We start from the raw sequence: 112890 nt of genomic DNA, 5'->3' as shown, positions 1-112890 counted from the left end.
ACCGGCGTCCCCAAGCTCGCCGTGCACTGCGCGGGCGCCATGTGGAACCGGCTGGTCCCGCAGAAGGCGATGGGCTGGCCCACGCGCGGCGAGACCGCGGCGCTCCACATGTCCTTCGTGCACTCGCGCTTCTACCATCTGCTCGGCGTCCTGCTGCGCTTCGGCAGCCCGCTGGTGCTGATCACCGATCCGGACCCGGCCGCGGTGGGACCGCTGCTGGCCCGGCACCGGCCCGGGATCGTCGAGACCCACCCCAACACGTTCGTGCTGTGGGAGGAGCTGGCCGACGCGCCGGGGGCTCCGCTGTCCCGGGTCCGCTCGTACGGCTCGACGTTCGACGCCATCCATCCGCGGACCGTACGACGGCTGCTGGGCGCCTCCAGACGCCGTACGCCCTGGCTGATCCAGCTGTACGGGCAGAGCGAGACGGGCCCGGTCGCCTTCCAGTGGTTCACCCGGGGCAGCGCGTCCCGCGCGGACGGCCGCCGGGTCGGGACCGGGATACCGGGCTTCACCCGGGTCCGGGTCACCGCCGCCGACGGCAGCCGGGCCAGGCCCGGCGAGCCCGGCCGGATCGAGGCCCGCACCAGGGGCCGCATCCTCACCTATCTCGGCGCCCGGGAGCAGTACGAGCGCCAGCTGGACGGCGAGTGGTGGCAGATGGGCGACATCGGCTACCGGAGCCGTCTGGGCGCCCTGTACCTGATCGACCGGGAGGTCGATCAGATCGACGCGGTGCACAGCAACCTGGAGGTCGAGGACACGCTGATGGACCGTCTGGAGGAGTTGCGTGAGGTCGTCATCGTGCCCGGCGTGGACCGCGAGCCGGTACCGGTGGTGTGTGTCCGGGACGAGCGGCCGCTGGACCCGGAGCGCTGGCGGGAGGCCACGGCCGACCTGCCCGCGATGGCCGAGCCGAGGCAGTGGCGGTTCGAGGAGCTGCCGATGACGGCGACGTGGAAGGTGAAACGGGTGGAGATCACCCGCATGCTGGCCGAGGGCGCCCGCGCGTGATCCCGGTCGTCGTGGTGGGTGCCGGCCCCGTGGGCCTGTCGGCGGCGCTGGCCCTGCGCGCCCACGGCCTGCCGGTCGTCCTTCTGGAAGCCGACCCGGAGGGCCGTCGGCGCCCCGGCAGCCGTGCGCTGTTCGTGCACCGGGAGACGCTGCGGCTGCTCGACGGGATGCGTCCGGGGCTGGCCGCCGAGATCACCGCGTACGGGCGTACCTGGCACACCCGCCGGACCCTGTACCGGGGCCGTGAGGTGTACTCCCGCACGTTCCCGCCGCCGTCCGGGCTTCCGCCCTTCACCAGCCTGCGCCAGGTGGACACCGAGCGGTTCCTGCTCGCCGCCTGCGAGGAGGCCGGGGTGGAGTTCGTCTGGGACGCGGAGGTGACGGGCGTACGGGCCGGCCCGGAGGAGGCCGTGCTGACGACCGCGGACGGGCGGGCCTTCAGCACCCGGTACGTCATCGCCGCGGACGGGGCCCGGTCGGCGGTCCGGGCGGCGCTGGGCATCCGGATGGAAGGCACGCACGGGGACGGTTTCCACGTCGTGGTGGACGTGTCCGACGTGCCGGGTGCCGAGCTGCCGCTGGAGCGGGTCTTCCACTACGAGCATCCCGGGCTCGGCGGGCGCAGCGTGATGCGCGTGCCGTTCACCGGCGGCTTCCAGGTCGACCTCCAGTGCCGGGACGACGACGAACGGGAGGAGTTCGGCACCGAGGAGGCGGTACGGCGGTGGCTGCCCGCGGTCGTCGGGGAGGGGTACGGCGAGCGGATCCTGTGGGTGTCGACGTACCGGTTCCTGCGCAAGGTGGCGGCCTCCTTCACCGATCCGCACGGGCGCGTGCTGCTCGTCGGCGAGGCGGCGCACCTCTTCCCGCCGTTCGGGGCGCGCGGCATGAACAGTGGTGTCGCCGACGCGGCGGCGGCGGCAGAGGCGGTCGCGGCGGCGGAGGCGGTCGCTTCGAAGACCGTGGACGCGGTGGCCGGTTTCGCCGCGGTCCGGCGGGCCGCGGGCCTGTTCAACAGTGCCGCCGCCGGGGCCGCACTGGACCATCTGCGGCCGCGGCGGCGGATCGTGCGGGTCAAGCAGCGTGCCGCGGCGGCCCTCGCGCCGGTGCTGCCGTGGTGCGGGTCGTGGCTGGAGCACGCTCCGTACGGTCCGCGGCACGGGGCACCGGTGACCGCCGGCGGCAAGTACTGAGGAGGCGAGCGGCTGTGACACAACCGGCGACCATGGAAGGTCTGTTGACGTGGACGCCCCGTGGTGGGCTGACGGCCGGTCCGGCGGACGGCGGGCGGCTGCTCGTCGCGGACTCCTGGCTGGTGCGCGACGGCCGGGTGCGCGGCCTCGACCGGCACCGGGAGCGCTTCCTGCGGGCCTGCGGCGAGTGCGACGGGCCGCCGCTGCGCCGGCTCCTGGAGTTCTGGCAGGACATGACGGCGGCGCTGCCGCGCACGGGTGAGTGGTTCCCCCGGGTGGAACTCGCGGCGGGCTCCGGGGAGTTGCGGCTGCTGCTGCGGCACGCCCCGCCGCTCGGCAGCGAGATCAGGGTGTGGGCGGCGGGGCAGTCCGATCCGCGGACCCTCCCCCGCCGCAAGGGCCCGGACCTGGACGCCCTGGCCCGGGTCCGGCGGCGGGCGACCGGCGAGGGCGCCGAGGAAGCGGTGCTGGTGACGCCGACCGGTGTGGTGCTGGAGGCGGCCACCGCGAGCGTGCTGTGGTGGGAGGAGGACACCCTGTGCCTGCCCGAGCCGCGGCTGCCCGTGCTGCCCGGGGTGACCGTGGGCCTCATCCAGGAACGGGCCCTGCGCAGCGGCGTCCGTGTCGCACACCGAGAGCGGACCGTGGAGGAATTGGACGGCCGTGAGGTGTGGCTGGTCAACGCGCTGCACGGCATCCGGCCGGTGACGGGCTGGACGGGCGGGCCGGTACGGGCTGCCGTTCCGGTGCGTGCGCCGGAATGGCGGGAATGGCTGGACGGCGTCATGGAGCCGCTGCCGGAGAAATAGACAAACAAAAAATACGGGCATCGGCGATTGGCGCCGATGCCCGTATTCCGCGTTTATTTTTGAGCCGGCTGATAACCCCCCGGAACCATCCGGGTCGCGATCGCGATCCGGTTGTAGGCGTTGATGACGGTGGCCGCCCAGATCAGTGCCGCGATCTGGTTCTCGTCGAAGACCTCGGCGGCCTCGGCGTAGACCGCGTCCGGCACATGGCCGTCGTGCACCAGCGTCACGGCCTCGGTCAACGCCAGTGCGGCACGCTCGCGTCCGGTGAAGAAGGGCGTCTCCCGCCAGGCGTTCAGGGCGTAGATCCGCTGCTCGGTCTCGCCCTGGGCGCGGGCGTCCTTGGTGTGCATGTCGAGGCAGAAGGCGCAGCCGTTGATCTGCGAGGCGCGGATCCGGATCAGCTCCAGGATTTCCGGTTCCACCTTCGCGTCCTGGGCGGCGGAAACGGCGGCGCCGTGCAGTGCACCCATGGCCGCGGACACGTCGGGGGTGATTTTCTTCAGGGCCACGCGGGATATGGAATCGCTAGTGCTCGAATCGCTAGTGCTCATGGGGAGACTCTAATACCTCTGTCCGCCGAAATGAATTCTGGACAGGAAAACACGTCCGATTATTCGGGCAGCGCCGCGCACAGCGCGTCCAGTGCCCCGGACCACGCGTGGTCCGGGGGTGTCCCGTACCCCACGACGAGCGCGTCCGGCTGCTCGGTGGTCGACTCCGGATGCCGGTAGCGGCTCAGGCCGTGCACCGCGACGCCGTGCCAGGCCGCCGCCCGCAGCGTCGCCTGTTCGGTGCCCGGCGGGAGCCGCAGCACCACGTGCAGGCCCGCCGCGATGCCGGTGGCGCGGACCGCGGGGGCCCTCCTGGCGAGTTCGGCCACCAGGGCGTCCCGGCGCCGCCGGTAGCGCAGGCGGGAGGCGCGGACGTGGCGGTCGTAGGCGCCGGAGGTGAGGAACTCGGCGAGGGTCAGCTGGTCCATCACCCCGCAGGTGTCGATGCCGCCCTTGGCCGCCGTGACCTCCGTGACCAGCGCCGACGGCAGCACCATCCAGGCCAGCCGGAGGCCGGGGGCGAGGGACTTGCTGGCGGTGCCCAGGTGGACCACGTGGTCGGGGTCGAGTCCCTGGAGGGCGCCGACCGGCTGGCGGTCGTAGCGGAACTCCCCGTCGTAGTCGTCCTCCAGGACCAGCCCGCCGGTGTGCCGGGCCCAGTCCACGACGGCCGCCCGCCGGTCGGGGTGCAGTGCCACGCCCATCGGGAACTGGTGGGCGGGGGTGAGCAGCACGGCCTCGGCGGAGCCCAGTCCGTGGGGGTCGGTGCCGAGTTCGTCGTACGGCAGTGGGCGCGTGGTCAGTCCCGTGTCGGTCAGCAGCTTCCAGTGGATGTCGAGGCCGTACGACTCCACCGCCACCGTCCGCACGCCGCGCGCCCGCAGCACCCGGGCGAGGATCCGCAGACCGTGCGCGAACCCGGCGCAGACGACGATGGCGTCCGGGTCGGCGCGTACGCCCCGGGAGCGGGAGAGGTAGGCGGCGAGGGCGGTGCGCAGCTCGGGACGGCCCCGTGGGTCGCCGTAGTCGAGGGCGTGGCTGGGGGCGGCGGTCAGGGCGCGGCGGGCGGCCTTGAGCCATTCGGCGCGGGGGAAGGCGGCGAGGTCGGGGGTGCCGGGGACGAGGTTGTAGGCCGGGCGGGGCGGTTCACGGCGGCGGGGTGCCGTGCTGCCGGCCGCCGGGACCACGGTCCGGTCCGCGACTCGCGTGCCCGAGCCCTGCCGGGCGGTGAGCCAGCCCTCGGCGACCAGGTCGCCGTAGGCGTCGGCGACCGTGTTGCGGGCGATGCCCAGGTCGGCGGCGAGAGTGCGGGAGGAGGGCAGCCGGGTGCCGGGGGCGAGGCGGCCGGTGCGGACGGCGTCCCGCAGGGCGTCGGTGAGGCCCCGGCGCAGGCCGCCCGAGCGGGCCGGTTCCAGGTGCAGGTCGATACCCAAAGTGGCCCAGTTTTCTGCCATGGAAATGGACCATACTCCTGGGCTGCATCGCTCCTAGGGTCGAGGGCATGAGCACACAGGAAACCGTCGAAACCATCGAATACGCACCCGAACAGGCTCCGCGCCTCCGCTGGGCCCAGCTGGCCCCCGAGGTCTACAAGGCGATGGTCCGGCTGGACACGGCCGCCAGGAAGGGCCTGGAACCCAAGCTGTACGAGCTGGTGAAGATCCGCGCCTCGCAGATCAACCACTGCGCCTTCTGCATCGACATGCACACCAAGGACGCCCTCGCGGCCGGCGAGAGCGTCGAGCGGATCGTGCAGCTCAACGCGTGGGACGAGTCGAGGCACTTCTACACGGAGAAGGAACTCGCGGCGATCGAGCTGACCGAGGCGGTCACCGTCCTGACGGACGGGTTCGTGCCGGACGAGGTGTACGACCGGGCCGCCAAGCAGTTCGACGAGGCCGAACTGGCCCAACTGATCGCCGCGATCACGACGATCAACGCGTGGAACCGGTTCGGCGTGACCACCCGGATGACCCCGGGCCACTACCAGCCGGGGCAGCACCAGTGAGCCGTACGCAGCTGCTGGACCGGGAAGTCGGCACGGCCATGTCCGCGCTCAGCGCGGCCGCGAAGAAGGGGCTCGGCGACCCGGCCCTCGCCGAACTGGTCATGATCCGCGCCTCACAGCTCAACCACTGTGCGTTCTGCCTCGACATGCACCTCCAGGTGGCCCGCAAGAACGGGGAGTCGGAGGAGCGTATCCAGCTGCTGAACGCCTGGGAGGAGGCGGAGGACCTCCACAGCGAGCGGGAGCGGGCGGCGCTGGCGCTGACCGAGGCGGTGACCGTGCTGACTGGGGGCACCTCCCGGACGAAGTCTGGGGGAGGCTTCGTCCCGGACGAGGTGTACGCCACGGCCGCCAAGCACTTCACCGAGCCCGAACTCGCCCACCTCATCGCCCTGATCACCGCCATCAACAGCTGGAACCGGCTGATGGTGAGCCGACGCGTCCCGCCGGGGGGTTACCGGCCGTGAGCGGGGCGCAGGCCCCCACGCCGCCTTGTTGTACATTCGTTGGACAGTTGCTGAACATCACGCTAGCCTCGAAGCATGGCGAGCACCATAGGGTTCCGGCCCACCGAAGAGGACGAGCGCATCATCAAGGCCGCCATGAAGAGCGGCGACAGTACCAGTGACGTGATCCGGCGCGCGCTGCGGTTGCTGGAGCGCGAGGTGTGGCTGACCGAGGCCCGGGCGGCGGCCGAACGGCTCGCGGACGAGGACCTCTCCGAGGAAGAGGAGGCCTGGTGATCCGGGGCGCCGTCTACCGGGTGGATCTGGGCGACGCCAAGCGGGGACACGAGCGGCGCGGCAAGCGGTATGGCCTGGTCATGAGCCCTTCCTCAATGCCGTGGAACGTCGCGACCATCATCCCGACGTCCACTGGGGCGCAGCCCGCGGTGTTCCGTCCGGAGCTGGAGATCGCCGGCACACGGACCCGGCTGCTCGTCGACCAGATCCGCACCGTCGATGTGCAGTACGTCCACGGCGACCCCGTCCACTACCTCGACCGCGACGAAATGGCCGAAGTGGAGCACGCGCTCAGCCGCTACCTCGGGCTCTGATCCGCCGGGCGCCCGCTACAGGCGCCCGGCGGTTGCACCGGCCGTCAGGACAGCCACGCCTTCCACGTGGAGGGGTGACTGTCCACCCACTTCTTCGCCGCCTCCTCCGGGGTCAGCTTCTGGTCGGCGATCATCAGGGACACCTCGTTCTGGTCCTCGGTGGTCCAGTTGAACTTCTTCAGGAAGGCGGCCGCCTTGCCGCCCGACTTGGCGAAGTCGGCGTTGAGGTACTTCTGAAGCGGGGTGTGCGGGTAGGAGCAGGCGACCTTGGCCGCGTCCGCGTCGCAGCCCTCCTTGTACGGCGGCAGCTTCACCTCGGTCATCGGGACCTTCTTGAACAGCCACTGGGGCGAGTACCAGTACGTCAGGAAGGGCTTCTTCTCCTTGGCGAACTGCCGCATCTGGGTGATCTGGGCGGCCTCGGAGCCGGCGAAGACGACCTGGTAGTCCAGCTTGAGGTTGTTCACCAGCGCCTTGTCGTTGGTGACGTACGACGGGGAGCCGTCCAGGAGCTGGCCCTTGCCGCCGCTCTCCGCGGTGCGGAAGAGGGAGGAGTACTTGTTGAGGTTCCTCCAGTCGGTGATGTCCGGGTGCTGCTTGGCGAGGTAGGTCGGGACGAACCAGCCGATGTGGCCGGTCACCCCCAGTCCGCCGCCGCGCGCGATCGTCTTCTTGTCGTCGACGTACCGCTTCTCCTGGTCGGGGTGGCCCCAGTCCTCCAGGATGGCGTCGACCCGGCCCTGGCTGAGCGCGTCCCAGGCGGGGACCTCGTCGACCTGGACGGTGTCCACGCGGTAGCCGAGCTTGTGCTTCAGCAGGTACTGGGCGACGGCCACGTTGGACTGGGCGCCGACCCAGGACTGCACGGACAGGGTGACCGTCTTCGACCCCTGCGCGTTGGCGAACGGCGAGGCCTGCTTGGTCATGTCGGCGGCGCCGCATCCGGTGAGCAGCGACAGGGTCGCCGCGCCCGAGGCGATCAGGGCCGCCCTGCGGTTGAGGCTCATGTCACGCTCCCTTCGTCGCGCGGCGTTCGGTGGGCTGGGTCACCCGGTCCAGGACCAGGCCGAGGCAGACGATCGCCGCGCCGGCCACCAGACCGGTCGCGAGGTCGCCCTGGGCGAGTCCGAAGGCCACGTTGTAGCCGAGGGCGCCGCCGCCGACCAGGCCGCCGATGATGACGACGGCCAGGACCAGGACCACGCCCTGGTTGAGGGCCAGCAGCAGCGACCGGCGGGCGAGCGGGAGCTGCACCTGCCAGAGCTGCTGGCGGCCGGTGGCGCCGAGCGAGCGGGCCGACTCCAGCGCGGCCGGGTCGACCTGGCGCAGGCCCTGCGCGGTGATCCGTACGACGGCCGGGAGGGCGTAGACGACGGCCGCGGCGACGGCGGGGGCGCGGCCGACGCCGAACAGGGCGACGACCGGGATCAGGTACACGAACTGCGGCATGGTCTGGAAGACGTCCAGGACCGGGCGCAGCGCCCGTTCGAAGCGGTCGCTGCGGGCGGCGGCGATACCGGTGGCGAAGCCGAGGACGAGGGTGACGGCGACGGCCGCGAGGACCTGCGAAAGGGTGTCCAGGGACGGCTCCCACACGCCGAGCACACCGATCGCGGCCATCGCGAGCACGGCGGTCAGCGCGGTGCGCCAGGTGCCGATCACCCAGGCCAGCGCGGCCACGATCAGCAGCACCGACCACCAGGGCAGCCACTGGAGACCGGAGCGCAGCGGGTCGAGGACCCAGGTGGTGAAGTGGCCGGCCCAGTCCGCGGTGCCGCCGACGACCGGAACGCCGGTGTACAGGTGCGCGGTCATCCAGTCGACGGCCCGGTTGACGGGTTCGGCGATGTCCAGGGTCCAGGCGTCGGGCCAGTCGGCACGGCCCAGGAGGCGGGCGGCCAGGGCGACGGCCACGGTGCCGGCCGCCGCGTACAGCCGGCCGGTGGTCCGGGGACGGGAGGTGCCGTCCCCGGCCGCGCAGGTGACCCGGTCCAGGACGACGGCGAGGAGCACGATCGGGATGCCCGCCGACAGGGCCGCGCCCACGTCGACGGAGGCCAGCGCCTGGTAGACGCGGTCACCGAGGCCGCCGGCGCCGATGACCGAGGCGATGACCGCCATGGACAGCGCCATCATGATCGTCTGGTTGAGGCCGAGGAGGAGTTCCTTGCGGGCCAGCGGGATGCGCGCGGTCAGCAGCCGCTGCCGGGCCGTCGCGCCGAGCGAGTCCACCGCCTCCAGCACCTCGGGGTCGGCGCCGCGCAGGCCGAGCGCGGTGAGGCGGGCCATGGGCGGGGCGGCGTAGACGACGGTGGCGAGGACCGCCGCCGGGACGCCGATGCCGAAGACCAGGACGACCGGGAGCAGGTAGGCGAAGGCCGGGAGCACCTGCATGGTGTCCAGGACCGGGCGCAGGGCGCGGTTCAGGCGGTCGGAGAGCCCGGCGCCCAGGCCGAGCACGAAGCCGACGGCCACGGAGACCAGGACGGCGACCACCATCAGCGCGAGGGTCTGCATGGTCGGCACCCACATGCCGAGCACACCGCAGGCGAGGAACGCGACGGCCGTGCCCAGCGCGAGCCGGACCCCGGCGGCCCGCCAGGCGACGAGCGCGCCGAACGCGGTGACGCCGGCCCAGCCCGCGGCGAGCAGGGTGAGGTACACGGCGCGTACGGCGAGTACGACCGCGTTGCTGATGTAGCCGAAGAAGTACAGGAACAGCGGGTGGCTGTCCCGGTTGTCGATGACCCAGTCGCTGGCGCTGGAGAGCGGCTTGGCCAGGTCGACGGTCAGCGTGTGCGGCCATGCGGCGCTCGGCCAGCGGGCATCGGCCAGAGGGACGAGGACCGCGGCGGCGAGGGCGAGCAGGAGGAGTTTGTGGGTGGCGCGGTGTTTGAGGATGCCGGGGAGGGCGAGACGCGGGGCGCTCGCGGTGACGGTGGCCATCAGACGACCTCCGCGCCGGTGCCGGCGGGCGGCGTCTGCGGCCGGCGCTTCGGGAGGGCCGCCCTCTCCCGAGCCCGTGCGGCCACTCGGGCGGCACGGCTGCTCGCGGCCGCGGGGTTGCCGGCCACGAACCCGAGCAGTGCGTCCGCGTCCACCACCCCGAGGCACCGCCCCCGGTCCACCACGCACGTCGTCCTGCCGTCGGCCGCCACGGCCTTGATCGCGTCGGCGACGACCATGTCCGGCCGGAGCGCGCCCGGGTGGTCCGGGCCGCCGCAGTCGCCGGGACGCATGGCCGAGCGGACGGTCATGACCTGTTCGCGCGGCACGTCCCGGACGAACTCGCGGACGTAGTCGTCGGCCGGGGAGCCGACGATCTCCTCCGGCGTGCCGAGCTGCACCACGCCGCCGTCGCGCATGAGGGCGATGCGGTCGCCGAGTTTGAGGGCCTCGGTGAGGTCGTGGGTGATGAAGACCATCGTGCGGCCCTCCTCGCGGTGCAGGCGGACCACCTCGTCCTGCATGTCGCGCCGGATCAGCGGGTCGAGGGCGCTGAACGGCTCGTCGAAGAGCAGCACCTCGGGGTCGACGGCGAGCGCGCGGGCGAGGCCGACGCGCTGCCGCTGGCCGCCGGAGAGCTGGGCGGGCCGGCGCTTTTCCATGCCCTTCAGGCCGACCTTGTCGACGACCTCCTTCGCCCGGGCCCGGCGCTCGGCGCGGCCGACGCCCTGGATCTCCAGTCCGTAGGCCACGTTGTCGAGGACCGTGCGGTGCGGGAGCAGGCCGAAGTGCTGGAAAACCATGGCGGCGCGGTGGCGGCGCAGTTCACGCAGCCGGGTGCGGTCCATGGAGCGGACGTCCTCGCCGTCGATGGCGATGGTGCCCGAGGTCGGTTCGATCAGCCGGGTCAGACAGCGCACCAGGGTGGACTTGCCGGAGCCGGACAGGCCCATGACGACGAAGACCTCGCCCTTGCGGACGTCGAAGGAAACGTCGCGGACAGCGGCCGTGCAGCCGGTGCGGGAGCGCAGTTCGGCGGGCGGGAGGCCGGTCAGCTCGGGGTCGGCCGGGACGCGGTCGGCCTTGGGGCCGAACACCTTCCACAGGCCGTTCACCGCGAAGACGGGGGCGTCGTCGGTGGGCGGTTTACGCGTAGCGGGTGTGGTGGGTGTGGCGGTCATCGCACACCACCTCCGATCAGGTCGACGGCTTTCTCACCGACCATCAGCACCCCGATCATCGGGTTGACGGCGGTCATGGTCGGGAACACGGACGCGTCGGCGATGCGGATGCCGTCGAGGCCGCGGATCTTCAGTTCGGGGTCGACGACGGCGAGTTCGTCGTCGACGGCACCCATGCGGCAGGTGCCCGCCGGGTGGTAGACGGTGTGCGCGACCTTGCGGGCGTACTCGCTGAGCTCGGCGTCGCCGAGGATCTCCGGACCCGGGCAGACCTCGCGCTTCAGCCAGCCGGCGAGCGGTTCGGTCTTCGCGATCTCGCGGGCGATGCGGATGCCGTCGACGAGGGTGCGGGCGTCGTAGTCGTCCTCGTCGGTGAAGTAGCGGAAGTCCAGGGCGGGCTTGACCGACGGGTCGGCGCTGGTCAGGTACAGGCGGCCGCGGCTCTTCGGCTTGGGGATGTTCGGGGTCATCGAGACGCCGAACTCCGGCCGCCGGTAGCCCAGGCGTTCGGGGTTGTCCGTGAAGGGGACCTGGTAGAAGTGGAACATCAGGTCGGGGCCCGCGTGTTGGGGGTCGCGGCGCACGAACAGGCCGGCGTCGGAGTCCATCGCGGAGTTCTCGGGGATCGGGCCGTTCGTCTCCCAGACGATCACCGACTCGGGGTGGTCCAGGAGGTTCTCGCCGACGCCCGGCAGGTCGTGGGAGACCGGTATGCCGAGCCGTTCCAGGTCGGCCTTCGGACCGATGCCGGAGTGCAGCAGCAGGCGGGGCGAGTCGACCGCGCCGGCGCACAGCAGGACCTCGGTGCGGGCCCGTACGAGGATCTCCTCGCCGTCCTTGGTGCGGACGTGCACGCCGCGGGCGTGGTTGCCGTCCAGCTCCAGCTTGTACGCCCAGGTCTCCAGCAGGACGGTGAGGTTGGGGCGCTCGTCCATCACCGGGTGCAGATAGGCCACGGAGGCGCTGGAGCGCTTGTTGTCCTCGGGGTGGTAGGCGAGGTCGAAGAATCCGGTGCCCTCGGTGAAGGGTTTGCGGTTGAAGCCTTCGACCCGGGGTACCCCGAGTGCGGACTGGGCGGCGTCGACGAAGTCGCGGGCGATGGCGTTCCGGTCCTTCTCGTCGACCGGGACGATGTTGTTGAGGAGGCGGGCGTAGTAGGCCTCCATGGGGACGGGGCCCCAGCCCTTGGCGCCGGCGGCCTCCCACTCGTCCCAGTCGGACGGCAGGGGCTTGAAGGCGATGAGGGTGTTGTGGGAGGAGCAGCCGCCGAGGACGCGGGCGCGGCTGTGCCGGATGTGGGAGTTGCCGCGCGGCTGTTCGGTGGTGGGGTAGTCGTAGTCGAGGTCGCCGCCGAGGAGGCCCATCCAGCGGCGCAGGGTGAGGACGTCGTCGCGGCCGACGTCGCTGGGACCGCCCTCGATGACGGCGACGGTGACGTCCGGGTTCTCGGTGAGGCGGGAGGCGATGACGGAGCCTGCCGTGCCGCCACCGATCACGACGTAGTCGTAGACGTGGGGACTGTCGGACATGGGGCTGCTCACTCCAGGGTGGGGGAACGCTCGGGGGAGTCGGGGGGACGGGGGTGACGGGGTGTTCCGCGGGTGCGGGCGGCCGCGGTGGGGCGTGGTGGGGAGGGCGTGCTGGTGGGGAAGCCGGCCCGGGACGCCGGAGGTCAGCCGGCGAACCAGCGCACCGGCTTCGGCGCCAGGTTCTGGTAGACGTGCTTGGTCTCGCGGTACTCGGCGAGTCCGGCGGGGCCCAGTTCGCGTCCCACGCCGCTCTTGCCGAAGCCGCCCCACTCCGCCTGCGGCAGATAGGGGTGGAAGTCGTTGATCCAGACGGTGCCGTGCCGCAGCCGTCCGGCGACGCGCCGGGCGCGGCCGGCGTCGGCGGTCCAGACGGCGCCCGCGAGGCCGTACTCGGTGTCGTTGGCGAGGAACACGGCCTCGTCCTCCGTGCGGAAGACCTCGACGGTGAGGACCGGGCCGAAGACCTCCTCCCGGACGACCTTCATCTCGCGGTGGCAGCGGTCGAGGACGGTCGGCTCGTAGAAGTAGCCGGCCTCGGGGCGGGTGTCGCCGGGCCGGGGCCGCTTGCCGCCGGAGCGCAGCACGGCGCCTTCTGAGAGGGCGGATTCGACGTAGGCCTCCACCTTGTCGCGCTGCTGCTCGGAGACGAGCGGGCCGCACTCCACACCGTCGTCGGTGCCCCGGCCGAGGCGGATCTTCTCGGCGCGGCGGGCGAGTTCGGCGACGAAGCGGTCCCGGACGGACTCCTCGACGATGAGGCGGGCGCCGGCCGAGCAGACCTGGCCGCTGTGGATGAAGGCGGCGTTGAGGGCCTGGTCGACGGCGGTGTCGAAGCCCTCGTCGGTGGCGCAGGCGTCGGCGAAGACGACGTTGGGGTTCTTGCCGCCGAGTTCGAGGGCGACCTTCTTGACAGTCGGGGCGGCGGCCTGGGCGACCTTGGTGCCGCTGACCAGGCCGCCGGTGAAGGAGACCAGGTCGACATCGGGGTGCTCGGCGAGGCGGGCGCCGACGGTGTGGCCGGGGCCGGTGACGATGTTGGCCACGCCGGCCGGGAGCCCGGCCTCCGCCAGCAGCTCGATCAGGGCGATGGTGGTCAGCGGGGTGATCTCGCTGGGCTTGACGACGAAGGTGTTGCCCGCGGCGAGAGCCGGGGCGATCTTCCAACTGGCCTGGAGGAGGGGGTAGTTCCAGGGGGTTATCAGCGCGCAGACGCCGATGGGCTCGTGCACGACGACGCTGTGGACGTCGGGCGAGCCCGCGTCGACGACCCGGCCGGGGGCCTCGCCGGCGACGAGGTCGGCGAAGTAGCGGAAGGCGTCGGCGACACAGTCGATGTCGACGCGGCCCTCCTCGACGGTCTTGCCCGCGTCCCGGCTCTCCAGCAGGCCGAGTTCCTCGCGGTCGCGCACGAGGAGGCCGGCCACCCGGCGCAGCAGGGCCGCGCGCTCGGCGACCGGCGTACGCGGCCACGGCCCCTCGTCGAAGGCACGGCGGGCGGCGGCCACCGCGACCTCCGCGTCCTTCTCGTCACCCTCCGCGACCACGGCGAAGGGCAGGGCGTCCGCGGGGTCGAGGATCTCGCGGGTCGCGCCGGAGACCGCTTCCAGCCACTCGCCCCCGGCATGGATCGTCGCCCTTGCCTGTCGTTCCGTTGTCGTCGCCATGCTCGCTGTTGCCTTCCGTTCCTGTTCAACTCCGGTGTGTCACACACGTGTCACTCTCGGGGACCGTGTCCGCCTGCCCGGGCCTCGGGATTGCATGCGCAATCGGTGGCCGAAAGTGTGCTGCGTCACTGAAAATGCGGGCAAATTGACACAAGACGGTCCGTGGAACGGCGTGGCAGCCGCAGCCGGGTGACTCCGCTACGGCTGGTGTACGCGCACGGCAGTCGGCGCCCGCCTCGGCGCCCGCCTCCCGGACGTGCAGGCGGCCGAGCGCCGCATTCAGTCGGGGTCGGCGCCCCGGTCCACCGCGTCCCACGGCGCGCGAGCTCGCGTCCCGGCAGCCGCCGGGACCAGGGCCGCCGGCCACTGACGCATCAGATCCCGTACGCGGGCGCGCAGCCAGGCGTGGGCCGGGTCGGCGTCGTGGCGGGGGTGCCAGGCCAGGCCCAGCCGCAGCACCGGGAGGGGAAGCGGTACCTCGAAGGTGACCAGGCCGAGGGCGGAGGCCAGGGGCAGGCCCCAGGAGCTGACCAGGCCGACCAGGTCGGTGTCGCGGAGGACGAAGAGCGAGGCCGGGAAGGTGCCGACGGTGCCCACCACCCGGCGCTCCAGGCCGAGTTCGGCCAGCGCGGCGTCGATCGGGCCGTGCAGCCTGCCGCGCCGCGAGACGTTGAGGTGATCGGCCTCCATGGCGTACCGCTGAGGGGACAACTCGCCGGTGAGGAGCGGGTGTCCGGCCCGTACGACCCCGACCATCCGGTCCTCGCACAGGGTTTCCACGTGCACCTCGGGTGTGGCCGTGTCGATCACGCCGACCTCCAGGTCGGCCGTGCCCTGGCGCAGGAACGGCGCGTCCATGTGGCTCTCGGCGAGGAAGCGGATGCGGATGCCGGGGGCCTCCTCGGCGGCGCGGGCGAACAGCGCCACGCCGAGCGCGGCGGCGATCGCGTCGGGGCCGAGGATCGTGAAGGTGCGGGAGACCGTACGCAGATCGGTGTCGCGGCCCGGCGCGAACAGGGCGCGGGCCCGCTCCACCACCGCGCTCACCTCGGCGCGTACGGCCAGGGCGTGCGGCGTGGGCACCATCCGGCGGCCGGCGCGGACCAGCACCGGATCCCCGAGCGCCTTGCGGATGCGGCCCAGGGTGCGGCTCATCGCCGGTTCGGAGAGGTGCAGGCGACGGGCGGCGCCCTGGACGCTCTGTTCCTCGAGGAGGACGTCCAGCGCGAGGAGCAGATTCAGATCGATCCCGGCCGGTGAGCCCGCGGATTCCGCGGATTGCGTCATACGCAATTGTTCCTTGCGAAGGTTGCACTGGAAAGCAGGTCACGGCCGAGCCTACGGTGACAAGGCAATCCACACCACCCACCGAGCTCCCGGGAGGAGCCGTGCCCGCGCACGCCCTGAAACGCCCGACCCTGCTGGCACTGTGCGCCTGCGTACTCGTCGCGCAGAGCATGGTCGCCGCCATCAACCTCCTCATCCCGCAGCTGGGTTCCTCCTCGCTGCATCCTTCGCACAGCGAGATCCTGTGGACGGTCGACGCCTACGTCATCGCCTTCGCCGGACTCCTCATCCCGGCGGGCGCGCTGGGCGACCGGTACGGCCGCAAGGGCGCCCTGCTCACCGGGCTCGCCCTGTTCGCGGCGGGCGCCGGCACCAGCGCGCTCGCCACCGACCCGGCCGTGCTGATCGCCGGCCGCGGCCTGTCCGGCGCCGGGGCGGCGCTGATCACCCCGGCCACCCTGTCGATCCTGGTGCACCTGGCCGCCCCGGAGCACCGCGCCCGCACGATGGCCTCCTGGACCCTGGCCGTGGGCCTGGGCGGCGCCGCGGGCAACCTCGGCGGCGGCCTGGTCGGCCAGTTCCTGTCCTGGCGGGCCCTGTTCGCCGCGATGGTCCCGCTGGCCGCGCTCCTCGCCCTCGCGGTGGCCGTCACCACCCCGCGCACGGACCGCGCCGCGCGCAGCAACCTCGACCCCCTCGGCACCCTCCTGCTCACGGCGGGCCTGGTCGCGCTCCTCTTCGGCATCATCGAGGGCCCGGCCCACGGCTGGACCTCCGCGCGCATCCTGGGTGCCTTCGCCGCGGGCGCACTGCTGGTCGCCGCCTTCACCGCCCACGCCCTGCGCTCGCCCGCGCCGCTCTTCGACCCTCGCGTCTTCGTCTCGCCCCGGCTGCGCTCGGCCACGCTCGGTACGGCCACCGGCTTCTTCGGTCTGTTCTCCCTCTTCTACGTCAACTCCCAGTACCTGCAAGAGGTCCACGGCTTCGGCGCCGCCCTCACCGGCGTCGCGATCATGCCGCTGACCGTCGGCATGGCACTCGTCCCCAAGCTCGCCGCCCGCTGGGCGGCCCGCCCCCGCCCGGTCGTCGGCACCGGTCTCGCCCTCATCGGCCTCGGACTGCTCGGCGCGTCCACCGCCGACGCGGGCACGCCGTACTGGACGTGGGCCTGCTGGCTGCTGGTCATCTCGGTCGGCACCGGGCTGTCCATGCCCGCCCTGACACTCGGCGTCGTCTCCTCGCTCCCGCCCCACCAGGCGGGCCTCGGCTCCGGGCTCGGCACCTCGGCCCGGGAGATCGGCGCGGCCCTGGGCGTCGCGGTCACCGGCACGGTCCTCTCCTCCCACGCCGACCTGGCCGACGGCATGGGCCCGGCCCTGCGCACGGTCGCCCTGGTGGTGCTGGCGGCGACGGCGGTCGTGGTGGCCGGGTACGACGGACGGAGCGGCTCGCGCACTATCGCGTCCGGCCCGGAACGCGTACTGTCGCGTTCCGGTCGGTCCTGAGCCCCTGTTCGCCGTCCGGTCGCCTTCCCTCCTGGAGCCTCCATGCCCGCCCTGCTGAACCCCGTCCTCGATCTGCTGATGCTGCGCGGGACCGTCACGGCCACCGACCCGATCGCCGCCCGTATGCGCCGGCTGCGTATCGAGGGCGACGGGCTCGCCGGTCTCGAGGTGCGGCCCGGACAGCAGGTGCGGGTGCTGGTCGGCGGCGGGCTGACCCGTCGTACGTACTCGGTGTGGCGCTACAAGCCCGCCGGCGCCGTCGAGTTGTGCGTGCTGGACCATCCGGGGGCGGGGCCCGGCGCGCGGTGGGGGCGGACCGCCGGGGTGGGCGACCAGGTGCGGCTGGGCAGACCGGAGGGCTCCTTCGTACTGCGCCCGGACGCCACGCACCACGTCTTCGTCGGGGAGGAGACGGCCTCCGTCGCCTTCGGGGCGATGCTGGCGGCGCTCCCCGAGGACGCACGGATCACGGGCTGCGTCGAGACGGAGACGGCGGCGGGCCGGCTGCCGCCGGCCCATGCCGACAGACTCGAGTGGCTGGAGAGGGGCGGTACTTCGCTGCCGGAGGCGGTACGGCGGCTCGCTCCCGAACCCGGCGGCGTCGCGTACGTCGCCGGCGAGGCGCGGACCGCACAGGCGGTACGGCAGGTGCTCGTGCGGGAGGCGGGCTGGGACCGGCGGGCGGTCCTCACCAAACCGTTCTGGGCGCCGGGCAGGCGCGGGCTGGAGTGACGGCTACGCGCAGGAGGCGCCGGTCGGGCAGAAGGACGACACGGCCGTGGTGAGCGGCGCGCGGACCAGGCCGGAGGACAGGCTCTCCGGGCCGCTGGAGCGGATCGCGAACAGTGTGCCGTCGGCGGCCCGGAAGCGGTGGTCGATGACCTGGCGGGCGCCCTTGTCCTTGTCGTCGTAGCGGTACGTCAGCTCGGACCAGGTGTCCCCGGACGTGCGGTCGTGGGCCTCGTAGCCGGGCTGGTGCGAGTAGCCGTAGACGGAGTCGTTCTCGGCCAGGTCCAGGGACTCGGCGGGGCTGGACTCGGACAGTTCGAAGATCTGCAACTGACGGCCGTCGGACGGGGAGTCGTAGAACACCACCATGGCCTTCTCGCCCTGCTTCTGCCTGCGTTTCCAGCCCTCGGGGACGTCGAGGGTGTAGCCGACCGGGTCGTGGGCGAGGCGGTAGCCCTCGGGCACCGACGGGGACTCAAGCGTCGAGCCCGAGGCGGTCGACGCGGGCGGCGAGGTCCTGGGGGCCGACTCGGAGACGCCGGCGTCGGGCCCGGGGCCGGACTGCGCGCCGGTTCCGTCGCCGCCGTGATCGCGGCCGAGGTACCAGACCCCCAGGAAGGAGCCTGCCGCGACCAGGACCAACACGGTGACCAGGACGGCCAGGCGGCCGGTGGCACGCCGGGGTGCGGAGGGCGGGGCATAGGCGGGCGGGGCATAGACGGGCGTGGCCGGCGGTGGCGTCCAGGCCGGCGGCACGGGTGGCTGGGCCGGCGGCTGGACCGGGGACGCGGGGACGCCGGCGTAGGGGCCGGACGATGCCCACGGGTGCGGCGGCGGGGGCACGTCACCGTCCTGGTACCGCTGCCGGTCGGTGGCCGGGGGCGCGGGGTCCTCGCGGCGGCGGTCGGCCGCTGCCCGGTCCGCCCACGGCGGGGGCGACTGGGCGGTCTGGGTCTGCGCCGACGCCCACGGCGGCGCGGGGTCCGGCTCACCGGCGGCCCAGGGCGCCTGGCCTCTCTCCTCGCCCGGCTCGCGCTCGGGCCCGTCCTGACTGCTGCGTCCGCTCATCGCGAACCCCCCGAATCACCGTACTGTGCACTGCTCTTGACGGTAGCGGTGAAAACGGGCGCGGGCCCCCTTCCGGAAGAAACCGGAAGGGGGCCCGTACGGAAAGACGCGCGCGGCTCAGATGAGGCCGAGGCCGCGGACCGCCTCGCGCTCCTCCTCGAGCTCCTTGACGGAGGCGTCGATGCGGCCGCGGGAGAACTCGTTGATGTCCAGGCCCTGGACGATCTCGTACTTGCCGTCCTTGGTGGTGACCGGGAAGGAGGAGATCAGGCCCTCCGGGACGCCGTAGGAGCCGTCCGAGGGGATGCCCATGGAGGTCCAGTCGCCCTCGGCGGTGCCGTTGACCCAGGTGTACACGTGGTCGATGGCGGCATTGGCGGCGGAGGCGGCCGACGAGGCACCGCGGGCCTCGATGATCGCTGCACCGCGCTTGGCGACGGTCGGGATGAAGTCCTCGGCCAGCCACTTCTCGTCGTTGACGACCTCGGCGGCGTTCTTGCCGGCGACCGTGGCGTGGAAGATGTCCGGGTACTGGGTGGCGGAGTGGTTGCCCCAGATCGTCAGGCGCTTGATGTCGGCGACCGTGGTGCCCGTCTTCTTCGCGAGCTGGGTCAGCGCGCGGTTGTGGTCGAGGCGGGTCATCGCGGTGAAGCGCTCCGCCGGTACGTCCGGGGCGGCGGCCTGCGCGATCAGCGCGTTGGTGTTGGCCGGGTTGCCGACGACGAGGACCTTGATGTCGTCCGCGGCGTGGTCGTTGATGGCCTTGCCCTGCGGCTTGAAGATGCCGCCGTTGGCGGAGAGCAGGTCGCCGCGCTCCATGCCCTTGGTACGGGGCCGGGCGCCGACGAGCAGAGCCACGTTGGCACCGTCGAAGGCCACGTTCGGGTCGTCCGTGATGTCGATGCCCTGAAGGAGCGGGAACGCGCAGTCGTCCAGCTCCATGGCCGTGCCCTCGGCGGCCTTGAGCGCCGGGGTGATCTCCAGCAGACGCAGCTTGACCGGCACGTCCGCGCCGAGCAGCTGGCCGGAGGCGATGCGGAAGAGCAGGGCGTAACCGATCTGGCCGGCCGCGCCGGTGACGGTGACGTTCACGGGAGTGCGGGTCATGGCGTTCTCCGTATGACAGCTGGCGGTGGGGCGTCCCTGCCCCGGGTGGGACGTGCAAATGATCGATCTCTTGGTATCAAGAGAGATCCAGCGGTCAGGCTATCGCGCATCCGGGATCACGAACGGCCGGGGCTCGTGTGGCCCACCCCACAAGGGCCGCGCCGCGCGCCGCTGCCGCCGCGACCGAACCGAAAAGGCGGCCGCCTGTCCGGGAGAGGAGGAACAGAGACGGCCGCCGATCGGGGGACCGTGGCCGGACTCCCGTGGGGGTAACGTTCGCGTGCCCAGAATTCCGGCGGCCATGCGTGCCACCCTGAATCTTTTCTCCCGGACAGGTGAGCACCCGGGTGCCGGACGCTCCGGCCGCCGCGCGACACCGCTACTTCGTGCACCCCCGCCGCCCCGAGGCCAGCGTCACGCACGCCTTCACCGCGGAGGCGTCGCGTACGGCCGTCATCGGGGTGTAGGCGATCGTGTCCCCGTTCTGTGTGACGGACCCGGTCTCCTTGTGCGCCCCCGCGCTCACCTGCACCGTGTCCCCCGGTGCGGCCCCGGTGATGCGCCCCCACGCCGCCCGGCACGTCCTGCTGTAGCGGACCTCGACGACGGTGGTGCCCACGGCGGCGGTCCTGACGGTGCTGACGAGGTCGCCGCTGCACCCCATGCTCTCCGCGTCCTTGCCGGTGCAGTCGCCGCCCGCGCACTTCACGCCCGCGGGCAGATCGTGGTGGGTGGTGGCGGACGGGGAGGACGACCCGGCCGCGCCCTTGCCGCCCTTGCCGCCACCGTCGGTGAGGAAGAAGACGGCGGCGATGACGGCGAGCGCGGCGAGGGCGCCCGCGAGGAACATCGTCAGCCGTCGTCTGCCCTCCGAAGGACCGTCGGGCTGCCGTGGGGGCTCACCGGGCGAATCGTACGAGCCCGGCGCCGCCCTGCCGTTCGGGACGCGGCCGTTCCCGGCGGCCTCCCGCGCGTCCGCGTCCGGCGCCGTCGGCTGGGGCGGGATCGTGGGCGACACGCCCGCGGGACCCGCGATGCCCGGGGTCACGGTCGCGCTGCCGCCGAAGCGGGCGGCCCTGGCCCCGCCGCCCCCGGTCGCCGCGGGCGGCCCGAACTCCCCTAGCGCGGCCCGCGCCTGGGAGATCCGGCTCGCCTCCATGGTCATGTCGTGGCGCATCTCCGAGCGGCTCCAGGCGCGCTCGGCCAGCTCCCACATGGTGGTCAGATGAACAAGATCGGTGCCCGTCGCCTCGGCGAGCGCGACGACCGCTCCCTTGGGCGCGAGGAGCCGGCCACCCAGGTAACGCTCCCAGGACGTCTTGCTGTAGCCCGTGCGGTCGGCCAAGGCAGCGATGCCCAGTCCACTGCGGTCCACCAGCCGCCGCAACTGCCCGGTGAACTCCTTCACCTGCGGATCGATCTCGTCCGGCAAGGCTTTCCAACGAGGCATCGGTTCCCCCCTCTTCCCCAGTCGGTGCCGCTGGTCCCACGCCGCCCCCACGGGCGCGGGCCCCCTCCAGTCCCCGTTCTGGCTACCCACAGGGATGCGCTCACTCCGGGGCGCAGTTCCCGGGCGGGGGGCGCACGGGTGCATCGACCCGTCGGGCCCACACCGCCGCACGCCGTGGGCAGCACAGCCCGCCGGACCGTCCGATTGGACACGTTAGCCCGGTTGTATGACTACTTCGCGGCATATCCCCGAAGTGGTCACCCGAAATAGGGAAACGACGTACGGCGTGGCCTAGTGGGTCATCGTGAAGTGCAGCGTGTCCTTCAGGAAGGGGATCTCCAGCCACGGCTTGGGCTGGGCCATCATCGCCAGGAGGACGATCGCGAGGCCGAGCACGCCGTAGGTGACTATGTCGGTGAAGCGGGAGCGGACCGCGAGCATGCCGACGCCGGGCAGGACCCAGCGCAGGGCGGCGCCCGCGAGCAGGGCCGAGCCGACCATCAGGGTGCCCAGCCGGAACAGGTCGAACGCGGTCAGCAGCAGACCGAGCGCGACCAGGGCGGTGACGGCGATCATCGGCCACTGCCGGGCCGGCGCCGGCGCGTCACCGGAGGCGGCCCGGCCGCCGCCCTCGGGCCGCGCGGTGTCCCGGGTGAACAGCGGGAAGCGGCGCGTGACCCGCTTCGGCCGCCCCTCGGCGTCGGGTGCGCTGATCGCGTCCCGGACGGTCGGCTCCGCGCTCTCGCGGGTGTCGTGGGTGTCGCGGGTGTCGCGGGTGTCGTGGGTGTCCTCAGCCGGCACTGCGCTCCGCCGCCTCGACCACGTTGACGAGCAGCTGCGCGCGGGTCATCGGGCCCACGCCGCCCGGGTTCGGGGAGATCCAGCCGGCCACCTCGGCGACGCCGGGGTGCACATCGCCGACGATCTTCCCCTGAGCGTCGCGGGAGACACCGACGTCGAGGACGGCCGCGCCCGGCTTGACGTCCTCGGGCCGGATCAGGTGGCCCACGCCGGCGGCCGCGATGATGATGTCCGCCCGCTTCAGGTGGGCCGACAGGTCCCGCGTGCCCGTGTGGCACTGGGTCACCGTGGCGTTCTCGCTGCGCCGGGTGAGCAGCAGCGGCATCGGGCGGCCGATGGTCACGCCGCGGCCGACGACCACGACCTCGGCGCCCTTGATCTCCACGCCGTGGCGGCGCAGCAGGGTGAGGATGCCGTTGGGGGTGCAGGGCAGCGGGGCCGGCTCGTTGAGAACGAGACGGCCGAGGTTCATCGGGTGCAGGCCGTCCGCGTCCTTGCCCGGGTCCATCAGCTCCAGGACGCGGTTCTCGTCGATGCCCTTGGGCAGCGGCAGCTGGACGATGTAGCCGGTGCACGCGGGGTCCTCGTTCAGCTCCCGGACGACCGCCTCGATCTCCTCCTGCGTCGCCGTGCCGGGCAGCTCGCGCTGGATGGAGGCGATGCCGACCTGGGCGCAGTCGCGGTGCTTGCCGGCTACGTACTTCTGGCTGCCGGGGTCGTCCCCGACCAGGATCGTGCCGAGGCCGGGCGTGACGCCCTTCTCCTTCAGCGCCGCCACGCGGGCGGTCAGATCGGACTTGATCGCGGCTGCGGTGGCCTTGCCATCGAGAATCTGGGCGGTCATGGTCCCATCCTCGCGGATGACGGCCTCCCTGTTCCAATCCGGGTGCCGATCCGGGGGTCCCGGGGACGCTTCAGGTCACCGCCACCCATGTCCGACCTTGATCGATGATGTTGCACTTGCACAACACATCGCGAATGCGGCTGGACAAGTAAGAGTCCGCTAAAGAACGATGAGTACACAGTGCCGCGGGCAGTACCGGGGGGACGGACCGCATCTGTAGAACTCTCCTCCGAACCGTGCAGCTCGTCGTCTCCGCACTTGGACATCGGAGGAAAAGACGCCATGAGTTTCGGCGACCCGAACAACCCCTACGGCCCGCCGCCTCCGCAGCCGCCAGCGCCGCCCCAGGGTAACGGCTACCCGCAGCAGCCCGGCGTCCCGCCCCAGGGTTACGGCTACCCGCAGCAGCCCGGCGTCCCGCCGCAGGGCTACGGCTACCCGCAGCAGCCCCCGTACGGTGCCTACCCCGGCGGCTACTCGATGCCGCAGACGATGCCGGGTCTGGTGATGACCGCACGTGTTCTGCTCTTCGTCGTGGCCGGCGGGCAGGTTCTCAGCGGCATCGGCTGCTTCGCCGCAGCCAGCGAACTCCGCGACAAGTACGGAACGAGCGCTTACTGGCTCCCCAGTTCCTCCAGCATGACCGTCTCCGACGTGATCCACATGTTTGAGTTCTTCGGTGTGCTCTTCCTCGCTCTCGTTCCACTGTCCATCACGCTGGGTGTCAAGATGTCCAGCGGGCGCCAGGGCATCCGCATCACGACGATGGTCTACGGCATTCTCGGCGCCGTTGCCGGCGTCCTCGTTCTGCTCAGCGGGGCCAACAACGGCGCCCCCGCCGGTGTGCTCTACGGGCTGCTGTGGATCGCCGTCGCCTGCCTGATGGCCGCGGCCATGATGGCCTCGAGCGGCGCGGCTTGGTTCAACCGCCAGCGCTACTGAGCCCCATACAGCCCCGAGGGCCGCGTCTCCCCGCGAGTTGGGGGGGGATACGCGGCCCTCAGGCGTTTCCGGCTCAGTGGAAGAAGTGCCGCGTCCCCGTGAAGTACATCGTGACGCCCGCCTTCTTCGCGGCCTCCACGACCAGCTCGTCGCGGACCGAACCGCCGGGCTGGACGATGGCCTTCACGCCCGCGGCGATGAGGATCTCCGGCCCGTCGGGGAAGGGGAAGAAGGCGTCCGAGGCCGCGTAGGAGCCGCGGGCCCGCTCCTCGCCCGCCCGCTCGACGGCCAGCTTGCAGGAGTCGACCCGGTTGACCTGACCCATGCCGACACCGACCGAGGCGCCGTCCTTGGCGAGCAGGATGGCGTTGGACTTCACGGCCCGGCACGCCTTCCAGGCGAAGGCGAGTTCCTTCAGCTCCTCGGCGTCGAGGGCCTCACCGGTCGCGAGCGTCCAGTTGGCCGGGTCGTCGCCGTCGGCCTGGAGGCGGTCCGTCACCTGGAGCAGCGCGCCGCCGTCGATGGGCTTGACCTCGGCGGGGTGGGAGGGCGCGGCCGGGGCCTTGAGCACCCGGATGTTCTTCTTCTTGGCGAGGGCTTCGAGGGCCCCCTCCTCGTAGTCCGGCGCGACGATGACCTCGGTGAAGATCTCGGCGACCTGCTCCGCCAGCTCCTTCGACACCGGGCGGTTGACCGCGATCACACCACCGAACGCGGACAGCGGGTCGCAGGCGTGCGCCTTGCGGTGCGCCTCGGCGACGTCCGTGCCGATCGCGATGCCACAGGGGTTGGCGTGCTTGATGATCGCGACGCAGGGCTCGTCGTGGTCGTACGCGGCACGGCGGGCGGCGTCCGTGTCCGTGTAGTTGTTGTACGACATCTCCTTGCCGTGCAGCTGCTCGGCCTCGGCGAGACCGACGCCCGTGCCGTCGACGTAGAGCGCGGCGGGCTGGTGCGGGTTCTCGCCGTAGCGGAGGGTGCTCTTGCGCTCCAGGGTGGCGCCGAGGAAGTCGGGGAACTCCGAGTCGTCGAGGGGCGCGTAGGAGCTCGCGAACCAGCTCGCGACCGCGATGTCGTACTCGGCCGTGTGCCGGAAGGCCTCGGCGGCCAGCCGCTTGCGGGTGGCCAGGTCGAAGCCGCCGTCCGCGGCCGCGGCGAGGACGTCCGCGTACCGCGCGGGGCTGGTGACCACGGCGACCGACGGGTGGTTCTTGGCGGCGGCGCGGACCATCGAGGGGCCGCCGATGTCGATCTGCTCGACGCACTCGTCGGGCGAGGCGCCCGAGGCGACGGTCTCGCGGAAGGGGTAGAGGTTGACGACGACGAGGTCGAACGGCTCCACGCCCAGCTCGGCGAGCTGCTCGCGGTGGCTGTCGAGGCGCAGGTCGGCGAGGATGCCCGCGTGGACCTTGGGGTGCAGGGTCTTGACCCGGCCGTCGAGGCACTCGGGGAAGCCGGTGAGCTCCTCGACCTTGGTGACGGGGACTCCGGCGCCGGCGATGCGGCCGGCGGTGGAACCGGTGGACACCAGCTCGACACCGGCCTCGTGCAGCCCGCGGGCCAGCTCCTCCAGGCCGGTCTTGTCGTAGACGCTGACGAGCGCCCTGCGAAGGGGCCGCTTGTTGCTCTCGGCGGTCACTGGATAACTACCTTTCGTCCCTCGATGCGATAGCCGTTGCGGGCGATCCGCCCCACGACCTCGACGAGCAGCCTTCGCTCGACTTCTTTGATGCGCTCGTGCAGAGCGCTCTCGTCGTCCTCGTCCCGGACCTCGACCACGCCCTGGGCGATGATCGGTCCGGTGTCGACGCCGTCGTCGACGAAGTGGACGGTGCAGCCGGTGACCCTGGCGCCGTACGCGAGCGCGTCCCGCACGCCGTGGGCTCCCGGGAAACTGGGCAGCAGGGCGGGATGGGTGTTCACGAACCGCCCGCCGTACCGCGCGAGGAACTCCTTCCCCACGATCTTCATGAACCCGGCGGAGACGACGAGGTCGGGCCGGTGCGCGGCGACGGCCTCGGTGAGGGCCGCGTCCCACTCGGCCCGGTTCGCGTGGTCCTTGACCTTGCACACGAAGGTGGGGAGCCCGGCCCGCTCGGCGCGAGCGAGCCCTTCGACGCCCTCCCGGTCCGCACCGACGGCCACGACCTCGGCGCCGTAGGCCTCGGCGCCGACGCGGTCGATCTCGTCCAGCAGCGCCTGGAGATTGGTGCCGGATCCGGAGACCAGCACGACGAGGCGCTTGGCCACGGGCTTGGCGGCCACGGTGGGGCCCTTTCTCGAAGAAGCGGTTGTACGGCGGCTTGTCCATTCATACGAATGCTTCGCGCCCCGTGATACGGGGAAGTCTACGAACCGGCCGGCCGCCAGCAACGATACCGGCACCCGGGACAGCCCCCACGGGACGGGGGCGTGGCCGGAAGGTAGCGTCTGGGGGGAGCTGGTCGGGAACGCGGCCGTCGCGCGGCGCGTTCCCTTCAGTGAAGCCCACGTCGGACAGCCGTATTCATCTAGGGGAAGACGCTCACTTGATGCCGGACCGCAGTCTGCGACTCCTCACGTTCCCCCCGCAGCCGGACCAGGGAAGGGAGCGGGGTTCCGTGCTGCTGCGGGAGCGGCCCGCCTCACCACCCGACGCGCCCTCGGGCCGGCCGGACGGCGAAGGCCAGGACGACGCGCCGACGGACGACAACCCCTTCGCCCCACCGCCGGAGGGCACACCGGACCGGCCCTGGCGGCCCCGCCACCCCTCGGGCTCCGAGGGCTCGCCGGACTCCGGTGACGGGGGCCGCTCCCCGTGGGGCAGCCAGTGGAGCGACCGCCAGCCCGGCCGCTCCCCCGACGGTTTCGGCGAACGCCCCGGCGGCCGCCCCGAGGGTCCGGACGGCGGCCCCGGCCCCAACCTGCGCTGGGACCCCACCGACCCCGCCCAGCGCCGCGCCCGTTACGCGCTGCTGTGCGGCATGTGGGCCTTCTTCTTCGCCCTGTTCAGCTGGCCGTACGTGGCGCTGCTGCTCGGCGCCCTCGCCCTCTACTGGGGCATCAGCGCCCTGCGCGCCAAGCCCCGCAGGCCCGACCCGGACACCCCGGCCCCGCAGGCCGGCGGCCGTCCCCAGACCACGGCGGCGATCAGCGGCCTGGTCACCGGCTCCCTGGCGCTGGCCCTCGTGGCGGCCACCTTCACGGCCCAGCTGGCCTACCGCGACTACTACGCGTGCGTGAACGACTCCCTCACCAACGAGGCCAAGCAGACCTGCCAGCAGTTGCTGCCGCAGGAGCTGCGGGGGCTGCTGGGGAACAACGGCTGACTGCTCGCACGGGCGGACGGGCGATGCACGGGGGTCACTCGTCGTCCGGTCGGGTCGGCTGAGCCGGCGGGGTGGACGGGGGTGCCGTGGTGGACGCGGTCGGGTTCGGCGAGGCAGCCGGGGTCGACTCGGCGTTGAAGGCCGACGGGATGGACGCGGCCGGCGCGGCTGTCGGGGCCGACGGGACGGACGTGGTCGGCGCAGGCGGCATCGACTCGGTCGGCATGGCAGCCGAGGCCGGCGTGGTGGTCGGGGCCGGCGGAGCGGGTCGGCTCGGTGCCTCGGCCGGCAGTACGTCGTAGGCGTCCAGGGCGCCGTCGTAGACGGACGGCTCGGGCGCCGGTGCCGGCGTCGCCTCCCACGCCTTCGATGCCTCCTCCCACTGCTTCTGGGCCTCCGTCGCCCCCGCCTTGGCCGGTCCCTCGGGCTCCCCTTCCGCCACCCCTCGCGAAGCCCGTCCCCGACACCATCGCACCACCACCGCCACCGGCACCGCCACCGCCCCGAGCCACGCCGGCACCGCGCCGCCCACCTGCCACCACACCGGCCCGAACCGGGCCAGCGCCGCCACCCCGAGCGGGCCGCCCGCCAGCTTCGCCAGGGCGGCGAAGACGGCCCCGCACAACACGGCCGCCAGCAGGGCCGTCCCGGCGGCCCGCGCGGGAGTCCAGCGCGCCCGGCGCTCCCCGGCCCGCGCCGCGAAGCAGGCGACCGTCACCCCCGCCGCCACCGGCACCGCCCTGGCGGCCCAGTTCCACGGCATCGGGAGACCCGCGTCCGGTACCGCCGCGAGCAGCGGGAAGGGCGGCAGCAGCGGCGCGGGATGGGAGGCGAACGGGTCGACCGGGTGTCCGGCACCGAGCGCGAACCCGGGGCCGAGGGCGTAGGCCACCGACCACACCGCCGCGTTGGGCGTCAGCGCGAGGCACAGCACGAGCACGGCGAACCGTCCCGTCCAGCCCTCCGTCATCTGGAGGAAGGAGGCGCGGGCCGCCTCGCCGTGGCCCACCAGCGACACCCCGAGCAGCAGCGTCCCGCCCCCGAGGAGCACCGCCGTCCCGGCCAGCGCCGCCCGCACGGCCGCCCGGAGCCCGGCCCGCCCGCCCGGCGCCAGGGCCCGGCGGCGCAGGAACCCCGGCAGCAGCGCCAGCACGCTCAGCAGGGGCTCGCGCGGACGGCCGTACGCCGACCACACGCCCGCGCCCGCCGCGGCCACCGCGACGAGCGGCAGACACACCGCCGCCCACTCCCAGACTGGCCGCAGCGCACCGCCCGAGGCGTACAGCACGGCGGCGGCGCCGACCCCGAGGTAGCCGAGGACGACGCCCGTCCACGCCGTGTGCGCGGCGACCGGTGGCGGGCCGTCGGCGTCGGCCGGCGCGTCCGTCGCGTCCCGCGCCGCCCGGTACAGCAGCCAGGCCGGCAGCAGGAGCAGCAGCAGCGGGGTGACTCCGACGGGCGCGGGGACGCCGGAGAGCGTCTCGGTGCGGACCAGCTGGACGCCGTGCGCCAGCAGCCACAGCGCGGCGGCGACGTGCAGCGCGCCGCCCGGTCCGCTGTCGGGGTACGGGGAGCTGACCCACAGCACCATCACGAGCACGGCGAAGCAGCCGAGGCCGAGCCCGGCCGCGACCGCGCCACCCAGGAGGCTCGCGGCCAGTCCGGGCGATCGGTCACGCAGCCGGGTGAGCAAGAGCGACAACGACGGTCGGCGAGCGGTCATCTGCGTCACGCCGCCATGCTCCCAACGACACGCGCTTTACGGGCGTAACAGGCGAACCACCGAAGTGTCGCTCAATATATGTTTATGTGTTTTTTCCTCTGGAGGGCTGACCGGTGACGCTCCGTCAGACCGATGTCGCCCTGACACCCGCTCAGGCTTTCGACGCGCTGTACGAGTTCTGCGCCCCCGCCCTCGTACGGCAGACGTACTTGCTCACCGGGCGGCGCGAGTCGGCCCGCGCCGCCGTGGAGCGGGCCTTCGAGCTCGCCTGGCAGCGCTGGCCGGAGGTGGCCCGGGACCGGGACCCGGCGGGCTGGGTACGGGCCACGGCGTACGAGTGCGCACTCTCCCCCTGGCACCGCTTCCACCTGCTCCGCCGCCCCGACCCGCCCCCGGCCGACGCCGCCGACCGCGCTCTGCTGGACGCCCTGCTGAAGCTCCCGCCGCCCTACCGCCGCACGCTCCTGCTGTACGACGGTGTCGGCCTCGACCTGCCGGAGACCGCGGCGGAGACCGAGGCGAGCACACCGGCGGCGGCGCGCCGGCTGACGCGCGCCCGCGCCGCGGTGGCCGCGCGGATCCCGGAACTGGCGGACTGTCACCTGCTGCACCGGCGGCTGGCCGAACTGGCCTCCACCGATCTGCTGCGGGCCGCCGGGCCGACGGTGGTGCGATCGCTCGGCGAACGCCGGGTCCGCCGCTGGACCCGGGCCGCGATCGCCCTCACGGCCTCGGTCGTCGGCGCGACCGCACTCACGCTGCGGACCGCCCCGACCCACTTCGACAAACCCCCCGGTCCGGCCCAGGCGGTGCGGGGCGTACCGCCGAGAGCAGCCCTGGGCCCGCTGTCGGCCAAGGAACTGGCCCTGCGGGCCAAACTGCGGCAGGAGTCGGCGCACGGGCCGGAGAGGCTGCTGCCGGTGCCGCGGTGATCCCGCGGAGTGAAACGTTTCCGCAGAGCAAAGCGACCCCGAGGAGCAAAGCGACCCCGAGGAGCAAAGCGACCCCGCAGAGCAAAGCGATTCCACGGCGCAAAAGGCGGTAGGCCCGCCCCCACCTCGGGGAACGGGCCTACCGGCGCTCGCTCGGCCTGCCTCAGCCGGCCAGGATCTCCCGCGCCAGCTTCGCCGTCTCGGTCGGCGTCTTGCCGACCTTGACGCCCGCGGCCTCCAGGGCCTCCTTCTTCGCCTGGGCGGTGCCCGACGAACCGGAGACGATGGCGCCCGCGTGGCCCATGGTCTTGCCCTCGGGCGCGGTGAAGCCCGCGACGTAGCCGACGACCGGCTTGGTCACGTTCTCCTTGATGAACGCGGCCGCGCGCTCCTCGGCGTCGCCGCCGATCTCACCGATCATCACGATCAGGTCGGTGTCGGGGTCGGCCTGGAACGCGGCGAGGGCGTCGATGTGCGTGGTGCCGATGATCGGGTCACCACCGATGCCGACGGCCGTCGAGAAGCCGATGTCACGCAGCTCGTACATCATCTGGTACGTCAGCGTGCCGGACTTCGAGACCAGGCCGATGCGGCCCGGCTTGGTGATGTCGCCCGGGATGATGCCGACGTTCGACTGGCCCGGGGTGATGATGCCGGGGCAGTTCGGGCCGATGATCCGGGTCTTGTTGCCCTTCTTGCCGGCGTACGCCCAGAAGGACGCCGTGTCGTGCACGGCGATGCCCTCGGTGATCACGACGGCCAGCGGGATCTCGGCGTCGATGGCCTCGACGACCGCGTCCTTGGTGAACTTCTCCGGCACGAAGATGACGGAGACGTTGGCGCCGGTCTTGTCGATGGCCTCCTTGACGGTGCCGAAGACGGGTACCTCGGTGCCGTCGAAGTCCACGGTCTGACCCGCCTTGCGCGGGTTCACGCCGCCCACGACCTGGGTGCCGTCACCGAGCATGAGCTTGGTGTGCTTCATGCCCGTGGCGCCGGTCATGCCCTGGACGATGACCTTGCTGTCCTTGTTGAGCCAGATAGCCATGGTGTGTTGGTGTCCTCGTCCTGAGTGCTTACTTGGCGGCGTGGGCCAGCTCGGCGGCCTTGTCGGCCGCGCCGTCCATGGTGTCGACGCGCTGCACCAGCGGGTGGTTGGCGTCCGTGAGGATCTGCCGGCCCAGCTCGGCGTTGTTGCCGTCGAGGCGGACGACGAGCGGCTTGGTGACGTTCTCGCCCCGGTCCTCCAGGAGCTTCAGCGCCTGGACGATGCCGTTGGCGACCTCGTCGCAGGCGGTGATGCCACCGAAGACGTTGACGAAGACGGACTTGACGTCCGGGTCGCCGAGGATGATCTCCAGACCGTTGGCCATGACCTGGGCGGAGGCGCCACCGCCGATGTCCAGGAAGTTGGCCGGCTTGACGTTGCCGTGCTTCTCACCGGCGTACGCGACGACGTCCAGGGTGCTCATGACGAGACCGGCGCCGTTGCCGATGATGCCGACCTCGCCCTCGAGCTTGACGTAGTTGAGGTTCTTCGCCTTGGCGGCGGCCTCAAGCGGGTTGGCCGCGTCCTTGTCGTGGAGCTCCTCGTACTCGGGGTGGCGGAACTCGGCGTTCTCGTCGAGCGACACCTTGCCGTCGAGGGCGATGACCTCACCGGAGGCGACCTTGGCCAGCGGGTTGACCTCGACGAGGAGGGCGTCCGACTTGATGAAGGTGTCCCACAGCTTGACGAGGACGTTCGCGACCTTGTCGGCGACCTCGGCCGGGAACTTGGCCGCGGCCACGATCTCCTGGGCCTTGGCCTCGTCCACACCGTCGATGGCGTCGATCGCGATCTTCGCGACGGCCTCGGGGCGGGTGGCCGCCACCTCCTCGATCTCCATGCCGCCCTCGACGGAGGCGATGGAGAGGAAGGTGCGGTTGGCACGGTCCAGGAGGAAGGAGACGTAGTACTCCTCGAGGATCTCCGGAGCGGTCTCGGCGATCATGACCTTGTGGACCGTGTGGCCCTTGATGTCCATGCCGAGGATGTCCGTCGCGCGGGCGACGGCCTCGTCCGCGGAGGCGGCCAGCTTGACGCCACCGGCCTTGCCGCGACCACCGACCTTCACCTGCGCCTTGACGACGGACTTGCCGCCCAGCCGCTCGGTGATCTCGCGCGCCGCCTCAGGCGTGTCGATGACTTCACCGGCCAGCACCGGTACATCGTGCTTGGCGAAGAGGTCCCTCGCCTGGTACTCGAACAGGTCCACGCGCTTCCGTCCCTATCAGTGATCTCGCGGTTCGTTGGATGCGTGGGCGTGCCGCGAAGGGCAACGTGACGTCCGCATGTGTCACTAGGGAAGCGCACACGGTGTCCGAGCGCGCGGCATGTCCGTCTCGCAGGTTATCGCCGCTTCCCGGGGCTCCCTAAATCGAGGGTCACACCTGAGCGGTGATACCTGTCACATGATGCCGCCCATGCTGGCACGGCGTGCCGGGAGGGCGAGGCCTCACCGGGCTGGGGTTGACCCGGTGAGGCCTCTGAAGTGGCCCTTCAGGGCCGTGGGCGGCTGATCCCCACCCCAATGGGGACCAGCCACCCCGGTCCGTGAGGTGTCGGCCGCACGGGCCGACGGCATTCGGCCGTCCGGGCCGTTCAACCCCACGGAGTCGGTCGGGACGGGCCTCCTCAGACGCTGTAGGTGTGCCCGTCGTGCATGTTGTGCGGGTTCTGCACGAGGTGCGCGTACCCCGTGTCATGCACATATCCCGGGAGCGCCGACTCGGCCACGCCCGTCACACCGGTGACCGCGTGCCCGGCGAGCGGACCGGCGCCGGTCCGGACGGTCCCGGTGAGGTCCTGCGCGAAGGGCGCCACCTGCCCGGCGACCTCCCGGACGAAGGGGTCGGCCTGGCCGGCCACCCCGCCCGCGAACGGAGCGACGTCTCCCGTCACCCCGTGGGCCAGCGTCGTGGCGCTGCCGGCGACCGGGTCGACCACCTGCCGGACGGCCCCGGTGATCCCGTCGGCGAATGGCGGCACCTCCCCCGCGACGCCCTGCGCGAAGGGCCCCACCTGCCCGGTCACCCCGTACGCCAGCGGCGGCACCTGACCGGCGACCCCGCCCGCGAAGGGCCGCACGTCGCCCGCGACGCCGTACGCCAGCGTCCCCGCGTCCCCGGCGGCCTCCCCGGCGACCGGCACGACCCCGCGCACGGCGGTGTTCGCGACCGGCGGCAGCACCGCGTCCGTGGCGTCGTGGGCGACGACCTGCCCGGTGACACCGGTGGCGTACGGCGGCACGTCGGCGACGACTCCGGTGGCATACGCCGGCACGTCCGCCACGGCCCCCGTGGCGACGCCCCACACCCCTGCCACCGCGCCCCCGGCGACCGGCCGGGCACCCTGCACCACACCGCCCACAACGGGCTCGACATCCGCGACCACGCCGTACGCCAGCTCCGTGGCGGCGGCAACGGCGTGATCGGCGACGGGCGTCACCCCGGTCACCGCACCGCCGGCCACTGGCGTGACGCCGTCCACCGCGCCGGTGACGGTCGGCACGGCCCCGGCGACCGCGTGCCCGGCGACGGGGCCGACGCCCGCCACGGCGTGGCCGGCCACCGGCAGGACCCCGTCCACGGCGGTCCCGGCGACCGGCGGGAGGACCGCGGCGGCCGTCTGGCCGACGACCGGGGTGACCGTTCCCGGCACCGCCCTGACCGTGCCGACGACCTGCTGCTCGACGCCGGTGACGGTGCCGGTGACGGTGCCGGTGACGTGGCCGGGGACGGCGGCGACGGCGGCTTCGGCGGCGCCGGACGCGCGCGTGGCCTCACCGCCGGCCAGAGCTGCCGCGGAAGCGGTGCGGCCCTGGGCTCCGTCGGACGTGTGCTGCGCGGCGGCGGTCACGCCGGCCGTGCTGCCGTGCACGCCCGTACGGGTGGCCGCCCCGGTGGTCTGGAGCTTGGTCTGGGCGGCGGCCAGTGCCTCTTCCAACTCGGGAGCGAAGGAGGAGAGGGGGCCGAAGAGGTAGTCGACCTCTCCCTTCGGGGAGGTGTGCGCATGGGTCGCCTCGGTGACGGCGTGCGCTGCCGTGTCCGTGACCCCGGTCGGGGCCTTCGTGGTCGCCCGGTCCGCGACAGGGGCGGTCACGGTCCGCGCGACGCGGGCGGCCTGGGCGCCCTTGATGGCCTGGGCGCCTCTGGTCTTCGCCGCACCCGGGACCTTTGCGTCCACGTGGTGGCGGGCCCGGGCGGTGGTGTCGGTGCCGGACCGGGTGTCGGTCACCGTGGTCTTCGCCTCGGCCACCGTGTCCCGCACGTCGGAGACGACTCCGTCGACCGTGGCGGTGACGGTGCTCACGGTGTCCGTGGTCGGGGTGTCGGCGGCCGTGTCCGGCGCGGAGAGGGCCGAGGCGGGCAGTTCGTCGGCGCTGGCGACGGCCGAGCCGAGCGCCCACGCGCCGGTGACACCGGCGGCTATGACGATGGAGCGGCGGATGTTCTTGTTCATGCGTGCGTCAGTTCCTTCAGGGTTCCGGGACGTCTTGAGCGGCTTCCGTCCGGAGAGCTGGGGGATGTCCGGACGGGCGGGCAGACCTGTTCCGCCCCCGCGCGGCAGGTCCACGGCGGGAGAAATGGCCGTTTCTGCCTCGGGGAGGGAGCCCTAGCCGGGGAAGACGGGGATGTCCCGGTGCCTGTCCCGGGTCCCGGGCGCGTCGACGCGCGCGATGGCACCGGGCGTCAGACGCAGCGGCGCCCGGTGGTCAGGGGTGACGGCATACGCGTCGGCATGGCGTGACATGTCGCCGCCGACCGCCGCCCGGTTGGCGAGCGCCCCGTCCGGGTCTCCGGAGGGCGCGGGGCGGGAGGGGGCGCCGACCCGGTCCGCGGTGCGCAGGCCGTCGGCGTGCGCACCGGTGACCGGTGCTCCGAAGTCCGGGGTGACGCGCGGCCCCTGGGGCCCGGTCACCGTCGTACGGGGTTCGGTACGGCGCTCGGTACGGGAGTCCGCCCGGACCTCCGTACGGTGCTCCGCGCCGACGTGTCCGGCGGACGCGGTCCCCGGGGACGACGACACCCCCTGGCCGCCCGGCTGCTGCGGCGCGGGCACCTCGACGACCGGCGGCGCGGGCAGCGAGGGCTGCGCGGGCAGCTTCGGCAGGGCGGCCGGCTTCGGCACCGACGGTGCTTTGGCCTGTGCCTCGTCCAGATCCTGGGTCACCGTGCCGGCCACGTCACCAACCGGCCGGGCGACACGAGCGCTGACGGTCCGTACGGCATCCTCGGTGGTCGCCGAGGTCACCGACGACACGGCCGACACCGAGGACACCGAGGACACCGAGGACACCGAGGACACCGAGGACACCGAAGCGTCCGGTGTCGTCCCCTCGGCCGCATGCGCCTGTTCGCCGCAGAGGAAGCCGAGTGCGAACAAGCCGCCGACCAACAGCGCCAGTTGCAGGGCACGCCGTCCGGCCGCCGTGCGCAGGACGCGCACAGCGGCACCGGACAGGGCTGCTGGCCAGGTCAAGAGCGGAGGATCCTCCGTGCGACGGAACGGGCTGACGGGTCGACGGGATGCGCGGTCGATCCTCGCACGTCCCGCCCGAGGTTGTGCAAGCCCCCCGTTACCGATGGGTAGTGATGTCCGGTATGGGCAGCGGCCGCTTCTCGATCGCCGCCGCCATCACCTCCGGGAACAGATCCGGCGTACAGGCGAACGCCGGTGCGCCCAGCGCGGCGAGCGCGGCCGCGTGCTCCCGGTCGTAGGCCGGCGTCCCCTCGTCCGACAGCGCGAGCAGCGCCACGAACTGCACCCCCGACGCCTTCATCGCCGCGACCCGCTTGAGCATCTCCTCGCGTATGCCTCCCTCGTAGAGATCGCTGATCAGCACGACCACCGTCTCCGCGGGCCGGGTGATCTGCGACTGGCAGTAGGCGAGCGCGCGGTTGATGTCCGTACCGCCGCCGAGCTGGGTGCCGAAGAGGACGTCGACCGGGTCGTCCAGCTGGTCGGTGAGGTCGACGACGGCCGTGTCGAACACGACGAGCCGCGTACTGATCGACCGCATGGAGGCGAGCACCGCCCCGAACACGGACGCGTAGACGACGGACGCCGCCATCGAACCGGACTGGTCGATGCAGAGGATCACTTCCTTCTTCACCGACTGCGAGGCGCGCCCGTAGCCGATGAGCCGCTCCGGCACGACCGTCCGGTATTCCGGCAGGTAGTGCTTGAGGTTGGCCGCGATCGTGCGGTTCCAGTCGATGTCGTGGTGGCGTGGTCTGCTGACCCGCGCGCTGCGGTCGAGGGCGCCGGTGAGAGTGGCCCGGGTGCGGGTGGCCAGCCGCTTCTCCAGGTCCTCGACGACCTTGCGCACGACCGCCCGTGCCGTCTCCCTCGTCGTCTCCGGCATGGCCTTGTTGAGCGAGAGCAGCGTGCCGACGAGGTGCACGTCGGCCTCGACCGCTTCCAGCATCTCCGGCTCGAGCAGCAGGGTCGCCAGCCCGAGCCGGTCGATGGCGTCCCGTTGCATGACCTGGACGACGGAAGAGGGGAAGTAGGTGCGGATGTCCCCGAGCCAGCGCGCCACGGACGGCGCCGACGCCCCGAGCCCCGCCGCCCGGTCCCGGCCCGCCCGCGGCCGGTCGCCCTTGCCGTAGAGCGCGGTCAGCGCCCCGTCCATCGCCGCGTCCCGCCCGGAGAGGGCGCATCCGGTGCCGTCGGCCGCGTCTCCCCCGAGCACCAGCCGCCAGCGCCGCAGCCGCTCCCGGGCCGGGTCGTCGGCATACGCCGGCTCGTTCGTCATGTGCCCACCCCCACCGGGTCGTTGTCGTCGGCGTACGCGCCGGCCGCGCCGTCTTCGTGCAGGCCCAGCAGCAGCCGCACCACCGGCAGCACCGTGTCCGCGCGGTCCGGGTCGAGGTCGGCCGCGAAGCCGGGTATGCCCGCGCCGGTGGCCGTCGCGCTCCGCGCGGCGCCCGGCCCACGCCGCACCAGTTCCCCGAGCGTCCTGCGCACGCCCGCCTCGTACGCCGAGAACGTGCGCCGCAGCAGCGGCAGTACGTCCGTGAACGCCTCCGCCGGCACCCCGGTCAGCCAGGCGTCGACCAGGCCGAGCAGCCGCTCGTCGTGCACCAGCAGCATCCCGCCCCCGCCGCCGACGAAGCCCTCGATCCACGCGGCGGCGTCCGCGGGTGGCGTCCCCGGCGACAACACGAGACCCATCAGCCGGGCCGCCGCGTCCTGCCCCAACCCGCCGTCGTCGAGCAGGATGCGCACCGCACGACCCCGTACGACCCCGGGCACGGCATCCCGCGCGGACAGCGTCCTCAGCACCGCGCGCCACCGCGGACGCAGGTCGCCGTGTCCGGGCACGGCCGCCTCCGCGAGCAGGGCCACCGCCCCGTGCACGGCGTCCACATGTCCTCGCATCTCCTCGGCCGCGTCGGCGTCCAGTGCGGCGCAGGCCGGGGGCAGGCCGACGAAGACCCGCTCGGCGAGGCCCGCGGCGACCTCGGCGAGGGCTTCGGTGCCGGTGCCGCGCACATCGCCGTAGCGCAGGGAGCGGACCAGGGCGGGCAGGGCCTGCGCCAGGTGGCCGACGTCGGTGTCCAGCGCCGCCCGGTCGGCGAGCACGCGCATCACCACCGGCAGGGCGTCCGGCAGTTCGGCGAGCAGGCAGCGCTCGGCGAGGGCGGTGACGTCGGCGAGGGACCGGGCGGCCAAGGCGTCCGCCTCCGCCTTGGCCGTCGCGGCGGCGACCACGGTCGTACCCCACACCCCGGCCTCGGCGACCCGCACGGACAGCTCCGGCTCCCAGCGCAGCCGCCAGGTCTCCCGGAACGTGCCCGTGCTGCCACGGGAGGCCACCGGCTCGCCCCAGTCGACGCCGAGCAGCCGCAGCCGGTGCAGCAGCCGGCTCCGTCCGGCGTCGGTCTCCTTGCGCAGGTCGAGCTCCAGCTCCCGCTCCAGCGCCTCGGGTTTGAGCCGCAGCCGGCGCTGCTCCCGGGCCAGGTCGCGCTGCAACGGCACCGCGGGCGCCCCCTCGGGCACCTCGCCCAGCACATCCCCGACCACCAGCCGGTCGTGCACCAGCGCCAGCGGCACGTCCGAGCCCTCGCACATCACCGCGCGCACCGCGTCGGTGGTCTCGCTCAGGCCGGCCAGCGGGCGGCCGCGCATCGCGGCGAGCGTCTCGGCCAGCCGCACCGCCTCGATGACATGGGCCGAGGAGACGATCCGGTCCTCCTCGCGCAACAGCCCCGCGACCTTGGTCAGCCACCGCTCCACGGGCCGGTCGGGCGCGGTGAACAGGTGCCCGTACCAGCCCGGCGAGTCGATGCCCGCGCCGTACCCGCCGGCCCGGGCCAGCCTGCGGTGCGTCCACGGCACCCAGGTCATGTCCGTCTTGACCTTGGGCAGCCCCTTCAGCAGCGCCCGGTCCGCGGTGACGGCGGCCTTCTCCCGCAGTGCGGGCACATGCCACGCCCCACAGACCACGGCCACCTCGTCCCCGAACTCCCGCTGGGCGGCCCGCACCTGGAGGCGCATGTACGCCTCCCGCACGGGGTCCCGGGCGCGCCCGCCGGTGCCGTACCGCTCCCGCAGCGCCCCCATGGCCTCCTCGAGCGCGGCGAACGGCGCGAACGGGTCCCGGTCGACCCCGCCCCGGTGCTCGACGGCGTCCTCCCACCAGCGCTCGGGGTCGTCGTAGCCGCCGGCCTCGGCGAGGACGGCGAGGGGATCGAGGCGGACGTCATCCGCCTCTCCTTCGTCTCCCCCTTCGTCTCCCCCTCCTCCTCTTCCTCCTCTTCCTTCTTCTTTTCCTTCTCCTCTTCCTTCTTCTCTCTCCCACGCCAGCGTGTGGGCGGCGGGCAGGTCGATGAAGCGGGCATGTGCCCCGTGTGCCAGGGCCCAGCGGATCGCCACCCACTCCGGGGAGAACTCGGCCAGCGGCCAGAACGCCGAGCGGCCGGGCTCGTCCACGGCGTGGGCGAGGAGCGCGACCGGGGGCCGCATGCGGTCGTCGGCGGCCAGCGGAACCAGGTCGTCGGCCTCGGGCGGCCCCTCGATCAGCACCACCTCCGGCCGGGCCGCCTCCAGCGCGGCCCGCACCGCCCGCGCCGAGCCCGGCCCGTGGTGCCGCACGCCGAGCAGCAGCGGTCCGGCGGCCGATGACCTCGGCCATGGGGTGTCGTTCACGCGCTCACCTCCCGGCAGGCCCGGTAGAAGTCCTTCCAGCCGTCCCGCTCGCGGACGACCGTCTCCAGGTACTCCTGCCAGATGACGCGGTCGGCCGCCGGGTCGCGGACGACGGCGCCGAGGATGCCCGCGGCCACGTCGGCCGGCCGCAGCACGCCGTCGCCGAAGTGCGCGGCCAGCGCGAGGCCGTTGGTGACGACCGAGATGGCCTCGGCGGTGGACAGGGTGCCGCTGGGCGACTTCAGCTTCGTCCGGCCGTCGGCGGTGATCCCGTCGCGCAGTTCGCGGAAGACGGTCACGACGCGGCGGATCTCGTCGATGCCGTCGGGCACGGCCGGCAGGTCGAGGGAGCGGCCGAGCTGGTCGACGCGGCGGGAGACGATGTCGACCTCGGCGTCGGCGCTCTCCGGCAGCGGCAGCACCACCGTGTTGAAACGGCGGCGCAGGGCGCTGGACAGGTCGTTGACCCCTCGGTCGCGGTCGTTGGCCGTGGCGATGAGGTTGAACCCGCGGACCGCCTGCACCTCCTGCCCCAGCTCCGGTATCGGCAGTGTCTTCTCCGACAGGATCGTGATCAGCGTGTCCTGCACATCGGCCGGGATGCGGGTCAGCTCCTCGACGCGGGCCGTCATGCCCTCGGCCATGGCGCGCATGACCGGGCTGGGCACGAGCGCGTTCCGGCTGGGGCCGTGGGCGAGCAGCTGCGCGTAGTTCCAGCCGTAGCGGATGGCCTCTTCCGGGGTGCCCGCCGTGCCCTGCACCAGCAGGGTCGAGTCGCCGCTGACGGCGGCGGCCAGATGCTCGGACACCCAGGTCTTGGCGGTGCCGGGCACGCCGAGCAGCAGCAGCGCGCGGTCGGTGGCGAGCGTGGTGACGGCGACCTCGACGATGCGGCGCGGACCCACGTACTTCGGCGTGATCACCGTGCCGTCCGGCAGCGTGCCGCCGAGCAGATACGTGGCGACCGCCCACGGCGACAGCTTCCAGCGGGCCGGGCGAGGGCGGTCGTCCTGCGCGGCCAGCGCGGTGAGTTCGGCCGCGAAGGCGTCCTCGGCGTGCGGCCTGAGCACCTCGGCCGGCTGCTTCCCATGCGCCTGCACGGACGTCGGTTCCACGGACACAGACATGGCTGAGGCCCCCTCCAGCTCGGCCGGTTCGGATCTGTCACCAACCCTGCACCACACCACTGACAATCGCACTGACCTGCGCAGACGGGCTCGCCGGGCCGATTGTCAGTGGCGGGATCTACCGTCGGTGGCATGACTGAGCAGGGGGTGCGCTGGACCGCGGAGCAGGTGCTGGCACTGGCGCCTGACGCCGCGTCACGCAAGGCAGGGAGCAAACTCGGCGTGGCCGGGCCGTGGTCCGGGACGGGCAGTGCCGACGAGGGGACGGTGTGGGGGCTGTGCAAAGGCAGTGGCAGCAGGCCGTATCAGACGGTCGTCGACATCGCGGACACGGCCGGGCCCGCGTACAAGTGCAGTTGCCCGAGCCGGAAGTTCCCGTGCAAGCACGCGCTCGGCCTGCTGCTGCTGTGGGCGAGCGGGGACGGCGCGGTGCCGGGGGCGGCGCAGGCTCCGGACTGGGCGGAGCAGTGGATCTCGGGCAGGCGTAACCACCGGGAGGACAAACGGGCTGGTGACGGCGGTGGTTCCAGTTCGGGGGCCCCCGATCCGGAGGCGGCCCGGCGCCGGGCGGAGCGCCGGGCCGAGCGGGTCACCGCGGGCGCGACGGAGCTGGAGCAGCGGCTGGCGGATCTGCTGCGCGGCGGCCTGGCCTCGGCGGAGTCGGCGGGGTACGGGCTGTGGGAGGAGACCGCGGCCCGCATGGTCGACGCCCAGGCGCCGGGACTGGCCGCCCGGGTGCGCGAGTTGGGGGCGATACCGGCGTCCGGGCCGGGCTGGCCGGTGCGGCTGCTGGAGGAGTGCGCGCTGCTGCACCTGCTCGACCAGGGCTGGCTGCGCCGCGAGCGGCTCCCGGACGGCCTCGCGGCGACGGTCCGCTCCCGCGTCGGCCTGCCCGCCTCCGCGGACGGCCCGCCGGTGCGCGACCGCTGGCTCGTCCTCGCCCAGTACGACACGTCCGACCCGAAGCTGACCACGCGCCGGATATGGCTGTACGGCGCCGAGTCGGGCCGTACGGCTCTGCTGCTGTCGTACGGCGCGGCCGGCCGCGCCCCTGAACTGGCGCTGCCGGTCGGGCTGGTCCTCGACGCCGAGGTGTCCGCGTATCCGGGCGCCGGGCAGTCGCGGGCGGCGCTGGGCGAGCGGTTCGCCGCGCCCGCGCCCGCGGGGATCCGGCCGCCGGGTCTGACCACGGCCGAGGCGGCCGCGCGGTACGGCGAGGCCCTGCGGGCCGATCCCTGGCTGGACGCGGTTCCGGTCACGCTGGAGCGGGTCGTACCGGCCCCGGCCGGTGATTCCTGGCAACTGGCGGACGCCGACACCGACTCGGCGCTCCCCCTCACTCCCACCGCCCACTCCCGACCGGGCCTGTGGCGCCTCGTCGCCCTCTCCGGCGGCGCTCCCGTCAAGGTCTTCGGCGAGTGCGGCCACCGGGGCTTCACTCCCCTGACGGCCTGGCCGGCGGGAGCGGGGGAGGCGGTGGTGCTTTGTTGACCGGGCGAGGGCACGCATATCGCCCGCCCCGAGGGACACCCGACGTGGGTAACCGTTCAACCACTTCGCCGGACCGCCCACCGACCGAGAGGCAGTCATGAACAGCACCCCCGCTTCGGCGGACGCGCCCGTCGCGGGTGTCTGGGAGGAGCTCGTCACCGCGGCCCTGCTCGGTACCGACCGGCGTCCGCCGGCCGGGGGCACGCCGGGGCGGGAGGCTCCAGTGGCGCTGTTGGACTCGGCGGCCGTGGAGACCGTACGGCGGCGGGCCGGGCTGCGTCCGGCGCCGGCGGCCCGGCGGCCGGAACCGGCGCCCGAGGACCCGCGCCCCGTGCTGCCCGCCCCGGCGGCGCGCAGGCTGGCGATGCTGCTGGCCAGCCGCCCCGGCACGGGCGGGGGCGGCCGCCGGGGCACCTCGCCCGATCTCATGGAGCTGCTGCCCCAGTGGCTCGCGGCGGCGAACGCGCGCGGATACGCTCCGCCCCCGCAGGCGCTGCCCGTGCTGCTGGACGCGGCCCGGGGCCGTACGGACCTGCGCCCGGCGGTGCTGGAGTTCGCGGGGGCGCGGGCGCTGTGGCTGGCCCGGCTGAACCCGGACTGGCGGTTCGCCCTGCGCGCGGCGCCCGGTGGCGGCGCGGCGCTGCCGGACCCCGACGACTCCGACGAGGTGCGCCAGCTCTGGGAGGAGGGGCTGTTCGCCGAGCGGGTCGCACTGCTCGCGGCGGTCCGGGCGCACGGACCCGCGGTCGCGCGCGAGCTGCTGGCGGGCACATGGGCGACGGAGCGCGCGGAGGACCGGCTGATGTTCCTCGACTCGCTGCGCACGGGGCTCACCGCGGAGGACGAGCCCTTCCTGGAACAGGCGCTAGCCGACCGCAGCCGCAACGTACGGGCGACGGCCGCCGAGTTGCTGTCCGCGCTGCCCGGATCGGCGCTCGCCGCACGGATGGCGGTGCGGGCCGGGGCCTGTGTGGCCATCGATCACACACGGGACAGGGCGACGATCGTGGTGGAAGCACCACTTGAGTGCGACACGAGGATGGAGAGAGACGGTGTAGTGCCCAAACCTCCTACGGGTAGAGGAGAAAGGTCGTGGTGGCTGGGCCAGTTGGTGGAAGCGGCACCGCTCGGGACCTGGCCGGCACGGCTCGGCGGGCGCACGCCTCAGGAGATCGTGGCGCTGCCGGTCGCGGACGACTGGCTGGGCGAGTTGCACGCGGCCTGGTGTCGCGCGGCGGTGCGGCAGCGGGACGCCGAGTGGTCCCGGGCGCTGCTCGGCCCGCCATCGGCGCCCGAGGCGGGTGGCCCGGGGGCGGTCTCGCTGGCCGAGCGGGCCAAGCTGCTGGGCACGCTGGGCGCGGAGGAACGCGCCGCGTGGGTAGCGGGATTCATCGCGACGCACGGACTGTCGGAGGCGTTCCAGCTGCTCGGGATGTGCACGGTGCCGTGGGCTGCTCCGCTCGGGCGGGCGGTCGTGGACGCCCTGGACATCGCTCGGGACGCGGGGAGTTATCCATGGAGTTTCAGTGGCGTGATGGGCCTGGCCGAGCGGTGCCTGGACCCGGCGGAGGCCTCACGGCTGGACGGGCTGCTGGCGGTGCCGGACGAGCGGGAGGACGCGTCGCCGGGGGCCGGAGGGTACTGGGCGGAGGCGTTCCAGCGGCTCGTCACGACGTTGCGCCTGCGCGCGGCGATGACGGACGAGCTGGGTGCGGCCTAGTGCCCCAGCCGGGCGTCGCGACGGGGCGAATGTTGCCTGCCGGTGCGCCAGGTCCTCTGACCGGCGCGCCGCCCCTCCCGGGTGTGCCGTCCGAGGCGCTACGCCTCCGCGGGCTGGCGCACGTTCTCCCGCACCCACTCCACGATCGACGCCGTGGTGGCGCCGGGCGTGAAGATCTCCGCGACGCCCTTCTCCTTCAGGGGTGCGATGTCCGCCTCGGGGATGATGCCGCCGCCGAAGACCAGGATGTCCTCGGCGTCGCGCTCCTTGAGGAGGTCGATGACCGCCGCGAAGAGGGTGTTGTGGGCGCCGGAGAGGATGGACAGGCCGATCGCGTCGGCGTCCTCCTGGATCGCGGTGTCGACGATCTGCTCCGGTGTCTGGTGGAGGCCGGTGTAGATGACCTCCATGCCCGCATCGCGCAGCGCCCGCGCGATCACCTTGGCGCCGCGGTCGTGGCCGTCGAGGCCCGGCTTGGCGACCACCACGCGGATCGGACCGGCTGCCACACCCATGACTGCCTCCATGAAGCGAGAAGTGAACGAACGTTATCTACAGGATCCCGCAACCGCCAGTTTCACGGCGCGGACCGAGGGGGAAATCACACGGTGGGACACGTTCGGGAGCCGCGGCGTGGTCCACGGGGTCACGAAAGGCACGTCGGGCAGGCAGGGCAGGACGCCGCGGGCGCCGCACGCCCCACGTCTCTCACGCGGGCCACTCGTGCCCCGTCGACCGCGCTTCTCGTGGCATCCCATGAGGGCACACGGGGGGCGGAGCCGTCCTCCGGCGTGCCGACAGGAGGCCGGCCATGATGGTCACCAGGGCACTGGACCCCATACTCCCGCTCTGCCGCCGCCTCGTGCCGGACAGAATCGCCGGCCTGTCCCTGGCGCTCCTGAAGGCGACCGCCCTGGAAGCCGCGATCCTCGCGGGGCATGTGCTGCTGTATCCGACCGGCATCCTCCCGGAGCGCCGCTCCCCCGTCGTGGCGGTGCCGGACGGCGGCGCCAAGCTGCCGGTCCAGGAGCGGCCGCCGGTCGTCCTGCTGCACGGCTTCGTCGACAACCGCTCGGTCTTCCTGCTGCTTCGCCGCAATCTCCTCCAGCACGGCAGGCAGCGGATCGAGTCGCTCAACTACTCGCCGCTGACCCGGGACATCCGTGCCGCGGCGGAGCTGCTGGGCCGGCACATAGAGGAGGTCTGCGAGCGGACCGGCAGTCCGCACGTCGACGTGGTGGGCCACAGCCTCGGCGGGCTGATAGCGCGCTACTACGTGCAGCGGCTCGGCGGTGACCGCCGGGTCCGTACGCTCGTGACGCTGGGCAGCCCGCACGGCGGCACCCGGGTCGTGCCGCTGGCGAACGCGCACCCGATCGTGCGCCAGATGCGCCCCGACTCAGAGCTGATCGAGGAGCTCACCCGCCCCGCGCCCGGCTGTCGCACCTACTTCGTGAGCTTCTGGAGCGACCTGGACTCCCTGATGGACCCGCTGGAAACCGCCCGTATCGACCATCCCGACCTGATGGCGCTGAATGTGCCGGTAACGGGGGTCGGGCATCTCGCCCTGCCGGTGCATCCGGCCGTCGCGTCCGGGATACGGCAGGCCCTCGACAGCGAGCGGCCGGCGGCGCGGACCGTGAAACGCCGGAACGGACTCACGGTCGCGTCCTGACCCCGGCTCGACCACGGGCGTGCCGGGCGGCGCAACAGCCGCCCGGGACGGCCCGTTTGCTGGGCGGACACCCATCCGGCTTCGAACGTCCTTCGAACACAAAGCCAAACCCACGTCCATCGTCCCCCGAAACACGGCCGAATGCCCGTTTCCTGCGAACGTGAAACCGGCCGAAGATTGTCGCGCCCGCGTACCGCCGGGTACAGTCGCCGCACTGCTCTGCCAGCCCCTGTTGTCGAGGCGAAAGAGAAGTTGGTGAACGACCGTCACCCGTCGGGGACCATGACCACCCCGACTCCGGCTTCCGACGCCGCCTCCGCGCACTACGCGACCCACGGCGGCCAGGAAGCCCAGTACGGCGACTTCACCACGTACGACGGGTACGGTGCCACCGGTTTCGAGACCGGCGCCCACGCCACCACGACCTTCGATTCCGACCCGCTCTTCGGCAACCTCCCGGGCGAGGGCCACACCACCGGCACGTACGACGCCACGCAGTGGACGACCGGCGTCGGCCAGAGCGCGCACTACGACCCGTACGCGGCCCAGCACCACGCCGCTTACGACTCCGGCGCCTACGACGCCACCGCATGGACGACCGGCCAGCAGCAGTTCGTCGGCATCCCGCACCAGGCGACGTCCCCGGACGTCAGTGGCCAGTGGGAAGCGAACGCCTGGCTCCAGCACGACCAGTCCGGGGGCGCGGCCGACCTCACCCAGCAGTGGGAGTGGGGCACGCAGGCCTTCGACACCGGCGCGTACGACGCCACGCAGTGGAACTCCGACGGCACCGCCACGGCCACCGAGCCCGAGCGCTTCGATCAGCAGGGGACCGCCACCTTCGAGCAGGTCTCCTACGAGGGGTACGAGGAACAGGTCTCCTACGAGGGGTACGAGGAGAACGCCGAGGAGGAACCCGTCGCGGACGGCGACGAGTTGGCCGCGACCGGCGAGATGTCCGCCGTCGCTCCCCTGCTCGACGACCAGGAAGAGGTCACCCCGGCGCCGCCCCGGCCGGGCTCCCGCGGCGCGGCCCGCTCCCGGCGCCGTACGCCCCCCAAGCGCTCCGCCCTGCTGACCGTCGCCGTGCCCTCGGTCTGTGTGATGGGGGTCGCCGGAATCGCCGCCGCCTCCGTCGGCAGCCTGACCGACGACAGCGGCAAGGACACCACGGCCACCGCTTCGGACACACATGCGGTGAAACCGTCCATCGCCAACAGCAAGCTGGACTCCCAGCTCAAGACCCTCTCCGCCGGCGCCGACGACTTCGCCGACCGGGCCAGCCGCACGCAGGAGCGCATCGACCTCAAGGCCCAGCAGGCGGCCGACAAGAAGGCGGCGGCCGCGGAGGCGGCCCGCAAGGAGCGGCTGCGCCCCAAGTACGTCCTTCCGGTCACGCAGAAAGGGCTCAGCGCCTATTTCGGCCAGGCGGGCGTGAACTGGATGTCGGTGCACACCGGCATCGACTTCCCCGTCTCGTACGGCACGACGGTGATGGCGGCGACCGACGGTACCGTCTCGACGAAGTGGAACAGCGCCTACGGCAACATGCTGATCCTGACGGCGAAGGACGGCACGCAGACCTGGTACTGCCACCTCTCCAGTTACCGGGTTCCCTCCGGCACGACCGTCAAAGCCGGGACGCCGATCGCGTACTCCGGGAACTCCGGCAACTCCACCGGCCCGCACCTGCACTTCGAGGTCCGGCCGGGCGGCGGAGCGGCCATAGACCCGCTGCCGTGGCTGCGCAGCCACGGGCTCGACCCGGCGTAGGCTCCCGGGGGCGCCGAGCCCCCGGAACCCCGACGCCTCCTACAGCTTCTCCACCGGCGCGTACCGCAGCAGCAGCCGCTTCGGCTTGGTGTCGCCGAAGTCGATCGTCGCCTCGGCGTTCGCGCCCGTGCCCTTCACCCCGACGACCGTGCCGAGCCCGAACTGGTCGTGCGTCACCCGGTCCCCGACGGCCAGCGCAGCCACCGGCTTCTCCGAGGTCCTGCGGGTGGCGAAGCCGGAGGCGCCCGACGCCGAGGAGCGCGAGCGGGTGGAGGACAGCGAGGCGGCCACCCCGGACGCCGGTCCGGAGGGCATCGGGGCCGCCGCTCCCTTCCGCTTCCACTCCACATGGGCGGGCGGGATCTCCTCCAGGAAACGGGAGGGCGGGTTGTATGAGGGCTGGCCCCACGCGCTGCGCAGCGCCGACCGGGTCAGATACAGCCGCTCCCGCGCGCGTGTGATGCCGACGTACGCCAGGCGCCGCTCCTCCTCCAGTTCCTTGGTCTGGCCGAGGGCGCGCATGTGCGGGAAGACCCCGTCCTCCATGCCGGTGAGGAAGACCACCGGGAACTCCAGGCCCTTGGCGGTGTGCAGGGTCATCAGCGTGATGACGCCGTCGCCGTCCTCTTCGTCGGGGATCTGGTCGGAGTCGGCGACCAGCGCGACCTGCTCCAGGAAGTCGGACAGGCCCACCGACTCGCCCTCGCCACGCTCCTGCTCGAACTCCAGTGCCACTGCCGCGAGTTCCTGGAGGTTCTCGATGCGGGTCTCGTCCTGCGGGTCGGTGGAGGCCTGCAACTCGGCCAGGTATCCGGTGCGTTCGAGTATGGCTTCCAGGACGGTGGCCGGACCCGCGCCGGACTCGACGATCGTACGGAGCTCCTCCATCAGCACGTTGAACCGCTTGACCGCGTTCGTCGACCGCGCCGCCATGCCGTACGCCTCGTCGACCCGCTTCAGCGCCTGCGGGAAGCTGATCTTCTCCCGCTGGGCCAGGGCGTCGATCATCGCTTCGGCGCGCTCGCCGATGCCGCGCTTGGGCACGTTGAGGATGCGGCGCAGCGGGACGGAGTCCTCGGGGTTGGCGAGGACGCGCAGGTAGGCCAGGACGTCCCGGACCTCCTTGCGCTCGTAGAAGCGGACACCGCCGACGACCTTGTAGGGCAGGCCGACGCGGATGAAGACCTCTTCGAAGACACGGGACTGGGCGTTGGTGCGGTAGAAGACGGCGACGTCTGAGGCCTTCGCCTCGCCCGCGTCCGTGAGGCGGTCTATCTCGTCGGCGACGAACTGCGCCTCGTCGTGCTCGGTGTCGGCGACATAGCCCGTGATGCGGGCGCCCGCGCCCGCGTTGGTCCACAGGTTCTTGGGGCGGCGGGACTCGTTGCGCTCGATGACCGCGTTGGCCGCGGAGAGGATCGTCTGGGTGGAGCGGTAGTTCTGCTCCAGCAGGATCGTCGTCGCGTCCGGGTAGTCCTCCTCGAACTGGAGGATGTTGCGGATGGTCGCGCCGCGGAAGGCGTAGATCGACTGGTCGGCGTCGCCCACCACGCACAGCTCGGCGGGCGTCAGGTCGTCCGGGCCGGGCGGCACGTCCGCCGGGTGCTCCGAGGTGCCGACGAGCTCCCGTACGAGGGCGTACTGGGCGTGGTTGGTGTCCTGGTACTCGTCGACCAGGACGTGGCGGAAGCGGCGGCGGTAGTGCTCGGCGACGTCCGGGAAGGCGCGGAGCAGGTTGACCGTCGTCATGATCAGGTCGTCGAAGTCGAGGGCGTTGGCCTCGCGCAGCCGCGACTGGTACAGGGCGTAGGCCTGGGCGAGGGTCTTCTCGAAGCCGTCGGCGGCCTGGGCGGCGAAGTCCTCCTCGTCGATCAGCTCGTTCTTCAGGTTGGAGATCTTGGCGCTGAAGGACTTCGGCGGGTAGCGCTTGGGATCGAGTTCCAGGTCGCGGCAGACCAGGGCCATCAGGCGCTTGGAGTCGGCGGCGTCGTAGATCGAGAACGACGACGTGAAGCCGAGCTTCTTGCTCTCCCGGCGCAGGATCCGCACGCACGCGCTGTGGAAGGTCATCACCCACATAGCGTTCGCGCGCGGGCCGACGAGCTGCTCGACGCGCTCCTTCATCTCGCCGGCGGCCTTGTTGGTGAAGGTGATCGCCAGGATCTGGCCCGGGTGGACGCCCCGCTCGCCGAGCAGGTGGGCGATGCGGTGGGTGAGCACACGGGTCTTGCCGGAGCCGGCGCCGGCCACGATGAGCAGCGGGGAGCCGGCGTGGACGACGGCCGCGCGCTGGTTGTCGTTCAGCCCCTCCAGGAGCGCGGCGGCGTCGATCGCCGGGCGCGGGGCGCCGTCGCGGTAATACTCGTCCCGGTCCGGCGGCACGTCGAACTTCCCGCCGAACAGATCGTCCGGAACCGGCTCCGGAGCGTGATCGTCCTCGGGCGGCGGCGGTGACTCCTCGTCGTGCCCGCGAGGGGCCTGGAGGTCCGCCAGGAAGCTGTCGTCAAAGAGGCTGCTCATCGCTCTCCGAGTCTAGGGCGCCCCACCGACAACCGGCCGCCACCCTCGGAACTTGGCCGACGGACGATCTCCTCACCCTGTGAAAGCACATGGTCACGACAACGACACACCCGTCTCGGGTCACGAAAATGTATCGGACATATCGTGCACCAACCTTCACATGAGTCACACGAGTTGGCTAGCGTTCCGCCAGGCCGTACGACCCCCACCGGCGAACCTCGCCGGGCCGCGCGGCCTCCGCCGAGTCCGGTGCGCCCCTCACGGCAGCCGGAGCCGGGGACCCACCGAGACCTTGGGGTGAATCGGCCCGCCCTCCCCACCGGGGACGACGGCCGTAGGGCAACCCTTCCGAACCACCCGCCCGAACCCGACAGCTAACCCGGTAGGCGGAACATTGGAAGGAGTCGCCTCCCTTGGCGTCGCACCGCAAGCGCCCCTCGGGTGTGGCAGGCATACGCAAGCCCGCCCTCGCCACCGCCGCCCTCACCTCCGTCGCCCTGCTCTCCCAGACGGCCGACGCCACCCCCTCCACCGACCACAAGCCGAGCATGGAGGAGGTCGAGAAGAAGGTCGACGACCTGTACCGGCAGGCGGAGTCGGCGACCGAGAAGTACAACGCGGCCAAGGAGACGACCGGCAAGCAGCGCCGGCGCGTCGACTCGCTCCTCGACGAGGTGGCCAAGCGCACGGAGAAGCTCAACAAGGCGCGCGAGAAGCTGGGTTCCTTCGCGGCCGCCCAGTACCGGACCGGGGCCGCCGCCCCCGACACCGCCACCTTCCTGCTCGCGGACACCCCGCAGGACTACTTCGACCAGGCCCAGCTGATGAGCCGGCTGACCAAGCGGCAGAAGAACGCGGTCGACGACTACGTCACCGAGCAGTCCGCGACCATGAAGAAGCGGCAGGAGGCCACCGAGAGCCTCGAGACGCTGACCGACTCCCAGCACGATCTTCAGGCCGCCAAGTCGACCGTCCAGAAGAAGCTCACCACCGCGCGCGAGCTGCTGTCCACGCTGACGGCGCAGGAGAAGGCGCGGCTCGCGGCGATCGAGAAGCAGAAGCGGGAGGAGGCCGCGCGCAAGGCCGCTGAGCTCGCGAAGGAGCAGGCGGCGGCGCAGGCGGAGGCGCAGCAGCAGAACAGCGGCTCGTCGGACGCGTCGACCTCGACGGGCTCCTCGTCGGACTCGTCCACGTCGACCTCATCGACCTCGCCGTCCTCCTCGTCCTCCACCAAGGCCGAGAAGGCGATCGCCTTCGCCCGCGCCCAGATCGGCAAGCCGTACGTCTGGGGCGCCACCGGCCCTGGCTCCTACGACTGCTCCGGCCTCACCCAGGCCGCCTGGAAGGCCGCCGGCGTCAGCCTGCCGCGCACCACCTACGACCAGGTCAACGCCGGCACCACGGTCTCCCTCGCCGACGCCCGGCCCGGTGATCTGGTCTTCTTCTACGACGATGTGAGCCACGTCGGCGTCTACATCGGCAACGGCATGATGATCCACGCTCCCAAGCCCGGCGCCTATGTCCGGGAGGAGTCGATCTACTACGGCGGCGAATCGATCATCCACAGCGTGGTGCGTCCGGCCTGAGCCGGCGGGCCCCTAGCATCGGGCCCATGCCCGGCCCCTTCTCACCCCTGCGCGTCTGGTGGGCCCGGCGTTCACCGGCGGCCGGTGCCGCCGTCATGGCGACCGGGATCGTGTCGGTGGGCTTGCAGCTGGCCGGTCGCGAAGTGCTGTCCCGGGTCGCCCTGGGGCTGGCCTGCGCCGCCTGGCTGGGGTTCGCGGCCGGTTTCACCCTGCGGCTGCTGCGCGAGCGGGAGCGGTGGGCGGCGGAGGCGGAGACGCCGAGCGCGCTCACCGCGGTGGCCGCCACGGCGGTGCTGGGCACCCGGTTCTCGCTGCTGGACCGGACGGTCCTGGCCGAGGCGCTGCTCGCGCTGGCGGTCGTGCTCTGGCCGGTGCTGCTCGTCCACGTCTTCCGGCGGTGGGAGCGGCGCATGTCTGGGGCGGTGTTCCTGGGCTGTGTGGCCACGGAGTCGATCGCCGTGCTGGGGGCCGTGCTGGCCGGGGCGACGGCCACGGCGTGGCTCGCGCACACGGCGCTCGTACTGTTCTGGCTGGGACTGGTGTTCTACGGGTTCGCCCTGGCCCGGTTCGATCCGCGGCAGCTGCTCGAGGGCGCCGGGGACCAGTGGATCGGCGGCGGCGCGCTCGCCGTCTCGGCGCTGGCCGGGGCGCGGCTGGTCGCCGCCGACAGCGGGCGCCTGTCCCTGTGGAGCGGCGACGACCAGGGCGTCCTGCGCGCCGCGACCGTAGCGCTGCTCGTGCTGGACGGGGCCTGGTACGCCGTCCTGCTGGTCACGGAGGCGGTGCGGCCGCGGCCGGGCTACGACGTGCGCCGCTGGTCGACGGTGTTCCCGATGGGGATGACCGCGGCGGCCACGCTGTCGGCCGGCGCGGCCCTGGGGATCCCGTGGCTGCGGGGGCCGGGGGTGGTGCTGGTGTGGATCTCGGTGGCGGCGTGGCTCGTGGTCGCCGTGGGCGCGGTCAGGTCCACAGCACGGCGATGAAGATGTTCGCCGTGGTCAGCAGGCCGACCAGTCCGAAGAGGTTCTTGTCGACCCGCTCTTCGTCCCGCTTCACGTAGACCAGCCCGAGGATCACGATCAGCAGGGCCAGCTTCATGCCGATCTTGATGGTGTTGACGTGGTGGTCGTCGGCCTCGTTGAGCCCGACCAGGATCACGCCGGTCGCCAGCATGGTGAAGGCGCCGTGCAGCATGGCCGGGACGAAGCGGGCCTCGCCGCGTCCCATCGCCTTCATCTGGGTCAGGAAGCCGCCGAGGAGCGCGGCGATGCCGACGATGTGCAGGCCGACGAAGAGATGGATGAGTACGTCCATGAGGCCGGAGCCTAACCGGCCGCATATATGCGCCCCATAGCACCCCGTGGTCGGCACATGCACGGGAAACCGCCGCATCGGTCAGCGCACCACCCGAAGGCGGCGGCTGTGGGCCGGAGACGCGGTCATGCCCGGACATCAGGCGGTCCTGTGAGGTCAGTTGCGTACATCGCGTTACCGGGCCGTCACAGCCGGGTTTAGCGTCCTCCACCAGGTGACCGGCTCCCCACCGCCGCCCGGGCCAGGGGCGGCAGTCGGACACCACCGCCAAGAAGGTCCGGCGACGGCCCGTTTCCCCTGTGCGGGCCGCCGCCGGACGCGTGAACCGCTCCCCACGGCGGTCCTACGAGAGGACGTGACGGTCCAGGTGGCAGCGCACCGCAAGCCCAGACAGCGCCCGCTCAGCGGCAACACCGCCCGGACGGCGGTCACCATCGCCCTGGCGGGCGCGGCGACCGCGACGGGCTTCGACGGGACCGGGCACGCCGCGCCGCGGCTCTCACCGGCCGAGGTCAAGGCCAAGGTCGACAAGCTGTACCAGGAGGCGGAAGCCGCCACCGAGAAGTACAACGGCGCGCAGGAGAAGGCGGACACGGCCCAGCGGCGGCTGAACACGCTGCGGGACCAGGCCGCCCGCAAACAGGAGAAGCTGAACTCGGCCCGTGACGCGCTGGGATCCATCGCCACGGCGCAGTACCGCAGCGGCGGGATCGACCCGGCGCTGCAACTGGCGCTGTCCGACGACCCCGACCAGTACCTGGACGGGGCCGCGTTCGCCGAACGGGCCGGCGACCGGCAGGCACACGCCGTGGCGCGGGTACGGAAGCGGCTGCGGGAGATCGAGCAGCTGCGGGGCGCCGCCCACGTCGAGCTGACGTCGCTCAGGTCCAGGCAGGCGGAGCTGAAGCGGCAGAAGAAGTCCGTCACCGGGAAGCTGGCCGAGGCTCGACGTCTGCTGTCCCAACTGCCCTCGCAGGCCCGCGCGTCGACCCCTCCGCCCGCAGACGAGGCCACCCCGGCGGCGGCCCCCAACTCACGCGCCGCGGCGGCCGTCGCCTACGCCTACCGGGCACTCGGCAGCCCCTACGTCTGGGGCGCCACCGGCCCCAACGCCTTCGACTGCTCGGGCCTGGCCCAGGCCGCGTACCGCTCCGCGGGCATCTCCCTGCCCCGCACGACCTACGCCCAGATCAACGCGGGCCGCCGCGTCTCCCGTTCCGAACTCGCTCCGGGTGACCTGGTGTTCTTCTACTCCGGCATCAGCCACGTCGGCATCTACGTGGGCAACGGCCAGATGATCCACGCCCCGAACCCGTCTGCGCCGGTGCGTCTGGCACCGATCGACGAGATGCCGTTCGCGGGGGCTACGCGGGTGGCGTGAGCGACCCGACGAAGGCGGCCCAGGCGGGTCCGGCGACCGTGAAGCGAGGGCTGTCGGGGCCGAGCTTCGAGTCCCGGACGTGGATGGCGTGGGGGCAGGGGGCGACTTCGAGGCAGTTGCCGCCTTGGCTGTCGCTGTGACTGGACTTGCGCCAGTCGAGGGCGACTTCGAGGCAGTTGCCGCCTTCGGTGCCGCTGTAGCTTGACTTGAACCATTGCAGGTCCATGCTCATTGCCCCTCCGCCACCTTGCCGATGAATCGCGCGGATTCCGAAAGACTCAGCGCCTGCCGAAGGATCATCGCATGGCGCTGTGTGGCGACGCTGACGCGATCCGGGTCCGAGTAGAGCACGCCGGTCGTCTGCCCCTCTTCGTATCCAAGGTGCTCGTGTTCCGACGTCTCCAGCAACACGAGCGGCCCGTTGAGGCCCGGATGCGCACCGACGATCGGCAGCACCTGCACGGTCACGTTCCGCTGCTCGGCCACGGCCAGCAGGTGACGCAACTGACGCGAGTGCGCATCGGCTCCTCCGACCTTGTTCCGCAGCGCCGACTCGCCGATGACAAAGCTGAAAGACCGCGTCTGCTTCGCCAGAAGATCCTGCCGCTTGAGCCGGGCCGTCACGCGCTCCTCGACGGTTTCGTCATCCAGGGGCGGCCAGTGGGCCTTGAGCAGGGAGCGGGCGGTCTCCTCCGTCTGTAGAAGCCCGGGAATGAGCAACGGCTCGTACGAGCTCAGCGAGATGGCCTCGGACTCGTACCGGATGAAGTCCTGCGAGAACGTCGGAAACGGCTCCGGCTTCAGGTACTCCTGCGCGGCAACGAGCTTCCCACCCGCCCCGCACACCTGATCGGCGATCTGCAACAGCCGCAGCGTGGGTCGACGTCGGCCGTTCTCCATCGACTTGACGTACTCATAGTCGTAACCGGCCTCCTTGGCCAGCGCCTCCCGCCCGACGCCTGCCTCCGCACGCCACAGCTTGATCTGGCTGCCGCAGTACCGCCAGGCGATCGGCGGCTGGGAGTTCACCTCTGTCGACACGCACACCTCCGCCGGGTCCACGCCGGGTACGGAACTCCCCGTACCCATGCCGTTACTCGTGAGGCTAAACACAACCCGGCACCGTGATCTGGCACAACGTCAGAACTTCCACGCAAGGGATGAACAGCGCATGCAGACCCCGTGGCCCCCACTGCCCACCACGGCCGCCCCGATGGACATCGAGTGGCGCCTGCCGCGTCACGCCCGAAGCGTGGGCAGGGCACGCGCGCTGTTCCGCGAGCAGGCGGCGTCTTGGGAACTACCGCAGGACGTCACGGACACGGCGGAACTCCTCCTGAGCGAGCTGATGACGAACGCGTACCGCCACGCGAGGGTCCCGGCCGGCCGTGAGATCTGGGCCCGCTGCGTGGTCACGGAGGACCGCCTCCGCGTAACGGTGACGGACGCGAACGACACCTTCCCGACGCCGGGCGCCCCGTCCCCGGACGACGAGTCGGGCCGGGGGCTCACGCTGGTGGCGGCGCTGGCGGACGACTGGGGCGCAGGGGGCAGGGAGTGCGGCCTCGGCAAGGAGGTGTGGTTCGAACTCGCCATCGCCACCTACCCGACGCTCACACCAGCCGACGCGCCGTCGCCCAGCGGGTCAGCTCGTGGCGGTTGGACAGCTGGAGTTTCCTCAGTACCGCCGACACATGGGACTCGACCGTCTTGACGGAGATGAAGAGCTGCTTGGCGATCTCCTTGTAGGCGTAGCCGCGGGCGATGAGGCGGAGGACCTCCCGTTCGCGCTGGGTGAGGCGGTCGAGGTCCTCGTCGACGGGCGGGGCATCGGTGGAGGCGAAGGCGTCGAGGACGAAGCCGGCCAGCCGCGGGGAGAAGACCGCGTCGCCCTCCTGGACGCGGAAGACGGAGGCGATAAGGTCCGTGCCGGTGATCGTCTTGGTGACGTAGCCCCGGGCGCCGCCGCGGATCACGCCGATCACGTCCTCGGCCGCGTCCGAGACGGACAGGGCGAGGAAGCGGACCGGCTGCTCGGCGTCGGCCATCAACGCGGCGCAGCGGCGCAGCACTTCTACCCCACCGCCGCCGGGGAGGTGGACGTCGAGGAGGACCACCTCGGGCCGGGTCGCGGTGATCACCGTGACCGCCTGATCGACGTCGGCGGCCTCGCCGACGACCTCGACGCCGGTCTCCTCGGTCCGGCCGATCTCGGCCTGGACGCCCGTACGGAACATACGGTGGTCGTCGACGAGGACCACACGCACTCGGCGCTCCGCCGCCGCCCCTGTCGCCCCCGCCGTGCCGTTCGCCTCGGTCGCGTCGCTCATGACGTCTTCTCCGCCCTCTCCATCTCCAGTTCGACCTCCGTGCCGCCGTCCGGCACCGCCCGCAGCCGGGCTGTGCCGCCGTTGCGCTCCATACGGCCGATGATCGATTCTCTGACACCCATGCGGTCGGCGGGTATCGAGTCGAGGTCGAAGCCCGGGCCGCGGTCGCGGACGGACACGAAGACCGTCCTGCCCTCGACTTCGGCGTAGACCTGCACGGCGCCGCCGTCGCCACCGTACTTGGCGGCGTTCACCATCGCTTCGCGCGCGGCCTGCATCTGTGGGCCGATCCGTTCGTCGAGCGGGCAGTCGCCGACCACGACGACCTCGATGGGGACGCCGTGCTTGTCCTCCACCTCGGCGGCGTTGCGCTTCACCGCCTCGGCGAGGGTGGCCGGTTCGTCGGCCTCGTCCTTGCCGTTGCCCTCGGGCTTGTAGAGCCAGGCGCGCAGGTCGCGCTCCTGGGCGCGGGCCAGGCGGCGCACCTCGCCCGCGTTCTCCGCGTTGCGCTGGATCAGGGTCAGGGTGTGCAGCACGGAGTCGTGGACGTGCGCGGCGACCTCGGCGCGCTCCTGGGCCCGGATACGCATCAGGCGCTCCTCGGAGAGGTCCTGCGTCATGCGGACGAGGTAGGGGCCGGCGAGCAGCGTTATGCCGACGAGGACCGCGAGGGCGGCCTGGAGGACGGAACCGAGGTGGGCGGCGGAACCCTGGAGCACGAACATGCCGGAGACACCGGCGGTGACGAGCAGGACACCGGCGACCGCGCGCAGGAGTGTGAGGGTGCGGCGGCGTCTTCCGACCTCGACCCAGCGGGCCCGGCGGGCGTTGTCCGCCTGGCGCCAGACGAGGGCGACACCCCCGCCGACCAGGACGGCGGGGATGAGATACGCCTTGGCCGCGCTGCCGAGGTTGACGCTGCCCACGAAGACCACGGCCACGGCGACCATGAGGAGCAGGGCGACGATCTGCCCCCGGTCCGGTCTGCGGGCGACGAGCCTGCGGCGGCCGTCCGGCGCGATCTCCGTACTGACCAGGGACGGTGGCTTCTGGTCTCCGACGCCGCCGACACCGAGCGGGACGAAGAACCAGAACGCCGCGTACAGCAGCGCACCGAGGCCGTCGGCCAGGAACAGGCCCGCGAACACGAGCCGCACCCAGATCACGGGCAGCCCGAGGTGCCCGGCGAGGCCCCGTGCCACACCACCGAGCCAGCGGCCGTCGCTGCTGCGGTAGAGCTTGCGCAGGGGCCGCGGGTCGTCGTGGGTCACTGCTGCGGCTTCCGGCATGCCAACGATGGTCACACGGCCGCAGCAGCGGGGCATCAGGGTCCAGCCCCGAGACAGCCCTGATCTTCGGAAAACCGGACGTCGAACACCTCACGGGCGCCGTCTCAGGGCCGATATCAGGGTTCGTCCAGGGTCGTACCGACTGCCGCCGCGGCGGCCCGGCCGTCACCATGGACGCATGACGGATCACCACCACGCCGCGACGGGTCCGGGACCCGGCCCCGGCCCGAGCCCCACCCAGGGCACCGGGCCGACGGATGCCGCGCCCGCCGCGGCCGAGGCGCCCCGCAGGTTCCGGCGGGACCGGCGGCACAAGTTGATCTCGGGTGTGTGCGCGGGGCTCGGCCGGCACACCGGCATGGATCCCGTGATCTTCCGGATCACGCTCGCGGTGCTGGCCGCGTCCGGCGGGATCGGGCTCATCTTCTACGGCTTCGCCTGGCTCTTCGTGCCGTACGAGGACGACGAGGAGAACGAGGTCCGCAAGCTGCTGACCGGCCGGGTGGACGGACAGGCGCTGGCGGCCGTGCTGTTCGCCCTGGTCGGGTGCGGGGTCTTCCTGACCATGCTGAAGAACGGCGGGGTGCTCACCTTCGCCGTGGTCCTCTCCCTGCTCCTGGCCGGCGCCGGGTACTGGTCACGGAGACGCGACGCCCCCGATCCCGATCCGCTGGCCGCGCAGGCCGTCGCCGACGCCCCTCCGGAGGCCCAGGCCCCACCGGTCGCCGCCGCCTATCCTTCGTGGTGGCGCGATCCGATCATCAAGGACGGCACGCACGTCGGCGGCACCGGCTATCTGTGGGGCCCCGGTGACGCGCGCGACCGCGATGTCGCGGCGGGGGTCTACATCGCCCGCGGCGACTCCTGGCTCGCCTACGACGGCACACGCGCTCGGCACACCCCGCCCGCCAGGCCGCGCGGCCCCCGCTGGATCGGCGGCTGGGTCTCCCTGCTGGCTCTGCTGGCCGGGGGCCTGGGCACCGGCGCGACGTGGGAGGAGCATCCGCTCGCCACCAGCCTCCAGACCGGCCTGGCCTGCGCGCTGGTCGTCTTCGGACTCGGTATCGCGGTCAGCGCCTTCCTGGGGCGGACAGGGGCAGGGTCGGTGTTCCTGGCGATCGTGACGGCGGCACTGCTGGTCGGCGCGGCGGTATTGCCCAAGAACATCACCACACACTGGATACGCACGTCGTGGACGCCCGCCACCGCGAGTGACGTGCAGCGCAAGTACGACCTCGGCACGGGCATCGGCACCCTCGACCTGAGCCGGGTGCGGCCTGGCAAGGGGCAGACGCTGGAGACGGAGGCCGAGGTCGGTGCGGGGCAGCTGAAGGTGATCGCGCCGCCGGACGCGACCGTGAGGATGCACATCGACGTGGGTGTGGGCGACATCCGGTTGCCGGGGGACGACAGGAAGGACGTGGACGTGAAGCCGGACAGGCACAAGGACGTGACGCTGTCGCCGAAGACGGGCGGCAAGAACACCGGCACGCTGGACATCGACGTCCAGGTCGGTGTGGGACAGGTGGAGGTCACCCGTGCTGCGTCATGAGTTCCAGCCGGGGAAGCTGGTCGCCGGTTTCTTCCTCACCGTCGCGGGCGCGATGTACGCCGGTGACGCGGGCGGCGCCTGGGACACCCCGTGGTTCGCGGGCATACCGGTCGTCGTGGGCGGCCTGTGCCTGGCGGGCGCGGTGGGCACACTGACCCGGGCGATACGCAGACGGCGCGGCCGGGTCAGCACGCCGGACACGGCGCAGATCCCCGGCAGCGAAGTCCCCTAGCGGAAACTGTCCGTCCGCGGTCGTCGCCTGGCGCGCAGGGCCGCGTCCAGGGAGAGGTACGGTGCGCCGGCGAGGACGAGGGGCAGCCAGGCCATCAGATAGGCGAGGTCGTTGCCGTAGTAGTAGGGGTCGGAGGACCAGCTCACCGTCAGCCACAGGCTGAGCGAGATCAGCGCGCCGCCGAGCGCGGCCAGGCGGGTGAGCAGGCCGAGCAGGGTGCCGATGCCGACGGCCAACTCGCCGAGGGCCATGCCGTAGCCGAAGCCGACGGGGTTCTTCAGGGCCAGGTCGACCAGGGCCGGGATGGCCGAGGAGTCCCGGACCGAGCGCATGGTGTCGCCGATCGAGCCGGAGCCGCCGGACTTCAGGAAGGCGCTGTCGGTGAGTTTGTTCAGCCCGGCGTAGATGAAGGTGACGCCGAGGAAGACGCGCAGCGGAAGGAGTGCGTAGTGGGCGGCGGCATCCCGCCAGTCCCGACCGCCACCGCGGTAGGAACTCTGCGTATCCGTGCGCATGCCGTGAGTCATCGCTCTAGCCGCCTCTCGCCCGCCGTGCCGAGACCCTCAACAAGACGATACGTACGGCAAGTCGACCCTGTTCAACCCTGCCCCGTACATTTTCCCGAATTTCTGCGGAGTGTCCGATGAGCCGGACCGGTCAGATGTGTGCCCGTATCTTCCGTACGGGGCGGCCCAGGACAGCGGCGCGGGCGAAGCCGCGCGGCCACGTCACTCGGTCACCTCGACCACGCACCGGTTGGTCGCCACGCCGGCCGCCGTCACCACCTGGATCTCCACCGATCCGGGCTCGACCTCGGCCGGTACGGGGACGGTCAGCGCGGTGTCCGTGGGGTTGCTGAAGCCGCCGGTGACCGGGATCAGCGGGACGTGGACGTTGACCGCGCCGATGCGGACGACCATGCGGGAGAGGCGGTCGGCGGTCTGGGCGCCGGGCGGCACGAAGCCGGTGCCGCGGATCTCGATGTCGTCGCCGGTGCGGATCGGCCCGTCCAGGTCGCCCGCCTCGCGGGCGCGGACCACGGAGTGGATCACCGGACGGCCGCCTTCCGCGTACTTGCCCGCCAGGTAGGTGGCCGCCGACACCAGCACCACCACCGCCAGCCCCCAGGGCAGGTCGGGCAGCTGGTCGGGGCGGCGGGCGAGCCGGACGGCGGCGAACAGCAGGGCAACGGCGCTGATCACGACGTACTGGATGTCGGCGAAGGTGCCCCGCCCGGCGTCGTCGGTGAGCAGGTCGGCCGCCCTCGGCCGGTGGGCGCGCACCTTCTGGAGCCGCTGCCCCGTGACCCGCGTCCCGACCACCCGCCGGACCAGCATCGCGATCCCGCAGACCACGGCGAGCACGGTCACCACGCCCGCCCCGCGCGCGAGATCGAGACCGGAGATCAGCGCGTCGCGTTCGGCGTGCCCGGAGGCGGCGGCCAGCCGGCCGGCCAGGACCAGTACCGCGTAGGCGACGAACAGCACCCAGACCGCGGCCACGGTGCGGGAGGTGGACATCCGGTTGTCCTCGCCGATGACGGGGGCCAGCGCACCGCCGCGCGCCCGGTGGAACCAGGACGCGGCGGTCAGCGCCCCGGCCGTCACCAGCGCGGCGAGCAGTCCGGCGGTGCGGGCGCTCGTCCAGCCCGTGCCGGTCGCCGTCAGCGACTGGGTCAGCAGCAGCGCGAAGACAGCAGCCCACACCGCGCACGCGGTACGCATCCACAGCCGGGCCAGCCAGGACTCGCCCTCCACCCGGCCGCGCTCGGCGACCACCTCGGCGGACTGCGTCAACTCCTCGGAGACCCACTGCCGGGACGCCGACGCGGAGTGGGCCACCGCCACCGGCAGGCCCTGCCCGGCCGCGAACTCGTCCCGTTTCAGCAGGAATTCCGCGACCGCCCGCCGGTGCCCCTCGCGCGCCCCGACCGGACAGTCCCCGCAGGCGCAGCCGCCCGCGTGGACACCCGTGTCCGCGCCCTGTCTCGCCTCCTGCACCGCCACGCCCGATGCCCGCCTTCCCCACGACCCAACGACCCACGACCCAACGACCCAACGACCCACGACCCCCGGCACGGCCGGCACCGTCTTCCGCGGGCCCCGCCGTCGCCGTGGAACTCCCCTGCGACCCCTGCGACCCCTGCGACGACGCATTGTGCCCTACACCACGCCCTCCCTGCCCGGCAGGTGTGGTCACCGCGGGTGAAGCGGGTCCCGCACTGTTGACCCTGCTGCGAGAATTCCGATATGGCCGAGATCATCCAGCGCGACGGGACCTGGGCCTTCGACGGCAGCACGGTCCGGATCACGCCGGGACTCCACCGCTCCGTGCCGCTGTTCCGGCAGACCTACGGGGAGATCACGGTTCCCCTGGAAGCTGTCTCGGGCGTCGTCTACGAGCCCGAGCGCAAGCGCGGCCGGCTGCGCATGCGGCTGCGCGAGGGCGCCGACCCGCTGCTGCACGCGACGGGCGGACGGCTGCCGGACGCGGCGGACCCCTACCGGCTGACCGTGGACGCGGACCGCTCCGGGGTGGCGGAGTACGTGGCCGAGGAGATCCGGCACGCCCTGCTGCTGGACCAGATCCCCAAGGAGCCCACCAAGGCCTACCTGCTGGCGGGGCCGCCGGTGCCGGTGTCGGTGCGGTCCTCCGACGGCACGGTCTCCTTCGACGGCGGCCAGGTCCGTATCGACTGGGCGGACACCTCCGACCGGGTCAAGCGGGCCACCGGGCCGCGGATCATCGGCATCGGCGACCTGGCCCAGGTCGAGTGGTTGCCGAACTCGGGGTACGAGGACGGCTTCCTGCGGTTCGTCACCCGCGAGACGGTGTACTCCAAGCTGCCGCCCGAGCGGGACCCCTACACCCTCGACCTGTGGGGCAACGTCCGGCGCGACCTGCTCACCGCGCTGGTCGCGGCCGCCGTCACCGCACGACTGCCCCACCCCTCCACCCGTGGCGGCGGTGAGCACACCGACGGGTGGTGGGGTGCGGGGGCGACCGTACCGGCGCCGGCCGACCGGCACGACGTACTGCTGCGCCGTCTCAGGGAGTTGGGCGAGCTGCACCGGGACGGGGTGCTGACGGACGAGGAGTTCGCGATGACCAAGGCGGCCGTGCTGCGGGGCTTCAGCTGAGCAGGTCGGGTTCGCTGCGGCTGATGTCCTGCCACAGCGGCTGGTAGTTGATCCAGCCGACCAGGTCGCCGCCCAGCTGCTCACGGGTGGCCACCGCGAGCTTGTGGTCGATGAGCAGCGGACGGCCCGCCGCCTTCGCCATCAGCTGCACCTGGCAGGACCGCTCCATGGACAGGAACCACCAGGCCGCCGCGTCCACCGAGTCGCCGACGGTCAGCAGCCCGTGGTTGCGCAGCACCAGCGCCTTGTGGCTGCCGAGCGCGGTCGCGATCCGGCGGCCCTCGTCGGCGTCCACGGCGACGCCCGTGTAGGAGTTGTACAGGGCGTGGTCCTCGTAGAAGGCGCAGCTCTCCTGGGTGATCGGGTCGAGCAGGTCGCCGAGCGCGGACAGGGCCCGGCCGTGCACCGAGTGGCAGTGGGCGACGGCGACGACGTCCGGGCGGGCGGCGTGCACCTGGGCGTGCACGGTGAACGCGGCCTGGTTGACGTGGTAGCGGCCCTCGATCACCTGACCGTCCTGGTTGGCCAGGACCAGGTCGCTGACGGTGACGTGCTTGAAGGGCATCCCGAAGGGGTTCACCCAGAAGCAGTCGGTGAACTCCGGGTCGCGTGCGGTGATGTGCCCCGACACCCCGTCCTCGAAGCCGGACCGCCCGAAGATCCGCAGGGCGCCCGTGAGCCGTTCCTTGCGGTGCCGGCGTTCGTCGTCGACCGAGTCGAACATCGGCGGCATGGCGAACCGCAGCTGGTCGGTGGGCAGCGGCGGGGGCGGGGTGGGCCCGTGCATACGTCCTCCTGCACTGGGTTTGCCTTACGCGGCGGAAGTTACCGTCAGTCAGCGGAAAAGGGCAGGGCTGTTTTTGTAAAGATGAAGCCGCAACCGTTCCGGGGGCTCATGGGTCTGTGATGCGGAACCCGAAATTCAGCCACACTTTTCAGCCACCCGGAGCCCCCCATGAGCCAAGTAGAACGCCGCCTCAACAACCTCATGCGGCAGCTCGCGACCCAGCAGCACGTCGAACTGATCCATCCCTTCGCCGAGCTCGACACCTTCGGCGCGCTCGTGTACGTCGCCGAGTGCTTCGGCTTCCGCTACGCCGGCGTCCGTCTCGTCGGCCGGCACAAGCTGCTGCACGTCGATCTCGTCCGCGACCCCGAGCCGTGGGCCCAGCAGCGCGCGGCGGCGAACACGGCCACGTTCACACAGGTGGGAGCGGGCGGCCCGGTGCCGGGCATGTATCTGAACTCGCTCACCCCGGTCCCCGAGGCCCAGGCGGACGTCGACCTGATCGGCGCGCTCATCAAGTACGACGCCCTGGTCGCGGCCGGCAACCGGAAGCAGCTGCTGACCATCGGGTGGGGCTCCGCGGCGCTGTTCCTGCTGCTGGCGCTGGTGAGCGGCGTCTACGCCGTGCTGCTGCCGCTCGCCGTGCTGTCGCCGGCGTTCATGATCGGCGCGCTCCGCATCAACACGAGCCGCCGCGCGAAGCTGGCCCGGCAGCTGACGGCGGCCGGGTGCACACAGGTGCGGGACGACGCGGGGCAGGAGCGGTACGTACGGCCGGTGCCCCACGGGGTGTGACGCACGCGATAGCCGCGGATACCCGACAGAGGATGTCGGGTATCCGCGGAAGAGTGGTCCGTATGACCTGGGAATCCTTCAGCACCGCCGAGCCCGAATTCGCCAAGACCGTCGAGGAGCGCTTCGGTGCCTTCACCCACCATGTGCTTGCCACCCTGCGCGCGGACGGCTCACCCCGCACGTCCGGGCTCGAGGTCCGGTTCCTCGACGGTGAGCTGTGGCTCGGCATGATGCCGGGCTCGCTCAAGGCGCTCGATCTGCGCCGCGACCCGCGTTTCGCGCTCCAGGCCAACCCGGGCGAAGGCACGGGGCTGGGCGGCGGGGACGTACGCATCGGCGGGCGCGCGATCGAGGTCGACGACCCGGCGGTGAAGGGGGCGTACATGGAAAAGGTGGAACCGCCGGAGCCGTTCCACCTCTTCCGCACCGAGCTGACGGAGGTCGTGAGGACCTACGTCGAGGACGACACGTACCTGGTCGTCCAGGTCTGGAAGCCCGGTGAGCCCTTGCGCGTCGTCAAGCGCAAGTGATCACTCCCACTCGATGGTGCCCGGCGGCTTGGAGGTCACGTCGAGGACGACGCGGTTGACGTCGCGGACCTCGTTGGTGATCCGGGTGGAGATGCGGGAGAGCACGTCGTACGGCAGTCGCGACCAGTCGGCCGTCATGGCGTCCTCGGAGGAGACCGGGCGCAGCACGATGGGGTGGCCGTAGGTGCGGCCGTCGCCTTGGACGCCGACGCTGCGGACGTCCGCGAGCAGCACCACCGGGCACTGCCAGATGTCCCGGTCGAGGCCGGCCGCCGTCAGCTCCTCGCGGGCGATGGCGTCGGCCTCGCGCAGGAGGTCCAGGCGTTCCTTGTCGACCTCGCCGACGATCCGGATGCCGAGGCCCGGGCCGGGGAACGGCTGGCGCTGGACGATCTCCTCCGGCAGGCCGAGCTCCTGGCCGACCATCCGGACCTCGTCCTTGAACAGCTTGCGGAGCGGCTCGATGAGCTTGAACTCCAGGTCCTCGGGGAGGCCGCCGACGTTGTGGTGCGACTTGATGTTGGCGGTGCCGGTGCCGCCGCCGGACTCGACCACGTCGGGGTAGAGGGTGCCCTGGACGAGGAACTCGACCGCCGGGCCCTCGTCCGCGATGATCTCGGCCTGGGCCTGCTCGAAGACGCGGATGAACTCGCGCCCGATGATCTTCCGCTTCTCCTCGGGGTCGGAGACGCCCTTGAGTGCGGTGAGGAAGCGCTCCTCGGCGTCGACGACCTTCAGCTGCACGCCGGTGGCCGCGACGAAGTCCTTCTCGACCTGCTCGGTCTCGCCCTTGCGCATCAGGCCGTGGTCGACGTAGACGCAGGTCAGCTGGGAGCCGATGGCCTTCTGGACGAGGGCGGCGGCCACGGCGGAGTCGACGCCGCCGGACAGGCCGCAGATGGCCCGCTTGTCGCCGACCTGCTCGCGGATCGCGGCGACCTGCTCCTCGATGACGTTGCCGGTGGTCCAGTCCGGCTTGAGGCCCGCGCCCCGGTACAGGAAGTGCTCCAGCACCTGCTGGCCGTGCGTGGAGTGCATGACCTCGGGGTGGTACTGGACGCCGTACAGCTTCTTCTCGTCGTTCTCGAAGGCGGCGACCGGGACGACGTCCGTGGAGGCCGTGACGGTGAAGCCCTCGGGGGCGGCGGAGCAGGCGTCGCCGTGCGACATCCAGACCGCCTGCTCCGCCGGGGTGCCCTCGAAGAGGGTGGAGGACGACTTCGACACGTGCAGCTCGGTACGGCCGTACTCGCGGGCGCCGGTGTTGTCGACCGTGCCGCCGAGGGTCTGCGCCATCAGCTGGAAGCCGTAGCACATGCCGAAGAGGGGGACGCCGGCCTCGAAGAGCTCGCGGTCGAGGCGGGGGGCACCCTCCTCGTACACCGACGAGGGGCCGCCGGAGAGGATGATCGCCGCGGGGTTCTTGGCGAGCATCTCCTGGACCGGCATGGTGCTCGGCACGATCTCGCTGTAGACCCGCGCCTCGCGGACGCGACGGGCGATGAGCTGGGCGTACTGCGCGCCGAAGTCGACGACCAGGACGGTGTCGGGAGCGGCTGCGGGGTTCGCTGATGACACGGGGTGCCTTCCGGCGGTTGGGCGAGGGCTGTACTTCCCGAGTCTACCGGGGTGGCCGTGGACACCCTCACCGTCTCCCTGGGGGCTGCCGCCCCCAGACCCCCGCTTCGGCCTGAACGGCCTCGTCCTCAATCGCCGGACGGGCTGGATGATGCCGGACCCGTGTCATACTGGCCCCATGTTCACGCAGACGACCTTCCTCTTTACCTATGGCACCCGGCCCGCCGGCTGCCATGGTCGTGCTGCTTGAGCGAACCGCCAAGCGACTTCCCAGGCGCCCCGGGCCGACAAGGCCCGGGGCGCCTGTCGTTTCCCGGGCACTGCCGCTCCGGGGCATCCCACCCGTACACCTCTGTGAGGAGCCCCGACATGACGACCACCGCCACCACCACAGCGGAACAGACCATCGCGGACGCCCGGGAGCGAATCGACGCGCTCGACGACCGGATCATCGGCCTCATCCAGGAGCGGATGGCCGTGTCCGCCGTCGTGCAGGAGACCCGCATCACCTCCGGCGGGCGGCGCGTGCACCTGTCCCGTGAGATGGAGATCCTCGGCCGTTACCGGGACGCCCTGGGCAAGCCGGGCACCTCCCTCGCCATGACTCTCCTCGAACTGTGCCGGGGTCGCATCTGAGTTCGGTCCGCCTCTCACCCGTACGGCGCGTGACGCCCGGCCGACCGCTTCGTTGGTCCGGGTGTCCGTGCCAGCCAGGGGCGGCCCCGAAAGAACCACGCGTGGCTCGCTGGAGCGATGAGGCGTACGGATCGTGCCGTTCGCCGTGGGACCTCGCTCCGGCAAAGTGACCGGACGGCAGGGGACAGCAGACCGGTCACCCAGGAGAACGGCCGGCTCCGGGGACGCCCGGGGCCGGCCACCGGAACACCCGAGGCATACGGCGCAACCCCCGGCGCCGTTCCCAGAGCACCGGCGCCGCCCTGACGCCGGTGCCGACGAAAGAAGGGCCCCGCGGATCCGTCCCGCGGGGCCCTTCGTCATACCGTTCCCACGGCGACCCCACAGTTGTGACCCAGGCCACATAAAAATTCTGTGAGCAGCGGTGCAACCCTTCACAGGCCTCGTGGATCAAACACCACAGCAAAACCAAGGGTCACCCGCGCCCCACACGCGGAGCCGCCCTCCGCCAACCGTGCTGCCACCACAGCACCCGGGACTCCCCGAGGTCTTCATGAAGCTTCGCCGTGCCATGGCCGCAGCGGCCGCGACGGCTGCCATAGCCCCCCTCGCACTGCTGTCCGCGCCCGCTGCGTTCGCGGAGGACTCGACGCCGAACCCCACCGACACCGTGACCGCGACCGGCACGCCGGCGACCGAGACGCCGTCGACCGAGACGCCGGCCGCCCCCACGTCGCCCGCGGCCGAAACCGGCACGCCCACCAGCCCCACCCTGCCCACCGACCCCACCAGCGCGACGGGCACCCCGACCGACACCGCCACGCCCACGACCGGCACGCCCACGCCCGGCACGCCCACGCCCACCACGGCCGAGCCGAGCGAGGACCCGTCGGACCCCGACGTGCCGTACTGCGAGGACCTCGACGAGGACTTCGGTGACGCCAAGGTGTCCGCCGACATCAAGGGCCTGCCGGGCAAGATCGTCGCGGGCGACGGCTTCCACAGCTTCAAGCTGGTCGTCACCAACGAGTCGAAGACCACCGTCGACGGCGTCGCCTTCTACGCCGAGGTGGAGAACTACGAGCTCGACGAGTCCAAGTACCTGAGCCCGTACGTCGACCTGGAGTTCAAGAACCCCGAGGACGGCACCTGGGACCGCATCGGCTCCGACGACTGGGCCGGCGACTACTTCTTCTACGTGGAGAGCCTGAAGTCGGGCGCCAGCAAGTCGCTCGACCTGCGCGTCAGCATCGACGCCAAGGCCCCGGCCGGTGACGCGTACTCCTTCGGCTCCGGCGCCTACCTCGACAACGTCGAGGGCCAGGACTGCATCGCCGAGGGCTGGGCGCAGTACGACTTCGAGGTGCTGAAGGCCGGTGCCTCCAACCCCGAGCCGGGTGACGCCACCCCGAGCGACAAGGGAAGCAAGGACCCGGTGAAGAAGCCGCAGGGCAACGTCTCCGACCTGCCGACCGGCAACCTCGCCGAGACCGGCTCCAGCTCCGCCCTGCCCGTCATCGGCCTGGTCGGCGGTCTCGCCGTCGTCGCCGGTGCCGGTGCCGTGTACACGGTGCGCCGGCGCAAGGCCCAGGCCGGCGCGTAAGCGAGTACCTGGGTAACACCCCGCAAGACAAAAGAAGGACCTGCGCTCGGAGGGGGGCGCAGGTCCTTCTTTTCTCATGTGCCTACTGCTTCGGCGGTACCGCCGGCATCCCGAGGAACGGCAGCCGCAGGGCGCCGAACGCGTCGGCCGGCACCACCGGGTTCGCCGGCTCCACCGGCTTCAGCCGCTCGTACGGCCTGCCCTGTGCCGGACGCGGGTCCGCCTCGCCCTTGTTGGGCCAGTACGACATCGCCCGCTCGGCCTGCGCCGTGATGGTCAGCGAGGGGTTCACGCCCAGGTTTGCGGAGACCGCCGCGCCGTCGACGACCGAGATGCCGGGGTGGCCGTACAGCCGGTGGTACGGGTCGATCACGCCCGTCTCGCGGGAGTCGCCGATCGGGCAGCCGCCGAGGAAGTGGGCGGTGAGCGGGGTGCCCATCAGCTCGCCGATGTTGCTGCCCGCGAAGCCGTTGATCTCGGCGGCGAGCGCGGAGGCGGCCTCGGAAGCGGCCCTGATCTGCTTGGGGTTGGGCGCCCCGTGGCCCTGGCGGGCGGTCAGCAGGCCCTTGCCGACGCCGTCCGGCTTCAGGTACGTCGTCAGGGAGTTGTCCAGCGACTGCATCACCAGGCCGATGATGGTCCGCTCCGACCAGCGGCGGTTGGAGAGCGAGCGGGCGACCAGCAGCGGGTGCCGGGCCGCGTTCGACAGCCAGGCCAGGACGCGGGAGGAGCCCTCCGCGTAGGGCACCTGGAGGATGGACAGACCGCCCATCGCGTTGGAGCCCTTGCCGTAGCGGACCGGCTCGATGTGCGTGTTCTCGTCCGGGTGGACGGAGGACGTGATCGCCACGCCCCGCGTGAAGTCGGCCTTGGGCGTGCCGTGCGCCTTGCGGTAGCGCCGGTTGTCCGTCTGGGCGCCCACCAGGGCCTCGGAGTTGGTGCGGGTCAGTTCACCCAGCCGGCCGGAGAGGTACGGCAACTGGCCATGGGCCTTCATGCGGTGCAGCAGCGTCTGCGTGCCGTAGGTACCGGCGGCGAGGACGACCCGGCGGGCCGTGAAGGTGCGGCCCCTGCCCTTCTTCTGCTGGTCCGTCGGCACGGTGGCGACCGCGTACCCGCCGCGCGAGTCGTCGGTGACGGACATGACGGTCGTCATGGGGTGCACGACCGCGCCCGCCTTCTCGGCGAGGTGCAGGTAGTTCTCGTTGAGGGTGTTCTTCGCGCCGTGCCGGCAGCCCGTCATGCACTCGCCGCACTCGGTGCAGGCCTTGCGGTCCGGCCCCACTCCGCCGAAGTAGGGATCGGCGACCGGCTCCCCCGGCTTGGCCTTCGCCGTCCCGTCGGCGTCCTCGCCGTCCCCGAAGAACACCCCGACCGGCGCCAGATGGAAGGTGTCGCCGACGCCCATCCGCTGCGCCGCCGCCTTCAGGTGCACGTCGGAGGGGGTCATCGTCGGGTTGAGCCGCACGCCGAGCATGCGCCGCGCCTGGTCGTAGTACGGCTTCAGCTCCTCCTGCCAGTCGGTGATGTCCCGCCACTGGGGGTCGTCGAAGAAGGCCTTCGGCGGTACGTAGAGGGTGTTGGCGTAGTTGAGGGAGCCGCCGCCGACGCCCGCGCCCGCCAGGACCATGACGTTGCCCAGCAGGTGGATGCGCTGGATGCCGTACATGCCGAGCTTGGGGGCCCAGAGGTAGTTCTTCAGGTCCCAGGAGTTCTTGGGGAGGGAGCCGCGGGTGAAGCGGCGACCGGCTTCCAGGACACCGACGCGGTAGCCCTTCTCGGTGAGGCGGAGGGCGGTCACGGACCCGCCGAATCCCGACCCGACCACGATGACGTCGTAGTCGTACGCAGCGTCGTCCTGCGTGCGGACAGAGTTCTCCTGTGACACGTGCTCTCCTCGTTGAGAACGGGTGCTGTCGGGCTGGTCGGCTAGCGGAAACGGAACGCCTTCATCAGCTTCAGGCTGGTGCTCATGAACGCCGCGTACTTCTCGTCGTCCATGCCCAGCGACGGCGCCATCGGCAGCAGCCGCTGCTGGGCGATCGTCTGGGCCTCGGTGTACTTGAGGATGCCCTCGGAGCCGTGGCGGCGGCCGAGGCCGGAGTCCTTCATGCCGCCCATCGGGGACTGGACGCTGCCGTAGGCGGGGGCGTAGCCCTCGTTGACGTTGACGGTGCCGGTGCGCAGCCGGGCGGCGACCTCGCGGCCGCGGCGGCCGTCCTTCGTCCAGACCGAGGAGTTCAGACCGTACGGCGTGGAGTTGGCGAGTTCGACCGCCTCGTCCTCGGTCCTGAAGCGGTAGATGGAGACGACGGGGCCGAAGGTCTCCTCCGTGCACACCGACATCGGCTCGGTCACGCCGTCGAGGATCGTCGGCTCGTAGAAGTACGGGCCGATGTCCGGGCGGGCGACCCCGCCGGCGATCACCGTGACGCCCTTGGCGACGGCGTCCTCCACGTGCCGTGTGACGGCCTCCAGTTGCCGGTCGCCTACCAGCGAGCCCATGTCGGCGCCGTAGGCGAGGGACTTGCCCAGCCGCATGGCCTTGGTGCGGGCGGCGAAGCGCTCCAGGAAGGCGTCGGCGATGGACTCGTGGACGTACAGCCGCTCGATGGAGATGCACAGCTGGCCGGCGGAGGAGAAGCAGGCGCGGACGGCGCCCGCCGCGGCCTTGTCCAGGTCGGCGTCCTCGAGGACCAGCATGGCGTTCTTGCCGCCGAGTTCGAGGGAGACGCCGACCAGGCGGGCGGCGGCGCCCTGGGCGACCTCGCGGCCGGTGCGGGTGGAGCCGGTGAAGGAGACGTAGTCGGCGTGCTTGACGACCTCCGGACCGACGACGGGTCCCTCGCCGAGCACGACCTGGAAGACGTCGGCGGGCAGTCCGGCCTCGATGAGCAGGTCGCGGGCCCACAGGGCGGTCAGGCAGGTCTCCGTGTCCGGCTTCATCACCACCGCGTTGCCCGCCACGAACGCGGGCAGCGCGTCGCCGACCGACAGTTCGAGCGGGTAGTTCCAGGGGGCGATCTGGCCGACGACACCGCGCGGGTGGCGCAGTTCGGTGACCTTCGTGAGGGTCGGTACGGCGCCGGCGTGCCGCTTCGGCCTCAGGTACGCGGGTGCCTTGCGGCCGTAGTGCCGGGCCGCGACGGCGACGGCCTGGACCTCCTCGTGGGCGTGCAGACGGGCCTTGCCGGTCTCCAGCTGGATGAGGTCGAGAACCTCGGCCTGGCGTTCCAGCACCAGGTCGTGGAAGCGGAGCAGCACGGCGGCGCGCTGCCGTACCGGGGTCTGGGCCCAGACGGCCTGGGCGGCGCGGGCCCGGTCGAAGGCGTCGGCCACGTCCTCCGGGGTGGACTCGGGCAGGTCGGCCAGCTTGTCACCGGTGAAGGGGGTGTGGCTCTCGGTCTTGCCGGAGCCGACCACGCCCTTGGTGAGCTGGGCTATCAGCTCCGGGGTGACCACGTCGCCGGCGGTACGGGCGCCCTCCGGGGCGGGGGCGAGGGGGTTGGTGCCGGTCTTTTCCGGGGCCGTCTCTTCCGGGATCGTCTCTTCCGGGGCCTGCGAGTCCGTCATGAGGCGCAGGGTATGCCGGAACAACACCTTTGGGTACCCGTCGGTAACGGGGATTCACCGACTGCTCACACGACGCCAGTGACCACTGGCAGCGAATGCGCTGATCAGGGCGTTGTGGGGATGACGGTCAGCGCGGGCCGGGATTTTCCGGCGTCCTCGGCGCTCGCGGCGATCGCGTCCAGCACGGCGGCGACCTCCTCGGCCTCCGGCCGCTCGGCCGGTTCCGGCGCCAGCAGGCTTGCGAGCAGCGGGCGCAGACCTGCGGCGTCTCCGCCCGAGGCCGGCTCGTCCCACACCGGGACCGGCTCGTTTCCGCCCGGGACCGGCTCGTTTCCGACGGCGGCGCTCAGCAGCGCGCCGAGGGACCACAGGTCGGAGGCGGGCCCCGCGCCGGGCTCCGCCCTCCGCTCGGGTGCGACGAAGCCGGTGTCGGCGTCGGTGTCGGTGTCGGCCGGGGAACCGGTGCCGTGGGCGTGTCCGATGCCGAAGTCGGTGAGGACGACGCGGTCGGTGCCGGATTCGAGGAGGACGTTGGCGGGCTTGACGTCGCGGTGGACGATGCCGATCGCGTGCGCCGCGCGCAGGGCGCCGAGAACGGCGAGACCGATGCGGGCGGCCTCGGGGTCGGGCAGGGGCCCTCGTTCGAGGACCGTGTCCAGGGACTCGCCGAGGACGAACTCCATGACGATCCAGGGGAGTCCGTCCTCGAGGACGACGTCGTGGATGCGCACGGCGGCCGGATGGTCGACGCGGGCGGCGGCGCGGGCCTCGCGGTGCAGCCGGTGGGCGGCCCGCGTGTGCTCCTCGTCCTCCGGGTCACCGGGCGGCAGGGGCCGCTTGACGGCGACGTACCGACGGGTGGACTCGTCCAGCGCCCGCCATACGGTGCCCGTTCCCGTGCCGCCGGTGCCGATGCGCTCGATCAGCCGGTAGCGCCCACCGAGCAGACGCACGTCGGGCACACGTTCGCCGTCTTCGCTCATGCCCCATGAGTACCGTGCGCACCACACCCTTGTCGACGCGGAGGGGGTCAGCCCGCCCAGCGGCCCAGGGAGAACCGGCCACCCACCCGCCGCACCTCCACGGCGCCTCCCCCGCCGAAGTGCGCCGGTATCACCAACTCCCCATCCCCAGCGGCTCGTTCGAGGACCCGCTGCCTGCTCCGGGCGGCCTGCCGCGGGTCGAGGCAGAAGCAACTGCTGCACTCCGGATGAAGGATCTGCACGGGATTGTGGAGCAAGTCCCCGACGAAGACGGCGCGTTCGCCGCGCGAGGCGACCCTGAGCACGGACGAACCGGGGGTATGGCCCGGGGCGGCCTCCAGGGTGAGGTGCTCGTCGATGCGGTACTCCCCCTCCCAGCGGACGGCCAGCCCCGCGCGGTGCACGGGCGCCACGCTGTCCTCGTACACGAGCCGGTCGTCCACGCGCTCGCCCCCGCCGTAACCGCCGTCCGGCCCGAAGTGGAAGTCGTCGGCGGCCGGGAGGAGGTATCGGGCGTTGGGGAAGGTGGGCTCCCATTCGCCGCCGGCGTCGTGGGTGTTCCAGCCGACGTGGTCGGCGTGGATGTGGGTGTTGACGACGAGATCGACGTCACCCGTCCGCACCCCGGCCCGCTCCAGCCGCCCCGGCAGGTCGCCCTGCCGCTGATGGAAGAGCGGATTCCCGGGCCGCTCCCGCCCCTTGCCCACCCCCGTGTCCACGAGCACGGTCCGCCCGCCGCTGCGCAGCACCCAGGTCTGCATCGCGGCCACCGCCCGGTCGCTGCCGGGCTCCCAGTGGTCGGGGGCGAGCTGCTCCTCGTACTCCTTCCACAGCTCGGGTCCGACGCCCGGGACGAGGTCGGGCGCGGGCACGAAGGGGCCCTGCCATTCGACGATCCGGAGGACCTCGACATCACCGATCACGAATCTCTGCACGCTGTCTTCAGCCATGACTGGGAGGCTAGGAGCACGGCGTGAGCGTTCCAATGCCCGCAAGGCTCACGCCGATACGCTGACGTCTCATGGATGTGGTGAGCGACGCGATCTCCGCCGTCCGCACCGGGCGGCCGTCCTCCAACCGGCTGCGGGTGCGCGGGCGGTGGTGTGTGCGGCTGTCCGCGTACGAGGGGGCGGGCTTCCATGTGGTCCTCGGCGGCGGCTGCGTACTGCTGCCCGACGGGGGCGGCGATCCGGTGACGCTGGGCACGGGTGACGTGGTGCTGCTGCCGCACGGGGTGGGGCACGTGCTGGCGGACGGGCCGCTGTCGGCGGGGGATGTGCGGCGGGCGGTGCCGTTCGAGGAGGTGACCGAGGCGGACGTACGGCGGGCGGGGGCCGGCCCCGAGGTGGAGCTGCTGTGCGGCAAGTACCGCCTGGACCGGTCCCGGGTGCACCCGCTGATGGCGGAACTGCCCGAGGTGGTCCACCTGCGGAACCGGATCGGCGCCCACCCCGAACTCCGCGCCGCGGTGGACCTCTTGGCCCGCGAACTGACCGGCGACCGCCCGGGCGCGACCCTCGCCCTGCCGAGCCTGCTGGACCTCCTGCTGGTCTACATGGTCCGGGCGTGGCTGACGGAGGCGAGCACCGGCGCCTGGTCGGCGGCTCTGTCCGACCCGGTGACCACAGCGGCCCTGCGCGCCCTGCACGCCGCCCCGTCCGCCCCCTGGACCAACGCCCGCCTGGCCACCGAGGCGGGCGTCTCCCGTGCGACCCTGGCCCGCCGCTTCACCTCCCTGGTGGGCCGGCCGCCCATGGCCTACCTCACCTGGTGGCGCCTCACCCTGGCGGCAACCCGCCTCCGCGACACGGACGCCCCCCTGGCCACAGTGGCCCGCGATTCCGGCTACGCCAGCCCGTACGCCCTGTCACATGCGTTCAGCCGGGAGTTCGGAGTCACTCCGGGGAGGTATCGGCAGGGCGTTCGGGCTGGATGAACTCCGAGGTGTCCAACTCGAAGTCGAAGGGAGCGGGCACGTGCAGGGGCCGCCCGAAGGGAACGTTGGTCCGGGACCGGTAGCCCTTGGGACGGGCCCCAGAACGCGTTGATCTCCTGGACATGCATGTCGAGCAACAGGTACACGGGCACGACCCGCCCGTACGTCTCCAGTTTGTCGAGCCAGTCGGCGTCCTTGGTCGAGTCCGAGGTCAGCTCCGCGACAAGGGAGAGGGCGGCACCGTCGGCGTGCCGGCCTTCGGCTTCGAAGGCGGATTCGTCGGCGACGTGCAGAGCCGGTCCGTACGCACGCTCGCAGCCAGAGAAGGTGAAAAGGAAGGGCGCGGCATCGACGTCATGCCCTCCCGGGACATGGGACTCCAGCTGGAACCGCAGCGACCTCATCGCCTTCATGTAGCGCAGCTTCGGCCACGGTGACAGGACGATCTTCCCCCGGATGAGCTCGGCCTTGTAGCCGACGGGCGTGTCCAGCTCCTCGACGATCCGGAGCATGTCGCCGAACGCGCCGGTCACACCGCCCATGCCGCGTCCGCCCTTTCCTCGCCCGGCAGCCCCAGCTCGCACCACAACAGCTTCCCGCCCCGCCCGAAGAGATCGTCGCCGAGCGGGTAGCCGCCCCACGCGTCCGCGTAGTGGCACACGAGGAAGAGCCCGCGCCCACCGTCCGCGTCGACCGGGACGGGGTGGACCGGGCTGGGCTTTCTGTCGAAGGGCGGCGGGATGTGCGGGTTGGTGTCCCAGACGCTCACCCGCAGCCGGCCACCGCCCAGCCCGCGCAGACGCAAGGTCGCGGGTCCCGTGGAGTGCCGGTAGGCGTTGGTGACCAGCTCCGACGCCAAAAGCTCCGCCGGGTAGCCGAGTTGCGGGACGCCGTGCCCGGTCAGTACGGCCCGCAGGGTAACCCGGGCGATGCGCGCGGCACGCGGATCATGGGGCAGTTGGAGGGCGTACGACCACTTTGGGGCCGCTTCGCACACCGACGGGGATACGGTGACCATGAACGCCTCCTGCGTGGGGGAACTTGGTTCGCTCGACGGCCCGGCCGTGCGGTGTCATGCCGCGCGCGGTCGGGTGCGGCGCGGTGCGCTTCCGGCTTGACGGCGGGGTCGATTGAGCGGGCGTGTCTCACCGTAGAGCGTTCCATGGACTACATTCCATGGAAGCTAGGGAATGTAGTCCCTATTTCCTCCGTGCGAGTGACCCGCACGCCACGTGTACGAACGGGAACCGGAGCCATGCCGCAGCCAAGCCCCCTGCCCACCGCCCGGCGCCGCCGACTGGGTGTTGAGCTACGCAGACTGCGCGAGCGGGCCGACCTCTCCGCCACACAGGCCGCCGCGCTCGTCGGCGCCACGCAGTCACGGGTCAGCAACATCGAGGCAGGACGCTACGGTGTGAGCGCCGACCGGGTACGCGCCATCGCCCGCCACTACGACTGCACCGACGAGCCCCTGATCGAGGCCCTCGCCGCGATGACCGGCGAGCGCCGGCGCGGCTGGTGGGAGGAGTACCGGGACGTCCTTCCGCCTCGCATGCTGGACCTCACCGAGGTCGAACACCACGCTACGGCGCTGCGCGTCGCACACGTCATCAACATCCCGGGACTTCTACAGACCCCCGACCACGCCCGAGCCCTGTTCAGCCACTCGGTGCCACCACTGAAGCCCCACGAGATCGAGCACCGCGTCTCGCACCGCATCAAGCGCCAGGAGATCCTCCACCGCGAGCAACCCCCGTCCTACACGGCGATCATTCACGAAGCCGCTCTGCGCATGCGCGTCGGCGACCGCACCACCGTCAGGGCCCAGCTCGATCACCTCAATGAGATCGGCGAGCTGGACCACGTCACCATCACCGTGATCCTCTTCGACAGCGGCCCCTTCCACACCTCGGGCCAGGGCATCGACTACTTCCACGGTCCAGTGGCCCAGCTCGACACCGTCCAGCTCGACACCGACCACGGTGCCGAACTCATCGATTCGCCCGCCCAGTTGGAGCGCTACCGTCTGATCCTGGACCGCATCCAGCAAGCCGCGCTGCCTCCGGCGAAATCCCGCGACTTCATCACCCAACTGGCCCAAGACCTCTGAAGGAGAGCACTCCGTGCCCGATCGACTGCACTGGCAGAAGTCCACGTACAGCCAGGAGGCCTCCGCCTGCATCTACCTCGCCACCACCCCCGCCGGAACGATCCTCCTCCGCGAAAGCGACACCCCGGAAGCCATCCTCACCACCGGCCCTGGCCAACTCGGCGCCCTGATAGCCGCTCTCCGCGAGTCACAATGACTCACCAATTGGCAGATATGCGCCAGGACTGGCCAACAAAACCGCAGGTCACTGCGCTTGGGCCTGGCCCATATCTGCCAATCGCGTCCAGGGATCTCGATGCAGCGGGGCTCAGCAACCTACGCTGTTCGACTCGCCCTCCACACCGGACTCCGCAAGGGCGAACTCCTCGGCCTGCACTGGGAAACCTCCACCTCGACGCGGGTACCGCTGCCATCCGCCGCGCACTCCAACGCACCACCGCCAGCGGGCTCACCTCGCTGCCCTCCAAAACGAGGGCCTGGGCCGCCGACGCGCCCACCGAGCTGGAGGTCACCGGGCGGTGCACGCTCGCCGCGTACCCGGAGGGTGCCCTGGTGGTCGAGCTGACGGAACGTGAGAGCGGTGGCACCAGCAGCTTCCCCGTCCGTCAGGTCTCGCACCCCGGTGGTGACTTCGTGGTGCGTGTGCCGGTGGCCGCGCTGCCGGCCGGTGTCTGGGGCGGTGAGCTTCGGCTCGGGCCGTGGGAGTTGCCGCTTCCCGAGCTGCCCCAGGACCTCACTCCGGCCAAGTGGCGCCGGCGTGGCCTGCCCTAGTACGCCAAGCCCGTGCCCGACGGCGACGGCGACGGCGGGCAGTTCGCGCTGGAGGTGGCGAGGACCAAGCTCGTGAAGGCTCTCGCGGGACGGCTCAGGTAGCCGCTGGTCAGTCGGAGGGCGCGAACGTGTCGACCGCGACGTCGAAGTACTCCCGTGCCTCCGCGACCTTCCCCACCGGCGCCGACACCCACACGTCGTACATCCGGCCGTCCTCCTCCCAGCACAGGTCGTAGGTGTGCCTGGGGCCCTCCGCCGAGCTGAAGCCGTTCCAGGTGAACTCCCAGAGCGCGGCGGGGTTTCCGTCGTGCGTGGTCCGCGTGACCCGGCCGTCGTGGTAACCGGGGTTCGTGCTGGAGCCGTTGGCGGCGGAGCGGCGCATCACCGCAAGCGGGCCGCCGGTTTGCGGGTCGGCCGCCTTGATGCCGAGGCGGAAGGTCTCCCACGGGGACATGTAGAAGACGCGCTCGCCCTGCGGGTCCCGGGTGAAGTTCTCCGGCACCGCGAGGGAGAAGCCGGCCGGGTCCCGCACCAGGCGGTAACCGGAGGGCGCGCTGTGGGAGTTCGCGGCGGCCGGGCTGGTGGCGGCGCTCCGGGTCACGGTGACCGTGGGGGTGGGTGAGGCGGACGCACTCGTCGTGGTACCCGGCGCCGAGCTCGTCGGCGTACCGCCCCCGTCCCCGCCGCCCCGGTGCATCAGCAGCGCCGCCGCCGACACGCCCGCCCCGGCCATCGCGGCGACCAGCAGCGCCGCCACCAGCACGCCCCGCGTGGAGTGCCCGGCCGGAGGTGGCTGCGGCGGGGGCGCGGGCTGCGGTGCGTGGCGGGGGACGTCCCGCTGGGTCGGCGTGTACGGCACCGGAGGCTGCGGTGTGCGGCCGGTCTTCCGGAACGCCCGCAGCATCCGCTCCGCCTCCACCGCGCCCAGCCGCCGGTCCGGATCACGCTCCAGCAAACCCCGTACGACGGGCAGCAGCGGCTCGGCCTGCGCGGGCGGGTGGATCTCGGCGGCGACGACGGCGTGCAGGATGCCACCCAGCGAGTCCCGGCGGAACGGCGATTCGCCGCTCAGCACGGCGCACAGCAGCGCGCCCAGCGACCACAGGTCGGACGCGGGTCCGGTCCGCGCCCCGGACATCCGCTCGGGCGCGGTGTACTCGGGCGAGCCCACGAAGGAGCCGGTCTCGGTGAGCGTCGTGGCCCCGGAGACCTGCGCGATCCCGAAGTCGGTGAGGACGATACGGTCCGTGCCGGACTCGACGAGCACGTTGGCCGGCTTGATGTCCCGGTGCAGGACGCCGGCCTCGTGCGCGGTGCGCAGCGCGCTCAGCAGGTCGATGCCGATCCGGGCGGCCTCGGCCGCGTCGACCGGGCCGTGCGCCGCGATCCGGTCGGCGAGAGAACCGCCGTCGATCAACTCCATGACGATGCAGGGGCGTTCGCCGTCCTCCACGACGTCGTGCACGACGATGATGTGCGGGTGGCGCAACTGGGCGAGCGCCCGGGCCTCGCGCAGGGTGCGGTCGCGCTGCTGCCGTGCCTCGTCGTCCGAGAGGGAAGCCTCCAGGGCCAGTTCCTTGACCGCCACCCGGCGGCCCAGCAACTGGTCGGTCGCCCGCCACACAACTCCCATGCCGCCGCGCCCGATCCGCGCCTCCAGGCGGTACCGGCCCGCGATCACACGGAAGTCGTCCCCCTCGGTCCCCATGGGCCCATCATGCCCCACACGGACGCGACCGCTCCGGGCCGTACGCCCGGCTGGCCGACAACCGACGCCCGAAAGGTCAGGAGGCGGGCGGCTGCCAGCTCTGAAGCACCCACTTGAACTGCCTGCTCGTCTTCAACCAGTCCTTCTCGGGCGTGGACATGTAGATCGCGTACTCGGTGCCCTCCCGCGAGAAGTACGTCTCCTCGATGGCGTGCCGAGGCCCGGCCACGTACGGCGGGTCCTTCGCCAGCGCGTTCCAGGTGTACTCCCATTCGGAGCCCTTGAGGTCCCGGTAGATGTTGGCCCTCAGGGTGACCTGCTGGTAGTCGACCAGGTGCTGCCGGAGGTATTCCTCGAGGTTCTTCTGGTGCGAGTTGGCGTCGAGGAAGTCCGGTGAGGCGTCGATGGCGATACGGACGAAGTGCTTGCCGTCGTCGGGCGAGTAGTCGATCTGCTTGATGCCGCCGTCCAAGGTGTCCGCCGAGCGCGTCCAGCTCCCGGAGGGCACGGAGATGCTGAAGCCCAGCGGGTCGTGTTTGGTGACCCAGCCGGCCGGGATGCCGCCTGCCGGGGCCGAGGAAGAGGAGGCCGAGTCGCCGGGAGCCGGTGCGGCGCCGGAGGCGTTGTCGTCCTGCTGCTTCTCGGAGTCGTACTTCTGCCACGCCACCGCGCCGACCCCGCCGAGGACGGCGGCGAAGGCGACGACGAGGGCGAGCATACGCAGGCGGCGGCGCCGGGGACGGGCGGCCGCCGGGGGCTGGGTGACGGCCGGGGGTCCGACCGCCGTCGGCGTGGTGCCGGGGCCCTGGCTGTGGCTCTGTCCGTAGCTGTGCCCCTGGCTGTACGGGGGCGCCGCCGTCTCCGGCGGGTACGGCGTTCCCGTCCCGCTGGAGTACTGGGACCCCGACCCGCTGGAGTACTGGGACCCCGACCCGCTGGAGTACTGGGACTCCGACCCGGCGGAGTACTGGGACCCCGACCCGGCCGGGTACTCCGGCCCCGTCCCCGTGAACGAACCGTCGTGCCGCGTGGGCACGAAGGCCTGCGCAGCGCTCGGCCGCCGCCCCTCCGCCGCTTCGGCGAGCATCTGCTCCGTCTCGTCCGCGCCGGGCCGCTGCGCCGGGTCCTTGGACAGCAGAGCGGTGATGACAGGCCCGAGCGGACCGGCGTACTGCGGCTCGGTGGCCTCCTCCTCGACGACCGCCTGCATGGTGGTCAGCGGCGAGGTGCGGCGGAACGGCGAGCGGCCCTCGACCGCCGTGTACAGGGTGGCGCCGAGCGCCCACAGGTCGGAGGACGGGCCCGGGTCGTGGCCGCGCACCCGCTCGGGGGCGAGGTAGTCGACCGAGCCGACGACCTCTCCGGTACGGGTGATGGTGGTGTCGCCCTCGATCTGCGCGATGCCGAAGTCGGTGAGCAGGACCCGGCCGTCACGGCCGAGCAGGACGTTGCCCGGCTTGACGTCCCGGTGCAGCACCCCGGCGCCGTGCGCGGCACGCAGCGCGCGCAGCACCCACAGGCCTATGCGGGCCACTTCGCGCGGCTCCAGGCGCACTTGCTCCTTGACCGCGTCGGCCAGCGAGTTGCCCTCGACCAGCTCCATCACGATCCACGGGCGGCCGTCGTGCTCGAGTACGTCGTGCACGGTGACGACGGCCGAGTGGTTGATGCGCGCGGCGGCTCGGGCCTCGGCCCGGGTACGGGCGAGCAGGACGGCCTGGTCGCTCTCGGACACGTAGAGCGCGGCGGTCAACTCCTTGACGGCGACCGTCCGGTGCAGCACCTCGTCGTGGGCGCGCCACACCCGGCCCATGCCGCCGCTGCCGATGGAATCGGCGAGCCGGTAGCGGCCCGCGATGAGCAGGCCCTGCATCTGATTCACGTTGCCCCGCAATGCTCTTGACAGGGTCAGACTAAGGACCCACCTGCCGACAGGGAACAAGCGGGGGGTCATGGAGACAGCACTGTGACGGTTTTCGCTTTGTGGGACCGGAGGCAACCATGGGGCGGCGGTCCTGCGTCACCCGGTGTACCGGTAAGTAGCCGTCGCCTGCTCGTACAGCCGCGTCACCTCGTCCCGCTCCGCCTCCGGGCCTCGGACCTGCACGATGTGGTAGCGGCCGTCGATGAGGATCGCGATGTTGCGTACGAACAGGTCGCGTCCCTGGCCGTCGGTCCAGGTGAACTGCCCCTCGGCCATGGTCCGCCCGCCCACCTCGATGGTCCTGAGTCCGGTGGCCGTGGCCCAGCTGGAGTCGCGGTAGGGCTGGAGCTCGCTCTCCTTGTCCCGCTGGTACGCCATCGGGTCGCTGCCGTACTTCGCCCCGCTGTCCCGCCCCGGTACGACGATGAGCTCGAAGTTCCCGTGGGAGTAGACGACTTCTCCGCGCCCGTTCTTGGGCGTGCGGGTCCAGCCCTTGGCGACGGCGACCTGGAAGCCCTCGGAGTCCTTGCTCAGGGTGAACCCGTCGGCGACGTCCGGGTTCGTGGTGGTCTGGGTCTCGGTGGAGGGGGCCGACCGGGAGGCGCTCGGATCCGTGCTCGGCGAGGTCCCGGCCGACGACGGCGAGCCGCTGGGGGTGGGTGCCTGGCTCGCATCCCCCGCGGCTCCCGTACGGTCGCCGCTCGCCGCTCCGCCGCTGTTCTCGGACTTCGGCATGAAGAGCATGGCGTAGGCGACCGCGCCGGCCAGCAGGAGCAGTATCAGCAACAGCAGGGTGCGGCCGAGGCTGCGGGGCGAGCGCACCTCCTGCCTGGCCCGCTTGTGCCGGCCGTGCGCGCTGGTCGCGGGCAGCCCGGCGCGCCGCCTGCGCACCAGCTCGCCGCGCCGGCGCACGATCGGCAGCCGGCTCGGGTCGGGAGGCGGCGCCGCTATCACGTGCGTACCGGCCTCCGGCTCGGGCGCGGAACGCACGAGCGAGCGCAGCCAGCCGCCCAGCTCCTCGAAGTCGAGCCGCTCGGTGGGGTCCTGCCGCAGCAGCGACTCCACCACCGGCCTGAGCGGCCCGCACTCCTCCGCGAACGCGGGCGGTTCCGCGCACACCAGCTGCACCAGCTCGGCCGTGGACTCCTCCGGGTACGGCGCGTGTCCCTGCACGGCCCGGAAGAGCAGCGCGCCGAGCGCCCACAGGTCGGTGGCCGGGCCGATGGGGGCCGCCAACTGCCAGTTCTCGTGCACCGGCCCGGCCTGCTCCGGCGCCCACCGCTCGGTCACCGGCCCCACCACGGTCATCCGCACCTGCCGTGCCCGTTCGGCGGCGAGGGGAGTGGCGGGGGCGGAGGGGGTGCGGCGGGCCGGGGCGCCCCAGTGGGGCTCACCGGGGGCGGGCAGGGGCATGGCGGTGGTCTCGCCCGGGGGCAGCGCCGTGCGCGGCTGACCTCCGGTCACGGCCGGGGGCGCGGCTTCGGGGGCGCTGTGCGGGACGGCGCCGTGCCAGGACGCGGCCCGCACACCGTAGGGGTCGGCGATCTGGCCGGGGGGCGTCGTGCCGGTCCGCTGGTCGGTGCCCTGCCCCGGGACGACGTACGGCGGTTGGGCCGAGCCGTTCGCCTGGGCCGTGACGCCGGTGTCGTCCTCGGCGGGCGGGCGGGCGCCGGGCAGTGCGGCCCGTCCGTTCTGCTGGGCCTCCTGCACGCGCGCCGCGGCCCGCGCACCCGCGCGGTACGCGGCGATCGCCCCGGCCCGCGCGGCTCTGATGTCCCCGCCGCTCTCCAGCGCCCGGTGGGCCGGCGCCCCCGGGCCCGGACCGGCACCCGCCTCCTCCGCGCCGGGTGCGAGTCCCCCGGCCGCCCGGGCCTGGATCGCGGCGCGCCGGGCGGCCTCGGGATCCACCTCGCCGGCAGCCGCCCCACCGGGGGTTCCCGGGGCGACGGGACCAGCGAGGCCTTCGGTGTCATCCCCGGTCGGCTGCTCGGGGAAGCCGTCCTGGGCGGGCACCGGGTCGTACCCGGACAGTGCCTCCTCCGCCGCGCCGACCGCGAGACCGGTCAGCATCACGCGCCCGTCGTCGCATATCAGGACGGTGCGTGCGGTGATGTTGCGGTGGACCCAGCCGTGGCCGTGCAGCACCCGCAGCGCCATCAGGACGTCGGAGGCGACCTCCGCGGCCCGGTACGGCGTCAGCGGCCGCTCCGCCAGCAGCGCGGCGAGCGGACGCGCCGCCACCAGCTCGCTCACTATCCACAGCGAGCCCCCCTCGGCGAACACGTCGAAGACCTGGTCGAGCCGCGGGTGGTCGGGGATGCGGGCCGCGGCCTGCGCGGCCTCGACGGCACGCCGTACCGCCGGGTCGGCGGGCCGCCGGGTGGCGGACCGGGCCGCCGGGGGCCGCCGCGCACCGCTCTGACGTGCCGTGAAACCGTCGGGCAGCCCTTCCGCGTCGAGCACCTCGGCCTCGACGATCTCCGGCAACGGCACCTGACGGACCAGGACTTCCTGCCCGCTGTAGGTGTCGAAGGCCCGGGTCTCGGTGAGTTCGTACTCGTCGGAGGGCGGCAGCGGCAGGCGGTAGCGGTCGGCGAGTACCCGACCCGCATAGTCGTCCACAGTGCCTCCCCCGGACACCCGGTTGGTCAAATCCGCTCGCGGCGCGGCCCGTTCTGTACGCATACCTGGATGCGTACGGTCCACAACCACTCACGATACGTGCCAGAGGCAACCTGCATTGAGGGATGCCGGATTCTCCCGCCCCGAACCGGCTCCGGATCAGCTCACTTCTTCGGCTGGAAGGACGTCGTCAGCGTCTTCCAGGTGTCCTTGCGCAGCTCGCCGCCCCACTTGGCCGCCTTCGCGGTGTACATGAGCGCGTACCCCTGATGGCTGTTGACGACGAATCCGCGGTCGATCGTCCGGTACTTCGTCCCGCCCTCGGCGTAGGTGAACTCCCAGTCCGCCGTGTTCCACCCGCGGTAGCCCACGGACTCTATGCGGATCCGCTTGTACTGCGCGCGCACCATGTAGCGTTCCTGGTTCCTCCAGTCCGCCACCGGGTCGTTCTTGGGCGTGTTCGTCCAGGCCACGAGCAGCTTCTGCCCGTCGGGCCCGGTGAAACGGTCTCCCGCGGCGCTGGTGGACTGGAACTTCCAGCCCTTGGGCAACTCGATCGAGTACCCCTGACCGCCCTTGTACGTCGACACCGCCGACGCGCTCGAGCCACCGCCGGAACCCGACGACCCCTTGTCGCCCTCGCTGTCGGCAGCGCTCGCGGCCGCGCCCGAGGTCGTGGCCGTGCCGGTCGTGGTGGACGCGGAATCGTCACCGTCCGTACTCGTGCCGCCGCCCTTGTCCTCCTTGGTGTCGGCGCCCGAGCTCCGGCCGGCGCTTCCGCCGGCGCTCGCACTCGCCACGGCCTTGCCGCCGCCGCTCTTCGCGCCCTTGGAGGAGTCGCTGTCGTCACCGCCGAACATCAGGGCCAGCACCGTGCCGAGCACGGCGAGCGCCACGACGACCGCGATGATCACCAGCGTCCGCTTGGGCACCACGTCGGTGAGCGGTGCCCTGGGCACGGGCCTGGGCGGCAGATCCAGGTCCGGCGGCGGCACCACGGGCCACCCCGAACTCGGCTTCTTGGCCCCCTCACCCGACCGCTGCACCGGCACGGACGAGGATGGAGACGGGGACGGAGATGAGGATGGAGACGGGGATGAGGACGAGGGCGACGACGAAGCCCCGGACGCGGCACCGGCCGCCGCACCGGTCGACTTCCTCGCGGAGGGCTTCCCGGCAGCCGGCCCACCGGACGCCGCGGCCGCTCCGGCACCGGCACCGCTGCCGCCGTTGCCACCGCTGCTGCCGTTGCCGCTCTTCGTCCGCGACGCGGAGCCCGAAGTGGCCGTCCCCGCCGCCACGGCCTTGCGGACGGAACGCAGTGCCCCGCGCAGCTTCTCCCCGGGCTCCTTGCCCGAACCGCCGTCGCCCGCCCCGCCCTTGTCGCCGGCCCCGCCGGGCTGCGCCGGCAGCGGAACGACGCGGGTGGCGTCCATGGCGTCCGGACCGGACGCGTTGATCACCGCGTCGAGCAGTGCCCGGGCGCCCGCGTCGGCGAGCCGCTTGTCCGGGTCCTTGTTGAGCAGCCCGTAGATGACGTCCTTGAGCGGGCCGGCATTCTTGGGCTCTTCCAGCGGCTCGGTCATCACGGCGGTGAGCGTGGCGATGGCCGACCCCTTGTCGTAGGGCGGTGCGCCCTCGACCGCCGCGTAGAGCAGGCCGCCGAGCGACCACAGGTCCGCCGCGGGGCCCGGCTTGTGGCCGCGGGCACGCTCCGGGGAGATGTAGGAGGGCGCGCCGACGAGCATGCCGGTCGAGGTGATGGACGGGTCGCCCTCGACCTGCGCGATGCCGAAGTCGGTGAGCACGACCCGGCCGTCCTCGGCGATGAGCACGTTGGACGGCTTCACGTCCCGGTGCAGGATGCCCTCGCGGTGCGCCGAACGCAGCACATCGAGGATCGCGAGCCCGACCTCCGCGGCGCGCTTGGGCTCCAGCACGCCGTCCTCGCGGATGACCTCGGCGAGGGACTTGCCCTCGACCAGCTCCATCACGATCCACGGCCGGTCGTCCTCGTCGACCACGTCGAAGACCGTCACCGCGCTGTTGTTGCGGATCCGGGCGATCGCCTTGGCCTCGCGCAGGGTGCGCGTGATCAGGCGCCGCTTCTCCTCCTCGTCGATGTTCGTCGGGAACCGCAGTTCCTTGACGGCGACGGTCCGCCCGAGGGTCTCGTCCTCGGCGCGCCACACCGTGCCCATGCCGCCGCGGCCGAGTACGTCCCCCAGCCGGTACCGACCCGCGAGAAGACGCCCCTCGTTCTTGTCCTGACGAGTCTCCTGACGGGGTGTCCCCGCCCGCTCCGCCTCCGACATGCGTCCCCTCATGCAACCCGCCCTGACAGAGCCTCCATTGTCCCTCACCCGACAAGTGCTCGACGCCCAGGGGGCCCCGCACTCCGCCGGAGGCCCGTGGGACGTGCGGGCCAGGTGAGGTGCGGGTTCGGCATTTCGGGATGATGGGTGGCGACAAGGCACGAGCCGAAATGCCGCCACCACGGACACTCACGGCCATACCGGCGTCACCGGCGCCCGCGCGCCCCGCCCCTGACCCCATATCAGGCCGGATGACATCGGGCCGTACGCAATCAGGCCGTATGAATGGCGCGGGCCCCCGTCGGCCTACAACGGCACGATGTCCGGCGCCCCCAGCCGCGCCGCGTCCGCCGTCAGGTCGTCGGGCTGGCGCTGCGACTCCCGCTCGGCCTCGACCCGCTTCTCGTAGTGCTGGACCTCGCGCTCGATCTGGTCCTTGTCCCAGCCGAGTACCGGAGCCATCAGCTCGGCGGCCTCGCGGGCGCTGCGGGTGCCCCGGTCGAAGGTCTCGATGGAGATGCGGGTGCGGCGGGTGAGCACGTCGTCCAGGTGCCGGGCGCCCTCGTGGGAAGCGGCGTACACCACCTCGGCGCGCAGATAGTCGTCGGCGGCCTTCAAGGGCTCGCCGAGCCCGGGATCGGCGGCGATGAGGTCCAGGACCTCCTCGGCGTTCGAGCCGTACCGGTTCAGCAGATGCTCCACCCGCACCACGTGCAGCCCGGTCCGCGCGGCCGTCCGGGCGCGCGCGTTCCACAGCGCACGGTAGCCCTCCGCGCCCAGCAGCGGGACGTCCTCGGTGACGCACTCGGCGACCCGCATGTCGAGCCCGTGCACCGCCTCGTCGACGGCGTCCTTCGCCATCACCCGGTACGTCGTGTACTTGCCGCCCGCGACGACCACCAGCCCGGGCACCGGATGCGCCACGGTGTGCTCCCGCGACAGTTTGCTGGTCGCGTCGGACTCCCCGGCGAGCAGCGGACGCAGCCCCGCGTACACGCCCTGGACGTCGTCGCGCGACAGGGGCACCGAGAGCACCGAGTTGACGTGTTCCAGCAGGTAGTCGATGTCGGCGCTGGAGGCGGCCGGATGGGCCTTGTCGAGGTCCCAGTCGGTGTCGGTGGTCCCGAGGATCCAGTGCCGGCCCCATGGGATGACGAACAGGACCGACTTCTCCGTGCGCAGGATCAGCCCTGTCGTGGAGTGGATGCGGTCCTTGGGGACGACCAGGTGGATGCCCTTGGAGGCACGGACGTGGAACTGTCCCCGCTCGCCCACCAGCGCCTGGGTGTCGTCGGTCCACACACCGGTGGCGTTGACGACCTGCTTGGCGCGGATCTCGTACTCGCCGCCGCCCTCGACGTCCTGCACCCGGGCGCCGACGACCCGTTCGCCCTCGCGCAGGAATCCCGTCACGCGCGCGCGGTTGGCGGCGCGGGCGCCGTACGACACCGCCGTGCGCACGAGGGTCGCCACGAAGCGGGCGTCGTCCATCTGGGCGTCGTAGTACTGGAGGGCGCCGACCAGCGCGTCCTTGCGCAGGGCGGGCGCCACCCGCAGGGCGTGACTGCGGGTCAGGTGGCGGTGCATGGGAAGGCCCCGGCCGTGGCCGCGGGCCATCGACATGGCGTCGTAGAGGGCGACGCCCGACCCGGCGTACCAGCGCTCCCAGCCCTTGTGCTGGAGCGGGTACAGGAACGGCACCGGCTTGACCAGGTGCGGGGCGAGGCGCTCCAGCAGCAGCCCACGTTCCTTCAGGGCCTCGCGGACGAGCGCGAAGTCGAGCATCTCCAGATAGCGCAGGCCTCCGTGTATGAGCTTGCTGGACCTGCTGGAGGTGCCCGACGCCCAGTCGCGGGCCTCGACCAGTCCCGTGGACAGACCGCGGGTGACGGCGTCCAGCGCGGTACCCGCGCCGACCACGCCGCCACCGACGACCAGTACGTCCAGTTCACGCTCGGCCATGGCCGCCAGGGACTCGGCGCGCTGCGCCGGCCCCAGTGTCGCTGTCCTCACCGCTGCCTCCCGCTACTCCGTCATCGGTCGCGTCGGCCGCACCCGGTGGGCGAAGCCCGGTTCCTCTCCCCCATGCCCAAAATTCTGACCGGCTTGCCCCACTTCAGCCACCACTCGCCCCCAGCCTGTGGACAACCGGCGTGTGACCAGCGGAAGACGCGGAAGACACAAGAACGCAATCCCGCATCAAGGTCATATTTACTCCTAGTCTGACATTGCGCCCGTCCATCTTGTCCACCGGGCTTGCGCACCTGTCCCGCTTCGGCTACTGGGAAGGACGGCTCACGCCACATGCCCGCAGACCTCGCCGTCATCGGACTCGGCCCCTACGGACTCCCCCTGGCCCAGGCCGCCGTCGCCGCCGGAATCCCCACACTCGGATACGCCGCCGGCCCCGACTCCGGCTCCCTCAGCCCCGCCGAACTGCGCCGGATGCTCGCACGGGGCTTCCGGCCGACCGACGACCCCGCGGCGCTGGGGCGGGTGCGCACCGCCGTGATCTGCGCGCCGACCCCGCGCGGGGCGGACGGCAGGCTCGACCTCGGCCAGGTCGAGACGGCCGCCCGCACCCTGGCGCAGCGGCTGCGTCCGCACACCACGGTGATCCTGGAGTCGCCCGTGCACCCCGGCACGACGGAGGAGTTCCTCCGCCCCCTGCTGGAGGAGGGCTCGGGACTCCGCGCGGGCCGCGACTTCCACCTCGCCTACTCCCCCAGCCGCGTCGACCCGGGCAACCGGGACTTCACCCCGGCCGGCACCCCCAAGGTCATCGGCGGTCTCACCCCCGCCTGCACCGAGTCGGCCGCCGCCTTCTACGGGCGGCTCACCGACAAGGTGGTACGCGCGCGTGGCCCGCGCGAGGCGGAGACCGTGCAGCTGCTCGAGACCAACTACCGGCACGTGAACATCGCACTTGTCAACGAGATGGCCGTGCTCTGCCACGACCTGGGCGTCGACCTGTGGGACGTGATCCGCTGCGCGGAGACCAAGCCGTTCGGCTTCCAGGCCTTCCGGCCGGGCCCGGGCGTCGGCGGCCACGGGCTCGCGCAGGACCTGACCGGGCACACCGGCCGCAATCTGCGCATGGTGGAACTGGCCCAGCAGGTCAACAGCCGGATGCCCCGGTACGTCGTCCAGCGCGCCGCCGCGCTGCTCAACGAGCACGGCAAGTCGGCCCGCGGCGCGCGTGTGCTGCTGCTGGGCGTCACCTACAAGGCCGACCTGGCCGACCAGCAGGAAACGCCCGCGCAGGAGATCGCCGTCCGGCTGATGGGGCTGGGCGCCACCGTCAGCTACCACGACCCGTACGTGGGCTCGTGGAGCGTCCTGGACCGCCCGGTCCCGCGCGCGGACGCCCTCTACGAGGCCGTCGCCGAGGCCGACCTCACGATCCTGCTCCAGCAGCACCGCACGTACGACCTCCAGGGCCTGGCGGTGAAGGCCCAGCTGCTGCTGGACACGCGGGGGGCGACGCCGGCGGGGACCGCGCACCGGCTCTGAGCGGGCCGAGCGGGGGTTCCGGGTCGATAACGCCGTCGTTCCGGGCGCATAACGCCGTCGTTCTGGACGAAAATCCCCGTCGGTGTTGTCGCCGGTGCCTGCTAATGTCCCCACTCGTCGCACAGCCGTGCACCTTCGCAACGCCATCCAGCTCTGCCTTACTTCGGGGGGATTCCTGTCATGAGCCAGTCAGCTCCGCCGCCGCACTCCGAGCCGCAGCCCCAGCCGGCCGACGCCAACCCGTACGCCCAGCAGGCGCCCGCCGGGGCCCCGTTCGCCCCGCCGGTACCGCCTGCGCCGCCGCAGAAGGACAACGTCGGCCTCGGCCTGGTGGCGGCCCTCGGTGCGGCCCTGGTCGCCGCCGCCCTCTACGGCGTCGTCATCGGCCTGACCAAGCACGAGATCGGCTGGGCCGCGGTCGGCGTCGGCTTCGTCATCGGCCTCGCGGCGGGCAGGGTGGGCGGCCGCAACCCCGCCCTCGGAGTCGTCAGCGCGGTGCTCGCGCTGGGCTCGGTCTACATCGGCCAGCTGGTCGGCGAGGCCATGATCGGCGCCGACGCCATCGGCGTGAGCTTCTCGAAGCTGTTCTTCCAGCACTTCGGCCTCGTCCAGGAGGCCTGGAAGGCAGACGCCGACCCGCTCACCTTCGTCTTCTTCGCGATCGCCGCGTTCGCCGCGTTCTCGGGCGCCAAGAAGGCCGCGGCCTGACAACAGAGCATGCGAAGGGCCCGTCCACCTGAGTACCTGAGTGGACGGGCCCTTCGCATCATGCGCAATCGCGCCCCGCCAGGGGCGCGGGGCCGTTCTGATATGCGGCTGCCGCCGCGTGGGCGCGACCAGCCCCCACCGCCCCGCGGATGAACGAACCGCCGAACCGGCGGAGCGTCAACGCTTGTGCTGGCTGTCCGCCACCGTCACCTCAACCCGCTGGAACTCCTTCAGCTCGCTGTAGCCGGTCGTGGCCATGGCGCGGCGCAGGGCACCGAAGAAGTTCATCGAGCCGTCGGGGAAGTGGGACGGGCCGGTGAGGATCTCCTCGATGGTGCCGACCGTGCCGAGGTCGACCTTCTTGCCGCGCGGCAGCTCCTCGTTGACGGCCTCCATGCCCCAGTGGTGACCCTTGCCGGGCGCGTCCGTCCCGCGGGCCAGCGGGGAGCCCATCATCACCGAGTCCGCGCCGCAGGCGATCGCCTTCGGGAGGTCACCGGACCAGCCGACGCCACCGTCCGCGATCACGTGCACGTACCGGCCGCCGGACTCGTCCATGTAGTCGCGGCGGGCGGCGGCCACGTCGGCCACGGCCGTGGCCATCGGGACCTGGATGCCCAGCACGTTGCGCGTGGTGTGCGCGGCGCCGCCGCCGAAGCCGACCAGGACGCCGGCCGCGCCGGTGCGCATCAGGTGCAGGGCCGCGGTGTAGGTGGCACAGCCGCCGACGATCACCGGGACGTCGAGTTCGTAGATGAACTGCTTCAGGTTCAGCGGCTCGTGCGAGGACGAGACGTGCTCCGCCGACACCGTGGTGCCCCGGATGACGAAGATGTCCACACCGGCGTCCACGACCGCCTTGGAGAACTGGGCCGTGCGCTGCGGGGAGAGCGCCGCGGCGGTGACCACGCCGGAGTCGCGCACCTCCTTGATGCGCGCGCCGATCAGCTCCTCCTTGATGGGAGCGGTGTAGATCTCCTGAAGGCGACGGGTCGCGGCCTCGGCGGGCAGCTCGGCGATCTCGTCGAGCAGCGGCTGCGGGTCCTCGTACCGCGTCCACAGGCCCTCGAGGTTGAGCACGCCCAGACCGCCCAGCTCACCGATGCGGATCGCGGTGGCCGGGGAGACGACGGAGTCCATGGGGGCGGCCAGGAAGGGCAGCTCGAAACGGTAGGCGTCGATCTGCCAGGCGATCGAGACCTCCTTCGGGTCCCGCGTACGGCGGCTGGGGACGACGGCGATGTCGTCGAAGGCGTACGCCCGGCGGCCGCGCTTGCCGCGCCCGATCTCGATCTCAGTCACGTCTGTGGCCTTTCCCTCTGCTTTTCGCGGCTTCTATCCGGCCCCGGTGTCCACGATCGGTGAACATCAGGTCGAATCCGCCCCATGAGGGGACCGTCCTGACACGATGTTGCTCCCCACACGCGAGCCACCGTAAGGCACAAGCCCGGCCCCCGGGCCGGTGGACCCGGTTTTCACGTGGCATGGACCGTGTGAGGCGCGGGGCCCAGTCAACGGCCTCTGTCCTCGCGAGGACCGGACGCGAACGGCTCACCACAGCCAGTGGTGCTACGTAGCGCAAGCTCGACGCTTCGGCGCCGGGCAGTTGACCGCCTTCCAGTATCCCCGATATTGGCAGGGGGCGGCCCGGGCACTCCGGAACCGCCCCCTGGAACGCGCGAGCTACCTCTTGCTGCTGTAGTTCGGCGCCTCGACCGTCATCTGGATGTCGTGCGGGTGGCTCTCCTTCAGGCCCGCCGAGGTGATCCGGACGAAGCGGCCGTTCTCCTGGAGGTCGGGCACCGTCCGGCCGCCGACGTAGAACATCGACTGGCGCAGACCGCCGACCAGCTGGTGGACGACCGAGGAGAGCGGGCCGCGGTAGGGCACCTGGCCCTCGATGCCCTCGGGGATCAGCTGCTCGTCGGAGGCGACGCCCTCCTGGAAGTAACGGTCCTTGGAGAACGACCTGCGGTCGCCGCGGGTCTGCATGGCACCCAGGGAGCCCATGCCGCGGTACGACTTGAACTGCTTGCCGTTGATGAACAGCAGCTCGCCCGGCGACTCCTCGCAGCCCGCGAGCAGGGAGCCCAGCATCACCGTGTCGGCGCCCGCGACCAGGGCCTTGGCGATGTCGCCGGAGTACTGGAGACCGCCGTCGCCGATCACCGGGACACCGGCCGCCTTGGCGGCGAGCGCGGCCTCGTAGATGGCCGTGACCTGCGGAACGCCGACGCCGGCGACCACACGGGTCGTACAGATCGAACCCGGGCCGACGCCGACCTTGATGCCGTCGGCGCCCGCGTCGACGAGCGCCTGGGCGCCGTCTCGGGTGGCGATGTTGCCGCCGATGACGTCGACGCCGGAGGAGTTGGACTTGATCTTGGCGATCATGTCGCCGACCAGCCGGGAGTGGCCGTGCGCGGTGTCGACGACGATGAAGTCGACACCGGCCTCGATCAGGGCCTGGGCGCGCTCGAAGGCGTCACCGGCCACACCGACCGCCGCGCCGACGAGCAGGCGGCCCTCGGCGTCCTTCGCGGCGCTCGGGTACTTCTCCGCCTTGACGAAGTCCTTGACCGTGATCAGGCCCTTGAGGACGCCCTCGTCGTCGACCAGCGGCAGCTTCTCGATCTTGTGCTTGCGCAGCAGCTCCATCGCCTCGACGCCGGAGATGCCGACCTTGCCGGTGACCAGCGGCATCGGCGTCATGACCTCGCGCACGCGGCGCGAACGGTCGGTCTCGAAGGCCATGTCACGGTTGGTGACGATGCCGAGCAGCTTCTTGGCCGGGTCGGTGACCGGCACGCCGCTGATGCGGAACTTGGCGCACAGCGCGTCGGCCTCGGCGAGGGTGGCGTCCGGGTGCACCGTGATGGGGTCCGCGACCATGCCGGACTCCGAGCGCTTCACCAGGTCGACCTGGTTGGCCTGGTCCTCGATGGAGAGATTGCGGTGCAGCACGCCGACGCCGCCCTGACGGGCCATCGCGATCGCCATCCGCGACTCGGTGACCTTGTCCATGGCGGCGGACAGCAGCGGGATGTTGACCCGCACGTTCTTGGAGACGTACGAGGCGGTGTCGATCTCGTCGGGTGCCATGTCCGACGCGCCCGGCAGCAGCAGCACGTCGTCGTAGGTCAGCCCGAGCGTCGCGAATTTACCGGGCACTCCGTCGACGTTGGCAGTCATGACACCTTCCCCAAATGGCCTTGATCGGTGCGGATGTCCATGCTAACGGGAAGCGCGGCTAGCAAATTCCACGGTTCCGGAGGACCCCGAGCTTCGTATGTTCGTACGGAATGAGCCGGCCGCCTGTTCAAGGAAGGCGCTTACGGCCCCGTGGGCCACCAGCGGTTGCCTACTGCTCGGCGAGCGCCCGCAACCGGCTCAGCGCCCTGTGCTGAGCCACCCGGACCGCGCCGGGTGACATTCCCAACATCTGACCCGTCTCCTCCGCCGTCAAGCCCACCGCGATGCGCAGCAGCAGCAGCTCGCGCTGGTTCTCGGGGAGGTTGGCCAGCAGTTTCTTCGCCCACTCGGCGTCGCTGCTGAGCAGGGCGCGCTCCTCGGGGCCGAGGGAGTCGTCCGGGCGCTCCGGCATCTCGTCCGAGGGGACGGCCGTAGAGCCGGGGTGACGCATCGCGGCACGCTGGAGGTCGGCGACCTTGTGCGAGGCGATGGCGAAGACGAAGGCCTCGAAGGGGCGGCCGGTGTCCCGGTAGCGCGGCAGGGCGAGCAGGACCGCGACGCAGACCTCCTGCGCGAGGTCCTCCACGAAGTGGCGTGCGTCGCCCGGGAGCCGGGACAGACGGGTGCGGCAGTAGCGCAGCGCGAGGGGGTGCACATGGGCGAGCAGGTCGTGCGTGGCCTGCTCGTCCCCGTCGACGGCGCGATGCACGAGCGCACCGAACGTCCCCTGAGCCGTGCCCGCCTCGTCGTCGCGCATCGGTCCATGGTGCCTTGCGGCCGTCCGGTCCGTCGCATCGTGCTCGTGGTTGTGCACCGAAGCGTTATGAGCAGGTGCGCCGGCACTCATTCCCTGCGCCCTCCCCTTCCGCTCGACCGACTCGTCCCCGAGGAACTCCACAACTCAAGGATGCGGCATCCGCGGCGAAACGAGCGTCGGTCACCCGACAGGCCTCTCCACCGGGCGGCTCGGACAGCCGCCGGGCACCCCCGTCAGGGCCCGTCGCGAAAGTCCCCTCGACCACCGGCCGCAAGGTGCCGACGGTCCGGCGACGCCCGGCCCGCTCGGCCACCATCGGTACGGGCATCGGTACGGGGACCTGCGCGTCGGCACGCCGAGAGCACGCACCGACCGCGGCATCAGCCTCCCCCGCACTCGAACGGCCTCGCGCGGGGGCACCCCCGTCGTGACGGGTGCCGGGCCCGCCCTTCGGGCGGGCGACGGGACTTTCGTCACAGGCCCCAGGGCTCACCGCCCTACCGGACCAGTCCCCACCGGAAGCCGAGCGCGACCGCGTGCGCCCGGTCCGAGGCTCCGAGCTTCTTGAACAGGCGCCGGGCGTGGGTCTTGACGGTGTCCTCGGAGAGGAACAGCTCGCGGCCGATCTCGGCGTTCGAGCGGCCGTGGCTCATGCCCTCCAGGACCTGGATCTCGCGCGCGGTGAGAGTGGGCGCGGCGCCCATCTCGGCGGAGCGCAGCCGGCGCGGGGCCAGCCGCCAGGTCGGGTCGGCGAGGGCCTGGGTCACCGTGGCCCGCAGCTCCGCGCGGGAGGCGTCCTTGTGCAGGTAACCCCGGGCGCCGGCGGCGACGGCGAGGGCCACGCCGTCGAGGTCCTCGGCGACGGTGAGCATGATGATGCGCGCGCCCGGGTCTGCGGACAGCAGCCGGCGCACGGTTTCGACGCCACCCAGGCCGGGCATGCGCACGTCCATCAGAATGAGGTCCGAGCGGTCCGCTCCCCAGCGGCGGAGGACTTCCTCGCCGTTGGCCGCGGTCGTAACGCGCTCGACGCCGGGCACGGTCGCGACCGCGCGGCGCAGCGCCTCTCGGGCAAGCGGGGAGTCGTCGCAGACGAGGACGGATGTCATGGCCGCCCTCCGCAGCTGATGCGCGTCACCTTGAGCCTCCAGGCTGGTACGGAATCGTCACCTGTGCGGTCGAACGTCTCGGACGCCTGCCCGAGCACTTGTGTTTTCAACCGCCTCCGCACTCTCAACGACGGTCACTCGAAAGAGTTACGGGGCTGCATGCCATCTTCGGCACTCTACGTGAGGGTGCCGACACGGAGCAGACATGCCCGGCGGACCCTCAACTTTTCATCACAACCCATGCCCCATTCAGCCCTTTTTCGTACCGTTTTTCGGTGTCTGGGGCTAGATTCGCAATGAGTCATATTTTCATCTCCTTAGACCGGAGATGTACGGTCGTTGGCACCGTATCCGCCAAGAACGGCTACAAGGGGTCACGCAATGGCAGATTTCTCCCGCCTTCCCGGACCGAACGCGGACCTGTGGGACTGGCAGCTCCTGGCTGCCTGCCGCGGGGTCGACAGCTCGCTCTTCTTCCATCCGGAGGGCGAGCGCGGGGCGGCTCGGAGCGCTCGAGAGAACTCGGCCAAGGAGGTCTGCATGAGGTGCCCGGTCCGCGCGCAGTGCGCGGCACATGCCCTGGCGGTGCGCGAGCCGTACGGCGTGTGGGGCGGCCTGACCGAGGACGAGCGCGAGGAGCTCATGGGGCGGGCACGGAACCGGCTGGTGTCGGCGTCGTCGACCAGCGGGGACACCGCCCCGAACGATTGAAGGAACGTTTCTGCGTTATCTCAGCACTATCCGCCCCATGGGCACGCACACGCGTGCCCATTTCTCCGCGCCGCCTCAGCGACGCGCGGCCCGGGCCAGCTGCTCCAGCGTGGCCGCCACCGCCGGCACCTGAGCCAGGTCGGGCAGGGTGAGGGCGACGATCTCCCGGCGCACCGCCGGTTCAAGCGCGAGGACGCGGGCGCCCCTGGGCCGTACGGACTCGATCGCGAGCTGGGGCAGCACGGCGACCCCCAGACCGGCGCCCACCAGGCCGACCACCGCCGGGTAGTCGTCGGTGGCGAAGTCGATGCGGGGTGTGAAGCCCGCGCTCTCGCAGACCTCCACCAGCTGCCCCCGGCAGCGCGGGCAGCCCGCGATCCAGGGTTCCCCGGCCAGTTCGCCGATGGCCACGGACTCCGCGCGCGCGAGGCGGTGCCGTTCGGGTACGAGACCCACCAGGCGGTCCGTCAGCAGCGGCCGTACGACGAGGTCGTCCCACTCCTCGGCGCCCGCGGCCCCCTCGTACCGGAAGGCGAGCGCCACATCGCAGTCGCCCTCGCGCAGCAGTTCGACGGACTTCGGGGGCTCGGCCTCCTCCAGGGAGACCCGGGTGCCGGGGTGGGCGGCACGCAGAGCGGCGAGGGCGGTGGGGACGAGGGTGGAGCTGCCGCTGGGGAAGGAGACCAGTCGTACCCGGCCCGCCCGCAGCCCGGCGATCGCGGCGACCTCCTCCTCGGCGGCGGTGAGCCCGGCCAGGATCCCCGACGCGTGCCGGACGAGCGCCTCGCCGGCCTGGGTCAGGCGCATCTCCCGGCCGCTGCGGATCAGCAGCGGGGTGCCGACCGACGCCTCCAGGGCCTTCATCTGCTGGCTGACCGCGGGCTGGGTGCAGCCCAGCTCGCGCCCCGCCGCCGAGAAGGAACCGGTGGTGGCGACGGCGCGCAGGACGCGGAGATGACGGGCCTCTATCACGTCACGAGCATAAGCCAGCCTTGGGTGTGACGCCCAATAATGCGTGGACACTTTGGGAAGCGGTCCCCTACCGTGCGGGCATGAAGCTTCTCTCGGTCAATCTGGGCCGTCCGCGGGCGGTGCCGTACACGGACCAGCCCGAGGGTGTGACGGGCATCGACAAGCGCCCGGCCGACGGGCCGGTGCGGGTGGCGGCTCCGGGCCCCAAGGGTGTGGGCGGGAGCGGGCTCGCCGGGGACGCGGTGTGCGAGTTGCGCCACCACGGCGGGGACGACCAGGCGGTGTACGCGTACGCGCGAGAGGACCTCGACGCCTGGGAGCGAGAACTGGGCCGGTCACTGGCCAACGGCCGTTTCGGCGAGAACCTCACGACGAGCGGTCTGGACGTCTCCGGGGCGCTGATCGGCGAACGCTGGCGGATCGGTTCCGAGGTGATCCTGGAGGTGACCTCGGGACGGATCCCCTGCCGTACGTTCCAGGGCCACCTGGGCGAACGGGGCTGGGTGAAGAGGTTCACCCAGAAGGGCGCGACGGGTGCCTACCTGCGAGTGATCGAGCCGGGTGAGATACGGGCGGGCGATCCGATCGAGATCGTGCACCGACCGGACCACGAGGTGACGGCGGCGATGGAGTTCCGTGCGGTCACCACGGAGCGGGAGCTGCTGCCGCGCCTGCTCGCCGCCGGTGCGGCGCTGCACTCGGAGGCGCTGGCGGCGGCCCGCAAGTACGTGGCCGATCAGCGCCGCTGAGGGCCTGTCACGGGAGCGGACGCCGTCAGTCCGGGTAACTACCCTTGGGCCATGACAACGGCTCTGATTACGGGATCGACCGCAGGCATCGGCGCCGCGTTCGCACGGCGGCTGGCGGCGGACGGGCACGATCTGGTCCTGGTGGCACGGGACACCAAACGGCTGCGCGAGCAGGCGACCGAGCTGCACGACCGGCACGGCATCGAGGCGAAGGTGCTGACCGCCGACCTGGCGACCGACGACGGCATCGAGGCGGTCGCGGCCCGCCTGGCCGACCGCAGGAACGCGGTCGACCTGCTGGTCAACAACGCGGGCTTCGGCAACAAGGGCCGCTATCTCGACGTCTCGATGGCCGACGAGCTGCGGATGCTGAAGGTGCACTGCGAGGCGGTGCTCCGGCTGACCTCGGCGGCGGCCGAGGCGATGCGGGAGCGCGGGCGCGGCGGCGTGGTCAACGTGGCCTCGGTGGCGGCCTTCGTGCCGCGCGGCACGTACGGCGCGTCCAAGGCGTGGGTCGTGCAGTTCACCCAGGGCGCGGCGAAGGACCTGGCGGGCAGCGGCGTACGGCTGATGGCGCTGTGCCCCGGTTTCGTGCGCACGGAGTTCCACGACCGGGCCGGCATGGGCACGGACAACATCCCGAACTGGATGTGGCTGGACGCCGACAAGCTGGTCGCGGCGGCGCTGGCCGATCTCGCGCGCGGGAAGTCGCTGTCCATCCCGGACCCGCGCTACAAGGCGCTGATGGGGCTGGTGAAGGTGGCGCCGCGCGGGCTGCTGGGCGGGATCACCTCGAAGACCGGGCGGAAGTACGGGCCCCAGTAGCGGACGGGTGACGCCGTCGTTCCGGTGCGAAAATGGGCGTGACGGAACCGGACCAGGGGGGCCGGAGGCGGCGTCATGACCTTCGTACAGCTCATCGAGTGCAAGACCAGCCGGTTGGACGAGATGAACCGGCTCCTGGACGACTGGGTCGAACAGACCAAGGGGAAGCGGACCGCGATGCACACGGTCGTCGGCAAGGACCGCTCGGACGCGTCGCACATCATCGAGGTGGTGGAGTTCCCGTCGTTCGAGGAGGCGATGCGGAACTCGAACCTCCCGGAGACCGACCGGATCTTCCGGGGCATGGTCGCCCTGTGCGACGAGATGCCCACGTTCACCGACCTGGACGTGGTGCGGGACGAGCCGTTGTCCGCGGAGACCGTCCGGCGGTTCTACGCGGCGCTCGCCACCCCTGGTGACCTGCCGCCGCTCAACGACCTGCTGGACGAGGACGTCCACAGCCACGATCCGATCAACCCACAGGACACGATCGGGCTGGACGCCGCCCGGAGCGAGTACCGGATGTGGCGGGGCGCCTTCGACTTCACCTTCGTGGTCGAGGACGTGATCGCCCAGGGCGACCGGGCCTGCGCGCGGTGGACCTGGAACGCCACCCACAAGGGTGACTTCCTGGGGATTCCCGCCACCGGAAAGCAGGTCACCATGACCGGGGCGACCGTGTTCCGCTTCGGGGACAACGGCAAGATCGCCGAGCTCTGGTGGCAGCACGACCAGTTGGGTCTGATGCAGCAGCTGGGGGCGCTGGACGCGCTGGAGCGATAGAGAGGATCACGAGGGGCCGCCGGCCTGGCCGGGTCGGTGGTCCCTCGCGCGGTGGCTTACCCGCTGCCGGCGGGGCGAGGCTTGGTTGCCTGTGGTTTCGTTCCGTTCTTCTTCGTGCGGCTGCGGGCCGTGCCGGGCATCCGCGCCGCCTGGGCCGCCTTCTTCGCCAGCCGTTTCGCGTCCTTCTTCTCCCGGGCCTCCCGTCTACGCCGCTCGCGCTGCACTTCCTCCGGGGTCAGTCGCATGTAGGCGGGCGCGAGCTTGACGGGTGTCCGCATACGGCCCTCACCGCTGTTCGTGGCGCGTGGAGCGGAGGAAGCCCGGCCACGGGCATCCATGACCTTCGTCGACCGCTTCCTCCGCGGCTTCACCCGCACCGGGCCGGCCGGGCTCGCCGGCCTCTCCGTTCGGACCGGAGCAGCCCCCAGCCCGTTGCGCCGCCGCTCGGCGTCCCGGGCGAACTCCGCGTCCTGCAACGCGCGTCGGCGCTGGAGGTTCGCCTCCTTCGTACCGTTGCCCATCAGCGGTCCCAGTCGGCCAGCAGGACGTGGCAACGCGACCATCCGACGGTCCACTCGCCGTCGACCTTGTAACCGGCCTCGCCCACCTGCTCGGTCGCCCGTTCCAGGAGGTGGCGCAGCCCCTCCAGGGTCCCGGTGTCCGGCAACTCACCGCCGGGTTCCGACAGGGGCTCGTGGTAGAAGATGTGCTGTTCTCCCCAGCGCGTCCCCATGACCTGGACGGTGGGGACGTCGTCGTCGCTCTCGATCGAGGCGCAGTAGTGGATCACGCCTGACTCCTCTTCACCTTCGTACACGGGGTTGGTGACGTCGCTCTCGCAGCGGAACCACGTCACACGCCATGGCCCGTCCGTGTCCCATCTCTCCGTGTCCAGCTTCCTCTGGGCGACTTCGGCGAGGACGGTGAGCCCCCGGATCGAGTCCGCGCGGAAGTCCGGCGGGAGTTCGCCGCTCAGGCCGAAGGACGGATCCTGCGCCATCCCTCCGGCGTAGGCGTTCACGAGTTCAAGGGCACAAGGACAAGGGTCGTCGCCGTTCTCGTGGTCCCGATGGCTGTCGACCTTCGCGTAGCGCTCCACGTCCGGCTCGCAGTTCCAGCAAAGGCCGGGCATGCCGTCACAGGTGCCGGCGTCCGTCTCGTCGACCTCGTCAGCCTCGTCGGTCTCCTCGGCCGGCTCCTCGTCCGGAGGGGGAGCGGGCCGCGACGGGTTGAGGCAGACGGCCTCCAGTCGTGCCCTTCCGCCGACTCGGCTGGTGTACAGCCATTCCGACACCTCGCCGCTCCTGTTGACGGCGCGTGCCTGTAGGGGCCGGTCCGCGTTGCGGTAGAAGGCGATGTCGCAGAGGTCGTCGAGCCATTGGTCGAAGATCTCGTCGGTACCCGGCCGGCCGAGGCCGCTCGACTCGGCCGTGCGGAAGAGTTCCCGCGCGGCAGCGAGGCCGATGACTGGAAGACCGGCGCGGCCCGGCTCAGTCTCGGGGGATTCGGAGGGTACGGGCATGACGGGCAGCCTCCCGGAGTCGAAGGACCCCGGTAGCGCACTGCCGCACCCCGGTGATCTGCACTTTCCCGCGCACCTCGCGCGGGTCCGGCCGTGATCGTTCGGCACTGGAACACACGACCGAGCGGGAAGTTAACACCCGTATCGATCTTCTGCAAGATCTTCACAACCCCTTGCTTTCGGGGCCGTGATCATGAAATCTTCCGGCCAGTACCGTGCCCCCATGAACCCGTGGGGGCGAGCACCGATCTCCCTGCATGACGTGTAAGGGGGTCTTCGTTCCACAGGAGGCCCTTGTGCACGCGCACGCCACCGACGCAGCCGCTACACCCCGTAACTGGGACCTCTATCGGGCCGCGGTCGTCGACATCCGGTTCCAGGACCGGACCGTCCGGGTCGAACCACGTCCTTCGGGCACGGCCGAGGGTTTCTTCCCGGAGCCGGCCGGCAGCGCCGGCGTCCATGTGATCACCGCCATGAACCCCCTTGGCCGTACCGCGTCGGCCGACGCCAACGCCCGTGCCCAGCGCCTGTTGCTCGACGAGATCCGCCGCCGTGGTCTCCGCTGGTGGTCCGCGGAGGGAGGAGACGCGCTCGGCACGCACCGCGAGGAGAGCGTCGCCGTCGTCGGCCTGAGCGATACCGCGGCGCGCGGTCTGGGACGCCGCTTCGGCCAGGACGCGATCTTCGCCTGGACTCCCGATGCCTGGCGCGTCCTGGCGTGCGGCACCGACGCCGCGGCGGTGAGCGGATGGGCGGCGTCCGAGAAGGCCCGGCCCTCCGGCCGCCCGGGCAAGCGTTGACGTGCATGCACACCCTCCGTGGGCTCCCCGACGACAGCACCGCAGCCCACCGCCCCGGCGGCCTGCTGCGCTACCTCCCCATCCGGCGGGCCAAGCTCTGTCTGGCGCAAAGTGCTTGATCGCATGGGGAGTTGGGGTGTTAACGTCCCACGCATGGCTGAACTGATCGCTCCCACGGGACGGCTGCATTCCTCGTGGCTCGCGGCACGTGACGAGTGGCAGCCTGGTGCCCACCAGGCCGGGGCCGGGATGCATCTGGTTGGTGACGATGACCTCGACAGCCCGGACGGGTTCGCCTCATGGGTCGAGCGGCTGCGGCAGCAATCGGACCGGTCGCTGCCTGTCGGGGAAGGACGCGTCCACGCCACCCACTGGTGGATCGTCGATGGCGAGACGTACCTCGGGGCCATCGACCTTCGGCACTATCTGAACGCCCTTCTGCTGGAAGGCGGCGGACACATCGGCTACAGCGTTCGGCCTTCTGCCAGGAAGCGCGGACTGGCCAGGTGGGCGCTGGGAGCGGTTCTACTCGAGGCGCCGGCGCTCGGTCTGGACCGGGTCCTCCTCACCTGTGACGACGGCAACGTCGGCTCGACGCGCACCATCGAGAGCAACGGCGGCGTCCTCGAAGATGTGCGCAGCACCGAGATCGGGGTCAAGCGCCGCTACTGGATCACCCTCGATGACGCTGGTCAGAGCCATTCATTGACGACGGCGTGCCGAACCTTGTAGTCCGACCGACTTACCCGACCGACATCGCCGCCCGGCCCCCGCTGGGCGTACGGACCGCCGTCCACGACACCGTTGAGCTGATTGTCGCGGCGCCGGCCGAGGAGTGGGGGGTCTGTGCACGGCCGGGGTCGCCCGGAAAGACCGTATGGGCGGTGGTGACCGGCGCGGTGGCCGAGCCTGCGGTGGCTACGGGAGCCAGATCGGCGCGGGCACCCGCCTGAACCTGATCGCAGCGCTTGCGGCGGCTGCAAACAGCGCGAAGGCCCGGCACCCCGTCAGGGGCGCCGGGCCTTCGGTTACGGCTTACCGACGTACGTCAGTGGGCGTGGCCGTGGCCGTGGCCCGCGGCGGCCGGCTCTTCCTCTTCCTTCTTCTCGACGACCAGGGTCTCGGTCGTGAGGAGGAGGGAGGCGATGGAGGCGGCGTTCTCCAGGGCGGAGCGGGTGACCTTGACCGGGTCGATGACGCCGGCCTTGACCAGGTCGCCGTACTCGCCGGTGGCGGCGTTGAAGCCCTGGCCCTTCTCCAGCTCGGCGACCTTGGAGGTGATGACGTAGCCCTCCAGGCCGGCGTTCTCGGCGATCCAGCGCAGCGGCTCGACGACCGCGCGGCGGACCACGGCGACACCGGTGGCCTCGTCGCCGGTCTTGCCCAGGCCGCCCTCCAGCACCTTCGCGGCGTGGACGAGCGCGGAGCCACCACCGGAGACGATGCCCTCCTCGACCGCGGCGCGGGTCGCGGAGATGGCGTCCTCCAGACGGTGCTTCTTCTCCTTCAGCTCCACCTCGGTGGCGGCGCCGACCTTGATCACGCACACGCCGCCGGCCAGCTTCGCGAGGCGCTCCTGGAGCTTCTCGCGGTCCCAGTCGGAGTCGGTGTTCTCGATCTCGGCCTTGATCTGGTTGATGCGGCCCACGACGTCCTCGGAGTTGCCGGCGCCGTCGACGATGGTCGTGTCGTCCTTGGTGACCGTCACGCGGCGGGCGGAGCCCAGCACGTCCAGACCGGCCTGGTCGAGCTTGAGGCCGACCTCCTCGGAGATGACCGTGGCGCCGGTGAGGACCGCCATGTCCTGGAGCATCGCCTTGCGGCGGTCACCGAAGCCGGGGGCCTTGACCGCGACCGCGTTGAAGGTGCCGCGGATCTTGTTCACGACGAGGGTGGAGAGGGCCTCACCCTCGACGTCCTCGGCGATGATCAGCAGCGGCTTGGAGGCACCGGCCTGGATGACCTTCTCCAGCAGCGGCAGCAGGTCCTGGATCGAGGAGATCTTGCCCTGGTTGATGAGGATGTACGGGTCCTCGAGGACGGCCTCCATGCGCTCCTGGTCCGTCACGAAGTACGGCGACAGGTAACCCTTGTCGAAGGCCATGCCCTCGGTGAAGTCCAGCTCCAGACCGAAGGTGTTGGACTCCTCGACGGTGATGACACCGTCCTTGCCGACCTTGTCCATCGCCTCGGCGATGAGCTCGCCGACCTGCTGGTCCTGGGCGGACAGCGCGGCGACGGCGGCGATGTCGGACTTCTCGTCGATCGGCCGGGCCGAGGCGAGCAGGTCCTCGGACACCGCGGCGACGGCGGCGTCGATGCCCTTCTTCAGGGCGGCCGGGGAGGCACCGGCGGCGACGTTCTTCAGGCCCTCGCGGACGAGCGCCTGGGCCAGCACGGTGGCGGTGGTCGTACCGTCACCCGCGATGTCGTTGGTCTTGGTCGCCACCTCCTTCACCAGCTGGGCGCCGAGGTTCTCGTACGGGTCCTCGATCTCCACCTCACGGGCGATGGTGACGCCGTCGTTGGTGATGGTCGGGGCGCCGAACTTCTTGTCGATGACGACGTTGCGGCCCTTGGGGCCGATCGTCACCTTGACCGTGTCGGCGAGCTTGTTGACGCCGCGCTCGAGGGCGCGACGGGCGTCCTCGTCGAACTTCAGGATCTTCGCCATGGGAGCGTAGCCCTCTCGGGAAATCTAGGGTGCAAATAATGCTGTCGGTCAAACGAACTGCGCCCCCGGCGCCCGGCTTGTTAACGGTCGCGGGGGCCGAGGGCGCAGCTCGAAGCAGGAATGCTCGAGGTGATTACTTCTCGATGATCGCGAGCACGTCGCGAGCCGAGAGAACGAGGTACTCCTCGTTGTTGTACTTCACCTCGGTGCCGCCGTACTTGCTGTAGAGCACGACGTCGCCGACGGAGACGTCGAGCGGAAGACGGTTACCGTCCTCGAAGCGGCCCGGGCCCACGGCCAGGACGACGCCCTCCTGGGGCTTCTCCTTGGCGGTGTCCGGAATGACCAGGCCCGAAGCCGTGGTCTGCTCGGCGTCCAGCGGCTGGACCACGATGCGGTCCTCGAGCGGCTTGATGGCAACCTTGGAGCTGGCGGTCGTCACGATCCGACCTCCCCCTTCGGAGATCTCACGGGGTTAACTGTCTGAGGTGGCGACCAGGTCGATCCGTCGTCGCGGGTGCCGGACCTGCCCGTCGCTGTGTTGGCACTCTCCTCTGTCGAGTGCCAGACCCGAGACTATGACCGCGATTAGCACTCGGTCAAGCGGAGTGCCAATTGCCGTGCGGCGCGTCTGCCGTGGGGCGGGTTCAGCGGGCGTCTGCTGGGGCTGCCGCCCCCAGGCCTCCGCTTCGGCCTGGACGGCCTCGTCCTCAAACGCCGGACGGGCTGGATGGGGCTGAGCAGCGCTCAGAAGTGTCGTCCTCAGATGTAGTCCTCCAAGCGGCCCACCGTCAGGCCCCGGGCCTGCACCTGGCGCAGGAGGCGCAGGGCGGTGGGTTCTTCGGGGGCCATCCGGATGATGTCGCCGGGGCGGAGGTGGTGGGCGCCCCTGGTGTAGGTGAGGGTGTCGGCGGTCATGGAGACGCGCCAGAGGACCACTGCCGAGACGCCGCAGTCGGCGGCGGCCCGCAGGGTGGTGGTGTCGTACGTGCCGTGGGGCGGACGGAAGAGGCGGGAGCGGGGTTTCTGCCGCCGGCCGCAGACCTCGGCGCTGTCGGTGAGGAACATGGTGACCGGGAGGCGCAGTTCGCGGACCATGTCGACGAAGCGCGGGTCCTTCTCGGCGGTGTCGTCGTAGGTGAGGAAGACGACCTTGTCGGGGGTGGGGACGCGGTCGACGACGGGGGGCAGGGAGGCGCCCCTGCGGCGGCGGGCGCGGGGGCGGAGCGGAACGCGGGCCGGGGGTTTCGGGGCGGGGACCAGCGGGGTCCGCAGACCCCAGTGGCGGTACGCCAGGTCGCGGGCGGGCGCGGGCTGCCGTACCCGCTGGGCCGCTTTCTCGCCCAGTCGTTCGATGGGGTCGACGGACTGGGCGCAGCCGGTGACGAGGAGTGCGGCCCCGGTGAGCGCGGCGGCGGCCAGGGCCCGGTGTCGCCGCCACCGCCGCATCACAGGTAGTCCTCCAGGCGGGCCACCGCGTACCCCTCGCGGGTGACCCTGTTCAGGAACCGGCGCATGTCGTCGATCATCGTGCCGTTCCAGTCGTCCCGTCCCCGGAAGTGGGTCAGGACGATGTCGCCGGGGTGCAGGCTCTGGTCGTCCTCCCGGTACTCCCAGTGGTCGACGAAGACCTCCTCGTCCCAGATGGGCGCGTACTTGATGCCGCAGGACTTGGCGGCGACGAGGGTGTCACGGTTGTAGTTGCCGTAGGGCGGGCGGAAGACGGTCGGGCTCTTGCCGAACTGCTTGCGCATGATCCGCTGCATGCCGCAGATCTCGTCATGCTGCTCCTCGTAGGACAGGCCCGGCAGGTAGGGGTGGGTGAGGGTGTGGTTGTTGAGGGTGATGCCCTTGCCCTGCATCTTGCGGAAGTAGCCGTAGTCGTTCTCGACCAGGTAGTTGCTGAGGAACGCGGTGTAGGGGATCTTCAGGTCGCTCATCATGCGCAGGAAGGCCGGGTCCTTCTCGGCGCCGTCGTCGATGGTGAGAAAGACGACCTTCTGCTTGGTGGGGATCGTGGTGAAGACGGGGGGCAGGTTCAGTTCCTCCTGGCCGTGGACCTCGAATCCGGCGCGGGCGGTGATCCTCGGTTTGCGGGCGGGGGGCGGCGGAGGCGTCAGGGGGGCCGCGTCCAGACCCCAGCGTTTCGCGGCGGCGACCAGGGCGGCGTGGGAGGCGCGCAGCCGGGAGGCGTAGGAGTCCAGGGCCTCGGCGGGCGCCTGCTGGTGCTGCTGGCCCGGGGCCGGCCGGACATTCGGTGCGGTGCCGGGTGCCGTACAGCCGGAGACGACACCGCCGGAGACGACGGCGGCCATGGCGAGCGCGACCGGGCCGCTGCGGGTGGCCGCTCGCCTCCACCACGCACCATTTTTGTCATTTTGTACTACTACTCGCATGGTGCCGGATCTTCGCAGAGCCCCCGTCCCGAACCCGCCTGACACCGCCGCCGCGGGCGCACCATCCACCGGCTGGCCCACAATGACCCGGTGAACGACCTGCTCCCCTTCCACTCCCTGCTCACCCCCGAGGGCCGCGCCCTCCTCGACGAGGTGCGCGGCACGGCACCGGCCGAGGAACTCGCCGTCGCCACCCGCCTGCGCCGCGACCACCCCGCCGACCTGGTCTCGGCAGCCCTCGGCCAGGCCCGGCTGCGGCAGCGTGCGGCGGCGAAGTTCGGTGCCGAGGACGCGGAGCGGATGTACTTCACGCCGAACGGGGTCGAGCAGTCGACCCGCACGAGCGTGGCGAACTACCGGGCCGGCCGGCTGAAGGAACTGGGGGTGACGTCCGTCGCCGACCTGTGCTGCGGCATCGGCGGCGACGCGATCGCCCTCGCCCGCGCCGGGATCCGCGTCCTCGCCGTGGACCGCGATCCGCTGACCGCGGCCGTGGCCCGGACGAACGCTCAGGCGCTGGGACTGGCGGACCTCATCGAGGTGCGGGAGGCCGATGTCACGGACGTCGACACCGCCGGGTACGACGCGGTGTTCGTCGACCCCGCCCGGCGCGGCGGGCGGGGCCGTATCTTCGACCCCGAGGCGTACTCGCCGCCCCTGTCCTGGGCCGTCGGCGTGGCGTCCGCCTCCCGGGTGGCCGCCCTGAAGATCGCCCCCGGCATCCCGCACGAGGCGGTCCCCGCACAGGCCGAGGCCGAGTGGATCTCCGACGGCGGGGACGTGAAGGAGGCGGTGCTCTGGTTCGGCACCGGCGGCGCGGCCGTACGGGCCACGCTGCTGCCGGGGCCTCGCTCCCTGCTCTCCCGGGGCCTCCCCGACCCCGAAGTGCGGCCCGTGGGGCGGTACTTGTACGAGCCCGACGGCGCCGTCATCCGGGCGCACCTGGTGGCCGAGGTCGCCGAGGAGGTGGACGGCGGGCTGATCGACCCGACCATCGCCTACATCACGGCGGACGCACCACGGCCGACGGTGTACGCCTCCGCGTACGAAATCACCGACCGGCTCCCGTTCAACCTGAAGAAGTTGAAGGCCCTGCTCAGAGAGCGCGAGGTCGGCGTCCTGACCGTGAAGAAGCGCGGCTCGGCGGTCGAACCCGAGGAACTCCGCAAGAAGGTCAAACCCCAGGGACCGAACTCGGCCACGGTGTTCCTCACCCGGGTCGCGGGGGCGCCGACGATGCTGATCGGCCACCCGATGGGGTGACCCCCGCGCACTCCACGGGACGCTGCCCACACGCTCGGCCCACCATGCTGCCGTGATCTGGAGCGCACGTCGACGTACCCGGCAGCGACACACCCGCAATGCCCTGCTCCTGGCCACAACAGCGGGCTGATCCTCGGCATCGGTTCGCTGGCGGCACCCACGCGATCGGTATCGACGGGACCGCCGTGTTTGCACCGTACGCCTGTGGAAGACCGACGACTGGCTGAGCTGACCCTCGGGGCCTCAGCCGCACTCTCCCGCCCGCCGCAACAGCATCTCCCGCTCCCGCTCGTTCCGGGTCAGCCGTGCCGCGCGTTCGAAGTCCGCGCGTGCTTCCGCCGGGCGGCCCAGGCGGGTCAGGAGGTCGCCGCGGACGCTGGGGAGCAGGTGGTAGTCGCGGAGTGAGGGTTCGGCGGCCAGCCGGTCCACGATCTCCAGTGCCGGGGCCGGGCCCCGTGCCATCGAGACGGCGACCGCGCGGTTCAACTCCACGACGGGGGACGGGGCTCGGGCGGCGAGCAGGTCGTACAGGGTGGCGATGGCCGGCCAGTTGGTCTCCTCGTACGTGTAGGCGTGCGCGTGGCAGGCCGCGATCGCCGCCTGGAGGGCGTACGGGCCGGGGGCGCCGGCGGCTGTGGCCTCGGCGCGGCCGAGGGCGGTGATGCCGCGGGCGATGAGCATGCGGTTCCAGCGGCGGCGGTTCTGGTCCTTCAGCAGGACCGGCTCACCCTGCGGGCCGGTGCGGGCGGCGGCGCGGGACGACTGGAACTCCAGGAGGGCGGTCAGGGCGTGCACCTCCGGCTCCTTGGGCATCAGGGCGGACAGCACGCGGGCCAGCCGGAGGGCGTCCTCGCACAGGCCGGGGCGCAGCCAGTCGTCGCCGGCGGTGGCCGCGTACCCCTCGTTGTGGATCAGGTAGATGACGTCGAGGACGGATCCCAGGCGGGCCTCGCGGTCGGGGCCGTAGGGGACCTCGAAGGCGATGTTCCGCTTCGCGAGGGTGCGCTTGGCGCGGACGACGCGCTGGGCGATCGTCGGCTCGGGCACGAGGAAGGCGCGGGCGATCTCGGCCGTGGTCAGGCCGCCCAGCAGGCGCAGCGTGAGCGCGGTGCGGGCCTCGGGGGACAGCACGGGGTGGCAGGCGGTGAAGACCAGGCGGAGCAGGTCGTCGTCGATGTCGTCGGGGTCGGCCGGTTCCGGCGGCCCGGCCGTGGTCTCCAGGTCGCGGCCGATCTCGGCGAGCTTGCGGGCGTAGTTCTCGCGGCGGCGGATCAGGTCGACGGCGCGGCGCCGGGCGGTGGCCATGAGCCAGGCGCCGGGGTTGTCCGGCACGCCGTCCCGGGGCCACTGCTCCAGGGCGGCCACCAGCGCGTCCTGCGCCAGTTCCTCGGCGATCCCGATGTCGCGCACGATCCGGGTCACGCCGGCGATGAGACGCGGCGACTCCAGGCGGAAGACGGTCTCGATGGCGGTCTCGACTGCGGTCTCGACGGCCTGGGCGGCGGTGGGCTGCTGTTCCACAGCCCACCATGCAACACCCCTGGCCGGGTCTGCGCCAATGAGCGATCAGCCCTCGGCGATCTCCCGGACCTCGCAGGTCACGGTCCAGAACTCCTCGTGGACCTTCAGGAAGCGCTTGGTCCACTCCAGGGCCTCGGCCTTGTCCTTGCACTGCATGAGGGCGTAGCCGCCGATGACCTCCTTGGACTCGGTGAAGGGCCCGTCGGTGACGGAGAGCTGCCCGTTCTCCCAGTGGACCCGGGTGCCCTGCGCGGAGGGGGTGAGCCCGGCGGTGTCCAGCATCACGCCGGCCTTGGTGATCTCCTCGATCAGCTCACCCATCCGCTGCATCAGCTCGGGGCTGGGGCCCTCGGCGGGGGCGGCGGACTCGTCGATGCGCACGAGCGACAGGTAGCGGGGCATGGTGACTCCTTCGGCAGGACGGCGGGGGCTCTCCCCGCCTTCTCACCCCTGCGTCGAACGGGAGACGCCCGGATCGACACGCTCACCGAAATTCCCCGAAGATTTTTTCCCGCCACGGCGGGGGCGGCCTACCGCAGTGACGTCCACAGCGCGCTCGCCGCCGGTTCCTTCGCGATGACCCGGTTGGGGTCGGAGGGCGCCGCGACGACCGGCATCATCACCGTCTTCACCTGGTCGGCTGTCAGGCCCTTCAGGCTCTGGCCCAGACGCATGAGCTCGCTCAGCGAATTCAGGCCGGTGTCCGTCGTCAGGCTTCCGGTGATCGCGTCGGCCACCTGGTAGAGCTTGGCGGGGTCGGTGAGGAGGTCGGTGGCGGCGATCTGCTCCAGCAGGGCCTTCACCAGCTTCTGTTGCAGGCCTATGCGGCCGAGGTCGCTGCCGTCGCCTATGCCGTGCCGGGTGCGGGCCAGGGCCAGGGCCTGCTTGCCGTTCAGGTGGTGGGTGCCGGCCGCGAGGTGGAGGTGGCTCTTGTCGTCGTCGATGTCCTGGCCGGTGGTGACGGTGACGCCGCCGAGGGCGTCGACCAGTTTGGCGAAGCCGGAGAAGTCGATCTCGATGTAGTGGTCCATGCGGACATCGGTGATGGACTCGACCGTCTTCACCGCGCACACCGGTCCGCCCAGCGAATAGGAGCTGTTGAACATGGCGTTGTAGGCCACCGAGGTCGAACCGCCCGACGACAGCGGGCAGGAGGGGCGGGTGACCAGTGTGTCGCGCGGGATGCTGACGACGGTGGCCTCGGTGCGGCCGGCGTCGATGTGCACGACCATCGCCGTGTCGGAGCGGGCGCCGGAGCTGTCGCCGCCGCCGAGTTCCTTGTTCGCCTTGCCGCTGCGCGAGTCGGAGCCGAGGACGAGGATGTTCAGCGCCTCGGTCGGCAGCGGGGACGCCGAGGCGGAGGCGGAGGCGGACGGGGTGACGACCGCCTTCGCCGGACGGTCGTCGCCGAGCGCGCTGTTGATGTCGACGCTTCGGATGTTGTTGTTCAGGTGCCAGTACGCCCAGCCCGCACCCGCGCCGCCCAGCACCAGCGCCGCCGCGAGGGTGAGACCGGCGGCCTTCAGCACCGCCGGCCGCCGGCCCGTCCGTCTGTCCCCGTCGTGTCCCGTCACGAGGAGGAACGTAAGTCCGAATTATTAGGAGAGTGTTAGCGAGATCCACCCGAGGTGGTTTTCTTCGGAGAATCTCACGCTTCTCATGCCCCGCTCAGCTCAGCCTCAGTTCAGCTCAGCTCAGGGTCACCGTGGGCACCGGATTGCTGCCGCTCCAGGACCCGTTGAACCCGAAGGTCACCGAACCGCCGTCCGCGACCGACCCGTTGTACGAGGCGTTCGCGCAGGTCACGGCCGAGCCCGACTGGGTGCAGGAGGCGTTCCAGGCCTGCGTGATCCGCTGGCCCGCGCCATAGGTCCAGCTCGCCTTCCAGGAGGACAGCGAGGCCCCGGAGCAGGCGATCTTCACCTGGCCGGTGAAGCCGGTGTTCCACTGGCTGCTGACGCTGTACGTCGCCGTGCAGGCGCCGTTCGTCGGCGGCGGGGTGGTCGAACCGCCGCCGAGCGCCTCGGCGATGCCGTAGTAGGCGGGCTTGGGGCTGTAGTTCTCGTCGTACGGTGTCGCCGCCCCGTACCCGGGGAAGGTGCCCGGCACCCACGAGTCGGCGTCGGTGAAGCCCCACACGGTGACGTTGACGCAGCGGGTGACCGCCGCGCAGGCGGCCACGACCGACTTGAAGTCGGCGGCCTGCTGGGCGAGTTTCGTGCTGTCGGCGGGCAGCGCCATCCGTACGTCCAGCTCGGTGATCGCCACGTCCACGCCGAGGTCGGCGAAGCGCTGGATGTTCTGCTGGAGGGTGGACGGGACCTGGCCGAGGATCAGGTGGGCCTGGAGGCCGACGCCGTCGATCGGAACGCCCTGCTGCTTCAGGGACTTGACCAGGTTGTAGAGGGCGGTGCTCTTGGAGTTGACGCCCTCGACGTTGTAGTCGTTGATGTACAGCTTGGCGTCCGGGTCGGCCGCGTGGGCCCAGGTCAGAGCGCTTGCTATGTAGTTCGCGCCGAGGCCGTTGTACCAGAGCGTCGAGCGGTAGGTGCCGTCCTCGTTGAAGGGCTCGTTGACCACGTCCCAGGCCGCGATCTTCCCCTTGTACCGGCCCACCTCGGTGCTGATGTGGTTCTGGAGCAGGCTGCTGAGCTGCGCGGACGTCCAGCTGCCATTGGTCAGCCAGCTCGGGTTCTGGCTGTGCCAGACCAGGGTGTGGCCGCGTACCTGCTGGTTGTGGGCCTGCGCGAAGGCGACGATCTGGTCGGCCTCGGTCCAGTTGAAGCCGCCCTGGGTGGGCTCGACCGAGCCCCACTTCATGGCATTGCCCGGGGTGAGGGAGCTGAACTGCGACCCCGCGATGTCGCCGTAGGTCCCGGTGAGCTCGGAGCCGGTGACCGCCGTGCCGATGACCTTGCCCTTCGCCGCCGCCAGGTCCCGCAAGGGGGTGTCGGCGGCGTGCGCGGCGGGCGCTGCGGCCAGCACAGCGGCGAGCGTCGCGATGCCCGTCAGGAACGACGCGAGGGATAAGCCTTTTCTCAGAGATCGCATGCGGGTGCCTCCGAAAGTTTCGGTTGAACAACCGATTGGCTTCGGAGCAGTGTGGGGGGACGTGGGGCCCCCGTCAATACGCCACCGCTCCCCCGCTAAACCGCCGGAGGCACCGCCGTACTGCTGCGCACCACCAGGCTCGTCGCCAGCTCCACCCGGGTCGCCGCCGTGGACGCGTCCTCGCGCCCGAGGTCCAGCACCAGCTTGGCCGCGGCCTCGGCCATCTCGGTCAGCGGCTGCCGTACGGTCGTCAGCGGCGGCCCCACCCAGCGGGCCACCGGCAGGTCGTCGAAGCCGACCACGCTGAGGTCCTCCGGGATGCGCAGCCCCAGCTCACGGGCGGCCTCGTACAGCCCGAGCGCCTGAAGGTCGTTGCCCGCGAAGACGGCGGTGGGCCGGTCGGGACGGCCGAGCAGCTCCAGGCCCAGCCGGTAGCCGGCCTCGTGGTGGAAGTCCCCGGCCTTGATCATGCCCTGGTCGACGGGCAGCC

General features: G+C 71.8%; 101 protein-coding genes, 1 pseudogene and 1 riboswitch (2 of these 103 running past the window's edge). Of the genes and pseudogenes, 41 read left to right on the top strand and 61 right to left on the bottom strand.

The genetic code is table 11. From position 1 onward, the window contains the following. The 3 genes in view from ACWGJM_RS08275 to ACWGJM_RS08265 are tightly spaced (at most 14 nt apart) and all read left to right on the top strand, a layout consistent with a single transcriptional unit that may run on beyond the window. Positions 1-1014 carry the 3' portion of a class I adenylate-forming enzyme family protein gene (locus tag ACWGJM_RS08275; protein WP_453410845.1) on the top strand. The gene continues 555 nt to the left of window position 1, outside the view, so 1014 of the gene's 1569 nt are visible here — the last part of the coding sequence; its start codon lies beyond the left edge, outside the window; it ends in the stop codon at positions 1012-1014. Continuing rightward, positions 1011-2207: an FAD-dependent monooxygenase gene (locus ACWGJM_RS08270; RefSeq protein WP_453410844.1), complete on the top strand. Its 1197-nt coding sequence runs from the start codon at positions 1011-1013 to the stop codon at positions 2205-2207. Before ACWGJM_RS08275 ends, ACWGJM_RS08270 begins: the two co-directional genes overlap by 4 nt. Before the next feature lie 14 nt (positions 2208-2221). Beyond that, on the top strand, positions 2222-3016 hold the full coding sequence (locus tag ACWGJM_RS08265) for an aminotransferase class IV (RefSeq protein WP_453410843.1): 795 nt from the start codon (positions 2222-2224) through the stop codon (positions 3014-3016). A 53-nt stretch (positions 3017-3069) separates the two neighbouring features. Here the strand turns inward: ACWGJM_RS08265 and ACWGJM_RS08260 are convergent, their stop codons facing one another. Both ACWGJM_RS08260 and pdxR read right to left on the bottom strand, forming a co-directional pair. Next, positions 3070-3570, bottom strand: a complete 501-nt coding sequence (locus ACWGJM_RS08260; protein WP_453410842.1) for a carboxymuconolactone decarboxylase family protein — start codon at positions 3568-3570, stop codon at positions 3070-3072. A 59-nt stretch (positions 3571-3629) separates the two neighbouring features. Further along, positions 3630-5024, bottom strand: coding sequence for a MocR-like pyridoxine biosynthesis transcription factor PdxR (gene pdxR / locus ACWGJM_RS08255; protein WP_453410841.1), 1395 nt, complete (start codon positions 5022-5024; stop codon positions 3630-3632). Between the two features lie 47 nt (positions 5025-5071). Here pdxR and ACWGJM_RS08250 point away from each other — a divergent pair, with 47 nt between their 5' ends. The 4 genes from ACWGJM_RS08250 to ACWGJM_RS08235 all read left to right on the top strand — a co-directional run bounded on the left by ACWGJM_RS08250 (position 5072) and on the right by ACWGJM_RS08235 (position 6635). Next, positions 5072-5578 (top strand): carboxymuconolactone decarboxylase family protein, encoded by a 507-nt coding sequence (locus ACWGJM_RS08250; RefSeq protein ID WP_453410840.1) that lies wholly within the window; start codon positions 5072-5074, stop codon positions 5576-5578. Then, entirely contained in the window at positions 5575-6045 is a 471-nt protein-coding gene (locus ACWGJM_RS08245) for a carboxymuconolactone decarboxylase family protein (RefSeq protein ID WP_453410839.1), read from the top strand. The genes ACWGJM_RS08250 and ACWGJM_RS08245 overlap by 4 nt, the downstream gene beginning before the upstream one ends. Before the next feature lie 75 nt (positions 6046-6120). Next, positions 6121-6321 carry a hypothetical protein gene (locus ACWGJM_RS08240; protein ID WP_453410838.1) on the top strand — a complete coding sequence of 67 codons (201 nt, stop codon included), beginning with the start codon at positions 6121-6123 and terminating at the stop codon, positions 6319-6321. After that, a complete protein-coding gene (locus tag ACWGJM_RS08235; RefSeq protein WP_453410837.1) occupies positions 6318-6635 on the top strand; it encodes a type II toxin-antitoxin system PemK/MazF family toxin in 318 nt (105 codons plus the stop codon). The genes ACWGJM_RS08240 and ACWGJM_RS08235 overlap by 4 nt, the downstream gene beginning before the upstream one ends. A 44-nt stretch (positions 6636-6679) precedes the next feature. On the opposite strand, the gene ACWGJM_RS08230 is transcribed toward ACWGJM_RS08235, so the two are convergent. The 6 genes from ACWGJM_RS08230 to ACWGJM_RS08205 all read right to left on the bottom strand — a co-directional run bounded on the left by ACWGJM_RS08230 (position 6680) and on the right by ACWGJM_RS08205 (position 15242). Beyond that, on the bottom strand, positions 6680-7642 hold the full coding sequence (locus ACWGJM_RS08230) for an ABC transporter substrate-binding protein (RefSeq protein WP_453410836.1): 963 nt from the start codon (positions 7640-7642) through the stop codon (positions 6680-6682). A 1-nt stretch (position 7643) separates the two neighbouring features. Beyond that, entirely contained in the window at positions 7644-9581 is a 1938-nt protein-coding gene (locus ACWGJM_RS08225; RefSeq protein WP_453410835.1) for an ABC transporter permease, read from the bottom strand. Then, positions 9581-10762, bottom strand: coding sequence for a quaternary amine ABC transporter ATP-binding protein (locus ACWGJM_RS08220; protein WP_453410834.1), 1182 nt, complete (start codon positions 10760-10762; stop codon positions 9581-9583). Before ACWGJM_RS08220 ends, ACWGJM_RS08225 begins: the two co-directional genes overlap by 1 nt. Then, positions 10759-12291: a GMC family oxidoreductase gene (locus tag ACWGJM_RS08215; RefSeq protein ID WP_453410833.1), complete on the bottom strand. Its 1533-nt coding sequence runs from the start codon at positions 12289-12291 to the stop codon at positions 10759-10761. Before ACWGJM_RS08215 ends, ACWGJM_RS08220 begins: the two co-directional genes overlap by 4 nt. A 143-nt stretch (positions 12292-12434) precedes the next feature. Further along, the gene (locus ACWGJM_RS08210) at positions 12435-13955 is read right to left on the bottom strand and encodes an aldehyde dehydrogenase family protein (protein ID WP_453410832.1); all 1521 of its coding nucleotides are present in this window, start codon (positions 13953-13955) and stop codon (positions 12435-12437) included. Between the two features lie 279 nt (positions 13956-14234). Then, positions 14235-15242, bottom strand: coding sequence for a LysR family transcriptional regulator (locus ACWGJM_RS08205; protein ID WP_453410831.1), 1008 nt, complete (start codon positions 15240-15242; stop codon positions 14235-14237). 101 nt (positions 15243-15343) lie between these two features. On the opposite strand from ACWGJM_RS08205, the gene ACWGJM_RS08200 reads away from it, so the two are divergent. Then, positions 15344-16747 carry an MFS transporter gene (locus tag ACWGJM_RS08200; RefSeq protein ID WP_453410830.1) on the top strand — a complete coding sequence of 468 codons (1404 nt, stop codon included), beginning with the start codon at positions 15344-15346 and terminating at the stop codon, positions 16745-16747. Between the two features lie 42 nt (positions 16748-16789). After that, positions 16790-17479 (top strand): siderophore-interacting protein, encoded by a 690-nt coding sequence (locus ACWGJM_RS08195; RefSeq protein WP_453410829.1) that lies wholly within the window; start codon positions 16790-16792, stop codon positions 17477-17479. Positions 17480-17482: 3 nt separating this feature from the next. Here the strand turns inward: ACWGJM_RS08195 and ACWGJM_RS08190 are convergent, their stop codons facing one another. The 5 genes from ACWGJM_RS08190 to ACWGJM_RS08170 all read right to left on the bottom strand — a co-directional run bounded on the left by ACWGJM_RS08190 (position 17483) and on the right by ACWGJM_RS08170 (position 22746). After that, the gene (locus ACWGJM_RS08190; protein WP_453410828.1) at positions 17483-18544 is read right to left on the bottom strand and encodes a hypothetical protein; all 1062 of its coding nucleotides are present in this window, start codon (positions 18542-18544) and stop codon (positions 17483-17485) included. 117 nt (positions 18545-18661) lie between these two features. Next, a complete protein-coding gene (locus tag ACWGJM_RS08185) occupies positions 18662-19651 on the bottom strand; it encodes a malate dehydrogenase (RefSeq protein ID WP_453410827.1) in 990 nt (329 codons plus the stop codon). A gap of 379 nt (positions 19652-20030) precedes the next feature. Continuing rightward, positions 20031-21101 (bottom strand): DUF2690 domain-containing protein, encoded by a 1071-nt coding sequence (locus ACWGJM_RS08180; RefSeq protein ID WP_453410826.1) that lies wholly within the window; start codon positions 21099-21101, stop codon positions 20031-20033. Between the two features lie 291 nt (positions 21102-21392). After that, positions 21393-21902, bottom strand: coding sequence for a DUF3017 domain-containing protein (locus tag ACWGJM_RS08175; RefSeq protein ID WP_453410825.1), 510 nt, complete (start codon positions 21900-21902; stop codon positions 21393-21395). Beyond that, entirely contained in the window at positions 21892-22746 is an 855-nt protein-coding gene (locus tag ACWGJM_RS08170) for a bifunctional methylenetetrahydrofolate dehydrogenase/methenyltetrahydrofolate cyclohydrolase (RefSeq protein WP_132856184.1), read from the bottom strand. Before ACWGJM_RS08170 ends, ACWGJM_RS08175 begins: the two co-directional genes overlap by 11 nt. 282 nt (positions 22747-23028) lie before the next feature. Between ACWGJM_RS08170 and ACWGJM_RS08165 the strand changes: the two genes are divergently transcribed. Next, the gene (locus ACWGJM_RS08165; protein WP_453410824.1) at positions 23029-23688 is read left to right on the top strand and encodes a hypothetical protein; all 660 of its coding nucleotides are present in this window, start codon (positions 23029-23031) and stop codon (positions 23686-23688) included. 73 nt (positions 23689-23761) lie between these two features. Here ACWGJM_RS08165 and purH read toward each other — a convergent pair whose 3' ends face one another. Together purH and purN are read right to left on the bottom strand one after the other, a co-directional pair. Then, the gene (purH, locus tag ACWGJM_RS08160) at positions 23762-25327 is read right to left on the bottom strand and encodes a bifunctional phosphoribosylaminoimidazolecarboxamide formyltransferase/IMP cyclohydrolase (RefSeq protein ID WP_453410823.1); all 1566 of its coding nucleotides are present in this window, start codon (positions 25325-25327) and stop codon (positions 23762-23764) included. Next, a complete protein-coding gene (gene purN, locus ACWGJM_RS08155) occupies positions 25324-25953 on the bottom strand; it encodes a phosphoribosylglycinamide formyltransferase (protein ID WP_453410822.1) in 630 nt (209 codons plus the stop codon). Before purN ends, purH begins: the two co-directional genes overlap by 4 nt. A 266-nt stretch (positions 25954-26219) precedes the next feature. On the opposite strand from purN, the gene ACWGJM_RS08150 reads away from it, so the two are divergent. Next, positions 26220-26996, top strand: coding sequence for a hypothetical protein (locus tag ACWGJM_RS08150; protein WP_453410821.1), 777 nt, complete (start codon positions 26220-26222; stop codon positions 26994-26996). Between the two features lie 34 nt (positions 26997-27030). Here ACWGJM_RS08150 and ACWGJM_RS08145 read toward each other — a convergent pair whose 3' ends face one another. After that, positions 27031-28719 carry a cell division protein PerM gene (locus ACWGJM_RS08145; protein ID WP_453410953.1) on the bottom strand — a complete coding sequence of 563 codons (1689 nt, stop codon included), beginning with the start codon at positions 28717-28719 and terminating at the stop codon, positions 27031-27033. 113 nt (positions 28720-28832) lie between these two features. Between ACWGJM_RS08145 and ACWGJM_RS08140 the strand changes: the two genes are divergently transcribed. After that, positions 28833-29651, top strand: a complete 819-nt coding sequence (locus ACWGJM_RS08140; RefSeq protein ID WP_453410820.1) for a sigma factor-like helix-turn-helix DNA-binding protein — start codon at positions 28833-28835, stop codon at positions 29649-29651. A gap of 163 nt (positions 29652-29814) precedes the next feature. On the opposite strand, the gene sucD is transcribed toward ACWGJM_RS08140, so the two are convergent. The 7 genes from sucD to ACWGJM_RS08105 all read right to left on the bottom strand — a co-directional run bounded on the left by sucD (position 29815) and on the right by ACWGJM_RS08105 (position 39977). Continuing rightward, positions 29815-30699 carry a succinate--CoA ligase subunit alpha gene (sucD, locus tag ACWGJM_RS08135; RefSeq protein WP_388791736.1) on the bottom strand — a complete coding sequence of 295 codons (885 nt, stop codon included), beginning with the start codon at positions 30697-30699 and terminating at the stop codon, positions 29815-29817. Between the two features lie 28 nt (positions 30700-30727). Further along, positions 30728-31909 carry an ADP-forming succinate--CoA ligase subunit beta gene (gene sucC / locus ACWGJM_RS08130; RefSeq protein WP_453410819.1) on the bottom strand — a complete coding sequence of 394 codons (1182 nt, stop codon included), beginning with the start codon at positions 31907-31909 and terminating at the stop codon, positions 30728-30730. A 419-nt stretch (positions 31910-32328) separates the two neighbouring features. Then, entirely contained in the window at positions 32329-34155 is a 1827-nt protein-coding gene (locus tag ACWGJM_RS08125; protein WP_453410818.1) for a hypothetical protein, read from the bottom strand. Positions 34156-34308: 153 nt separating this feature from the next. After that, positions 34309-35175 (bottom strand): hypothetical protein, encoded by an 867-nt coding sequence (locus tag ACWGJM_RS08120; protein ID WP_453410817.1) that lies wholly within the window; start codon positions 35173-35175, stop codon positions 34309-34311. Positions 35176-35272: 97 nt separating this feature from the next. After that, on the bottom strand, positions 35273-36454 hold the full coding sequence (locus tag ACWGJM_RS08115; RefSeq protein WP_453410816.1) for a VWA domain-containing protein: 1182 nt from the start codon (positions 36452-36454) through the stop codon (positions 35273-35275). Beyond that, positions 36451-38850, bottom strand: a complete 2400-nt coding sequence (locus ACWGJM_RS08110) for a DUF5682 family protein (protein WP_453410815.1) — start codon at positions 38848-38850, stop codon at positions 36451-36453. Before ACWGJM_RS08110 ends, ACWGJM_RS08115 begins: the two co-directional genes overlap by 4 nt. Continuing rightward, complete coding sequence (locus tag ACWGJM_RS08105) at positions 38847-39977, bottom strand: ATP-binding protein (protein ID WP_453410814.1); 1131 nt, start codon at positions 39975-39977, stop codon at positions 38847-38849. Before ACWGJM_RS08105 ends, ACWGJM_RS08110 begins: the two co-directional genes overlap by 4 nt. Before the next feature lie 132 nt (positions 39978-40109). On the opposite strand from ACWGJM_RS08105, the gene ACWGJM_RS08100 reads away from it, so the two are divergent. Together ACWGJM_RS08100 and ACWGJM_RS08095 are read left to right on the top strand one after the other, a co-directional pair. Further along, positions 40110-41468, top strand: a complete 1359-nt coding sequence (locus ACWGJM_RS08100; protein ID WP_453410813.1) for an SWIM zinc finger family protein — start codon at positions 40110-40112, stop codon at positions 41466-41468. A gap of 97 nt (positions 41469-41565) precedes the next feature. After that, complete coding sequence (locus tag ACWGJM_RS08095; protein ID WP_453410812.1) at positions 41566-43188, top strand: DUF5691 domain-containing protein; 1623 nt, start codon at positions 41566-41568, stop codon at positions 43186-43188. Positions 43189-43286: 98 nt separating this feature from the next. On the opposite strand, the gene ACWGJM_RS08090 is transcribed toward ACWGJM_RS08095, so the two are convergent. Next, positions 43287-43703 carry a cobalamin B12-binding domain-containing protein gene (locus ACWGJM_RS08090; RefSeq protein WP_390740234.1) on the bottom strand — a complete coding sequence of 139 codons (417 nt, stop codon included), beginning with the start codon at positions 43701-43703 and terminating at the stop codon, positions 43287-43289. A 296-nt stretch (positions 43704-43999) separates the two neighbouring features. Here ACWGJM_RS08090 and ACWGJM_RS08085 point away from each other — a divergent pair, with 296 nt between their 5' ends. Next, entirely contained in the window at positions 44000-44863 is an 864-nt protein-coding gene (locus ACWGJM_RS08085; protein ID WP_453410811.1) for an esterase/lipase family protein, read from the top strand. Positions 44864-45118: 255 nt separating this feature from the next. Further along, on the top strand, positions 45119-46636 hold the full coding sequence (locus ACWGJM_RS08080; RefSeq protein ID WP_453410810.1) for a M23 family metallopeptidase: 1518 nt from the start codon (positions 45119-45121) through the stop codon (positions 46634-46636). 39 nt (positions 46637-46675) lie between these two features. Here the strand turns inward: ACWGJM_RS08080 and pcrA are convergent, their stop codons facing one another. Continuing rightward, positions 46676-49156 carry a DNA helicase PcrA gene (gene pcrA / locus ACWGJM_RS08075; protein WP_453410809.1) on the bottom strand — a complete coding sequence of 827 codons (2481 nt, stop codon included), beginning with the start codon at positions 49154-49156 and terminating at the stop codon, positions 46676-46678. A gap of 228 nt (positions 49157-49384) precedes the next feature. Then, positions 49385-49561, top strand: a riboswitch (cyclic di-AMP (ydaO/yuaA leader). An 8-nt stretch (positions 49562-49569) separates the two neighbouring features. On the opposite strand from pcrA, the gene ACWGJM_RS08070 reads away from it, so the two are divergent. Both ACWGJM_RS08070 and ACWGJM_RS08065 read left to right on the top strand, forming a co-directional pair. Further along, positions 49570-50742: an NlpC/P60 family protein gene (locus ACWGJM_RS08070; protein ID WP_453410808.1), complete on the top strand. Its 1173-nt coding sequence runs from the start codon at positions 49570-49572 to the stop codon at positions 50740-50742. Positions 50743-50768: 26 nt separating this feature from the next. Beyond that, positions 50769-51725, top strand: a complete 957-nt coding sequence (locus tag ACWGJM_RS08065; protein WP_453410807.1) for a tellurite resistance/C4-dicarboxylate transporter family protein — start codon at positions 50769-50771, stop codon at positions 51723-51725. Here the strand turns inward: ACWGJM_RS08065 and ACWGJM_RS08060 are convergent. Continuing rightward, the gene (locus ACWGJM_RS08060) at positions 51703-52056 is read right to left on the bottom strand and encodes a hypothetical protein (protein WP_453410806.1); all 354 of its coding nucleotides are present in this window, start codon (positions 52054-52056) and stop codon (positions 51703-51705) included. The genes ACWGJM_RS08065 and ACWGJM_RS08060 overlap by 23 nt on opposite strands. A gap of 367 nt (positions 52057-52423) precedes the next feature. On the opposite strand from ACWGJM_RS08060, the gene ACWGJM_RS08055 reads away from it, so the two are divergent. Beyond that, positions 52424-53437 carry an NlpC/P60 family protein gene (locus ACWGJM_RS08055; RefSeq protein WP_453410952.1) on the top strand — a complete coding sequence of 338 codons (1014 nt, stop codon included), beginning with the start codon at positions 52424-52426 and terminating at the stop codon, positions 53435-53437. Here ACWGJM_RS08055 and ACWGJM_RS08050 read toward each other — a convergent pair. Next, positions 53421-53669: a DUF397 domain-containing protein gene (locus ACWGJM_RS08050; RefSeq protein ID WP_453410805.1), complete on the bottom strand. Its 249-nt coding sequence runs from the start codon at positions 53667-53669 to the stop codon at positions 53421-53423. The genes ACWGJM_RS08055 and ACWGJM_RS08050 overlap by 17 nt on opposite strands. Beyond that, positions 53666-54478 (bottom strand): helix-turn-helix domain-containing protein, encoded by an 813-nt coding sequence (locus ACWGJM_RS08045; protein ID WP_453410804.1) that lies wholly within the window; start codon positions 54476-54478, stop codon positions 53666-53668. The genes ACWGJM_RS08050 and ACWGJM_RS08045 overlap by 4 nt, the downstream gene beginning before the upstream one ends. 46 nt (positions 54479-54524) lie before the next feature. On the opposite strand from ACWGJM_RS08045, the gene ACWGJM_RS08040 reads away from it, so the two are divergent. Then, positions 54525-55151: an ATP-binding protein gene (locus tag ACWGJM_RS08040; RefSeq protein WP_453410803.1), complete on the top strand. Its 627-nt coding sequence runs from the start codon at positions 54525-54527 to the stop codon at positions 55149-55151. On the opposite strand, the gene ACWGJM_RS08035 is transcribed toward ACWGJM_RS08040, so the two are convergent. Together ACWGJM_RS08035 and ACWGJM_RS08030 are read right to left on the bottom strand one after the other, a co-directional pair. Next, positions 55051-55767, bottom strand: coding sequence for a LuxR C-terminal-related transcriptional regulator (locus tag ACWGJM_RS08035; RefSeq protein WP_453410802.1), 717 nt, complete (start codon positions 55765-55767; stop codon positions 55051-55053). The two genes, ACWGJM_RS08040 and ACWGJM_RS08035, sit on opposite strands and share 101 nt — an antisense overlap. Next, positions 55764-57056 (bottom strand): ATP-binding protein, encoded by a 1293-nt coding sequence (locus ACWGJM_RS08030; RefSeq protein ID WP_453410801.1) that lies wholly within the window; start codon positions 57054-57056, stop codon positions 55764-55766. Before ACWGJM_RS08030 ends, ACWGJM_RS08035 begins: the two co-directional genes overlap by 4 nt. Before the next feature lie 178 nt (positions 57057-57234). Between ACWGJM_RS08030 and ACWGJM_RS08025 the strand changes: the two genes are divergently transcribed. Beyond that, positions 57235-58608: a PspC domain-containing protein gene (locus ACWGJM_RS08025; RefSeq protein WP_453410800.1), complete on the top strand. Its 1374-nt coding sequence runs from the start codon at positions 57235-57237 to the stop codon at positions 58606-58608. After that, positions 58595-58840, top strand: coding sequence for a hypothetical protein (locus ACWGJM_RS08020; RefSeq protein WP_453410799.1), 246 nt, complete (start codon positions 58595-58597; stop codon positions 58838-58840). The genes ACWGJM_RS08025 and ACWGJM_RS08020 overlap by 14 nt, the downstream gene beginning before the upstream one ends. Here ACWGJM_RS08020 and ACWGJM_RS08015 read toward each other — a convergent pair. Next, a complete protein-coding gene (locus ACWGJM_RS08015; protein ID WP_453410798.1) occupies positions 58837-59367 on the bottom strand; it encodes a DoxX family membrane protein in 531 nt (176 codons plus the stop codon). The genes ACWGJM_RS08020 and ACWGJM_RS08015 overlap by 4 nt on opposite strands. A gap of 201 nt (positions 59368-59568) precedes the next feature. After that, positions 59569-60846, bottom strand: coding sequence for an IPT/TIG domain-containing protein (locus tag ACWGJM_RS08010; RefSeq protein WP_453410797.1), 1278 nt, complete (start codon positions 60844-60846; stop codon positions 59569-59571). Between the two features lie 243 nt (positions 60847-61089). Here ACWGJM_RS08010 and ACWGJM_RS08005 point away from each other — a divergent pair, with 243 nt between their 5' ends. Beyond that, positions 61090-61980, top strand: coding sequence for a DUF4429 domain-containing protein (locus tag ACWGJM_RS08005; protein WP_453410796.1), 891 nt, complete (start codon positions 61090-61092; stop codon positions 61978-61980). Here the strand turns inward: ACWGJM_RS08005 and ACWGJM_RS08000 are convergent. Beyond that, positions 61973-62767 carry a class II aldolase/adducin family protein gene (locus ACWGJM_RS08000; RefSeq protein WP_453410795.1) on the bottom strand — a complete coding sequence of 265 codons (795 nt, stop codon included), beginning with the start codon at positions 62765-62767 and terminating at the stop codon, positions 61973-61975. The genes ACWGJM_RS08005 and ACWGJM_RS08000 overlap by 8 nt on opposite strands. 168 nt (positions 62768-62935) lie before the next feature. On the opposite strand from ACWGJM_RS08000, the gene ACWGJM_RS07995 reads away from it, so the two are divergent. Beyond that, the gene (locus tag ACWGJM_RS07995; protein WP_453410794.1) at positions 62936-63562 is read left to right on the top strand and encodes a hypothetical protein; all 627 of its coding nucleotides are present in this window, start codon (positions 62936-62938) and stop codon (positions 63560-63562) included. Between the two features lie 62 nt (positions 63563-63624). After that, positions 63625-64092 carry a pyridoxamine 5'-phosphate oxidase family protein gene (locus ACWGJM_RS07990; RefSeq protein ID WP_453410793.1) on the top strand — a complete coding sequence of 156 codons (468 nt, stop codon included), beginning with the start codon at positions 63625-63627 and terminating at the stop codon, positions 64090-64092. Here ACWGJM_RS07990 and guaA read toward each other — a convergent pair whose 3' ends face one another. Continuing rightward, on the bottom strand, positions 64093-65670 hold the full coding sequence (guaA, locus tag ACWGJM_RS07985; RefSeq protein WP_453410792.1) for a glutamine-hydrolyzing GMP synthase: 1578 nt from the start codon (positions 65668-65670) through the stop codon (positions 64093-64095). It abuts the gene before it with no gap. A gap of 369 nt (positions 65671-66039) precedes the next feature. Here guaA and ACWGJM_RS07980 point away from each other — a divergent pair, with 369 nt between their 5' ends. Together ACWGJM_RS07980 and ACWGJM_RS07975 are read left to right on the top strand one after the other, a co-directional pair. Next, the gene (locus ACWGJM_RS07980; protein WP_453410791.1) at positions 66040-66306 is read left to right on the top strand and encodes a chorismate mutase; all 267 of its coding nucleotides are present in this window, start codon (positions 66040-66042) and stop codon (positions 66304-66306) included. 553 nt (positions 66307-66859) lie between these two features. After that, positions 66860-67909: an LAETG motif-containing sortase-dependent surface protein gene (locus ACWGJM_RS07975; protein ID WP_453410790.1), complete on the top strand. Its 1050-nt coding sequence runs from the start codon at positions 66860-66862 to the stop codon at positions 67907-67909. Positions 67910-67991: 82 nt separating this feature from the next. Here ACWGJM_RS07975 and ACWGJM_RS07970 read toward each other — a convergent pair whose 3' ends face one another. The 4 genes from ACWGJM_RS07970 to ACWGJM_RS07955 all read right to left on the bottom strand — a co-directional run bounded on the left by ACWGJM_RS07970 (position 67992) and on the right by ACWGJM_RS07955 (position 73415). Next, positions 67992-69797 carry a GMC family oxidoreductase N-terminal domain-containing protein gene (locus ACWGJM_RS07970; protein ID WP_453410789.1) on the bottom strand — a complete coding sequence of 602 codons (1806 nt, stop codon included), beginning with the start codon at positions 69795-69797 and terminating at the stop codon, positions 67992-67994. 41 nt (positions 69798-69838) lie between these two features. After that, positions 69839-71482: a succinic semialdehyde dehydrogenase gene (locus ACWGJM_RS07965; RefSeq protein ID WP_453410788.1), complete on the bottom strand. Its 1644-nt coding sequence runs from the start codon at positions 71480-71482 to the stop codon at positions 69839-69841. Between the two features lie 104 nt (positions 71483-71586). Further along, positions 71587-72465 (bottom strand): serine/threonine-protein kinase, encoded by an 879-nt coding sequence (locus ACWGJM_RS07960; RefSeq protein ID WP_453410787.1) that lies wholly within the window; start codon positions 72463-72465, stop codon positions 71587-71589. 47 nt (positions 72466-72512) lie between these two features. Then, positions 72513-73415, bottom strand: a complete 903-nt coding sequence (locus tag ACWGJM_RS07955) for an MBL fold metallo-hydrolase (RefSeq protein WP_453410786.1) — start codon at positions 73413-73415, stop codon at positions 72513-72515. Positions 73416-73486: 71 nt separating this feature from the next. Here ACWGJM_RS07955 and ACWGJM_RS07950 point away from each other — a divergent pair, with 71 nt between their 5' ends. After that, the gene (locus ACWGJM_RS07950) at positions 73487-74401 is read left to right on the top strand and encodes an AraC family transcriptional regulator (RefSeq protein WP_453410785.1); all 915 of its coding nucleotides are present in this window, start codon (positions 73487-73489) and stop codon (positions 74399-74401) included. On the opposite strand, the gene ACWGJM_RS07945 is transcribed toward ACWGJM_RS07950, so the two are convergent. After that, positions 74311-74943, bottom strand: a complete 633-nt coding sequence (locus ACWGJM_RS07945; RefSeq protein ID WP_453410784.1) for a Uma2 family endonuclease — start codon at positions 74941-74943, stop codon at positions 74311-74313. The genes ACWGJM_RS07950 and ACWGJM_RS07945 overlap by 91 nt on opposite strands. Then, positions 74931-75419 (bottom strand): ATP-binding protein, encoded by a 489-nt coding sequence (locus ACWGJM_RS07940; protein WP_453410783.1) that lies wholly within the window; start codon positions 75417-75419, stop codon positions 74931-74933. The genes ACWGJM_RS07945 and ACWGJM_RS07940 overlap by 13 nt, the downstream gene beginning before the upstream one ends. 237 nt (positions 75420-75656) lie before the next feature. Between ACWGJM_RS07940 and ACWGJM_RS07935 the strand changes: the two genes are divergently transcribed. The 4 genes and pseudogenes from ACWGJM_RS07935 (at position 75657) to ACWGJM_RS07920 (ending at position 77282) form a co-directional block, all read left to right on the top strand. Further along, positions 75657-76511 carry a helix-turn-helix domain-containing protein gene (locus ACWGJM_RS07935; RefSeq protein WP_453410782.1) on the top strand — a complete coding sequence of 285 codons (855 nt, stop codon included), beginning with the start codon at positions 75657-75659 and terminating at the stop codon, positions 76509-76511. 13 nt (positions 76512-76524) lie between these two features. After that, complete coding sequence (locus tag ACWGJM_RS07930) at positions 76525-76707, top strand: DUF397 domain-containing protein (RefSeq protein WP_453410781.1); 183 nt, start codon at positions 76525-76527, stop codon at positions 76705-76707. A gap of 129 nt (positions 76708-76836) precedes the next feature. After that, positions 76837-76988, top strand: a pseudogene (locus ACWGJM_RS07925) (site-specific integrase); the annotation flags it as partial. A 75-nt stretch (positions 76989-77063) separates the two neighbouring features. Further along, complete coding sequence (locus tag ACWGJM_RS07920) at positions 77064-77282, top strand: hypothetical protein (RefSeq protein ID WP_453410962.1); 219 nt, start codon at positions 77064-77066, stop codon at positions 77280-77282. Between the two features lie 109 nt (positions 77283-77391). On the opposite strand, the gene ACWGJM_RS07915 is transcribed toward ACWGJM_RS07920, so the two are convergent. From ACWGJM_RS07915 to ACWGJM_RS07895, 5 genes are all read right to left on the bottom strand, one after another. After that, positions 77392-78990, bottom strand: a complete 1599-nt coding sequence (locus tag ACWGJM_RS07915) for a serine/threonine-protein kinase (protein ID WP_453410780.1) — start codon at positions 78988-78990, stop codon at positions 77392-77394. A 76-nt stretch (positions 78991-79066) separates the two neighbouring features. Then, a complete protein-coding gene (locus ACWGJM_RS07910) occupies positions 79067-80863 on the bottom strand; it encodes a serine/threonine-protein kinase (RefSeq protein WP_453410779.1) in 1797 nt (598 codons plus the stop codon). 147 nt (positions 80864-81010) lie between these two features. Then, on the bottom strand, positions 81011-83536 hold the full coding sequence (locus ACWGJM_RS07905) for a protein kinase (RefSeq protein WP_453410778.1): 2526 nt from the start codon (positions 83534-83536) through the stop codon (positions 81011-81013). Between the two features lie 164 nt (positions 83537-83700). Then, a complete protein-coding gene (locus tag ACWGJM_RS07900) occupies positions 83701-85851 on the bottom strand; it encodes a serine/threonine-protein kinase (protein WP_453410951.1) in 2151 nt (716 codons plus the stop codon). Between the two features lie 306 nt (positions 85852-86157). After that, entirely contained in the window at positions 86158-87864 is a 1707-nt protein-coding gene (locus ACWGJM_RS07895; RefSeq protein ID WP_453410777.1) for a glycerol-3-phosphate dehydrogenase/oxidase, read from the bottom strand. Between the two features lie 291 nt (positions 87865-88155). On the opposite strand from ACWGJM_RS07895, the gene ACWGJM_RS07890 reads away from it, so the two are divergent. Continuing rightward, entirely contained in the window at positions 88156-89364 is a 1209-nt protein-coding gene (locus tag ACWGJM_RS07890; protein ID WP_453410776.1) for a nucleotide sugar dehydrogenase, read from the top strand. A 180-nt stretch (positions 89365-89544) separates the two neighbouring features. Then, a complete protein-coding gene (locus tag ACWGJM_RS07885; protein WP_453410775.1) occupies positions 89545-90072 on the top strand; it encodes a hypothetical protein in 528 nt (175 codons plus the stop codon). Positions 90073-90249: 177 nt separating this feature from the next. Here the strand turns inward: ACWGJM_RS07885 and ACWGJM_RS07880 are convergent, their stop codons facing one another. The 4 genes from ACWGJM_RS07880 to ACWGJM_RS07865 form a co-directional block, all read right to left on the bottom strand. Continuing rightward, on the bottom strand, positions 90250-91374 hold the full coding sequence (locus ACWGJM_RS07880; protein WP_453410774.1) for a GuaB3 family IMP dehydrogenase-related protein: 1125 nt from the start codon (positions 91372-91374) through the stop codon (positions 90250-90252). 381 nt (positions 91375-91755) lie between these two features. Next, positions 91756-93264, bottom strand: coding sequence for an IMP dehydrogenase (gene guaB, locus ACWGJM_RS07875; RefSeq protein WP_453410773.1), 1509 nt, complete (start codon positions 93262-93264; stop codon positions 91756-91758). Positions 93265-93433: 169 nt separating this feature from the next. Further along, positions 93434-94021, bottom strand: coding sequence for a sigma-70 family RNA polymerase sigma factor (locus tag ACWGJM_RS07870; RefSeq protein WP_361447966.1), 588 nt, complete (start codon positions 94019-94021; stop codon positions 93434-93436). A 497-nt stretch (positions 94022-94518) separates the two neighbouring features. Continuing rightward, on the bottom strand, positions 94519-95130 hold the full coding sequence (locus ACWGJM_RS07865) for a response regulator transcription factor (RefSeq protein WP_003948568.1): 612 nt from the start codon (positions 95128-95130) through the stop codon (positions 94519-94521). Between the two features lie 381 nt (positions 95131-95511). Between ACWGJM_RS07865 and ACWGJM_RS07860 the strand changes: the two genes are divergently transcribed. Next, positions 95512-95841, top strand: a complete 330-nt coding sequence (locus ACWGJM_RS07860; protein ID WP_453410772.1) for a WhiB family transcriptional regulator — start codon at positions 95512-95514, stop codon at positions 95839-95841. A 75-nt stretch (positions 95842-95916) separates the two neighbouring features. Here ACWGJM_RS07860 and ACWGJM_RS07855 read toward each other — a convergent pair whose 3' ends face one another. Further along, positions 95917-96813 (bottom strand): LysR family transcriptional regulator, encoded by an 897-nt coding sequence (locus ACWGJM_RS07855; protein WP_453410771.1) that lies wholly within the window; start codon positions 96811-96813, stop codon positions 95917-95919. Between the two features lie 80 nt (positions 96814-96893). On the opposite strand from ACWGJM_RS07855, the gene ACWGJM_RS07850 reads away from it, so the two are divergent. The 3 genes from ACWGJM_RS07850 to ACWGJM_RS07840 all read left to right on the top strand — a co-directional run bounded on the left by ACWGJM_RS07850 (position 96894) and on the right by ACWGJM_RS07840 (position 99170). Then, complete coding sequence (locus ACWGJM_RS07850) at positions 96894-97562, top strand: MOSC domain-containing protein (protein ID WP_453410770.1); 669 nt, start codon at positions 96894-96896, stop codon at positions 97560-97562. 51 nt (positions 97563-97613) lie between these two features. Further along, the gene (locus tag ACWGJM_RS07845) at positions 97614-98387 is read left to right on the top strand and encodes an SDR family NAD(P)-dependent oxidoreductase (protein ID WP_453410769.1); all 774 of its coding nucleotides are present in this window, start codon (positions 97614-97616) and stop codon (positions 98385-98387) included. A 75-nt stretch (positions 98388-98462) separates the two neighbouring features. Next, a complete protein-coding gene (locus tag ACWGJM_RS07840; RefSeq protein WP_453410768.1) occupies positions 98463-99170 on the top strand; it encodes an ester cyclase in 708 nt (235 codons plus the stop codon). Between the two features lie 56 nt (positions 99171-99226). Here ACWGJM_RS07840 and ACWGJM_RS07835 read toward each other — a convergent pair whose 3' ends face one another. Next, on the bottom strand, positions 99227-99691 hold the full coding sequence (locus tag ACWGJM_RS07835) for a hypothetical protein (protein ID WP_453410767.1): 465 nt from the start codon (positions 99689-99691) through the stop codon (positions 99227-99229). Beyond that, positions 99691-100692, bottom strand: a complete 1002-nt coding sequence (locus ACWGJM_RS07830; RefSeq protein WP_453410766.1) for a hypothetical protein — start codon at positions 100690-100692, stop codon at positions 99691-99693. Before ACWGJM_RS07830 ends, ACWGJM_RS07835 begins: the two co-directional genes overlap by 1 nt. Before the next feature lie 296 nt (positions 100693-100988). Between ACWGJM_RS07830 and ACWGJM_RS07825 the strand changes: the two genes are divergently transcribed. Together ACWGJM_RS07825 and ACWGJM_RS07820 are read left to right on the top strand one after the other, a co-directional pair. Next, positions 100989-101495, top strand: a complete 507-nt coding sequence (locus ACWGJM_RS07825) for a DUF3293 domain-containing protein (protein WP_453410765.1) — start codon at positions 100989-100991, stop codon at positions 101493-101495. Positions 101496-101648: 153 nt separating this feature from the next. Beyond that, positions 101649-102227 carry a GNAT family N-acetyltransferase gene (locus ACWGJM_RS07820; protein ID WP_453410764.1) on the top strand — a complete coding sequence of 193 codons (579 nt, stop codon included), beginning with the start codon at positions 101649-101651 and terminating at the stop codon, positions 102225-102227. Positions 102228-102543: 316 nt separating this feature from the next. Here the strand turns inward: ACWGJM_RS07820 and groL are convergent, their stop codons facing one another. The 4 genes from groL to ACWGJM_RS07800 form a co-directional block, all read right to left on the bottom strand. Then, entirely contained in the window at positions 102544-104169 is a 1626-nt protein-coding gene (groL, locus tag ACWGJM_RS07815; RefSeq protein WP_453410763.1) for a chaperonin GroEL, read from the bottom strand. A gap of 133 nt (positions 104170-104302) precedes the next feature. Continuing rightward, the gene (gene groES, locus ACWGJM_RS07810) at positions 104303-104611 is read right to left on the bottom strand and encodes a co-chaperone GroES (protein WP_132856129.1); all 309 of its coding nucleotides are present in this window, start codon (positions 104609-104611) and stop codon (positions 104303-104305) included. A gap of 320 nt (positions 104612-104931) precedes the next feature. After that, positions 104932-105618: a hypothetical protein gene (locus ACWGJM_RS07805; RefSeq protein ID WP_453410762.1), complete on the bottom strand. Its 687-nt coding sequence runs from the start codon at positions 105616-105618 to the stop codon at positions 104932-104934. Beyond that, positions 105618-106565, bottom strand: a complete 948-nt coding sequence (locus ACWGJM_RS07800) for a polysaccharide deacetylase family protein (RefSeq protein WP_453410761.1) — start codon at positions 106563-106565, stop codon at positions 105618-105620. Before ACWGJM_RS07800 ends, ACWGJM_RS07805 begins: the two co-directional genes overlap by 1 nt. Before the next feature lie 90 nt (positions 106566-106655). Here ACWGJM_RS07800 and ACWGJM_RS07795 point away from each other — a divergent pair, with 90 nt between their 5' ends. Then, the gene (locus ACWGJM_RS07795; protein ID WP_453410760.1) at positions 106656-107828 is read left to right on the top strand and encodes a class I SAM-dependent methyltransferase; all 1173 of its coding nucleotides are present in this window, start codon (positions 106656-106658) and stop codon (positions 107826-107828) included. 243 nt (positions 107829-108071) lie between these two features. On the opposite strand, the gene ACWGJM_RS07790 is transcribed toward ACWGJM_RS07795, so the two are convergent. The 5 genes from ACWGJM_RS07790 to ACWGJM_RS07770 all read right to left on the bottom strand — a co-directional run. Continuing rightward, complete coding sequence (locus ACWGJM_RS07790) at positions 108072-109349, bottom strand: RNA polymerase sigma factor (RefSeq protein WP_453410759.1); 1278 nt, start codon at positions 109347-109349, stop codon at positions 108072-108074. A gap of 45 nt (positions 109350-109394) precedes the next feature. Further along, complete coding sequence (locus ACWGJM_RS07785; RefSeq protein ID WP_453410758.1) at positions 109395-109751, bottom strand: YciI family protein; 357 nt, start codon at positions 109749-109751, stop codon at positions 109395-109397. Positions 109752-109879: 128 nt separating this feature from the next. Further along, on the bottom strand, positions 109880-110923 hold the full coding sequence (locus tag ACWGJM_RS07780; protein WP_453410757.1) for an LCP family protein: 1044 nt from the start codon (positions 110921-110923) through the stop codon (positions 109880-109882). 115 nt (positions 110924-111038) lie between these two features. Then, entirely contained in the window at positions 111039-112400 is a 1362-nt protein-coding gene (locus tag ACWGJM_RS07775; RefSeq protein ID WP_453410756.1) for an endo-1,4-beta-xylanase, read from the bottom strand. Between the two features lie 95 nt (positions 112401-112495). Continuing rightward, a protein-coding gene (locus ACWGJM_RS07770) for a LacI family DNA-binding transcriptional regulator (RefSeq protein WP_453410755.1) crosses the window boundary here: on the bottom strand, positions 112496-112890 show its 3' portion. Its footprint extends 637 nt past the window's final position; the window shows 395 of its 1032 coding nt (coding positions 638-1032); the start codon falls outside the window, past its right edge; its stop codon occupies positions 112496-112498.

This window comes from Streptomyces sp. NPDC054834 (assembly GCF_053611185.1).
Note: the sequence above shows the minus strand (reverse complement) of the source record. Positions and strands in the feature narration are given on the sequence as shown.

Coding starts and splice junctions, on each gene's coding strand:
- ACWGJM_RS08150 (WP_453410821.1), top strand. CDS start 26,220: ATGCCGGACCGCAGTCTGCGACTCCTCACGTTCCCCCCGCAGCCGGAC.
- ACWGJM_RS08195 (WP_453410829.1), top strand. CDS start 16,790: ATGCCCGCCCTGCTGAACCCCGTCCTCGATCTGCTGATGCTGCGCGGG.
- ACWGJM_RS08090 (WP_390740234.1), bottom strand. CDS start 43,703: ATGGGTGTGGCAGCCGGTCCGATCCGCGTGGTGGTCGCCAAGCCGGGC.
- ACWGJM_RS08210 (WP_453410832.1), bottom strand. CDS start 13,955: ATGGCGACGACAACGGAACGACAGGCAAGGGCGACGATCCATGCCGGG.
- ACWGJM_RS08100 (WP_453410813.1), top strand. CDS start 40,110: ATGACTGAGCAGGGGGTGCGCTGGACCGCGGAGCAGGTGCTGGCACTG.
- pdxR (WP_453410841.1), bottom strand. CDS start 5,024: ATGGCAGAAAACTGGGCCACTTTGGGTATCGACCTGCACCTGGAACCG.
- ACWGJM_RS08005 (WP_453410796.1), top strand. CDS start 61,090: ATGGCCGAGATCATCCAGCGCGACGGGACCTGGGCCTTCGACGGCAGC.
- ACWGJM_RS07830 (WP_453410766.1), bottom strand. CDS start 100,692: ATGCCCGTACCCTCCGAATCCCCCGAGACTGAGCCGGGCCGCGCCGGT.
- guaB (WP_453410773.1), bottom strand. CDS start 93,264: ATGACTGCCAACGTCGACGGAGTGCCCGGTAAATTCGCGACGCTCGGG.
- ACWGJM_RS08095 (WP_453410812.1), top strand. CDS start 41,566: ATGAACAGCACCCCCGCTTCGGCGGACGCGCCCGTCGCGGGTGTCTGG.
- ACWGJM_RS08085 (WP_453410811.1), top strand. CDS start 44,000: ATGATGGTCACCAGGGCACTGGACCCCATACTCCCGCTCTGCCGCCGC.
- ACWGJM_RS07900 (WP_453410951.1), bottom strand. CDS start 85,851: ATGTCGGAGGCGGAGCGGGCGGGGACACCCCGTCAGGAGACTCGTCAG.
- ACWGJM_RS08185 (WP_453410827.1), bottom strand. CDS start 19,651: ATGACCCGCACTCCCGTGAACGTCACCGTCACCGGCGCGGCCGGCCAG.
- ACWGJM_RS08025 (WP_453410800.1), top strand. CDS start 57,235: ATGACGGATCACCACCACGCCGCGACGGGTCCGGGACCCGGCCCCGGC.
- ACWGJM_RS08040 (WP_453410803.1), top strand. CDS start 54,525: ATGCCGTTACTCGTGAGGCTAAACACAACCCGGCACCGTGATCTGGCA.
- ACWGJM_RS08170 (WP_132856184.1), bottom strand. CDS start 22,746: ATGACCGCCCAGATTCTCGATGGCAAGGCCACCGCAGCCGCGATCAAG.
- ACWGJM_RS07980 (WP_453410791.1), top strand. CDS start 66,040: ATGACGACCACCGCCACCACCACAGCGGAACAGACCATCGCGGACGCC.
- ACWGJM_RS07850 (WP_453410770.1), top strand. CDS start 96,894: ATGAAGCTTCTCTCGGTCAATCTGGGCCGTCCGCGGGCGGTGCCGTAC.
- ACWGJM_RS07945 (WP_453410784.1), bottom strand. CDS start 74,943: ATGGGCGGTGTGACCGGCGCGTTCGGCGACATGCTCCGGATCGTCGAG.
- ACWGJM_RS08230 (WP_453410836.1), bottom strand. CDS start 7,642: ATGAGCCTCAACCGCAGGGCGGCCCTGATCGCCTCGGGCGCGGCGACC.
- ACWGJM_RS07940 (WP_453410783.1), bottom strand. CDS start 75,419: ATGGTCACCGTATCCCCGTCGGTGTGCGAAGCGGCCCCAAAGTGGTCG.
- ACWGJM_RS07990 (WP_453410793.1), top strand. CDS start 63,625: ATGACCTGGGAATCCTTCAGCACCGCCGAGCCCGAATTCGCCAAGACC.
- ACWGJM_RS07860 (WP_453410772.1), top strand. CDS start 95,512: ATGGCAGATTTCTCCCGCCTTCCCGGACCGAACGCGGACCTGTGGGAC.
- ACWGJM_RS08220 (WP_453410834.1), bottom strand. CDS start 10,762: ATGACCGCCACACCCACCACACCCGCTACGCGTAAACCGCCCACCGAC.
- pcrA (WP_453410809.1), bottom strand. CDS start 49,156: ATGAGCAGCCTCTTTGACGACAGCTTCCTGGCGGACCTCCAGGCCCCT.
- ACWGJM_RS07845 (WP_453410769.1), top strand. CDS start 97,614: ATGACAACGGCTCTGATTACGGGATCGACCGCAGGCATCGGCGCCGCG.
- ACWGJM_RS08215 (WP_453410833.1), bottom strand. CDS start 12,291: ATGTCCGACAGTCCCCACGTCTACGACTACGTCGTGATCGGTGGCGGC.
- ACWGJM_RS08225 (WP_453410835.1), bottom strand. CDS start 9,581: ATGGCCACCGTCACCGCGAGCGCCCCGCGTCTCGCCCTCCCCGGCATC.
- ACWGJM_RS07835 (WP_453410767.1), bottom strand. CDS start 99,691: ATGGGCAACGGTACGAAGGAGGCGAACCTCCAGCGCCGACGCGCGTTG.
- ACWGJM_RS08165 (WP_453410824.1), top strand. CDS start 23,029: ATGAGTTTCGGCGACCCGAACAACCCCTACGGCCCGCCGCCTCCGCAG.
- ACWGJM_RS07955 (WP_453410786.1), bottom strand. CDS start 73,415: ATGGCTGAAGACAGCGTGCAGAGATTCGTGATCGGTGATGTCGAGGTC.
- ACWGJM_RS07995 (WP_453410794.1), top strand. CDS start 62,936: ATGAGCCAAGTAGAACGCCGCCTCAACAACCTCATGCGGCAGCTCGCG.
- ACWGJM_RS08050 (WP_453410805.1), bottom strand. CDS start 53,669: ATGAGCATGGACCTGCAATGGTTCAAGTCAAGCTACAGCGGCACCGAA.
- ACWGJM_RS08250 (WP_453410840.1), top strand. CDS start 5,072: ATGAGCACACAGGAAACCGTCGAAACCATCGAATACGCACCCGAACAG.
- ACWGJM_RS08260 (WP_453410842.1), bottom strand. CDS start 3,570: ATGAGCACTAGCGATTCGAGCACTAGCGATTCCATATCCCGCGTGGCC.
- ACWGJM_RS08180 (WP_453410826.1), bottom strand. CDS start 21,101: ATGCCTCGTTGGAAAGCCTTGCCGGACGAGATCGATCCGCAGGTGAAG.
- ACWGJM_RS07885 (WP_453410775.1), top strand. CDS start 89,545: ATGAGCCAGTCAGCTCCGCCGCCGCACTCCGAGCCGCAGCCCCAGCCG.
- ACWGJM_RS07950 (WP_453410785.1), top strand. CDS start 73,487: ATGGATGTGGTGAGCGACGCGATCTCCGCCGTCCGCACCGGGCGGCCG.
- ACWGJM_RS07785 (WP_453410758.1), bottom strand. CDS start 109,751: ATGCCCCGCTACCTGTCGCTCGTGCGCATCGACGAGTCCGCCGCCCCC.
- ACWGJM_RS07960 (WP_453410787.1), bottom strand. CDS start 72,465: ATGAGCGAAGACGGCGAACGTGTGCCCGACGTGCGTCTGCTCGGTGGG.
- ACWGJM_RS07865 (WP_003948568.1), bottom strand. CDS start 95,130: ATGACATCCGTCCTCGTCTGCGACGACTCCCCGCTTGCCCGAGAGGCG.
- ACWGJM_RS08065 (WP_453410807.1), top strand. CDS start 50,769: ATGCCCGGCCCCTTCTCACCCCTGCGCGTCTGGTGGGCCCGGCGTTCA.
- sucD (WP_388791736.1), bottom strand. CDS start 30,699: ATGGCTATCTGGCTCAACAAGGACAGCAAGGTCATCGTCCAGGGCATG.
- ACWGJM_RS08035 (WP_453410802.1), bottom strand. CDS start 55,767: ATGAGCGACGCGACCGAGGCGAACGGCACGGCGGGGGCGACAGGGGCG.
- ACWGJM_RS08000 (WP_453410795.1), bottom strand. CDS start 62,767: ATGCACGGGCCCACCCCGCCCCCGCCGCTGCCCACCGACCAGCTGCGG.
- ACWGJM_RS08060 (WP_453410806.1), bottom strand. CDS start 52,056: ATGGACGTACTCATCCATCTCTTCGTCGGCCTGCACATCGTCGGCATC.
- ACWGJM_RS08125 (WP_453410818.1), bottom strand. CDS start 34,155: ATGAACAAGAACATCCGCCGCTCCATCGTCATAGCCGCCGGTGTCACC.
- ACWGJM_RS07800 (WP_453410761.1), bottom strand. CDS start 106,565: ATGCGAGTAGTAGTACAAAATGACAAAAATGGTGCGTGGTGGAGGCGA.
- ACWGJM_RS07840 (WP_453410768.1), top strand. CDS start 98,463: ATGACCTTCGTACAGCTCATCGAGTGCAAGACCAGCCGGTTGGACGAG.
- ACWGJM_RS08115 (WP_453410816.1), bottom strand. CDS start 36,454: ATGACGAACGAGCCGGCGTATGCCGACGACCCGGCCCGGGAGCGGCTG.
- ACWGJM_RS07775 (WP_453410756.1), bottom strand. CDS start 112,400: ATGCGATCTCTGAGAAAAGGCTTATCCCTCGCGTCGTTCCTGACGGGC.
- ACWGJM_RS07965 (WP_453410788.1), bottom strand. CDS start 71,482: ATGACGGACTCGCAGGCCCCGGAAGAGACGATCCCGGAAGAGACGGCC.
- ACWGJM_RS07820 (WP_453410764.1), top strand. CDS start 101,649: ATGGCTGAACTGATCGCTCCCACGGGACGGCTGCATTCCTCGTGGCTC.
- ACWGJM_RS08105 (WP_453410814.1), bottom strand. CDS start 39,977: ATGTCTGTGTCCGTGGAACCGACGTCCGTGCAGGCGCATGGGAAGCAG.
- ACWGJM_RS08015 (WP_453410798.1), bottom strand. CDS start 59,367: ATGACTCACGGCATGCGCACGGATACGCAGAGTTCCTACCGCGGTGGC.
- ACWGJM_RS08240 (WP_453410838.1), top strand. CDS start 6,121: ATGGCGAGCACCATAGGGTTCCGGCCCACCGAAGAGGACGAGCGCATC.
- ACWGJM_RS07870 (WP_361447966.1), bottom strand. CDS start 94,021: ATGCGCGACGACGAGGCGGGCACGGCTCAGGGGACGTTCGGTGCGCTC.
- groL (WP_453410763.1), bottom strand. CDS start 104,169: ATGGCGAAGATCCTGAAGTTCGACGAGGACGCCCGTCGCGCCCTCGAG.
- ACWGJM_RS07805 (WP_453410762.1), bottom strand. CDS start 105,618: ATGCGGCGGTGGCGGCGACACCGGGCCCTGGCCGCCGCCGCGCTCACC.
- ACWGJM_RS07910 (WP_453410779.1), bottom strand. CDS start 80,863: ATGCAGGGCCTGCTCATCGCGGGCCGCTACCGGCTCGCCGATTCCATC.
- ACWGJM_RS07935 (WP_453410782.1), top strand. CDS start 75,657: ATGCCGCAGCCAAGCCCCCTGCCCACCGCCCGGCGCCGCCGACTGGGT.
- ACWGJM_RS08205 (WP_453410831.1), bottom strand. CDS start 15,242: ATGACGCAATCCGCGGAATCCGCGGGCTCACCGGCCGGGATCGATCTG.
- ACWGJM_RS08145 (WP_453410953.1), bottom strand. CDS start 28,719: ATGACCGCTCGCCGACCGTCGTTGTCGCTCTTGCTCACCCGGCTGCGT.
- ACWGJM_RS07915 (WP_453410780.1), bottom strand. CDS start 78,990: ATGGGGACCGAGGGGGACGACTTCCGTGTGATCGCGGGCCGGTACCGC.
- ACWGJM_RS07890 (WP_453410776.1), top strand. CDS start 88,156: ATGCCCGCAGACCTCGCCGTCATCGGACTCGGCCCCTACGGACTCCCC.
- ACWGJM_RS07975 (WP_453410790.1), top strand. CDS start 66,860: ATGAAGCTTCGCCGTGCCATGGCCGCAGCGGCCGCGACGGCTGCCATA.
- ACWGJM_RS08190 (WP_453410828.1), bottom strand. CDS start 18,544: ATGAGCGGACGCAGCAGTCAGGACGGGCCCGAGCGCGAGCCGGGCGAG.
- ACWGJM_RS08030 (WP_453410801.1), bottom strand. CDS start 57,056: ATGCCGGAAGCCGCAGCAGTGACCCACGACGACCCGCGGCCCCTGCGC.